This is a genomic window from Amycolatopsis sp. NPDC003865 (assembly GCF_053605345.1).
This window is the reverse complement of sequence record NZ_JBSGJA010000002.1, coordinates 561617-672434: the sequence shown is the minus strand read 5'-3', so window position 1 is coordinate 672434 and position 110818 is coordinate 561617. Positions and strand designations below refer to the sequence as shown.

The 110818-nt window shown below is 71.1% G+C and carries 115 protein-coding genes and 2 pseudogenes (2 of these 117 cut by a window edge); 59 read left to right on the top strand and 58 right to left on the bottom strand.

The window, feature by feature from the left end:
* A protein-coding gene (locus tag ACWEVP_RS08175) for a Gfo/Idh/MocA family protein (RefSeq protein ID WP_452061884.1) crosses the window boundary here: on the bottom strand, window positions 1–16 show its 5' portion. Its footprint begins 947 nt before the window's first position; 16 of the gene's 963 nt are visible here — the first part of the coding sequence; the start codon lies at window positions 14–16; its stop codon lies beyond the left edge, outside the window.
* Window positions 17–105: 89 nt separating this feature from the next.
* Between ACWEVP_RS08175 and ACWEVP_RS08170 the strand changes: the two genes are divergently transcribed.
* The 15 genes from ACWEVP_RS08170 (at window position 106) to ACWEVP_RS08100 (ending at window position 16544) form a co-directional block, all read left to right on the top strand.
* On the top strand, window positions 106–486 hold the full coding sequence (locus ACWEVP_RS08170; protein WP_452061883.1) for a hypothetical protein: 381 nt from the start codon (window positions 106–108) through the stop codon (window positions 484–486).
* A gap of 37 nt (window positions 487–523) precedes the next feature.
* Entirely contained in the window at window positions 524–1663 is a 1140-nt protein-coding gene (dusB, locus tag ACWEVP_RS08165; protein ID WP_452061882.1) for a tRNA dihydrouridine synthase DusB, read from the top strand.
* A gap of 83 nt (window positions 1664–1746) precedes the next feature.
* On the top strand, window positions 1747–2385 hold the full coding sequence (locus ACWEVP_RS08160) for a VC0807 family protein (RefSeq protein WP_452061881.1): 639 nt from the start codon (window positions 1747–1749) through the stop codon (window positions 2383–2385).
* Window positions 2386–2418: 33 nt separating this feature from the next.
* Entirely contained in the window at window positions 2419–3111 is a 693-nt protein-coding gene (locus ACWEVP_RS08155) for a GntR family transcriptional regulator (RefSeq protein ID WP_452061880.1), read from the top strand.
* A complete protein-coding gene (locus ACWEVP_RS08150; protein ID WP_452061879.1) occupies window positions 3108–4103 on the top strand; it encodes an ADP-ribosylglycohydrolase family protein in 996 nt (331 codons plus the stop codon). Before ACWEVP_RS08155 ends, ACWEVP_RS08150 begins: the two co-directional genes overlap by 4 nt.
* Complete coding sequence (locus ACWEVP_RS08145) at window positions 4100–4975, top strand: PfkB family carbohydrate kinase (protein ID WP_452061878.1); 876 nt, start codon at window positions 4100–4102, stop codon at window positions 4973–4975. The genes ACWEVP_RS08150 and ACWEVP_RS08145 overlap by 4 nt, the downstream gene beginning before the upstream one ends.
* Window positions 4972–6411 carry a purine-cytosine permease family protein gene (locus ACWEVP_RS08140; protein ID WP_452061877.1) on the top strand — a complete coding sequence of 480 codons (1440 nt, stop codon included), beginning with the start codon at window positions 4972–4974 and terminating at the stop codon, window positions 6409–6411. The genes ACWEVP_RS08145 and ACWEVP_RS08140 overlap by 4 nt, the downstream gene beginning before the upstream one ends.
* A complete protein-coding gene (locus tag ACWEVP_RS08135; protein WP_452061876.1) occupies window positions 6408–6935 on the top strand; it encodes a cysteine hydrolase family protein in 528 nt (175 codons plus the stop codon). Before ACWEVP_RS08140 ends, ACWEVP_RS08135 begins: the two co-directional genes overlap by 4 nt.
* Before the next feature lie 10 nt (window positions 6936–6945).
* Window positions 6946–10086, top strand: a complete 3141-nt coding sequence (locus ACWEVP_RS08130) for an NACHT domain-containing protein (protein ID WP_452061875.1) — start codon at window positions 6946–6948, stop codon at window positions 10084–10086.
* A gap of 37 nt (window positions 10087–10123) precedes the next feature.
* Window positions 10124–10957: an alpha/beta fold hydrolase gene (locus ACWEVP_RS08125; RefSeq protein WP_452061874.1), complete on the top strand. Its 834-nt coding sequence runs from the start codon at window positions 10124–10126 to the stop codon at window positions 10955–10957.
* A gap of 86 nt (window positions 10958–11043) precedes the next feature.
* The gene (gene idi / locus ACWEVP_RS08120; RefSeq protein WP_452061873.1) at window positions 11044–11607 is read left to right on the top strand and encodes an isopentenyl-diphosphate Delta-isomerase; all 564 of its coding nucleotides are present in this window, start codon (window positions 11044–11046) and stop codon (window positions 11605–11607) included.
* A gap of 109 nt (window positions 11608–11716) precedes the next feature.
* Window positions 11717–12394, top strand: a complete 678-nt coding sequence (locus ACWEVP_RS08115) for a GGDEF domain-containing protein (protein WP_452061872.1) — start codon at window positions 11717–11719, stop codon at window positions 12392–12394.
* A gap of 1316 nt (window positions 12395–13710) precedes the next feature.
* A complete protein-coding gene (locus ACWEVP_RS08110) occupies window positions 13711–15114 on the top strand; it encodes an LCP family protein (RefSeq protein WP_452061871.1) in 1404 nt (467 codons plus the stop codon).
* Between the two features lie 83 nt (window positions 15115–15197).
* Entirely contained in the window at window positions 15198–15863 is a 666-nt protein-coding gene (gene phoU / locus ACWEVP_RS08105; RefSeq protein ID WP_364447655.1) for a phosphate signaling complex protein PhoU, read from the top strand.
* Between the two features lie 117 nt (window positions 15864–15980).
* Complete coding sequence (locus ACWEVP_RS08100; protein WP_452061870.1) at window positions 15981–16544, top strand: dihydrofolate reductase family protein; 564 nt, start codon at window positions 15981–15983, stop codon at window positions 16542–16544.
* A gap of 79 nt (window positions 16545–16623) precedes the next feature.
* On the opposite strand, the gene pstB is transcribed toward ACWEVP_RS08100, so the two are convergent.
* From pstB to ACWEVP_RS08070, 6 genes are all read right to left on the bottom strand, one after another.
* On the bottom strand, window positions 16624–17400 hold the full coding sequence (pstB, locus tag ACWEVP_RS08095) for a phosphate ABC transporter ATP-binding protein PstB (protein WP_086862623.1): 777 nt from the start codon (window positions 17398–17400) through the stop codon (window positions 16624–16626).
* Window positions 17401–17410: 10 nt separating this feature from the next.
* Window positions 17411–18328, bottom strand: a complete 918-nt coding sequence (pstA, locus tag ACWEVP_RS08090) for a phosphate ABC transporter permease PstA (RefSeq protein WP_452061869.1) — start codon at window positions 18326–18328, stop codon at window positions 17411–17413.
* A 2-nt stretch (window positions 18329–18330) separates the two neighbouring features.
* Window positions 18331–19251, bottom strand: a complete 921-nt coding sequence (gene pstC / locus ACWEVP_RS08085; RefSeq protein ID WP_452061962.1) for a phosphate ABC transporter permease subunit PstC — start codon at window positions 19249–19251, stop codon at window positions 18331–18333.
* A gap of 198 nt (window positions 19252–19449) precedes the next feature.
* Complete coding sequence (gene pstS / locus ACWEVP_RS08080) at window positions 19450–20580, bottom strand: phosphate ABC transporter substrate-binding protein PstS (RefSeq protein WP_452061868.1); 1131 nt, start codon at window positions 20578–20580, stop codon at window positions 19450–19452.
* Between the two features lie 225 nt (window positions 20581–20805).
* Window positions 20806–21711, bottom strand: coding sequence for a mycothiol synthase (gene mshD / locus ACWEVP_RS08075; protein WP_452061867.1), 906 nt, complete (start codon window positions 21709–21711; stop codon window positions 20806–20808).
* Between the two features lie 67 nt (window positions 21712–21778).
* Window positions 21779–22525 (bottom strand): winged helix-turn-helix transcriptional regulator, encoded by a 747-nt coding sequence (locus ACWEVP_RS08070; protein WP_452061866.1) that lies wholly within the window; start codon window positions 22523–22525, stop codon window positions 21779–21781.
* A gap of 155 nt (window positions 22526–22680) precedes the next feature.
* Between ACWEVP_RS08070 and ACWEVP_RS08065 the strand changes: the two genes are divergently transcribed.
* The 5 genes from ACWEVP_RS08065 (at window position 22681) to ACWEVP_RS08045 (ending at window position 25890) form a co-directional block, all read left to right on the top strand.
* Window positions 22681–23577 (top strand): LmeA family phospholipid-binding protein, encoded by an 897-nt coding sequence (locus ACWEVP_RS08065; RefSeq protein WP_452061865.1) that lies wholly within the window; start codon window positions 22681–22683, stop codon window positions 23575–23577.
* A 10-nt stretch (window positions 23578–23587) separates the two neighbouring features.
* On the top strand, window positions 23588–24016 hold the full coding sequence (locus ACWEVP_RS08060) for a TlpA family protein disulfide reductase (RefSeq protein ID WP_452061864.1): 429 nt from the start codon (window positions 23588–23590) through the stop codon (window positions 24014–24016).
* Between the two features lie 263 nt (window positions 24017–24279).
* The gene (locus ACWEVP_RS08055) at window positions 24280–24711 is read left to right on the top strand and encodes a DUF4395 domain-containing protein (RefSeq protein ID WP_452061863.1); all 432 of its coding nucleotides are present in this window, start codon (window positions 24280–24282) and stop codon (window positions 24709–24711) included.
* A 31-nt stretch (window positions 24712–24742) separates the two neighbouring features.
* On the top strand, window positions 24743–25579 hold the full coding sequence (locus ACWEVP_RS08050; RefSeq protein ID WP_452061862.1) for a sulfurtransferase: 837 nt from the start codon (window positions 24743–24745) through the stop codon (window positions 25577–25579).
* Complete coding sequence (locus ACWEVP_RS08045; protein ID WP_452061861.1) at window positions 25579–25890, top strand: DUF1416 domain-containing protein; 312 nt, start codon at window positions 25579–25581, stop codon at window positions 25888–25890. Before ACWEVP_RS08050 ends, ACWEVP_RS08045 begins: the two co-directional genes overlap by 1 nt.
* A gap of 6 nt (window positions 25891–25896) precedes the next feature.
* Here ACWEVP_RS08045 and ACWEVP_RS08040 read toward each other — a convergent pair whose 3' ends face one another.
* Complete coding sequence (locus ACWEVP_RS08040) at window positions 25897–26325, bottom strand: MerR family transcriptional regulator (RefSeq protein ID WP_452061860.1); 429 nt, start codon at window positions 26323–26325, stop codon at window positions 25897–25899.
* Window positions 26326–26370: 45 nt separating this feature from the next.
* On the opposite strand from ACWEVP_RS08040, the gene ACWEVP_RS08035 reads away from it, so the two are divergent.
* The 5 genes from ACWEVP_RS08035 to ACWEVP_RS08015 all read left to right on the top strand — a co-directional run bounded on the left by ACWEVP_RS08035 (window position 26371) and on the right by ACWEVP_RS08015 (window position 30431).
* Window positions 26371–27738 carry a DHA2 family efflux MFS transporter permease subunit gene (locus ACWEVP_RS08035; protein ID WP_452061859.1) on the top strand — a complete coding sequence of 456 codons (1368 nt, stop codon included), beginning with the start codon at window positions 26371–26373 and terminating at the stop codon, window positions 27736–27738.
* Between the two features lie 112 nt (window positions 27739–27850).
* Window positions 27851–28465 carry an FABP family protein gene (locus ACWEVP_RS08030; protein ID WP_436384355.1) on the top strand — a complete coding sequence of 205 codons (615 nt, stop codon included), beginning with the start codon at window positions 27851–27853 and terminating at the stop codon, window positions 28463–28465.
* 4 nt (window positions 28466–28469) lie between these two features.
* Window positions 28470–29066, top strand: coding sequence for a 5-oxoprolinase subunit B family protein (locus ACWEVP_RS08025; protein ID WP_452061858.1), 597 nt, complete (start codon window positions 28470–28472; stop codon window positions 29064–29066).
* Entirely contained in the window at window positions 29063–29908 is an 846-nt protein-coding gene (locus tag ACWEVP_RS08020) for a 5-oxoprolinase subunit C family protein (protein ID WP_452061857.1), read from the top strand. The genes ACWEVP_RS08025 and ACWEVP_RS08020 overlap by 4 nt, the downstream gene beginning before the upstream one ends.
* Window positions 29909–30005: 97 nt before the next feature.
* On the top strand, window positions 30006–30431 hold the full coding sequence (locus ACWEVP_RS08015; protein ID WP_452061856.1) for a hypothetical protein: 426 nt from the start codon (window positions 30006–30008) through the stop codon (window positions 30429–30431).
* Here ACWEVP_RS08015 and ACWEVP_RS08010 read toward each other — a convergent pair.
* A complete protein-coding gene (locus ACWEVP_RS08010; protein WP_452061855.1) occupies window positions 30410–31258 on the bottom strand; it encodes an aminodeoxychorismate lyase in 849 nt (282 codons plus the stop codon). The genes ACWEVP_RS08015 and ACWEVP_RS08010 overlap by 22 nt on opposite strands.
* A 31-nt stretch (window positions 31259–31289) precedes the next feature.
* Here ACWEVP_RS08010 and ygfZ point away from each other — a divergent pair, with 31 nt between their 5' ends.
* From ygfZ to ACWEVP_RS07995, 3 genes are read left to right on the top strand one after another with little or no spacing between them, the layout of a single operon-like run.
* Window positions 31290–32420 (top strand): CAF17-like 4Fe-4S cluster assembly/insertion protein YgfZ, encoded by a 1131-nt coding sequence (ygfZ, locus tag ACWEVP_RS08005; protein WP_452061854.1) that lies wholly within the window; start codon window positions 31290–31292, stop codon window positions 32418–32420.
* Window positions 32421–32469: 49 nt separating this feature from the next.
* Window positions 32470–33033 (top strand): RsiG family protein, encoded by a 564-nt coding sequence (locus ACWEVP_RS08000; RefSeq protein WP_364447699.1) that lies wholly within the window; start codon window positions 32470–32472, stop codon window positions 33031–33033.
* Complete coding sequence (locus ACWEVP_RS07995; protein ID WP_452061853.1) at window positions 33030–33962, top strand: asparaginase; 933 nt, start codon at window positions 33030–33032, stop codon at window positions 33960–33962. The genes ACWEVP_RS08000 and ACWEVP_RS07995 overlap by 4 nt, the downstream gene beginning before the upstream one ends.
* Window positions 33963–34003: 41 nt before the next feature.
* Here the strand turns inward: ACWEVP_RS07995 and ACWEVP_RS07990 are convergent, their stop codons facing one another.
* A complete protein-coding gene (locus tag ACWEVP_RS07990) occupies window positions 34004–34900 on the bottom strand; it encodes a hypothetical protein (RefSeq protein ID WP_452061852.1) in 897 nt (298 codons plus the stop codon).
* A 207-nt stretch (window positions 34901–35107) separates the two neighbouring features.
* Here ACWEVP_RS07990 and ACWEVP_RS07985 point away from each other — a divergent pair, with 207 nt between their 5' ends.
* From ACWEVP_RS07985 to ACWEVP_RS07975, 3 genes are all read left to right on the top strand, one after another.
* Window positions 35108–35299, top strand: coding sequence for a DUF3073 domain-containing protein (locus ACWEVP_RS07985; protein WP_452061851.1), 192 nt, complete (start codon window positions 35108–35110; stop codon window positions 35297–35299).
* Between the two features lie 106 nt (window positions 35300–35405).
* The gene (locus tag ACWEVP_RS07980; protein ID WP_452061850.1) at window positions 35406–36260 is read left to right on the top strand and encodes a 3-hydroxybutyryl-CoA dehydrogenase; all 855 of its coding nucleotides are present in this window, start codon (window positions 35406–35408) and stop codon (window positions 36258–36260) included.
* Between the two features lie 146 nt (window positions 36261–36406).
* Window positions 36407–37438 carry a hypothetical protein gene (locus ACWEVP_RS07975; RefSeq protein ID WP_452061849.1) on the top strand — a complete coding sequence of 344 codons (1032 nt, stop codon included), beginning with the start codon at window positions 36407–36409 and terminating at the stop codon, window positions 37436–37438.
* On the opposite strand, the gene ACWEVP_RS07970 is transcribed toward ACWEVP_RS07975, so the two are convergent.
* The gene (locus ACWEVP_RS07970; RefSeq protein WP_452061848.1) at window positions 37397–37969 is read right to left on the bottom strand and encodes a hypothetical protein; all 573 of its coding nucleotides are present in this window, start codon (window positions 37967–37969) and stop codon (window positions 37397–37399) included. The two genes, ACWEVP_RS07975 and ACWEVP_RS07970, sit on opposite strands and share 42 nt — an antisense overlap.
* Window positions 37970–38060: 91 nt before the next feature.
* Here ACWEVP_RS07970 and ACWEVP_RS07965 point away from each other — a divergent pair, with 91 nt between their 5' ends.
* On the top strand, window positions 38061–38420 hold the full coding sequence (locus ACWEVP_RS07965) for a helix-turn-helix transcriptional regulator (protein ID WP_452061847.1): 360 nt from the start codon (window positions 38061–38063) through the stop codon (window positions 38418–38420).
* Here ACWEVP_RS07965 and ACWEVP_RS07960 read toward each other — a convergent pair.
* The 4 genes from ACWEVP_RS07960 to ACWEVP_RS07945 form a co-directional block, all read right to left on the bottom strand.
* A complete protein-coding gene (locus ACWEVP_RS07960; protein WP_452061846.1) occupies window positions 38404–39246 on the bottom strand; it encodes an ECF transporter S component in 843 nt (280 codons plus the stop codon). The genes ACWEVP_RS07965 and ACWEVP_RS07960 overlap by 17 nt on opposite strands.
* 120 nt (window positions 39247–39366) lie before the next feature.
* Window positions 39367–40977, bottom strand: a complete 1611-nt coding sequence (locus tag ACWEVP_RS07955; protein ID WP_452061845.1) for an ABC transporter ATP-binding protein — start codon at window positions 40975–40977, stop codon at window positions 39367–39369.
* Window positions 40974–42035 carry a CbiQ family ECF transporter T component gene (locus tag ACWEVP_RS07950; protein ID WP_452061844.1) on the bottom strand — a complete coding sequence of 354 codons (1062 nt, stop codon included), beginning with the start codon at window positions 42033–42035 and terminating at the stop codon, window positions 40974–40976. The genes ACWEVP_RS07955 and ACWEVP_RS07950 overlap by 4 nt, the downstream gene beginning before the upstream one ends.
* On the bottom strand, window positions 42025–42654 hold the full coding sequence (locus ACWEVP_RS07945; protein ID WP_452061843.1) for a hypothetical protein: 630 nt from the start codon (window positions 42652–42654) through the stop codon (window positions 42025–42027). Before ACWEVP_RS07945 ends, ACWEVP_RS07950 begins: the two co-directional genes overlap by 11 nt.
* Before the next feature lie 66 nt (window positions 42655–42720).
* Here ACWEVP_RS07945 and ACWEVP_RS07940 point away from each other — a divergent pair, with 66 nt between their 5' ends.
* The 3 genes from ACWEVP_RS07940 (at window position 42721) to ACWEVP_RS07930 (ending at window position 45445) form a co-directional block, all read left to right on the top strand.
* Window positions 42721–43626, top strand: a complete 906-nt coding sequence (locus tag ACWEVP_RS07940; RefSeq protein ID WP_452061842.1) for a Gfo/Idh/MocA family protein — start codon at window positions 42721–42723, stop codon at window positions 43624–43626.
* Between the two features lie 239 nt (window positions 43627–43865).
* On the top strand, window positions 43866–44516 hold the full coding sequence (locus tag ACWEVP_RS07935; RefSeq protein ID WP_452061841.1) for a VanZ family protein: 651 nt from the start codon (window positions 43866–43868) through the stop codon (window positions 44514–44516).
* Window positions 44517–44692: 176 nt separating this feature from the next.
* The gene (locus tag ACWEVP_RS07930) at window positions 44693–45445 is read left to right on the top strand and encodes a GNAT family N-acetyltransferase (protein WP_452061840.1); all 753 of its coding nucleotides are present in this window, start codon (window positions 44693–44695) and stop codon (window positions 45443–45445) included.
* On the opposite strand, the gene arfB is transcribed toward ACWEVP_RS07930, so the two are convergent.
* From arfB to ACWEVP_RS07900, 6 genes are all read right to left on the bottom strand, one after another.
* Window positions 45442–45873, bottom strand: coding sequence for an alternative ribosome rescue aminoacyl-tRNA hydrolase ArfB (gene arfB / locus ACWEVP_RS07925; protein ID WP_452061839.1), 432 nt, complete (start codon window positions 45871–45873; stop codon window positions 45442–45444). The genes ACWEVP_RS07930 and arfB overlap by 4 nt on opposite strands.
* 3 nt (window positions 45874–45876) lie before the next feature.
* Window positions 45877–46947: a phosphoribosylformylglycinamidine cyclo-ligase gene (gene purM, locus ACWEVP_RS07920; RefSeq protein WP_452061838.1), complete on the bottom strand. Its 1071-nt coding sequence runs from the start codon at window positions 46945–46947 to the stop codon at window positions 45877–45879.
* Between the two features lie 28 nt (window positions 46948–46975).
* Window positions 46976–48502 carry an amidophosphoribosyltransferase gene (purF, locus tag ACWEVP_RS07915; protein WP_452061837.1) on the bottom strand — a complete coding sequence of 509 codons (1527 nt, stop codon included), beginning with the start codon at window positions 48500–48502 and terminating at the stop codon, window positions 46976–46978.
* 117 nt (window positions 48503–48619) lie between these two features.
* Complete coding sequence (locus ACWEVP_RS07910) at window positions 48620–48925, bottom strand: hypothetical protein (RefSeq protein ID WP_452061836.1); 306 nt, start codon at window positions 48923–48925, stop codon at window positions 48620–48622.
* Entirely contained in the window at window positions 48912–49151 is a 240-nt protein-coding gene (locus ACWEVP_RS07905; RefSeq protein ID WP_072475608.1) for a DUF397 domain-containing protein, read from the bottom strand. The genes ACWEVP_RS07910 and ACWEVP_RS07905 overlap by 14 nt, the downstream gene beginning before the upstream one ends.
* A gap of 268 nt (window positions 49152–49419) precedes the next feature.
* Window positions 49420–50298 carry a helix-turn-helix domain-containing protein gene (locus ACWEVP_RS07900; RefSeq protein WP_452061835.1) on the bottom strand — a complete coding sequence of 293 codons (879 nt, stop codon included), beginning with the start codon at window positions 50296–50298 and terminating at the stop codon, window positions 49420–49422.
* Between the two features lie 164 nt (window positions 50299–50462).
* On the opposite strand from ACWEVP_RS07900, the gene ACWEVP_RS07895 reads away from it, so the two are divergent.
* Window positions 50463–51293, top strand: coding sequence for an SAM-dependent methyltransferase (locus ACWEVP_RS07895; RefSeq protein ID WP_452061834.1), 831 nt, complete (start codon window positions 50463–50465; stop codon window positions 51291–51293).
* Between the two features lie 12 nt (window positions 51294–51305).
* Here the strand turns inward: ACWEVP_RS07895 and ACWEVP_RS07890 are convergent, their stop codons facing one another.
* Window positions 51306–51686 carry a sterol carrier family protein gene (locus ACWEVP_RS07890; RefSeq protein WP_364447750.1) on the bottom strand — a complete coding sequence of 127 codons (381 nt, stop codon included), beginning with the start codon at window positions 51684–51686 and terminating at the stop codon, window positions 51306–51308.
* A gap of 60 nt (window positions 51687–51746) precedes the next feature.
* Here ACWEVP_RS07890 and ACWEVP_RS07885 point away from each other — a divergent pair, with 60 nt between their 5' ends.
* From ACWEVP_RS07885 to ACWEVP_RS07865, 5 genes are all read left to right on the top strand, one after another.
* The gene (locus ACWEVP_RS07885) at window positions 51747–52445 is read left to right on the top strand and encodes a type VII secretion system-associated protein (protein ID WP_452061833.1); all 699 of its coding nucleotides are present in this window, start codon (window positions 51747–51749) and stop codon (window positions 52443–52445) included.
* A gap of 99 nt (window positions 52446–52544) precedes the next feature.
* Window positions 52545–53342, top strand: coding sequence for a lysozyme (locus tag ACWEVP_RS07880; RefSeq protein ID WP_452061832.1), 798 nt, complete (start codon window positions 52545–52547; stop codon window positions 53340–53342).
* A gap of 191 nt (window positions 53343–53533) precedes the next feature.
* On the top strand, window positions 53534–54403 hold the full coding sequence (locus ACWEVP_RS07875) for a lysozyme (protein WP_452061831.1): 870 nt from the start codon (window positions 53534–53536) through the stop codon (window positions 54401–54403).
* 176 nt (window positions 54404–54579) lie between these two features.
* A complete protein-coding gene (locus tag ACWEVP_RS07870; protein WP_452061830.1) occupies window positions 54580–55506 on the top strand; it encodes a hypothetical protein in 927 nt (308 codons plus the stop codon).
* 4 nt (window positions 55507–55510) lie between these two features.
* Window positions 55511–56569: a pentapeptide repeat-containing protein gene (locus ACWEVP_RS07865; RefSeq protein ID WP_452061829.1), complete on the top strand. Its 1059-nt coding sequence runs from the start codon at window positions 55511–55513 to the stop codon at window positions 56567–56569.
* A 71-nt stretch (window positions 56570–56640) separates the two neighbouring features.
* Here ACWEVP_RS07865 and purL read toward each other — a convergent pair whose 3' ends face one another.
* Complete coding sequence (purL, locus tag ACWEVP_RS07860; protein ID WP_452061828.1) at window positions 56641–58947, bottom strand: phosphoribosylformylglycinamidine synthase subunit PurL; 2307 nt, start codon at window positions 58945–58947, stop codon at window positions 56641–56643.
* 95 nt (window positions 58948–59042) lie between these two features.
* On the opposite strand from purL, the gene ACWEVP_RS07855 reads away from it, so the two are divergent.
* The 3 genes from ACWEVP_RS07855 (at window position 59043) to ACWEVP_RS07845 (ending at window position 62905) form a co-directional block, all read left to right on the top strand.
* Complete coding sequence (locus ACWEVP_RS07855) at window positions 59043–60677, top strand: ABC transporter ATP-binding protein (RefSeq protein ID WP_452061827.1); 1635 nt, start codon at window positions 59043–59045, stop codon at window positions 60675–60677.
* The gene (locus tag ACWEVP_RS07850; protein ID WP_452061826.1) at window positions 60674–62419 is read left to right on the top strand and encodes an ABC transporter ATP-binding protein; all 1746 of its coding nucleotides are present in this window, start codon (window positions 60674–60676) and stop codon (window positions 62417–62419) included. Before ACWEVP_RS07855 ends, ACWEVP_RS07850 begins: the two co-directional genes overlap by 4 nt.
* Window positions 62420–62491: 72 nt before the next feature.
* Window positions 62492–62905: a pyridoxamine 5'-phosphate oxidase gene (locus tag ACWEVP_RS07845; RefSeq protein WP_452061825.1), complete on the top strand. Its 414-nt coding sequence runs from the start codon at window positions 62492–62494 to the stop codon at window positions 62903–62905.
* A 101-nt stretch (window positions 62906–63006) separates the two neighbouring features.
* Here the strand turns inward: ACWEVP_RS07845 and purQ are convergent, their stop codons facing one another.
* Window positions 63007–63684: a phosphoribosylformylglycinamidine synthase subunit PurQ gene (gene purQ, locus ACWEVP_RS07840; protein WP_452061824.1), complete on the bottom strand. Its 678-nt coding sequence runs from the start codon at window positions 63682–63684 to the stop codon at window positions 63007–63009.
* Complete coding sequence (gene purS, locus ACWEVP_RS07835) at window positions 63681–63920, bottom strand: phosphoribosylformylglycinamidine synthase subunit PurS (RefSeq protein WP_086675945.1); 240 nt, start codon at window positions 63918–63920, stop codon at window positions 63681–63683. Before purS ends, purQ begins: the two co-directional genes overlap by 4 nt.
* Window positions 63921–64092: 172 nt before the next feature.
* Between purS and ACWEVP_RS07830 the strand changes: the two genes are divergently transcribed.
* A complete protein-coding gene (locus tag ACWEVP_RS07830) occupies window positions 64093–65667 on the top strand; it encodes a GMC family oxidoreductase (RefSeq protein ID WP_452061823.1) in 1575 nt (524 codons plus the stop codon).
* 80 nt (window positions 65668–65747) lie between these two features.
* Here ACWEVP_RS07830 and ACWEVP_RS07825 read toward each other — a convergent pair whose 3' ends face one another.
* Both ACWEVP_RS07825 and ACWEVP_RS07820 read right to left on the bottom strand, forming a co-directional pair.
* Window positions 65748–67244, bottom strand: coding sequence for an aldehyde dehydrogenase family protein (locus tag ACWEVP_RS07825; RefSeq protein ID WP_452061822.1), 1497 nt, complete (start codon window positions 67242–67244; stop codon window positions 65748–65750).
* A gap of 34 nt (window positions 67245–67278) precedes the next feature.
* Window positions 67279–68418, bottom strand: coding sequence for an MFS transporter (locus ACWEVP_RS07820; protein WP_452061821.1), 1140 nt, complete (start codon window positions 68416–68418; stop codon window positions 67279–67281).
* Between the two features lie 61 nt (window positions 68419–68479).
* Between ACWEVP_RS07820 and ACWEVP_RS07815 the strand changes: the two genes are divergently transcribed.
* Genes ACWEVP_RS07815 through ACWEVP_RS07805 form a run of 3 tightly spaced genes read left to right on the top strand, consistent with a single transcriptional unit; the run spans window position 68480 to window position 70854 of the window.
* Window positions 68480–69412: a DUF5937 family protein gene (locus ACWEVP_RS07815; protein WP_452061820.1), complete on the top strand. Its 933-nt coding sequence runs from the start codon at window positions 68480–68482 to the stop codon at window positions 69410–69412.
* Window positions 69413–69414: 2 nt separating this feature from the next.
* Complete coding sequence (locus tag ACWEVP_RS07810; protein WP_452061819.1) at window positions 69415–70185, top strand: tyrosine-protein phosphatase; 771 nt, start codon at window positions 69415–69417, stop codon at window positions 70183–70185.
* A 33-nt stretch (window positions 70186–70218) separates the two neighbouring features.
* Window positions 70219–70854: an MBL fold metallo-hydrolase gene (locus ACWEVP_RS07805; protein ID WP_452061818.1), complete on the top strand. Its 636-nt coding sequence runs from the start codon at window positions 70219–70221 to the stop codon at window positions 70852–70854.
* Here ACWEVP_RS07805 and ACWEVP_RS07800 read toward each other — a convergent pair.
* From ACWEVP_RS07800 to ACWEVP_RS07790, 3 genes are all read right to left on the bottom strand, one after another.
* Entirely contained in the window at window positions 70851–71534 is a 684-nt protein-coding gene (locus ACWEVP_RS07800; protein WP_452061961.1) for a DUF2334 domain-containing protein, read from the bottom strand. The genes ACWEVP_RS07805 and ACWEVP_RS07800 overlap by 4 nt on opposite strands.
* 86 nt (window positions 71535–71620) lie before the next feature.
* Window positions 71621–72085, bottom strand: a complete 465-nt coding sequence (locus ACWEVP_RS07795; protein ID WP_452061817.1) for an NADPH-dependent FMN reductase — start codon at window positions 72083–72085, stop codon at window positions 71621–71623.
* Entirely contained in the window at window positions 72006–73010 is a 1005-nt protein-coding gene (locus ACWEVP_RS07790; protein WP_452061816.1) for a phosphoribosylaminoimidazolesuccinocarboxamide synthase, read from the bottom strand. The genes ACWEVP_RS07795 and ACWEVP_RS07790 overlap by 80 nt, the downstream gene beginning before the upstream one ends.
* A 47-nt stretch (window positions 73011–73057) precedes the next feature.
* On the opposite strand from ACWEVP_RS07790, the gene ACWEVP_RS07785 reads away from it, so the two are divergent.
* Complete coding sequence (locus ACWEVP_RS07785) at window positions 73058–73864, top strand: SAM hydrolase/SAM-dependent halogenase family protein (RefSeq protein ID WP_452061960.1); 807 nt, start codon at window positions 73058–73060, stop codon at window positions 73862–73864.
* On the opposite strand, the gene ACWEVP_RS07780 is transcribed toward ACWEVP_RS07785, so the two are convergent.
* From ACWEVP_RS07780 to ACWEVP_RS07725, 12 genes are all read right to left on the bottom strand, one after another.
* Window positions 73747–74628 carry an MOSC domain-containing protein gene (locus tag ACWEVP_RS07780; protein WP_452061815.1) on the bottom strand — a complete coding sequence of 294 codons (882 nt, stop codon included), beginning with the start codon at window positions 74626–74628 and terminating at the stop codon, window positions 73747–73749. The two genes, ACWEVP_RS07785 and ACWEVP_RS07780, sit on opposite strands and share 118 nt — an antisense overlap.
* Window positions 74629–74671: 43 nt before the next feature.
* Window positions 74672–75412, bottom strand: a complete 741-nt coding sequence (locus ACWEVP_RS07775) for an amino acid ABC transporter ATP-binding protein (protein ID WP_452061814.1) — start codon at window positions 75410–75412, stop codon at window positions 74672–74674.
* Window positions 75409–76161, bottom strand: a complete 753-nt coding sequence (locus ACWEVP_RS07770) for an amino acid ABC transporter permease (RefSeq protein ID WP_452061813.1) — start codon at window positions 76159–76161, stop codon at window positions 75409–75411. The genes ACWEVP_RS07775 and ACWEVP_RS07770 overlap by 4 nt, the downstream gene beginning before the upstream one ends.
* Entirely contained in the window at window positions 76162–76923 is a 762-nt protein-coding gene (locus ACWEVP_RS07765; protein ID WP_452061812.1) for an ABC transporter substrate-binding protein, read from the bottom strand.
* Window positions 76920–77696, bottom strand: coding sequence for a transporter substrate-binding domain-containing protein (locus tag ACWEVP_RS07760; RefSeq protein WP_452061811.1), 777 nt, complete (start codon window positions 77694–77696; stop codon window positions 76920–76922). Before ACWEVP_RS07760 ends, ACWEVP_RS07765 begins: the two co-directional genes overlap by 4 nt.
* 1 nt (window position 77697) lies before the next feature.
* On the bottom strand, window positions 77698–78513 hold the full coding sequence (locus ACWEVP_RS07755) for a substrate-binding periplasmic protein (protein ID WP_452061810.1): 816 nt from the start codon (window positions 78511–78513) through the stop codon (window positions 77698–77700).
* Window positions 78514–78633: 120 nt separating this feature from the next.
* Window positions 78634–80061: an adenylosuccinate lyase gene (gene purB / locus ACWEVP_RS07750; protein ID WP_452061809.1), complete on the bottom strand. Its 1428-nt coding sequence runs from the start codon at window positions 80059–80061 to the stop codon at window positions 78634–78636.
* 22 nt (window positions 80062–80083) lie between these two features.
* Window positions 80084–81394 carry an N-acetylmuramoyl-L-alanine amidase gene (locus tag ACWEVP_RS07745; RefSeq protein WP_452061808.1) on the bottom strand — a complete coding sequence of 437 codons (1311 nt, stop codon included), beginning with the start codon at window positions 81392–81394 and terminating at the stop codon, window positions 80084–80086.
* On the bottom strand, window positions 81391–82263 hold the full coding sequence (locus ACWEVP_RS07740) for a DUF4380 domain-containing protein (protein ID WP_452061807.1): 873 nt from the start codon (window positions 82261–82263) through the stop codon (window positions 81391–81393). Before ACWEVP_RS07740 ends, ACWEVP_RS07745 begins: the two co-directional genes overlap by 4 nt.
* Entirely contained in the window at window positions 82257–83402 is a 1146-nt protein-coding gene (dgoD, locus tag ACWEVP_RS07735) for a galactonate dehydratase (protein ID WP_452061806.1), read from the bottom strand. Before dgoD ends, ACWEVP_RS07740 begins: the two co-directional genes overlap by 7 nt.
* Window positions 83403–83415: 13 nt before the next feature.
* A complete protein-coding gene (locus ACWEVP_RS07730; protein ID WP_452061805.1) occupies window positions 83416–84099 on the bottom strand; it encodes an SDR family NAD(P)-dependent oxidoreductase in 684 nt (227 codons plus the stop codon).
* Between the two features lie 14 nt (window positions 84100–84113).
* Window positions 84114–86210, bottom strand: a complete 2097-nt coding sequence (locus ACWEVP_RS07725) for a hypothetical protein (protein WP_452061804.1) — start codon at window positions 86208–86210, stop codon at window positions 84114–84116.
* Window positions 86211–86259: 49 nt separating this feature from the next.
* On the opposite strand from ACWEVP_RS07725, the gene ACWEVP_RS07720 reads away from it, so the two are divergent.
* Genes ACWEVP_RS07720 through ACWEVP_RS07710 form a run of 3 tightly spaced genes read left to right on the top strand, consistent with a single transcriptional unit; the run spans window position 86260 to window position 89088 of the window.
* Complete coding sequence (locus ACWEVP_RS07720; RefSeq protein ID WP_452061803.1) at window positions 86260–86877, top strand: bifunctional 4-hydroxy-2-oxoglutarate aldolase/2-dehydro-3-deoxy-phosphogluconate aldolase; 618 nt, start codon at window positions 86260–86262, stop codon at window positions 86875–86877.
* Window positions 86870–87868 (top strand): lactonase family protein, encoded by a 999-nt coding sequence (locus tag ACWEVP_RS07715; protein ID WP_452061802.1) that lies wholly within the window; start codon window positions 86870–86872, stop codon window positions 87866–87868. The genes ACWEVP_RS07720 and ACWEVP_RS07715 overlap by 8 nt, the downstream gene beginning before the upstream one ends.
* A 23-nt stretch (window positions 87869–87891) precedes the next feature.
* Window positions 87892–89088: a glycosyltransferase gene (locus tag ACWEVP_RS07710; RefSeq protein WP_452061801.1), complete on the top strand. Its 1197-nt coding sequence runs from the start codon at window positions 87892–87894 to the stop codon at window positions 89086–89088.
* Here ACWEVP_RS07710 and ACWEVP_RS07705 read toward each other — a convergent pair.
* From ACWEVP_RS07705 to ACWEVP_RS07690, 4 genes are read right to left on the bottom strand one after another with little or no spacing between them, the layout of a single operon-like run.
* Entirely contained in the window at window positions 89071–91065 is a 1995-nt protein-coding gene (locus tag ACWEVP_RS07705) for an alpha-galactosidase (protein ID WP_452061800.1), read from the bottom strand. The genes ACWEVP_RS07710 and ACWEVP_RS07705 overlap by 18 nt on opposite strands.
* Window positions 91066–91079: 14 nt before the next feature.
* Window positions 91080–91898 carry a carbohydrate ABC transporter permease gene (locus tag ACWEVP_RS07700; protein WP_452061799.1) on the bottom strand — a complete coding sequence of 273 codons (819 nt, stop codon included), beginning with the start codon at window positions 91896–91898 and terminating at the stop codon, window positions 91080–91082.
* Window positions 91895–92815 (bottom strand): carbohydrate ABC transporter permease, encoded by a 921-nt coding sequence (locus ACWEVP_RS07695; protein WP_452061798.1) that lies wholly within the window; start codon window positions 92813–92815, stop codon window positions 91895–91897. Before ACWEVP_RS07695 ends, ACWEVP_RS07700 begins: the two co-directional genes overlap by 4 nt.
* Before the next feature lies 1 nt (window position 92816).
* Window positions 92817–94115, bottom strand: coding sequence for an ABC transporter substrate-binding protein (locus ACWEVP_RS07690; RefSeq protein ID WP_452061797.1), 1299 nt, complete (start codon window positions 94113–94115; stop codon window positions 92817–92819).
* Window positions 94116–94273: 158 nt separating this feature from the next.
* Here ACWEVP_RS07690 and ACWEVP_RS07685 point away from each other — a divergent pair, with 158 nt between their 5' ends.
* Genes ACWEVP_RS07685 through ACWEVP_RS07675 form a run of 3 tightly spaced genes read left to right on the top strand, consistent with a single transcriptional unit; the run spans window position 94274 to window position 96418 of the window.
* Entirely contained in the window at window positions 94274–94984 is a 711-nt protein-coding gene (locus ACWEVP_RS07685; protein WP_452061796.1) for a FadR/GntR family transcriptional regulator, read from the top strand.
* 58 nt (window positions 94985–95042) lie between these two features.
* Window positions 95043–95810 (top strand): inositol monophosphatase family protein, encoded by a 768-nt coding sequence (locus ACWEVP_RS07680; protein ID WP_452061795.1) that lies wholly within the window; start codon window positions 95043–95045, stop codon window positions 95808–95810.
* Window positions 95807–96418: an NAD(P)-dependent oxidoreductase gene (locus ACWEVP_RS07675; RefSeq protein ID WP_452061794.1), complete on the top strand. Its 612-nt coding sequence runs from the start codon at window positions 95807–95809 to the stop codon at window positions 96416–96418. The genes ACWEVP_RS07680 and ACWEVP_RS07675 overlap by 4 nt, the downstream gene beginning before the upstream one ends.
* A gap of 21 nt (window positions 96419–96439) precedes the next feature.
* On the opposite strand, the gene ACWEVP_RS07670 is transcribed toward ACWEVP_RS07675, so the two are convergent.
* From ACWEVP_RS07670 to ACWEVP_RS07655, 4 genes are read right to left on the bottom strand one after another with little or no spacing between them, the layout of a single operon-like run.
* A complete protein-coding gene (locus ACWEVP_RS07670; protein ID WP_452061793.1) occupies window positions 96440–97321 on the bottom strand; it encodes a LysR family transcriptional regulator in 882 nt (293 codons plus the stop codon).
* Window positions 97322–97339: 18 nt separating this feature from the next.
* A complete protein-coding gene (locus ACWEVP_RS07665) occupies window positions 97340–97936 on the bottom strand; it encodes a TetR/AcrR family transcriptional regulator (protein ID WP_452061792.1) in 597 nt (198 codons plus the stop codon).
* A 34-nt stretch (window positions 97937–97970) separates the two neighbouring features.
* Window positions 97971–98687 carry a hypothetical protein gene (locus tag ACWEVP_RS07660; RefSeq protein ID WP_452061791.1) on the bottom strand — a complete coding sequence of 239 codons (717 nt, stop codon included), beginning with the start codon at window positions 98685–98687 and terminating at the stop codon, window positions 97971–97973.
* Window positions 98680–99189 (bottom strand): SigE family RNA polymerase sigma factor, encoded by a 510-nt coding sequence (locus ACWEVP_RS07655; protein WP_452061790.1) that lies wholly within the window; start codon window positions 99187–99189, stop codon window positions 98680–98682. Before ACWEVP_RS07655 ends, ACWEVP_RS07660 begins: the two co-directional genes overlap by 8 nt.
* A 135-nt stretch (window positions 99190–99324) precedes the next feature.
* Here ACWEVP_RS07655 and ACWEVP_RS07650 point away from each other — a divergent pair, with 135 nt between their 5' ends.
* From ACWEVP_RS07650 to ACWEVP_RS07640, 3 genes are all read left to right on the top strand, one after another.
* Entirely contained in the window at window positions 99325–100347 is a 1023-nt protein-coding gene (locus ACWEVP_RS07650; protein ID WP_452061789.1) for a threonine aldolase family protein, read from the top strand.
* Between the two features lie 17 nt (window positions 100348–100364).
* A complete protein-coding gene (locus ACWEVP_RS07645; protein ID WP_452061959.1) occupies window positions 100365–100943 on the top strand; it encodes an HAD family hydrolase in 579 nt (192 codons plus the stop codon).
* Window positions 100944–101029: 86 nt separating this feature from the next.
* On the top strand, window positions 101030–101842 hold the full coding sequence (locus tag ACWEVP_RS07640) for an SAM-dependent methyltransferase (RefSeq protein ID WP_452061788.1): 813 nt from the start codon (window positions 101030–101032) through the stop codon (window positions 101840–101842).
* Between the two features lie 3 nt (window positions 101843–101845).
* Here ACWEVP_RS07640 and ACWEVP_RS07635 read toward each other — a convergent pair whose 3' ends face one another.
* From ACWEVP_RS07635 to ACWEVP_RS07615, 5 genes and pseudogenes are all read right to left on the bottom strand, one after another.
* Window positions 101846–102037, bottom strand: coding sequence for a hypothetical protein (locus ACWEVP_RS07635; RefSeq protein ID WP_410563305.1), 192 nt, complete (start codon window positions 102035–102037; stop codon window positions 101846–101848).
* 101 nt (window positions 102038–102138) lie between these two features.
* Window positions 102139–103311 (bottom strand): pyridoxal phosphate-dependent aminotransferase, encoded by a 1173-nt coding sequence (locus ACWEVP_RS07630; RefSeq protein ID WP_452061787.1) that lies wholly within the window; start codon window positions 103309–103311, stop codon window positions 102139–102141.
* A gap of 9 nt (window positions 103312–103320) precedes the next feature.
* Window positions 103321–103536 (bottom strand): annotated as a pseudogene (locus ACWEVP_RS07625) (transglycosylase SLT domain-containing protein); the annotation flags it as partial.
* A 1719-nt stretch (window positions 103537–105255) separates the two neighbouring features.
* A pseudogene (locus ACWEVP_RS07620) lies at window positions 105256–105555 on the bottom strand (WXG100 family type VII secretion target); the annotation flags it as partial.
* Between the two features lie 46 nt (window positions 105556–105601).
* Window positions 105602–105919: a hypothetical protein gene (locus tag ACWEVP_RS07615; RefSeq protein WP_452061786.1), complete on the bottom strand. Its 318-nt coding sequence runs from the start codon at window positions 105917–105919 to the stop codon at window positions 105602–105604.
* A 178-nt stretch (window positions 105920–106097) separates the two neighbouring features.
* On the opposite strand from ACWEVP_RS07615, the gene ACWEVP_RS07610 reads away from it, so the two are divergent.
* Window positions 106098–107999, top strand: a complete 1902-nt coding sequence (locus ACWEVP_RS07610; protein ID WP_452061785.1) for a serine/threonine-protein kinase — start codon at window positions 106098–106100, stop codon at window positions 107997–107999.
* A 1-nt stretch (window position 108000) separates the two neighbouring features.
* Here the strand turns inward: ACWEVP_RS07610 and ACWEVP_RS07605 are convergent, their stop codons facing one another.
* The 3 genes in view from ACWEVP_RS07605 to ACWEVP_RS07595 are tightly spaced (at most 9 nt apart) and all read right to left on the bottom strand, a layout consistent with a single transcriptional unit that may run on beyond the window.
* Window positions 108001–108759, bottom strand: coding sequence for an ESX secretion-associated protein EspG (locus ACWEVP_RS07605; RefSeq protein WP_452061784.1), 759 nt, complete (start codon window positions 108757–108759; stop codon window positions 108001–108003).
* Window positions 108760–108761: 2 nt separating this feature from the next.
* Window positions 108762–110333: a hypothetical protein gene (locus ACWEVP_RS07600; RefSeq protein WP_452061783.1), complete on the bottom strand. Its 1572-nt coding sequence runs from the start codon at window positions 110331–110333 to the stop codon at window positions 108762–108764.
* 9 nt (window positions 110334–110342) lie between these two features.
* On the bottom strand, window positions 110343–110818 hold the 3' portion of the coding sequence (locus ACWEVP_RS07595) for a DUF3558 domain-containing protein (protein WP_452061958.1). 91 nt of this gene lie beyond the right edge of the window; the window shows 476 of its 567 coding nt (coding positions 92–567); the start codon falls outside the window, past its right edge — the gene reads right to left on this strand; its stop codon occupies window positions 110343–110345.

The window sequence follows — 110818 nt, the reverse complement described above, 5'->3', positions numbered from 1 at the left end:
GGGGCTTGTCGGTCATGCCGGAACCCTATGTCGGCAAAAGCACCGTGGGTGCCCGCCGCGCGGTCGGGCACGGTGGAAGGTTCCCGAGTCGAGCGGAGGGTCGCCGTGCCCCGTCGCCGCGTGCCGGATCGCGCCACCCCCGTCGGGGCCGGCCGGATCTTCCTGCCGGTGATGCTGGTCGTCTTCGGCCTGGGCACGCTGGTGCTCCTGATCGCCGGGATCAGGGTGCTGGCGAACGACCCCGACCCCTCGCCGTGGCTGGTCCTGTCGGCGTTCGCGGCGGCGATCCAGCTGGTCGCGGTGCTGGCGCTGGGCTTCAAGCGGCGCTGGGGCGCGAAGGTGCTGGCGGGGGCGTTCGTGGCGAGCGTGCTGATGGACTTCGCGTCGGTGAGCGGGCTGACCACGGGCGCGGTCCTGATCAAGATCATCGTGGCCGGCGTCCTGGCCACGGCGGTCCTGGTCCGCTGGGACGACCTCGTCGCTTGACCGCCCCTGGTCGACGTGATCGACACCACAAGCGACAATGGAGGACGTGACCGCCACCCTGAGCAAGCCCGCCCTGAAGATCGGCCCCTACCAGGTCGATCCGCCAGTCGTGCTCGCTCCGATGGCCGGCATCACCAACGTCGCCTTCCGGCAGCTGTGCCAGGAGTACGGCGCCGGCATCTACGTGTGCGAAATGATCACCGCCCGCGCCGTCGTCGAACGGCACCCCGGCACCATGCACATGATGACCTTCGGGGCCGACGAAAAGCCCCGGTCCATGCAGCTCTACGGCGTCGACCCGAAGACCATGGCCGAAGCCGTCCGGATCATCGTCGGCGAAGGCCTCGCCGACCACGTCGACTCCAACTTCGGCTGCCCGGTCGCGAAGGTGACGCGCAAGGGCGGCGGGGCGGCGCTGCCGTTCAAGCGGAAGCTGTTCGAAGCGATCGTGCGGGAGTCCGTTCGCGCGGCCGGCGACGTCCCGTTCACGGTGAAGTTCCGCATCGGCATCGACGACGACCACCGCACCTTCCTCGACGCCGGCCGCATCGCCGAAGCCGAGGGCGCCGCCGCCGTCAGCCTCCACGCCCGCACCGCCGCGCAGCGCTACTCCGGCCAGGCCGACTGGACGAAGATCGCGGAGCTGAAGGAAGCCGTCACGAGCATCCCGGTGCTGGGCAACGGCGACATCTTCTCGGCGGACGACGCCCTGCGCATGGTGGCGGAGACGGGCTGCGACGGCGTCGTCGTCGGCCGCGGCTGCCTCGGCCGGCCGTGGCTGTTCGGCGAGCTGGAAGCGGCCTTCGCCGGCCGCCCGCTGCCGACCCCGCCGAACCTCGGCGAGGTCGCGAAGGTGCTGCGCCGCCACACGGAACTGCTGGTCGAGCACGACGGCCACGACAAGGCCATGCGCGACATCCGCAAGCACATGGCGTGGTACCTGATGGGCTTCCCGGTCGGCTCCGAACTCCGCCGCGGCTTCGCGATGGTGTCGAGCATGGACCAGCTGGACGACCTGATCGCCCAGCTCGACCACGACGCGCCTTTCCCGGAGGCGGCCACGGGTCCGCGCGGACGTCAGGGATCGCCGGGCAAGGTGACGCTGCCGCACGGCTGGCTCGACGACCCGGACGACGACTGCGTCCCCGAGGCGGAAGACATGCACTCCGGCGGCTGACGCCCGAACCCCTGACATCTGTCAGGGCCAAGTCGTGGCGGACGGCATCCTTGCGCAAACCCCCGCCGCGACAAGCTTTTCCCATGACGAACAACGGATCCCCGCTCAAGTCCCTCGCGATCGACATCGCCGTCCCGATCGGTGTCTACTACGGGCTCCACGCGCTCGGCGTCAGCGTCTTCCTGAGCCTCGCCCTCAGCGGCGTCGTCCCCCTCGCGCGGACGCTCCAGCAGTTCGCCAAGAACCGCACCCTCAACGGCCTCGCGCTGGTCGTCCTGGTCACGAACGTCGTCGGCATGCTGCTGACCTTCGTCTCCGGTGACGCCCGGATGATGATCGCCAAGGATTCGCTCGGCAGCGGCATCACCGGGCTCGTCATCCTCGCCTCCGCGTTCACCGCGGCGCCGATCATGACCAAGACGATCCAGCCGTTCATCACCCGCGGCAAGGCCGAAAACGAAGCCGCTTGGGAACGCCTCGCCGGCACCCCGCGGTTCGAAAAGATCATGCGCCGCACCAGCGTCATCTGGGGCATCGGTTTCGTGGTCGAGTCGGCCGCTCGCATCGTCGGGGCCTTCACGCTGCCCATCGAAACCATGGTCTGGCTCAGCACCGTCATCTTCGTGGGCGCCTTCGCGGTGATCATGGTCGTCGGCGGGAAGACGGCCGAGCGGGCGGGCAAGATGGTCGAAGCCGAAACCAGGCAGCTCGTCGCCGCTTGACCTGCGACAACGCTCGGGTGTACAGGTGTGTACATGTACAGCAAGCGGCAGCAGCTCGTCGGTGACCTCTCCGACCTGATCCGCTCGGGCCGCCTCGCCCACGGCGAACGCCTCCCCGGCGAGCACCAGCTCGCCCTGCAGTACCAGGTCAGCCGCGGCACCGTCCGCAGCGCCCTCTCCGAGCTCCAGCAGCTCGAACTGATCTCCACCCAGGCCGGCGTCGGCTCGTTCGTCACCTTCGACGGCGTCCAGCTCGACCAGCGGATCGGCTGGGCCCGCGCCCTCGCCGACGCCGGCGCGCCCGTCACCACCGAGCTCCTCGGCATCGAGGCCGTCGAAGACCAGGCCCTCGAAGAGGAGTTCGGCGAGACGGCCTACGTCGCGGTCCGGCGGCTGCGGCGGGAACACGACCGGGGCGTCTCGCTCGAAACCGCCACCGTCCCCGCCGCCGGCCTGCTCGCCGACCTCCCCGAGACCGGCCTCCGCGACGGCTCCCTCACCAAGACCCTCGAAGCCGCCGGGCGGATCTCCGTCGGCGGCGACCAGTGGATCAGCACCGAACGCCTCGACGCCCGCGCCGCCGAACTGCTGGGCCGCGGCATCGGCGAGCTCTTCCTCCGCGCCGAGCGCACCTCGGTCGACGCCGAAGGCCGGCTCGTCGAACGCGTCGTCAGCCTGCTGGACCCCGACCGGTTCCAGTTCCACCTCACCTTCGGACACCGGTGAGCGCGCGGGACCGGGCGCTCGGCGCGTTCACCGGCCTCGCCGTCGGCGACGCGCTCGGCATGCCGACGCAGTCCATGTCCCGCGCCGCGATCGCCGCCGCCTACGGGCCGGTCACCGGCCTGCTGACCGCCGTCGCCGAGCAGCCGGTCGCGCCGTCGATGCCCGCCGGCTCGGTCACCGACGACACCGAACAGGCCGTCCTGCTGGCGCGCCTGCTCATCGACGGCCGCGGCACCGTCGAGCCGCACGTCTTCGCCGACGCCCTGCTCATCTGGGAAGCGGACATGGTCCGCCGCGGCTCCGCGGACCTGCTCGGCCCGTCGACGAAACGCGCGCTTTCCCGGCTCCAGAACGGCGTTCCGGCCGACGAAGCCGGCCGCACCGGCACGACCAACGGCGCCGCCATGCGCGTCACGCCGGTCGGCATCGCCACGCCGTCCGAGGACCTGCACCGGCTGGTCGACGCCGTCGTCGCGACCGCGCGCGTCACGCACAACACCAGCCTCGGTATCGCGGCCGCCGCCGCGGTCGCGGCCGCCGTGTCCGCCGGGATCGACGGCGCGAGCCTGCCCGAAGCGCTCGACGCCGGCGAGCGCGCGGCCGTGGTCGGCGGCGAACGCGGCCACTGGGCGCCCGGCGGGGAGATCGCCGCCCGGATCCACTGGGCGCGCGGCTGGGTGCGGGGCATGGCGCCGGACGCCGTCGCCGACGCGGTCGCCCGGGTCATCGGCACGTCCGTCGCGTCGCAGGAATCCGTCGTGGCCGCCTTCGCGCTGGCCGAGGCCATGGGCGACGACCCGCCGGCGGCGTTGCGGCTGGCCGCCGGGCTCGGCGGCGACACCGACACGGTCGCCGCGATCTGCGGGGCGATGCTCGGCGCCGCGCACGGCGTGGGCGTCTTCCGGCCCGACGTCGTCGAGACGGTCCTGGCCGTCAACCGCCTCGAATTCGGCCCGCTGGTCGACGAGCTGCTCAAGCTGCGCCGCCGATGACCGGGCGGCTGGTGCACACCGGGCAGGTCGTCCTCGACCTCGTCATGGTGGTGCCGGCCCTGCCGCCGCCGGGTGGCGATGTCATGGCGTCGTCGACGAACCTGGTGCCGGGCGGCGGTTTCAACGTCATGGCCGCGGCCGCGCGTTCGGGAGCGCGCGTGCTCTACGCGGGCAGCCACGGCACCGGCGCGTTCGGCGATCTCGTACGGGCCGCGCTGGCGAACGAAGGCGTCGAACTGGCCCACGAACCGACGCCGGAGCTGGACACCGGCGTCGTCGTCGCGCTCGTCGAAGCGACCGGCGAGCGCACCTTCGCGACCGGCACCGGCGCCGAGGGGCGGCTGACGTCCGGCGCGCTCGCCAACGTCCTCCCAACGAGTGAAGACGTCGTGTACGTGTCCGGCTACAGTTGGTTGCATAGGAGCAATCGCAGGGCTCTCGCCGAGTGGCTTCCCCACACGTCCGGCTCGAGGACCCTTTTCGATCCCGGCCCGTTGGCCGGTGACCTCACCCCCGGAGACCTTCACGACTTACTGTCCTTTGTAGACATATTGAGCTGCAACGCGCGCGAAGCCGACATACTCGGCGAGCTGCCGGAGGTGGCCATCGTCCGCGACGGCGCGAAGGGCTGTCGCGTCCACGACCACGGGCGCGTCACCGACGTGCCGGGCTTCCCGGTCGACGCCGTGGACACCAACGGCGCCGGCGACACGCACTGCGGCGTACTGGCCGCGGAGCTGCTGCGCGGCAGTACCCTCCTCGACGCCGCCGTGCGCGCCAACGCGGCAGCAGCGCTTTCGGTGACCCGCCGCGGCCCGGCGACGGCACCGCGCCGGGCTGAGATCGACGAGCTGGTGGAGGCCATGACATGAGCGGTACCGAAACCCGCGGCCTGAAGGTGGAGACCAACGGCCTCGACGTGATCGACGACGCCGAGCGCCGCGGCCGGCCGCGCCAGCTGTTCTGGCCGTGGTTCGGGGCGAACGTGTCGGTGCTGGGGCTGAGCTACGGCTCGTTCACGCTCGGCTTCGGCATCTCGTTCTGGCAGGCGCTGGTCGCCGGCGTCGTCGGCATCCTGTTCTCGTTCCTGCTGTGCGGGTTCATCGCGATCGCCGGCAAGCGCGGCTCGGCGCCGACGATGCTGCTCTCGCGCGCGGCGTTCGGCGTCCGCGGCAACCGGCTGCCGTCGGCGATCTCGTGGCTGCTCACGGTCGGCTGGGAAACCGTGCTCACGGCGTTGGCGACGCTGGCGACGTCGACGGTCTTCGAGCGCCTCGGCTGGGGCGGCGGGACCGCGACGAAGGTGATCGCGCTGGTCGTGGTCGCCGCGCTGACGGTCGCCGCCGGCGTGCTCGGCTTCGACGCGATCATGAAGCTGCAGACGTGGATCACCTGGATCACCGGCGTGCTCACGGTGGTCTACGTGGTGCTCGTGGCCGGTGACGTGCACTGGGGCGCGGTGAGCGCGCTGCCGTCCGGCTCGGCGCAGCAGTGGGTCGGCGCGCTGGTGTTCCTGATGACCGGCTTCGGCCTCGGCTGGGTCAACGCGGCCGCGGACTACTCGCGCTACCTGCCGCGGTCGTCGTCGGGCCGGGGCGTGGTCGGCTGGACGGCGTTCGGCGCGTCGGTGGCGCCGCTGGTGCTGCTGGTGTTCGGGCTGCTGCTGGCCGGCTCGTCGCCGGACCTGAGCAAGGCCATCGCGGCCGACCCGATCGGCGCGCTGACGACGTTGCTGCCGCTGTGGTTCCTGGTGCCGTTCGCGATCGTCGCGGTGCTCGGCCTGGTCGGCGGCGCGGTGCTGGACATCTATTCGTCGGGTCTGGCGCTGCTCTCGGCGGGGTTGCGCGTGCCGCGCCCGGTGGCGGCGTTCGTCGACGGCGTGCTCATGGTGGCGGGCACGATCTACATCGTCTTCTTCGGCGGCGAGTTCCTCGGCCAGTTCCAGGGTTTCCTGGTGACGCTGGGCGTCCCGGTCGCGGCGTGGTGCGGCGTGATGCTCGCGGACGTCCTGCTGCGCCGGCGCGACTACGCCGAGGGCGACCTGTTCGACCCGGCCGGCCGCTACGGCGACGTCCGCCTCGGGCCGATCGCGCTGGTAGTGGTGGCGACGGCGCTCGGCTGGGGCCTGGTGACGAACACCTCGGCGGGCTGGCTGCAGTGGCAGGGCTACCTCCTGGAACCGTTCGGCCTCGGCGGCCGCGACGGCTCGTGGGCGTACGCGAACCTCGGCGTACTGCTGGCACTGGCGCTCGGTTTCGTGGTGACGTTGTCGACGCGGCAACGCATCCGTGCGCAGGAGGCGGCGTGAGATCGGTACTGGCGGTCATCGACCTGCAGAACGTCTTCGCGACCCCGGCGAGCGAATGGTTCACCCCGCGCTTCGCCGAGATACTCCCGCGGATCCACAGCCTGGTCACGGCCTTCGGCAACGACGTCGTGTTCACGAGGTTCATCGCGCCGGCGCGCCCGGAGGGGGCGTGGAAGCAGTACTACGAGCAGTGGCCGTTCGCGCTGCGCCCGCCCGACGACCCGCTGTACCAAGTGATCCCGGAGTTCCAGCCACAGTCCACAGTGGACGCGACGACGTTCGGCAAGTGGACGGCCCGCATGGCCACCCGGGTGGGCGGCGCGCGGCTGGTACTGGCGGGGGTCTCGACCGACTGCTGCGTGCTGTCGACAGCACTGGCGGCGGCGGACGCGGGAGTGTCGGTAACCGTGGTCGCGGACGCGTGCGCGGGCGTGGACGACGAGAGTCACACGAAAGCCCTCGACATCATGCGGCTGTACGGCCCGTTGGTGAAGGTGGCCACCACGGAGGAGGTGCTGGGCTAACCTTGGCTCGGTGAGCCTCGAAGCCTCGGCGATCGCGTTGACGACAGCGGTGGTGAAGGCCGCGGCGAAGATCTGGCTGGGCGACCGCCCGATCGCCGCCGACACCTCCGCCAAGGTGTTCGAACTGGTGGAGAAGCAGCTCACCGGCCTGAACGACCGCCGCAAGCTCCGGCTGCTGTTCACGAACCTGGAGTCCCGCGTCGCCGACCGGCTCCTGCCGTTCCTCGACGTGGAGTTCCGCGCGTTGCCGGAGAACGAGCGGGCCGCAGCGGTGGACGCGGCACACGAGACGTTCGAACGCGCCGCGTTGACCGACGACGACCTGTTCGCCACCGACCTCGACGCGGCCTACCTGTACCGCTACCTGCTTCGCACGGTCCCCGGCGTCACCGCCCTCCTTTCGGCCGACACGACCGAGCTGTACCAACGGGTCTTGAGGGAATGCTGCGCCTACCTGGTGCAGGTGACGAGCACCCTGCCCCGGTTCCAGCCGGGCGCACTGGTCGAAGTGCTCCGCCGGGAGACCGAGATCCTGGAAGCCGTCCGCAACGTCCTGGCGGCGTTGCCGGAACGTCGCCACCCGGACGACTTCGCGGCGGACTTCCGCCGCCAGGTGGTGACGGCCCTGGACCGCATGGCCCTCTTCGGCGCGGGCCTGACCGACGCGACCCGGCTGTACCCGCTGTCGGTGGCCTACCTGAGCCTGAGCGTCGCCTCGGACGACGATGTCGCGGCGGGCGACCGGATCGAGCACGTCCTGCCGCGGACTTCGAGAATCCTGCTGCGCGGCGAGGCGGGTTCCGGCAAGACGACGCTGCTGCAGTGGCTGGCCGTCCAGTGCGCGAGCCGGCAGCTGGAGAGCGTCGACGGCTGGGCGGGCCTCGAACCGTTCCTGGTGCGGCTGCGCCGGTTCAGCCGGTCGCCGCTGCCGTCCCCGGAGCACTTCCTCGACGAGGTCGGCAGGCACATCGCCGACGAGATGCCGGCCGGCTGGGTGCAGCGACGCCTGCGGGGCGGCCGCGCCGTGCTGCTGGTCGACGGCCTCGACGAGGTCCCGGACGACCGCCGCCGCGAAGTGCGCGACTGGCTTCGCGAGCTGATCGGCGCGTTCCCCCGCGCCCGGTTCGTCGTCACCACCCGCCCGGCCGCGGTGGCCGCCGGCTGGCTGCGCGGCGAGGGATTCACCGAGGTCCGGCTCCAGCCGATGACACCCCGCGACGTCCGGACGTTCGTCAAGCGCTGGCACCAGGCGTTGCCGGCGCCGGAACACCGCGGTGCCGCCCTGATCGCGGCGATCGGCACCCGGAGCGCGTTGCGGCGGCTGGCCGAGAATCCCCTGATGTGCGCGCTGCTCTGCGCGCTCCACCACGAAGGCAACGGGCGGTTGCCGGACAGCCGCATGGAGCTGTACGAAATCGCGTTGCGGATGCTGCTCGACAGCCGGGACACCGAGCGCCGGATCGAACCGGTGGTCCGGCTTTCCCTCACCGAGAAACTGGTTCTACTCCGGAACCTGGCGTACTGGCTGGTCCGCAACGGCCACACGGACGTCCCGGCAGCCGACGCCGAAGCCCGCATCGCGGCGAAACTGCGCTCGATGGGCCAGATCGACGTGACACCACGGACGGTGTTCCGTCACCTGCTGGACCGCGGCGGCGTACTGCGCGAACCCGTCCCGGGCCGCATCGACTTCGTGCACCGGACGTTCCAGGAGTACCTCGCCGCCCAGGCGGCGGTCGAAGAAGACGACATCGGGATCTTGACGGCGAACGCGCACCTCGACGAGTGGCGCGAAGTGGTGGTCTTGGCGGCGGGTCACGCCTATCCCGCGCAGCGCGAGCGCCTGCTGGACGGGATCCTCCAGTGGGACGCCGACGAGCAGGAGCGGCTGAAGCTCGACCTGGTGGCGCTGGCGTGCCTGGAGACATCACCGGTGTTGAGCGAGCGGCTGCGGAACGAGATCGAGGACCGCGCCAGCACCCTGATTCCGCCGAAGAGCAACGAGGAAGCCTACGCGCTGGTACCGCTGGGCGAGTTCGTCCTGGACCTGCTGGCCGATGCCGACCCGGCACCCGGCACGGCAGGAGCGACCATCCGGGCTGCCGCGATGATCGGCGGCCCGGCCGCTCTCGACCTGCTGGCTCGTTACCGCAGCTGTGCCGAGATCGCTGTCGTCGTCGAGCTGATCGCGGTGTGGGATCTGTTCGACCCGATCGAGTACGCGAATCGCGTACTCGCCGACTCTCCGCTGGCCCACGGCGCCGCGGTGGTGAACAACCCGGCTCTGGTGCCCGCCCTCAGGTACCTGCGTCACCTGACCTGGCTGCGCTGCCGGTTCGAAGACGGGTACGGCCGGCTCGACTTCGTCCACGACCTGCCTCAGCTGAGGCGGCTCGACATCTCGGATTCCGCCGGGTACGACCTGCCGTCCTTGGCCGGTACCGGACTCACCCGGCTCGCGTTGACCGGCCCACCACGGCAGGAGTCGGTCGACCTCGCCCCACTCGCCGAGGTGCCTGGCCTGACCTCGATCGAAGCCCACGTCGCCACCCACGGCTGGGCGGCGCTGGCCGAGCTGCCCCACCTGCGACAACTCCAGCTGAGCTGGATCCACGACCCCGTCGAGCTGGCCGATCTCGTTGCCCTGACGGGCCTTCGAGCGCTGTCGTTGAGCCACGCCTTCCGGTTCACCGACTTGGGGCCGCTCGCGTTCCTCACCGAACCGGTCTCCCTGAGCTTCCTGGACTGCAAAGCGCTCGAAGACCTCTCGCTCCTCAACGACTGGGCGGGCAGCTTGCGAACCCTGCACCTCATCGACTGCCCGCCCGCGGATCCGGCACCGATCGCCGAGCTGACCGAGCTTCGGCTGCTCGACCTGACCGCCACCGACCTGCCGGACCTGGCGCTGCTGTCCGGACTCCGGCAGCTGAAGAACTTGCGGTTGCGGAACCTGCGCGGCATGCCCGACCTGTCGCCGCTCGCCGATCTCGACCGGCTCGGAGAACTGACCGTGACGGGAATGGGCCGGCTCGACCTGCGGCCGCTCGCCGGGCGGCCGCAGCTGAGCATCCGGATCAGCGACTTGGTCGAGCCGGTCGGAGCGGAGTTGCTCGGCCCGGAGAGCACCGTCGTGACCATCCAGGACCACTGACACCGGACGTTCGACCGGGCGAAGTAGATTCGCCATCGTGATCGACCACATCAGCATCCCCACCGAGGCCGGCTCCTTCGACGCCATCGCGGCCGGCCCCGAAGACGGCCGGCCCGTGTTGCTGCTGCACGGCTTCCCCGAGGCCGCTGTCGAGTGGGAGCACCAGGTTGCCACCCTCGGGGTGCTCGGCTACCGGGCCGTCGCGCCCGATCAGCGTGGCTACTCGCCCGATGTGCGCCCCGAACCGGCTGCCGACTACTCGATCGACCACCTCGTCGGTGACGTCGTCACCATCACCGAACAGCTCGGCTGGAAGCAGTTCGACCTCGTCGGGCACGACTGGGGCGGCGCCGTCGCCTGGTGGACCGCCGACGCGCACCCCGAGCGGCTGCGCAGCCTCACCGTCGTCTCCACGCCGCATCCCGCCGCGCTCGCCGCGGCCATGAAGACCGACGAGGACCAGCACCTGCGGACGCGGTACATGACCGAGTGGCGCCAGACCCGCGTCACCGAGCGGCGGATGCTCGAGAACGACGGCCGCGCGCTGCGGGACATGTTCGAGCGGCGGCTGCCGCCGTCGAAGGTCGACGAGTACGTGCAGCGGCTGTCCGAACCGGGCGCGCTCACCGCGGCCCTCAACTGGTACCGCGCCGGGCGCCCCGGCGGGAAGATCGGCAAGATCTCCGTGCCGACGCTCTACATCTGGAGCACCGAGGACGTCTCGTTCGGCTCGACCGCCGCGCTCGACACCGCGAACTGGGTCACCGGGCCCTACCGGTTCGAAATGCTCGAAGACGTCACGCACTGGGCGCCGGAAGAGGCACCCGAAGCCGTCACGACGCTGATCGTCGAGCACCTCGACGCGCGGTAACCGTCCGTCACCCGGCCGGGCGGACCGCCGGTAACCCACCCGCATCGCGGTACGGGAGCCGCTCGCCCGTCGTGTTCACTGGGGTCGTGGACATCGCGACCGAACCCGAGACCGAGCAGGTCGTCTTCGTCACCGAAGACGGCGTGCCCACCGGCGAAACCGGCCCGAAGCTGGCCAGCCACCACGAGCACACCCGGTTGCACCTGGCCTTCTCCTGCTACGTCCTGCGACGCGCGGACAACGCCCTGCTGATCACCCAGCGCGCGCTGCACAAGAAGGTCTGGCCAGGGGTCTGGACCAACAGCGTCTGCGGCCACCCGGCGCCCGGCGAGCCGCTCGAGGACGCCGTCCGCCGGCGCGCGGACTACGAGCTCGGCCTGCCGTCGCTGGCCGAGCTGCACTGCGTGCTGCCGAAGTACCGGTACCGGACGCCGCCGTTCCAGGGCATCGTCGAGAACGAGTTCTGCCCGGTCTTCGCCGCCTGGGCCGATGCCGAGCCCGAGCCGAACCCGGCCGAGGTCGGCGAGTGGCGCTGGGTTCCGTGGGGCGGTTACCAAGAGCTACTGAACGACGAAACGGCTAATGTGAGTTACTGGGCCAAGGACCAGTTCGCCCAGCTCAAGGGGATCGAGCCGTTCTCCGGACTCTGACCGACCGACTCCGGAGCGTCACCGCCGTGCTCCCGTTTGAGCGAAATTCACCTTCGTCCTCAAGCGCAGCCTCCGCTACGACGACAACCAATGCGTGGTGGAGGTGGGCATGGTCGCCGGGGACGAAGCCGTGCTGCGCCGAAGCCCGGAGGCGCCGGACCTGCTCCGCCTGCACGAAGCCGTCGCGACGCTCTTCGCCACCCAGGGCGACTGGCGGCGCGCCTACCAGCACTTGCGCTCCGCGCTGGACATCGCCCGCGACGGCAGCCTGCGTGACGCGCTGACGTCGAGCTACAACCGCCGCTACCTCGACGAGCGGTTGGCCGGATCGTTCGCCGGTCGGCGGCCCGGTCCGCTCGGCATCGCGCTCGTCGATCTCGACCGGTTCAAGCGCGTGAACGACACGTACGGTCACCTCGTCGGCGACCGCGTCCTCCGCCGGGTGGCCGCCCTGCTCCAGGAGGAGCTGCCACCGGACGGCTTCTGCGCCCGCTACGGCGGTGAGGAGTTCGTGCTGTGGCTGCCCGGGGTCGACGCCGGGCACGCGGTCCGGATCGTCGACGCCGCCCGCGTGCGCGTCGCCCGTCATCCCTGGTCGGAACTGCAGCCGGGACTGCGCGTGACCATCAGCGCCGGCCTGGCCCACGAGGGGCCGGGCACGCCGGCCCAGCCCGAGCACCAGCTGCGCAGTGCCGATGACCTGCTATACGCCGCGAAACGGGCCGGACGGAACAAAGTCGCGTATCAGGACGCGCAAAGCACGCGGTTAATAACCCACTCTGAGTAACGTAAACGGCTCATTACCCCGGAAAGCTGCGGGCAACGGTCACCCGTTTGTCGACGGCCAGCGGCCGTTCGTCGACTCAAGGTGAAGAAAATTCCGGGAGGGTGTCGTCACGAACGGGGGGTATCCGTACGATAACGAAAACCTCCGGGGGAACGATCACCTCTCGCGGGGGAAGACGGCCAAGTCACGACCCCGCCTTCGATCGCGCGAAAGGAGACCGAGTGCCGGACGAGCACGACAGCCCGGGAACCGGTCGCCGTTCGGACGGTCCCGCGCGGCCCCGCACCGGCAGACGCCGGTCGATGGAGGACCAGGGCGGGATCAGCGTCTCGGACGTCGTAGCCAAGTCCACCGGCGTCCGCCCGCTCCCGGCGCGCGACGACCGTCCCGAGCAGCCGGGACGCCGTGCCCGCGCCGCCGAGCCGCCCGCCGCGTCGCACTCGCGGCCGTCGGATCCCGGCGAGGACCCAGTACCCACGGACGCCACTCGTCAACCACGCCCCCCGCGGCCGCGCCAGCCCCACCGCACCACGGCGGCGGCGCCGGCACCGGAGGCCCCGCTCCAGCGCAGGCCCCCGGCGGCCAACCCCCAGCAGACGGCGGCGGCACCCCAGCCCCCGCGCCGGCCGAGGCGGCAGGCACCGGAGGACGAGGGAGCGGCACCGCAGCGCCCGGCCGGCCCCACTCGCCGCACCGCCGAGGGACGCCCGGCCCCGGAGGGCCCCGCGGAAGCCGCCGCACCGCGCGCAGCCGGCCCCACCCGCCGCGCCACGGAGGGCTCTCCCGATGCAGCCGCACCGCGCCCGGCCAGCCCCACCCGCCGCACCGCCGAGGGGCGCCCCGGTCCGGAAAGCTCGCCCGGTCGACGTGCCGCCGGCGAAGCCCGCCCAGGCCCCGACGGCTCCGCGGAAGCCGCACCGCGTGCGGCGGGCTCAGCTCGACGCGCCGCTGAAAGCGCTCCCGACCCAGCCGCACCGCGCCCGGCCAAGCCCGCGCGCCGTGCCGGAGCGCCCGAAGGACCCGCCGCACGGCGCGGCTTGCCCGAGGGCTCGCCGGCCGAAGGGGCCGCGCCGCAGCGGCCGGCTCGCCGTCCCGCGCCCGATGGTCCGGCGCCGCGGCGAACCGGGACTCCTGAACGTCCCGCCGCTCCCGAGGGCGCTGCGCCCCGGCGTCCCGACAGCCCGGCCCCGCGCCGAGCCGTGGCCTCGCCGGAAGCCGCCGTTGATGCGCCTACCCAAAAGCGGCCTCCCGTTGCCGAGCCTCCCAAGCGGCGGCCGGGTGCGGTGCCGGCTCGGGCCGAGCTCGATCCGCTCACCATGACCGACGAGATGGAAGCCATCGACGAGGCCACCCAGTACCGCCGCAAGATCGACCACACCCTCGCCCGGTTCTCCGCCGCCCACGACGAGATGGAAGCCGAGGAAGCCAAGCGCCGCGAACGCCGTGAGCGCCTCTCGCCCGCTTCGCTCATCGAGAGCACGCGTACCGCTCTTCAGCGCGTCGTCACGCCCACGCCGTCAGCTCAGGAAGCCGCGGAAGCCGAAGAAGCAGCCGCGCAGACCCGGCTGCAGGAGAAGAAGGCGCGGAAGGTCGAGCGGTCGGCCCGGTTCGGCCGGATCGCCGCCGCCGTCGTCGCCGGGCTCGTCTTCCTCGGGGTCGGCGGTGCCTGGGGCGCGCAGACCTACTTCGACGCCAAGTTCACGCAGGTCTCCGCGCTCGACGAGGACTCGTCCGACATCCAGGACGCCGACGCGCAGGCCAACGACGAGAACTTCCTCATGGTCGGCTCCGACACCCGTGACGGCGCGTCCGCCGAGGAAGGCGTCGGCACCGCCGACAGCACCCCGGGCGCCCGGAGCGACACGGTGATGGTCGCACACATCCCGGCCGACCGGAAACGGGTCGTCGTCACGTCGTTCCCGCGTGACCTCGAGATCGACCGGCCCGAGTGCCAGCGCTGGGACCCCGCGCAGAGCAAGAACACCGACGAGAAGGTCCCCGGCCAGAAGATCGCGAAGCTCAACACCGCGTACGCCGTCGGCGGCCCCTCGTGCGTCACGAAGGTGATCCAGCAGATCACCGGGCTGCGCATCAACCACTTCGTCGGCATCGACTTCAACGGCTTCAAGGAGATGGTCGACGCGGTGCACGGCGTCACCGTCCACAACGAGATCCCGATCGACGACACCGTCCTCGGCAAGGTGCTGCTGGAGACCGGCGACGTCACGATCTCCGGCGACCAGGCGCTGAACTTCGTCCGCGCCCGGCACGTCAAAGGCGACCCGACGTCCGACTACGGCCGCATCAAGCGGCAGCAGGAGTTCATCGGCGCGCTGCTCAGGAAGGTCATGTCCTCGGACGTCGTGCTCGACCCCGGCAAGCTGAGCGACTTCATCACGGCGTTCGCGAAGGCCACCTTCGGCGACAACCTCGGCGTCAAGCAGATGATGACGCTGGCGCAGTCGATGAAGGGCCTCGACTCCTCGAAGATCACGTTCCTGACCGTCCCGACGGTCGGCATCGCCAACAGCCGGGGCAACGAGGTCCTCGTCCGCAGCAAGACGAAGGCGCTCTTCGACGCCCTGCGCAACAACACCCCGCTGCCGGACCCGAACGCGCCGGTCCCGAACAGCGAACAGCCCCCGCCGACGAGCTCTTCGAAGTCGAAGACCAGCACGTCCAAGACGACGACGAGCAAGAAGAGCAGCAGCACGGGCTGATCCGCGAGGATCGTTAGACCGGGTTCACGTGCGGTTCACCCGGCGATGCGGTGTTTGGTCACGGTTGGCCGTAGGGTTGGGCCATGCGTGAGGCTTACCATGTCGAACTCGAACAGCTCGCCGACCACCTGGCCGCGATGTCGGTCCAGGTCGCCGACGCCATGGAGCGCGCCACGCGGGCACTGCTGGAGGTCGACCTCAGTCTCGCCGAACAGGTGATCAGCGACGACGCGAAGGTCGACGACGCCCGCGCCCAGTGCGAGGAGCAGGCGTACGCCCTGCTGGCCCTGCAGGCGCCCGTGGCGACCGATCTGCGCACGGTGCTGGCGGCGATCCACGCCGCCGAAAGCCTGGAGCGGATGGGCGACCTGGCGCTGCACGTGGCGAAGGCCGCGCGGCGCCGCCACCCCGAGCCGGTGCTGCCCGAGGCGGTGCGGCCGTACTTCGCCGAGATGGGCGAGGTCGCGGTCAAGCTGGCCCGGCAGACCGAGCAGGTCATCAAGTCCAAGGACGTCGAAGCGGCGAAGACGCTCGAGTCCGACGACGACCAGGTGGACGACATCCACCGCCACCTGTTCACGGTGATCATGGACCGCGAGTGGCCGCACGGCGTGGCCGCGGCGGTCGACGTGACGCTGCTGGGCCGCTTTTACGAGCGCTACGCCGACCACGCGGTGTCGGTCGCGAAGCGGATGATCTTCGTGGTGACCGGCAAGATGCCGGGCTACGGCTCCGACGACGACATCTGAGCACCCCCGTCGAGAAGGCCCCTGACGCAGGTCAGGGGCCTTTTTCGTGGGGACCGATGAGTTTCGCGGCCCGCGTGTCTCTCAACCGGTGACAGCACACCCACGAAGGAGCCGGACATGCGCAAGGTCATCGCCTACGTCAACCTCACCCTCGACGGCCACCTGGCCGGCCCGGCGGGCGAGCTGGACTGGATGCTCCCCGACCCGAAGCTGAACATCGCCCTGTCGGACGAGCTGCGGGGGCGCGTCGACACGATCCTGACGGGCCGGAACTTCCACCACGGGATCGAGCAGAACTTCCGCGCCCAGGCGGCGGACCCGGCGAGCCCGGCCGAGCTGGCCGACTTCGCGACGTGGATGATCTCGACGCCGCAGGTGGTCTTCTCGCGGTCGCTGGCCGAAGTGGCGGCTCCGCACACCCTCGCCGGCGAAGACCTCGCCGGGGAGGTCGCGAAGCTGAAGACGTTGCCCGGCAGGGACATGGTGCTTTTCGGCGGGGTGTCGATCGTGCAGCAGTTCGTGCGCGAAGGCCTCGTGGACGAATACTGGATCAAGCTCTACCCGACGGCGATCGGTTCCGGGCAGCCGATGGTCACCGAACGGCGCCGGGAATTGCGGCTGACGGAAAGCAAAGCGTGGGAATCGGGAATCCTGACGCTGCGGTACACCCCGAATCGGTGATCCACAAAGGACAAAAGAAAAGGCCTTTCTCGCCGACCCCGAGCACCGGCGAGAAAGGCCTTGTCCCCCAACGACGAACTCAGCCGAAGCGGCCGGAGATGTAGTCCTCCGTGGCCTTTTCGTCCGGGTTGGAGAAGATCTTCTCCGTGTCGTTGAGCTCCACCAGCCGGCCCGGCTGCCCCACGCCGGCCAGGTTGAAGAACGCCGTCTGGTCGGAAACCCGGGCCGCCTGCTGCATGTTGTGCGTCACGATGACGATCGTGTAGTCCTTCTTCAGCTCGCCGATCAGGTCCTCGATCGCGAGCGTCGAAATCGGGTCCAGCGCCGAGCACGGCTCGTCCATCAGCAGGACGTCCGGCTGGACCGCGATCGCCCGCGCGATGCACAGACGCTGCTGCTGACCACCCGACAGGCCGCCACCCGGCTTGTTGAGCCGGTCCTTGACCTCGTTCCACAGGTTCGCGCCGCGCAGGGCCCGCTCGGCGATGTCGTCGAGGGTCTTCTTACCCTTGGTGCCACCCAGCTTCAGGCCCGCGACGACGTTGTCCTTGATGGACATCGTCGGGAACGGGTTGGGGCGCTGGAACACCATGCCGATCGTGCGGCGCACCTGCACCGGGTCGACCGCCGACGCGTAGATGTCCTCGCCGTCGAGGAGCACCTGGCCGTCCACGCGGGCGCCTGGGATGACCTCGTGCATCCGGTTCAGCGTCCGCAGCACCGTCGACTTGCCGCAGCCCGACGGGCCGATGAACGCGGTGACGTTGCGCGGCGGCACCGAGAGGGTGACGCCGTCCACGGCGTGGAACTTGCCGTAGTAGATGTCCACGTCCTTGACGTCGATTCGCTTGGCCATGACTTACAGCTCACTTCTTCTTCGGGGCGACAAGGCGCGCGAACACGGTGGCGAGGAGGTTGATGACGGCGATGATGAGCACCAGGGTCAGCGCCGCGCCCCAGATCCGGTCGAAGCCGACCGAGCCCGGGTCCATCGGGTTGCTGACGCGCTCGTTGTTCATCAGCAGCGGCAGGGCCGCCTGCTCGCCGTGGAAGATGTCCCAGTTCGTGTAGGCCGAGTAGCCGACCAGGACCAGCAGCGGCGCCGTTTCGCCCATCACGCGGGCCAGCGCCATCATCACGCCGCCGACGATGCCGGACAGCGCCGTCGGCAGCACGATCTTCATGATCGTCTTCCACTTCGGCACGCCCAGCGCGTACGACGCCTCGCGCAGGTCGTCCGGGACGATCCGCAGCATCTCCTCCGACGACCGGACGACGACCGGGATCATCAGCAGCACCAGGGCCAGCGACACGGCGAAACCGCTGCGCGGCAGGCCGAGCGTGGTGATCCACAGCGCGTAGATGAACAGCGCCGCCACGATCGACGGGACGCCGGAGAGGATGTCGACCATGAACGTGGTCGCCTTGGCGAGCTTGCCGCCCCGGCCGTACTCGACCAGGTAGATCGCGACCAGCATGCCGATCGGCACCGCGATGATCGCGCACACCAGGCCCTGCAGCAGGGTGCCGATGATGGCGTGCAGCACGCCGCCGCCGACCTCGTCCGACAGCACGGAACCGAAGTCTTCGGACCACCAGTTGCTGTAGGGGATGCGCTTGATGCCGTACGCGATCACCGTGTACAGCACCCAGACCAGCGGGACGACGGCGATCAGGAACGACAGCCAGACCAGCGTGGTCGCCAGCCCGTTCTTGACCTTGCGCCCCAGGCTGACCTGCTGGAACGCCGGGGTCGTGGCGGGAGCTTCGAGCGTGGTGGACATGCTCAGTCCCCCTTCTTGCCGATGATGGACCGCGCGAAGAAGTTCACGACGAAGGTGAGCACGAACAGCACCAGGCCGGCCGCGATGTACGCGCCGGCCGAGACCTCGTTGTTGAACTCGCTGTAGTTCGCGGCGATCTTCGAGGCGAAGGTGGCGCCGCCGTCGAAGAGGCTCCAGTCGAAGTTCTTGCCCTGCGGGATCAGCAGGATGACGGCCAGCGCGATCGTCTCGCCCAGCGCGCGGCCGAGGCCGAGCATGGACGCGCCGACGTAGCCGGCCTTGCCGAACGGCAGCACCGTGGTCCGGATGACTTCCCAGCGCGTCGCGCCGAGCGCCAGCGCGCCCTCGATGTGCGGCGTCGGCGTCCGCTCGAACACCTCGCGCGAGAGCGAGGTGATGATCGGCAGGATCATCACGGCCAGCACGATGCCGGCGGTGAAGATCGTGCCGCGCACGCTGGGCGCGACGTTGCCGGGCGCGAGGATCGGGAACCACGAGAACGTGTCGTTGACCCACTGCGAGAACGGCTCGATCGCCGGGGCGAACACGAGGATGCCCCAGAGGCCGAAGATGATCGACGGCACCGCGGCGAGCAGGTCGATGATGTACGCGAAGGGCCGGGCCAGCCGCGGCGGCGCGTACTGCGTGAGGAACAACGCGATGCCCAGCGAGATCGGCATCGCGATGACCAGCGCCACGACCGACGTCGCGACCGTCACCTCGAGCAGGTCGAGGATGCCGAACGCCATGTTCGCCGGGTCGCTGGTCGACCAGCCGTGGTTGGTCAGGAAGTTGACCTTGTCGGCTTTCAGCGCCGGGATCGCCTGGATCAGCAGGAAGAGCCCGATCAGGCCGATCAGGGCGACGACGAAGATCCCGGCCCCGGTGGTCAGGTTCTGGAAGATGCGGTCACCGGGCCGCACCTTCTTCGCTTTCTCGCTCGCGGGCGGCTGCGGCGCCGCCGGGGAGCCTGGTTGCTCCGAAATCGGGACCTCCGGGGGCGTCGTGGCGGACGACGAACGCCCACCGGGGTCGCCGGTGGGCGTTCGCGTCGAGGATGACTCGCTCATCAGCTACTTCTGACCAGCCTCTATCACTCGGATGTCAGTCGCAATGCCGGTTCAGGAGATCGCCTTGACGGCGGCCAGGACCTTGGTCTGCAGCGACTGCGGGATCGGCACGTAGCCCTTGGCGGACAGCGGCTGCTGACCGTCGGTGGCGGCCACCGTCAGGAACGCCTTGACGGCCTTCGCGACGTTCGGGTCCGCGTACTTCGAGCAGACGATCTCGTAGGTCGTCAGCAGCAGCGGGTAGGCACCCGGGGTGTTGCTGGCGTAGATGCCGTTGAGGTCGAGCGCGAGGTCGTTCGAGCCGTCCTTGAGGAACTTCGCCGCGTCGAGGGACTTCGCCACGTTCGCCGCGTTGAGCTCGACGCCGCCGGAGCCGCTGTCGATGAGGGCCGGGGTCAGGCCGTCCTTGGCGAACGCGCCCTCGACGTAGGTGATGCCGCCGTCGGAGGCCTTCACCGCGGTCGCGACGCCGTTGGAGCCCTGCGCACCGTTGCCGACGCCACCGTTGAACTTCTTGCCGGCACCCTTGGTCCAGTCGGCCTTCGCGGCCGCGCCCAGGTACTTCTGGAAGTTGTCGGTGGTGCCCGACTCGTCGGCGCGGGAGACCACCTGGATGGCCTTGTCCGGCAGGTTCAGGCTCTCGTTGCCCTTGACGGCCTTGATGGCCGCGTCGTTCCACTTGGTGATGGCGCCGCTGAAGATCTTGGCGGTCACCGACGGGGTCAGCGTCAGCTTGTCCACCCCGGACAGCTTGTAGGCGACCGCGATCGGGCCGACGACCAGCGGGATGTTCCAGGCGTCGCTGGCGCAGCGCTTCTTGGCCGCCTCGGCGTCGGCGTCCTTGATCGGCGAGTCCGAGCCGCCGAAGTCGATCTGGTTGGCGTTGAACTGCTTGACGCCCGCGCCCGAGCCGCTCGGGTTGTAGTTGACCTGCTGGCCGGAGCACTTCTTGCCGTACTGCTGCGTGAAGATGTCGATGGCGTTCTTCTGGGCCGACGAACCTTCCGCGGAGAGCGGGCTCTTGCCACCGCACTCCACGTCGGCGGTGCCGGTCGCAGCGGGCGCCGAAGCCGAGTTCGAGCTGCTGCTGTTGGTCGCCGCGGGGTCGGAACCACAGGCGGCGAGCACGAGGGCGGCGCTCGCGACGATGCCCACCGCGCTCAGGGGCCGCATGATCTTCACTGCTGTTTCCTCCATCAGGAGCTTGACCGGGTCGCCGCGGCGTGGTGCCGCAACGGATCCGGACATTAGGCAGCCCTGGTGGACGGTCGGTCCTCATCAAATGAACGTGAAGTGAACAAGGCGCCCGATGTGAGGAGTGCTACTAGCCTGAAAGGGCGCCGTGTCCTGGCCGTGACCTGCGTGTATGCCCTCAGTGACGAGCCGCTCGCGCCGCGTCGACCGTGGTCACCGACCGTACTGGACGTCGGTTTCGTGACGGGCGAACCCGAGCTTGGTGTAGACCGCGAGCGCCGGGGCGTTGTCGCCCTCGACGTACAGGATGATCTGCCCCAGTCCCCGGCTCGCGAGGTACCGCAGGCCGGCCAGCGTCAGCGCCCGCCCGAGCCCGCCGCCCTGCGCCGAAGGGTCGACGCCGACGACGTAGACCTCGCCGACGCGCTCACCGCCGAACCGGCCCGGGGTGGGCTCGTGGACCTTCGTCCAGTGGAAGCCGATGACCTGGCCCTGTTCCTCGGCCAGGAAGAACCCGTCGGCGTCGAACCACGGCCGCGCCTCGTCGGCGCGGACGTCGTCGGCGGTCAGCGCGCCCTGCTCGGGGTGCCAGTCGAAGGCCCGCGCGTTGACCCGGACGACGGCATCCTCGTCCTGCCCCGGCACGAACGTGCGCAGGGAGACGCCGTCGCGCAGCCGGGGCTCCGGCCAGTCCGCGCCCTGGACGTCGGTGTGCAGGATCAGCAGCTCGCGCTTGCGCTCGAAGCCGGCCTTCAGCGCCAGCTTCCGCGCCGCCGGGTGGTCGCCGTGCGCCCAGATGCGGAACCCGACGGCGGCGCGCTCGTCGACCGCGTGCAGGAGCTTCGCGCCGTAGCCGCGGTCGCGGTGGGCGGGGTGGACGAACAGCTCGGCGACCTGGTGCCCGAACGAGTCGCCGGTGGTGTCGAGGTGGGCGTAGCCGACGACCTCGCCCTCGACGCAGGCGACGAGGTGCTCGCCACCGTCGAACTCACCCGGCAGCGCGCCCTCGGGTTCGACCTCCGGCCGCCCGTCGGCGTCGCGGACGGCCAGCAGCAGCCTCCGGACGTCCTCGAGCTGCTTGTCGTCCAGTTCCTGGCGCCACTCGCCGTCTCCGCTCACCCTGCGACCGTACCCGTGGGCGAGGCAACGCGAAGGCTGTCAGCGCGTCCTGGTGAACGTGACGGCGTCAGTGCGCGAGTTCGGGGGTCTCCGCCGGCGCTTCGGCCGGGGCCGCCGCCTGGCGGGGAACGCCGCCCTTGGCGGGCCGCTCGAACTTGTAGCCGACGTTGCGCACGGTGCCGATCATCTGCTCGTGCTCCGGGCCGAGCTTGGCGCGCAGCCGCCGGACGTGCACGTCGACCGTGCGGGTGCCGCCGAAGAAGTCGTAGCCCCAGACCTCCTGCAGCAGCTGGGCGCGGGTGAAGACCCGGCCGGCGTGCTGGGCGAGGTACTTGAGCAGCTCGAACTCCTTGTAGGTCAGTTCGAGGGTGCGCTTGCGCAGGCGGGCGGTGTAGGTCGCCTCGTCGATGACCAGCTCGCCGACGCGCAGCTCGGCGTCGACCTGCTGGGAACCGCCGTCGCGGGTCGTCACCAGCCGCAGCCGGGCGTCGACCTCGGCCGGGCCCGCGGTCGGCAGGAGGATGTCGTCGGTGCGCCACTCGGCGCTCACGGCGACCAGCCCGCCCTCGCCGACGACGGCGATGATCGGGGTCGCGGCCTCGTCCTCGCCGGTGCCCTTGAGCAGCCGGCACAGGCTCTTCGCCGAGGCCAGGTCGCTGCGGGCGTCCAGCAGGATCACGTCGCGGTGGCCCGCGTCGAGCAGGGCCGTCACTTCGGGAGCGCGGACGCGTACGGTGTGCGGCAGCAGGTCCAGCGCGGGGAGCACCGAGGTGGCATCGGCTTCCGCAGTCAGTACCAGAAGGTCCAGGCTCATCAGCCGCACCGCCTTCACAAATCGTCGCCTCAGAGGTGGCGTTCGCCGGTGCTAAGTGAGAATAGCGGCTCAACGGCCGGGCACCTAACCCTTGCTGGATCGATCACACCTGGAGCAACTCCCGGGTGTCCCCGACGAACAGGAGTACGGACGCGATGGTGAGCAGGCCCGTGACCCGGGACGACCGACCCGCACCGAGGCCGGACGCGCGGCGCCGCGGGCGCCGGGCCCGACGCTGGGTGATCGCGCTCGTCGTCCTGGTCCTGCTGCTGGTCGGCGCGGATTTCGGGGCGGCGGCGTACGCCGAGCACATGATTTCGCAGAAGGCGCGCACGCAGCTGCAGCTGACCGACGACCCGTCGGTGACGATCCACGGCTTCCCGTTCCTCACGCAGGCCCTCGGCGGTGACTACAGTCACATCAGCGTGTCCGCCGCCGGCGTGCCGGTCGCCGACAAGCTCCAGGACGTCGCGGTCAACGCCGAGCTCGAGGACGTCACCGCGCCGCTGTCGGACCTCACGAACGGCAACACCAAGGCGATCACGATCGGCAAGCTGACCGGCTCGGTCACCATCAAGGCCGCCGACCTCGCCCGCCTGTCGCCGCTGGACAAGATCAAGGACCTGCGGATCGAGCCGTCGACCACCCAGTACGTCCAGAACGGCGACAGCGGGCAGAGCGAGCCGACGCCGACCACGACGACCACCGAGGGCCAGGCCGACCAGGACGAGTCGAGCACGGGTGTCCGCATTTCGGGACACCTTCCGTTCGCGGGCAAGGATCTGGAAATCTTCTGTTTCGCGATGATCGAAGCCGACGCGAAGGGCGGGACGATCGACTTCGTCCCCAAGCGGCTGCAGTTCGGGAACGACCAGGAGACGACGGTCGTCCCGCAGGCGGTGCAGAACGCGCTGCTGCCGAACTTCCGGGCGTCGATCAGCACGAAGGACCTGCCGCTGTCGGTCACCCCGACCGGTGTGCGGGTGCAGAGCGGATCGGTGACGATCAAGGGTGAAGCGACGAACGTGTCCTTCGCGGACCTGAGCAAGTAAGGAGCCGCCGGTGACGGGGCTGTGGGTGCTCGTGGCGACGCTGGTGGCCGCCGCGGCCGTCGGCGTGCTGCTCCGGGCGCGCAACGGCCGGGTCCGGGACGCCAAGCCCGCCGCCCGTGAGCTGCCCGGCCCCGTCACCGCCGTGCTCGACCCGGCGTCCGCCGTGACGCTGGTCCAGATCTCCACCACCTTCTGCGCGCCGTGCCGGCACGCGAAGGCCGTGCTCGGCCCGCTGGCCGAGCGCACCGACGGCCTGCACCACGTCGAGCTCGACGTCACGAACTCCCCGGAGGTCGCGCAGTCGCTGTCCGTGCTGCGGACGCCGACCACGATCGCGCTGACCCCGGACGGCCGGGAGCTGCTGCGCGTCGGCGGCGTCCCCAAGGGCCCGGAACTGCTGGACGCGCTGCGGCCGCATCTCACGACCCGGACGCTCTGACCAGGGGCCGTCCCGACTCTTGGGAATCGTCCCAAGGTATGAACGTGGTTCCCACCCTGAGAGAGCTCTGGGTACCCTCGCACCCGTGACCGGGCTGACCACCTTCTTGACGCAGCGACGCGCAGTCGACCTCTGCCGCGTCCGCAGCAGCCTGTGTCGCCCTTCCTCCGACCGGCGCTGAAGCACGTCCGGTCCGCACCAGCCCTGATGCCGCTGACGCGTGCCGTTCGCACGCACCCCGCTTTGCCCCAGCTGGAGGAACCATGTCCGCCGGACCGGCCGTCGACCCGCGTGGTCCGCGGTTCGCCGCCATCCTGACCACGATCGTGCTCGCGGTCGTCCTGGTCACCCAGTGGTGGCCGCTGCTGGCGATCCAGACCGTCGTGTTCGCCATCGGCGCCTTCGTCGGGCTCAAGCCGGCGCCCTACTCGATCGTGTACCGCACGCTCGTCGCCCCGCGCCTCGGCCCGACCGACGAGCGTGAGGACGCGGCGCCGCTGCGGTTCGCCCAGGCCGTCGGGTTCGTGTTCGCCCTGGCCGGCACGATCGGGTTCGCGCTCGACATCGCCCCGCTCGGCATCGTCGCGACGGCGTTCGCGCTGTTCGCGGCCTTCCTCAACGCGGCCTTCGACTTCTGCCTCGGCTGCGAAATGTTCTTGCTCATCAAACGCTTCACCCCCGCCCGCGCGTCCTAGAAGTCCGACCCAGAAAGAGAGTTCTGTTCCCATGAGCCGTGAAGACGTCCTGGTCACCACCCAGTGGGCCGAGGAGAACCTGGACACCCCCGGCGTCGTGTTCGCCGAGGTCGACGAGGACACCACCGCCTACGACGCCGGCCACATCCGGGGCGCGGTGAAGTTCGACTGGCGCAACGACCTGCAGGACGGGGTGCGCCGCGACTTCGTCTCCAAGGAGGGCTTCGAGAAGCTCCTCTCGGAGAAGGGGATTTCGAACGACGACCTCGTCATCCTTTACGGCGGCAACAACAACTGGTTCGCCGCGTACGCGTACTGGTACTTCAAGCTGTACGGCCACGACAAGGTCAAGCTGCTCGACGGCGGCCGCAAGAAGTGGGAGCTCGACGGCCGCGAGCTGAACTCCGACGACGTCAAGCGCGACACCACCGACTACAAGGCGCAGGACCAGGACCTCTCGCTGCGCGCCTTCCGCGACGAGGTCGTCCAGTCGATCGGGTCGAAGAACTTCGTCGACGTGCGCTCGCCCGACGAGTTCTCCGGCAAGCTGCTCGCCCCGGCGCACCTGCCGCAGGAGCAGTCCCAGGTTCCGGGTCACATCCCCGGCGCGCTGAACGTGCCGTGGGCGAAGGTCGCCAACGAGGACGGCACCTTCAAGACCGAGGAAGAGATCAAGGAGCTGTACAAGGACGAGGGCATCGACGAGGGCAAGGGCACCATCGCCTACTGCCGCATCGGTGAGCGCTCCTCCATCGCCTGGTTCGCGCTGCACGAGCTGCTGGGCTACGAGGACGTCAAGAACTACGACGGTTCGTGGACGGAATACGGCTCGCTGGTCGGCGTGCCGGTCGAGTTGGGAGCCAAGTGATGGCGGTAGACGACAGCTGCGGCGCACCGGTCCAGGAGGCCACGCCGGCGGACTTCGACACCCGGGGCCAGGTCGTCCTGGCCGGCAAGGTGACGGGCGCGAACGGGCCGGTCGGCGGCGCGTTCGTCCGGTTGCTGGACGGCGGCGGCGACTTCACGGGCGAGGTGGTCTCCTCGGCCGAGGGCGACTTCCGCTTCTACGCGGCGCCGGGCGACTGGACGGTCCGCGCCCTGCACCGCACGGGCAACGGCGAGGCTTCGGTCACCGCCGAGGGCCCTGGCCTGCACCAGCTGGCGATCTCGGTCGCCTGAGTTTCCTCACCCACGAAGGCCTTCCTGCTCCGGCGGGGAGGCCTTCGCGGCGTTCAGGACGCGCTCGGTGTGGTCACGCAGCGAGGGGCACGTCTCGATCGGGTGATCGCGCGGGCAGCGCAGGAAGTGGCTGAGGAACGTCTCCGCGATCGCGAGCTTCCGCCGCTGCTCGGCCAGCTCCGCGATCCGGTCGCGGACCGCCGCGCGCCAGTCGCCGTGGTCGGGGCCGCGCAGCACCAGGGCGATCTCGTCGAGGCTGAGCAGGCCCGTGTCCTGCAGCATCTTCACCGCCGCGAGGCGGTGCAGCTCGTCGGGCCCGTAGTACCGCTTGCCGCCTTTGCGCGCGGCCGGCGTCACCAGGCCGCGCTCGTCCCAGTAGCGCAGCGCCGACACCGCCACGCCCACGGCGGCGGCCGCTTCTCCGATGGACAACACCCCAGGAGTTGACCTCAAGCCGGGTTGAGGTCGCAAGCTGATCAGGTGATCCTGACTGCTCCCGTGCCCCGCGTCGGCCTGCTCGCCGCCGTCTTCCTGGGCAGCTTCATGGCGTTGCTCGACGTCAGCGTCGTGAGCGTGGCCCTGCCGACCATCCAGCGCGACCTGGGCGCCGGCTTCAGCGGCCTCCAGTGGGTCATCGACGGCTACGCGGTCGCGCTGTCCGCGGTGATCCTTTCGGGTGGGACACTCGGTGACCGCTACGGCCGCAGGCGCAGTTACCTCACGGGCATCGCCGTCTTCACGCTCGCTTCCCTGGCCTGCGCGCTGGCGCCGACGCTCGGGTGGCTGGTCGCCGCCCGCGTCGTGCAGGGTTTCGCGGCGTCGGCGGTCATCCCCGGGTCCATCGCCCTGCTCGCGCACGAGTTCCCCGAGCCGCGCGAGCGGGCGAAGATGATGGGCCTGTGGGGCACGGTCGCGGGCACCGCGCTCGTACTCGGGCCCCTGGCGGGCGGCCCGCTCACCGACGCCTTCGGCTGGCCGACGATCTTCCTGGTCAACCTGCCGATCGGCGCCGTGGTGCTGCTGGCCGGGCACCGCGTCGGCGAGTCCCGCGATCCGGAGCACGGCGCGCTCGACCTCCCCGGCCAGGTCCTCGGCGCGCTGTGGATCGGCACGCTGACGTTCGCGGTGATCGAGGCGGGCCGGACCGGACCGGCCCCGCTCACGCTGGCCGTCGGCGCGTTCGGGCTCGCCGCGCTGGCCGCGTTCGTCGTCGTCGAGCTGCGGGCGGCGCACCCGATGCTGCCGATCCGGCTCTTCGGCCGCCCCCGGTTCGCCGCGGCCATCACCGGCTCGGCGGGGCTCGGGTTCGCCGCCTACCCGGCGGTCTTCCTGATCGGCCTCTACCTGCAGCAGGCGCGCGGGGCAAGCGCCACCGAGGCGGGCGTCCAGATGCTCCCGTACGTGCTGGTCAACGTCGTCGCGGCGTTCTCCGCCGGCCGGCTCTCGGCCCGGTTCGGCGCGGAGCGCGTGCTGCCGGTCGGCTACCTCACGGCCGCGTTGGGCGCGTTCGCGTTCCTGGCGCTCGACGGCTCGACGCCGTACTGGCTGGTCGCCGTGGCGTTCGCGCTCGCCGGCGCCGGGGTCGGGCTGTCGGTGACGCCGACGAACATCGTCGGGCTCGCCGGGCTGCCGGGCAACCGCAGCGGCATCGCCTCGGCCACGGTGAACGCGGCCCGCCAGACCGGCACCACCCTCGGCGTGGCCGCGCTCGGCGCCCTCATCGCGCGGGGGACGACGTTCACCGGCGGCCTGCACCTGGCCATGGCCGTCGCCGGTCTCGTGCTGCTCGCGGTGACCGTGCTCACCGCGGCGACCCTGCGCCGGGCCCCGCGGCGGGCCGCGGACTAAGCTGCCAGCCGTGGAAGCCTTGTTTACGACCCTCCTGGTGCTGGCGGGCGTCGCGATCACCTGGTTCGCCGTCTACGTCGTCTACCGGCTGTACGCGGACCAGCGCTGACCCATGACCGCCAGCGGCGACGAAGCCATCGCGGCAGCGGAGAAGCGCGCCGAAAGCACGCGTGCGCGCAACCTCCCGCTGTGGGACGACCTGCCCATCCCGAACGACACCGCGAACCTGCGTGAGGGCCCGAACCTCAACGACGCCTGTCTCGCGCTGCTGCCGCTCGTCGGCGTCTGGCGCGGGGAGGGCGAGGTCGACTACCCGACCATCGACGGCCCCCGCAAGTTCGCGCAGCAGCTGACGATCTCCCACGACGGCCGCCCCTTCCTGATCCACGAGGCCCGTTCGTGGCTGCTGGACGACGACGGCAACGTCATCCGTCCGGCCGCCCGCGAGTCCGGGTTCTGGCGGCCGCAGGAGGACGACACCATCGAGCTGCTGCTCACCCACAACACCGGCATCGTCGAGCTGTACTACGGCAAGCCGCGCAACCAGACGTCCTGGGAGCTGGGCACCGACGCGGTGATCCGCACGGCCACGGCCAAGGACGTCACCGCGGCCCAGCGGCTGTACGGCCTGATCGAAGGCTCCCTCGGCTACGTCGAGGAACGCGCGATGGTGGGCCAGGAGATGCAGCCGCACTCCTCGGCCCTGCTGCGCCGCGTCGTCGGCTGACGCCGTGCGCTGGCGGCCGTGTGGCGCGGACGCCGCCCTGCTGGACTGCGACTCCCTCGAGCAGATGCGGGCGGCGCACGCGACCGTCCTCGCCGCCCGCCCCGCCGGAGTCGCCGAGCTCGTGCCCGGCGCCCGGAGCCTGCTCGTCGTCGGCGGGGTCGCCGCCGTGAAAGCCCTGCTCGACGACGCCGACCTGACGCACCCGCCCACCGGCGAACCGCGTGAGGTGACCCTCGACATCCGCTACGACGGCGAAGACCTTTCCCTGGTCGCTTCGGACGCCGGGATCTCCGCGGACGCCGTCGTCGAGCTGCACACCGGAGCCGTCTACACCGTCGCGTTCACCGGCTTCGCGCCCGGCTTCGGCTACCTGACCGGGCTTCCACCGCAGCTGCGGCAGCCGCGTTTGGAGTCGCCGCGCACCCGTGTCCCGGCCGGGTCGGTGGGTCTGGCGGGTGAGTTCACCGGTGTCTACCCGCGCGAGTCGCCGGGTGGCTGGCGGCTGCTCGGGCACACGTCGGCCACGCTGTTCGACCCGCGCGCCGACCCGCCGGCGCTGTTCGCGCCGGGTGACCGCGTCCGCTTCCGGAGCGTCCGGTGAGGTCTCTCGAAGTGCTCGACCCCGGACGGTACGCGCTGGTCGAGGACCTGGGCCGGCCCGGCTACGCGCACCTCGGGGTCGCGCCGTCCGGCGCGCTGGACACGGCGTCGCTGCGGCTGGCGAACCGGCTGGCCGGCAACCCGCCGGCGGCCGCGGGCATCGAAGCGCTGCTCGGCGGCGTCGAGGTGCGGCTCACGGCGTCGGCGACAGTCGCGGTGACCGGCCCGGCGGTCGACGTCCGGGTCGACGGCCGCCCCTACGGCTCCCACGTGCCGGTGCCCGTGCGCGCCGGCCAGACGCTGACCGTCGGCACGCCGCCGACCGGTCTGCGCTGCTACCTGGCGGTGTCCGGCGGGATCGCCGTCGAGGAGGTGCTGGGCAGCCGGTCCCGTGACGTGCTGTCCGGCATCGGCCCGGAACCGCTGAAGCGCGGCGACGTGCTCCCGCTCGGCGAGCCCGGGATCCCGGCGGGCGCGGACGTCGTGGTCCCGGCGACGGCGCCGGCCGAGCTGGTGGTGCCGGTGACGCTCGGCCCGCGCGACGACTGGCTCGCCGACCCGGCCCGCGGCCTCTCGGCGTGGTGGACCGTCACGGCGGAGTCCAACCGCGTCGGCCTGCGCCTCGACGGGACGCCGTTGCGCCGCGCGATCGAGGGCGAACTGCCCAGCGAAGGCGTCGTCACGGGCGCGGTCCAGGTGCCGCCGAGCGGGCTGCCGGTGGTCTTCCTCGCCGACCACCCGACGACCGGCGGCTATCCCGTCGCGGCCGTCGTGCGGCCCGCCGCGCTGAGCGCGCTCGCCCAGGCCCGGCCGGGCACCCGGGTGCGGTTCCGGGTGTCTTGAAGTCCGGTACCGCTACGCGAGTGAGACCGGGATCACCCCGTGCACCCTTCCGCGTGAGTGCTGGAACCATGTCGCGCCGTCACCCGTCCTGATAGGCGTGGAACAGGTGACGATCAGCGGTGGCACGGGTTTCCTCGACGTGAACACGCGGACGCGGGCGGAGCTGCCCCAGTCGCTGCGGATCGCGCTGGCCACCGGTCAGCTGCGCCGCCCGCTCGCCACCACGCTCGGCCCGGTCCTCGACCTGCTCGTCGACGGCGACTACCGCGTGAGCGGCCCCGAACGGCTGCCCGAAGATCAGCTGCTCACCCCGACCGACGCCTGGCCGCCGTCCGACGAGGCCCGCGTCGGCTACTACCGGACCGCGATCCGCACCGGCCACCGCCCGGTCGCGGTCGTGCTCGCCGACGGCGACCGCGAGCTGATCATCGACGGCCACCACAAGATCGCCGCCTACCGCGCCGAAGAGGTCGCCCCCGCCGTCGTCCGGATCCGGCTCGGTCAGGCGTACTCGGCCTCGTAGGCCGCCACGAGCTCGGCGTAGACCGCCGACGAGTCCGGCAGCCGTTCGCCGTCGAGGGTGTGCACGCGGGTCAGCTTGCGCACGCTGGAGGCCATGAAGACGCCGTCGCCCTCGACGAGGTCGCGCACGGTCAGCGGCTCCACCTTGATCGCCCAGCCCGCCTTCTCCGCGCCGCGGAACAGCGCGGCCTGGGTCGTGCCCGGCAGGATGCCGATGCTCGACGGCGGTGTGTAGAGCGTCCGCCCCTTGGCGAGCACCACGGTCGAGGTCGGGCCTTCGAAGATCGAACCGTCGGCGGCGGTGAAAATCACATCGTCGGCACCGCGGCGGCCCGCCTCGCGCACGGCCGCCATGTTCATCGCGTAAGACAACGGCTTCGCGCCGAGCAGGAGCCAGGGCGCGCGCTCGGCGAGGTCCGGCGGGAAGCCGCGTTCGAGGGTGATCGCGGCGACACCTTCTTCGCGCGCCTTCAAGATCGACGCCGGGACCTCGGACCCCAGGGCGAACCCGGTCGGGACGGCGGCCGGGTCGCCGTCGGAACCCCTGGTGTACACCAGTTTCAGCGTCATTTCGCGGCCACCGGACCACCGCTCGAGCACCTGCGCGACGACGCGTTCCCACGCGGCGAGGTCGGGCTCGGGCAGGTCGAGCATCGCCGCCGAACGGGCCAGCCGCTCGAGGTGCGGACGCAGTTCACGGGGCTTGCCGTCGACCACCAGGATCGTCTCGAAGACACCGTCGCCGCGCAGCAGGCCGAGGTCGTCGACCTTGATCTGGGCGGCTTCGGGGTCGGCCGGGGTTCCGTCGAGGAGGACGAGCACGCGCATGGGCACACGGTACTCACCTAGGCTTGGGGGTATGCCGTACCGCTCGCCGCTGCTGGACGTGCCCGGATCGATCCCCGCCCCTGACGACCACCCCGAAGCCGGCGTCCCCTGGCACTGGGGAGACCCCTTCGCGGAGCAGCGCACGGCCTCGCGCAGCGCGGTCGTGATCGACCGGTCGCACCGCGAGTTCCTCGCGGTCAGCGGCGAAGAGCGGTTGTCCTGGCTGCACCTGGTGATCTCGCAGCACGTGACCGAACTCGCCGAAGGCTCCGGCACCGAGGCGCTGGTGCTGGACAGCCAGGGCCGCGTCGAAACGCACATGGTGGTCGCCCACCTCGACGGCACCGTCCACCTCGACACCGACCCCGGCACGAGCGTCACCAGCGCGCTGCCCAAGGGCGGCCCGCAGACGCTGCGCGAGTACCTCGAGGCGATGAAGTTCTGGTCCAAGGTGGACATCCGCGACGCGACCGGCGAACTCGCGCTGCTCACCGTGCTCGGCCCCGACGCCGAGCGCGTGCTGAGCGCGGTCGGCGCCGAGATCGGCCCGGAGCCGTACGCGGTCGCGGCGCTTCCGGGTGGCGGGTTCGCGCGGCGGATGCCGTGGCCCGGCCGGTGGAGCGTCGACCTGGCGGTGCCGCGCGGCTCGCTCGTCGAGTGGTGGCAGCGGCTCACCGACGCGGGCGCCCGCGCGGCCGGCAGCTGGGTGTTCGACGCCCTGCGCGTCGAGTCGCTGCGGCCGCGGCTGGGTGTGGACACCGACGAGCGCACGATTCCGCACGAGGTGGGCTGGGTCGGCTCGGCCGCGCACGTCGCGAAGGGCTGCTACCGCGGTCAGGAGACGGTGTCGAAGGTCCACAACGTGGGACGCCCGCCGCGCAACCTCCTCCTGCTGCACCTCGACGGCTCGCCCGAGGTCACGCCGGAGACCGGCGACCCGGTGCTGCTCGACGGCCGGACCGTCGGCCGGATCGGCACGGTGATCCAGCACCACGAGCTCGGGCCGATCGCGTTGGCGCTGGTCAAGCGGTCTACCCCGGTAGGCGCCGAGCTGCTGACCGGCTCGGAGGACAACCTCGTCCAGGCCGCGATCGACCCCGATTCCGTCCCGTCGGAGCAGCCGGCGCCCGGCCGTGCGGCGGCGGCGCAACTCCGTGGCTGAACGAAAGCCCCTGACAGCGAGATCACGCTCAACCGGGATAAACTGCGCTGTGATCGAAGTGCGGCCCGGCGGCAGGCGGCGGATCGACCGCGTGCTCGGCCCGGGATACCTCAGCGGCCTGGGTGAACTGCCGCTGAAGGTGCTGCGCGAGCGGCGCGACGAAGCCGCGCAGGAAGAGACGGACCTGTCCTACCTGCGCCGTCTACTCCACGCGCGGATCGACATCGTGCGCGCCGAGCAGGCCCGCCGCAGCTCCGGCGGCGAGTCGAGCATCGTCGACCAGCTGGCCACGATCCTCGCCGACAACGCGCTGGGCCCGGCCGCGGGCTCCGGCCGCCACCAGCAGCTGGAGCCGTCGCGCGCCGGCGAGCACCGGCGGCACGCCGAAGCCCTGATCGGCGACACCGACCTGACCGACGTCGAGTCACTGACGGACGAGAAGCTCGCCTCCGCTTTGGACACCTACGCCAGTGAAGAGCTGTCGGTTTCGTCCTTCCGGCGCGAGGTCCAGGGCGTGATGGACGCGCTCAACGCGGAGATCGCGAAGCGCTACCAGCAGGGTTCGGCCACTGTGGACGAGCTGCTGGAGAGCGAAGGCGGGCACGGCGAGTGACGAACCCCGTCCTCGCGGAAGTCGTCCGGTCCGGGTTCGTGGAAAGCGTTCACCGCGGCGCGCTCGTGATCACCGGCCCCGACGGCGAAGCCCGCGTGGCCCTCGGTGACGTGACTTCGCCGGTCTACCCGCGCTCGTCGAACAAGCCGTTGCAGGCCGCCGGCATGCTGCGTTCCGGATTGGACTTCACCGGCGAAGAGCTGGCGCTGGCCTGCGCCTCCCACTCCGGCGAGCCGGGGCACGTCAAGCGGGTCCTCGAGCTGCTCGGCGCGGCCGGGCTGCGCGAAGACGACCTCGCGTGCCCGCCCGACTTCCCGCTGCACGTCCCGAGCATGCGCGACGCCGCCGAGCCGCGGCGCGTGATGATGAACTGCTCGGGCAAGCACACGGCGATGCTCACGACCTGCGTCCGCGCCGGCTGGCCGACGTCCGGGTACGAGTCCCCGGACCACCCGCTGCAGCAGGCGCTCGCGGCCACGGTGGCGGAGCTGACGGGCGAGCCGATCGCCCACACGGGTGTCGACGGCTGCGGAGCGCCGCTCTTCGCGTTCTCCCTCACGGGGCTGGCCCGCGCGTTCGGCCGGGTGGCGTCCGCTCCCACGGGTCCGCTGTCCCAGGTCGCTTCGGCCATGCGTGCGCACCCGTGGCTGGTGGCCGGGACGGGTCGCGAGGACACCGAGCTGATGTCCGCCGTGGACGGTCTGGTGGCCAAGGGCGGCGCGGAGGGCGTCCACGCGTTCGCCCTCCCGGACGGGTTCGCGGTGGCGATGAAGATCGACGACGGCAACAAGCGGGCGTGCGCGCCCCTGGCGGTCGAGGCGCTGCGGTACCTGGGTGTGGACGTCTCGGGGCTCGAGGAGCTGGCCCGCGGCTCGGTGCTCGGCGGCGGGCAGCCGGTCGGCGAGGTGCGGGTGCCCGAACTGCGCTGAGCAGCCCCCGTTTTCCACGCTACCGGCAGGGGCCGACAGTTCTAGTTGGAGCGTTCCTTGGCCGCCAGGTCGCCCCAGAACTCGCGCAGGTCGGAGAACAGCTCGGCCAGCTCCTCGACGTTGCCCGAGCGCAGCGCGTCCAGGATGTCGTGGACCTCGTCGGCGGTGTTGTCGGACTCCAGGACCGGGTCGGCGAACAGCTGCACCAGCCCGCCGTAGTCGAGCTCGACCACCGAGTCCGCGTGGAAGTTGTCCAGCCACCGCCGCGTCTCGAACAGCACGCGCCCGGGTCCGGAGTCCCCGAAGGTCTGCTCCAGCAGCTCGCCCGCCTCGCGCGCCCGGTGCTGGGCGTCGGCGAGGGTGGTCCGCCAGGACAGTTCGCGCTTCGGGTCGTCGCGGCCGCTGCCGAGCACCAGGCGGCGCTCGTCCGGGTCGACCAGCACGAACCACGGCAGCGGCACGGTCCACGTCGTCGAGAGCGTGTGCGCCGCCGACGTGCTCAGGTCCGCCATCGCCGACTTCGTCCGCGCGCGGATCGTTTCCTGGGTGAAGCCACCTTCGTCGAGGACGACGTTCTTCAGCGCCGGGTGCGCGTCCCCGAGGAACGTCACCAGCGCGGCGGCCGAGCGCGCCCGCAGCTCCAGCGGGCAGACGAACGGCCCCTGCCCGGCCCGGCCCTCCGGCACGTCCTCGGGCGCGAGCACCAGGACGTCGGTCAGCAGGCTCGGTGCGGGCCGTCCGTCGGCGAGTTCCGCGGGCAGCAGCCGCCGCGGCGCGGCGACCTGTGACTTGAGCCACATGGCTTGCTCGCGCGCTCCCGCGTCCGTCCGGCGCAGCTTGGCCGCGGCGACGGCCGCACGCAGCCGTTCGTCCGGCGGCTCGCCCAGGGCGAGCAGGGGTTCGTACACCCGCAAGTAGGCCGCGAAGGGACGGAGCACGAGTAGATCGTGGCACGCCTACCAGCGCCGATCGCCACCGACCGGCCGGTAACCGGTGTCCGGCGGACACTGTCACCACCGGCACACCGTGCCACGTCGCATCCAACCCCCCGGACACGGTACGGTGTGAGCAGGAAAGAATTGTCGAGACGATGCGGGGCCGCCGATTCCCCCGGCCGCCCCGCCCCTGTGCGAGGGGGTCGAGCCATGGGGCGCGGCCGGGCTAAGGCCAAGCAGACGAAGGTGGCGCGCGAGCTCAAGTACAGCTCGCACGAGACCGACTTCGATGCTTTGCAGCGCGAGCTGTCGAGTAACTCCTCGGAGAATCATCACCACGAGGAGTCCGACAGCCAGTATCAAGACCCGTACGACGACGGGTACGACGAGTACCGTCGTTGAGCACGCGTAACCGCGCGAGGGCGTAGCCGGGACACATCCGGCGACCGCCCTCGCGCGCTGCGTGCTGCCCAAGAACGGGTCTGCGAAGCGATGAAGGAGTGAGCCGGTGGTAAGTCGGGTTGGAGTCGTCGGGGCGGGCCTCATGGGGTCCGGCATCGCCGAGGTGCACGCCCGGTCCGGGTTGGACGTCGTGGTCACCGAGGTGAACCAGCCGGCGCTCGACGCGGGCAAGGCCCGCATCGAGAAGTCGCTGCAGCGCGGCGTCAAGAACGGCAAGCTCTCCCCGGAAGACGCCGACGCGGCACTGGGCAGGCTCCGCTTCACGACCGACATCGCCGAGTTCGCCGACCGCGAACTGGTCATCGAGGCGATCCTCGAGCAGGAGCAGGCGAAGGTCGACGTCTTCCGCCAGCTCGACAAGATCGTCGAGGCCGACGACGCGCTGTTCGCGTCCAACACGTCCTCGATCCCGATCATGAAGCTCGGCATGGCGACAAGCCGGCCGCAGCAGGTGGTCGGCATCCACTTCTTCAACCCGGTGCCGGTGCTGCCGCTGGTGGAGCTGGTCCCCTCGCTGCTGACGAGCGAGGAGACGGCCCGCCGCGCGGAGGACCACGCGACGACGGCGCTGGGCAAGACGGTCATCCGCTCCCAGGACCGCGCCGGGTTCATCGTGAACTCGCTGCTGGTGCCGTACCTGCTCTCGGCGATCCGCATGATCGAGTCGGGCTTCGCGTCGGCGGAGGACATCGACCGCGGCATGGAGCTCGGCACGGCGCACCCGATGGGCCCGCTGCGGCTGTCGGACCTGATCGGCCTGGACACGATCAAGGCCATCGCGGACTCGATGTACGCGGAGTTCAAGGAGCCGCTGTACTCGTCGCCGCCGCTGCTGCTGCGCATGGTGGACGCGGGCCTGCTGGGCAAGAAGACCGGCCGGGGCTTCTACTCCTACAGCTGACTCTGGTCGAAGCTGACGGGCGCCTCGAAGGCGGCCCGTTCCCGACCCCAAAGCGTCAAGTCGACATTTCTCGGCGTGTCGGCCTTGGTCCCGCCTGCCAGTCACCTACCGTTGTATCGGGTTGACTGGCGGTCAGGGAGGGTCCGATGGTGGCAGCACGGACGAAGACGCTTGGTCCGGGCATTCTGGTGGATGTCCTGCTTGCGCAGGTACAAGCGTCGGAGGCCTACCAGCTCGCCCCCTTGGCCGAGGTGCCTGGAAGCGGTCTGGTCGTGACCGGCGATCGCGACGCGCGGACGATTGTGCACCACTTGTGCCACACCGGGTTCAAGCAGCAGATTTTGCCGGACCGCCAACGCTACAAGGGCAAGAACAGGCTTAGTGCGGCCCACCCCTTCGACCCGGACTGGATCGCCTGGCAACGCCGGCTCGGCTTGCCGATCATCCTCCCGGACGCCGGTTACGTCGCGCCCGGAGACCTTCAAGGCCTCAAATCCGTCCTGCAGCGGTCATCGATGATTCCCGGGGCCGTGGCGCTCTTGGCGCTCGCCAACTGGTGGCTGTATGACGAGGGCCTGAAGCTGCTGCTGGCGGCACTCGACGAGACACCGATGCCGATCGCGATCGTCATCGAGCACAGAAGCGATCCTCTCGGCGTACGACGCGTTTTGGACGGTTTGCTCACCGTGATCCGTACCGGGCTCCAGGTGATCCCGATGCGCTGCGACCTCAGTGCACTCGGCCTGCTCGCCCACGGAGCGCTCGCGGCCGCGTTCGGCAGTGTCTCCGCGCTGAGGCACCTCTACCCCCAAATCAGCAGCGGTGGCCGGGGTGGAGGCCCCAGGCGCGAATCGGCCCTCTGGCCAGCCGGGCTGGCATTCCACAACGTTGACTTGCTTCACGACGCCGTCGCCGCAAGCCCGAGCAGCTCAAGGTGGAAGTGTGGCTGCACCATCTGCCGCGGTGCACGACTAGACCGCCTCGCCGCGACCAGTTGCTTCGAAGTGCGTCAACACAATCTCGCCTCAGCGATCGATTTGAGGAATCAGCTGGTCGCTTTACCATCCCGCCCCAGCCGGACAAGTGCATGGGCAGCGTGGTGCCGGGAAGCCGAACTGGCTCACACAGCAGCGAGTTCACTCACCCTGCCGCCGGCCCTGAGGCACTGGCAGCGCTGACGACCGCCGTTGGAGGGCAGCGAACACCACTTCGTCCAGCAAACGGTGGAACAGGCCGCGGCAAGAGCCGGGGGTAGCACCACGTTCCCCGGCCACCCTGACTTCCAGCTGTTCACCGGCGGCCAGCAGCCACACGCCTTGGAAGTTCGCCTCGACCAAGGCCTGATTGGAGATGCGTTCCGGGGGAACGATCGCGACCCTGGTCGCGTATGAAGCCCAACGCGATGCCCGCTTGACCGTGCGCACCGGGTCTCGGCCGGTAACTACGACTGCGTCGATCGCCACGGGGCGAGGCCACGCAGCCGCGTCCGGACCCTCCGTCGCCAGCTCCAACGCGACGACGTCAGTGAGAGGTTGCCGTGCTGGCTCACCACCAGCTGACGGCTCGCCCCTTGCGATCACCGTAACGGCCTGCGAACGGAAACGGACGGTCAGGACTTCGCCGGTTGAACCAAGAAGCGTGGGCAACTCGTCCAGCCCAGAACGAGCCAGCTCATCGCCGACCGCGAGTTCGCTCTTGTGTGCACCCATGACCACTTGATTATGCCCAGTGCACTGGGCATCGTTGGGTAGGCACGCGGGATTCCACGACTTGTCTCGAACGGCGTCATTGCGAGGTTTGATGTCTGGTCAAGGCCCACAACGCCCCGGGCGCCGAGCGGTGCTGAGGTCCGTACCCGCAGCGACCGGTGATGCCAAGTCAACTGTGCATGTCGGACACCATCTCAGACAGCTTCGAGAGCGGCGCGGGCTGACTCAAGAGCGCGCGGCAGTGAGCGCGAGTATCACGCGCAATACCCTGGCGAGCCTGGAGAAAGCCCGATTCCCGAATCCCAAGCTGAGCACGCTGATCTTGCTCATGCAGTGCTACGAGCTACGCTCCCTCGACGAGCTGCTCGGGCCGATGCCCGCCGCGCGGGTCGCCCACGCCTGGGAGGAATCCGGCGAGTTGACGAGCAGGCAACTCAAGACATCCGGCTAGCTCCACCTGCGGACGTGAAGTGCACAGGCGCCTCAAAGGCGGCCGTCCTGGCGGCGCGCCGGAGCACCGCCAGGACGGCCGGCCCGAGCAGCACGATCGCGACCGCGTTCGTGATCGCGCGGCCGGTGTCCCAGCCGAGCGTCGAGGTGAGGATCGTGAACGCCGCGAACCGGCGCAGGTTGTCCGGCAGCGGCGCGCCGGGCACGAACGCGAGCTGGGTGCTGGTGCCGGCGAGGAACGGCCACGACCACAGGCTCATCAGCAGCCCGAAGAAGTAGGCCGCGAAAACGCCGTACACGACGAGCATGGCGACCTCGGCCTTCCCGCGCGGTTTCCGCGGCAGCAGCCCGGCCCCGAGCCCGATGAGCGACGACGCGAGCATCTGGAACGGCAGCCACGGCCCGACACCGGCGGTGAGCAACGCGCTCGTGAACAGCGACGTCGAGCCCAGCACGAACCCGAAGCCGGGCCCGAACACGCGCCCGGCGAGGACGAGCAGGAAGAAGACCAGCTCGATCCCGCCGGTGCCGGCACCGAGTGGACGTAGGCCGGCGTTCACGGCCGAAAGCACGCCGAGCAGGGCGAGGGCCTTGGCGTCGATGCCACCGCGGGAAAGTTCGGCGAGGACGACCAGGATCAGCACCGGCAGGGTCGCCATGAAGACGAACGGCGCATCGGCGGTGTGCGCGGCCGCGGTCGGCGCCGGGTGGGCGAAGAGCGGCCAGCAGAACATGGCCAGCCCGAGGACGGTCGCGATGGTGAGGACCAGCGCCGGTTGGAGGGTGACGCGGACCGCGCGGTCCGGCGGGCCGAGAAAGTCAGTCATGGCCGGGCCTCCGAAGACGCGCACCCGAGCAGGACGCCACCCACCGGGCCGGCGCTGGCCCCCGCCTGCCCCCGCCCCGCCCCACCCGCCCCTCCGCCTCCGCCTCCGCCTCCGCCGTCCTCATGCCAGCGCCTCGGCTACCTCGTCCACCGTCAGCCACCGCTCGGGCGCCAGGATCTTCGCCACCTGCGGTGCGAACGCCGGTGACGCGACGATGACCTCCTTCGTCGGGCCGTCCGCCACCACCTCGCCCTCGGCCATGACCACCACGCGGCTCGCCACCGTGGCCACGAACTCGACGTCGTGGGTGGCCAGCACTACCGCGTGGCCCTGCGAGGCCAGCTCTCGCAGGGTCGCCGCGAAGCGCCGTTTCGCGTGGTAGTCGAGGCCGCGCGTCGGCTCGTCCAAGAGCACGACCGGCGGGGCCGCCGCCAGCTGGACCGCCAGCACCAGTGCCAGTCGCTGCCCTTCGGACAGGTCGCCGGGGTGCGCTTCACCGGCGATCCCGGGGGCGAGCCGGTCCAGCAGGGCCCTGGCCGTGCCCGCCGGCACCTCGGACTCCGTGTCGGCCTGTGCGCACTCGGCGTCGACCGAATCGAGGTACAGCAGGTCGGCCGGGGTCTGCGGGACCAGCCCCACGCACTGACGGGCCGCTCGTGGCTTGAGCGATGCCGGGTCTGCTCCGCCGACGTCGACCTTCCCCGCCGACCTCGGCCCGCTGCCCTGCACCGCCCAGAGAAGCGACGACTTGCCGGAGCCGTTGCGTCCCATCAGCGCGACTACTTCCCCCTGCCCGACGCGCAGGTCCACCCCACGCACCGCGAGGACATCCCCGTATCGGACCACCACCTCTCTCACGTCCAGTGCCGAACCGGTCACCGAGAGGGTACGACCCACCACCGACAATTTCGGAGAACGCCGCTCCAGCCGCGACCGCAACGGCCCCGCGACCCGCCGCGCGTCCCGGACCGACAACGGCAGCGGTGACCAGCCCGCGAGCCGCCCCAGCTCGGCGATCGGCGGGGCGATCGACGACGTCGCCAGGATCTCGGCGGGCGGGCCCGACCGCACCGAACCGTCACCCGGCAGGTACAGCAAGCGGTCCGCGTACTGGGCCACCCGCTCCATCCGGTGCTCCGCGACGACCACCGTGGTCCCGAGGTCGTGCACCAGCCGCGTGATCGCCGCCAGCACGTCCTCGGCCGCCGTCGGGTCGAGCGCCGACGTCGGCTCGTCGAGCACCACGACCGACGGGTGCGCCGTCAGCACCGAGCCGATCGCGACGCGCTGCTGCTGCCCGCCCGACAACGTCCGAAGTGGACGGTTGCGCAGCTCCGCGATCCCCAGCAGGTCGAGGGTTTCCTCCACGCGCTTGCGCATGACGTCCGGCGCCACCGCCAGCTGCTCCATCGCGTACGCCAGTTCCTCCTCGACGGTGTCGGTGACGAACCCGGCGAGCGGGTCCTGTCCGACCACCCCGACGACCGAAGCCAGCTCACGCGGCGGATGGGCAGCGGTGTCCAGCCCGCCGACCAGCACGCGACCGGCCAAGGTGCCGCCCGTGAAGTGCGGGACGAGCCCGTTGACCGCGCCGAGGAACGTCGACTTGCCGGCCCCGGTCGGCCCCGCGACCAGGCACAGCTCACCCTCTTCGACCCGCAAGGACACGTCCGAGAGCACCGGACGGGCAGCGTCCGGGTAGGTCACCGTGACCCGCGAGAACTCGATCACCGGACCACCGCCGGCGGAGGCGGCGCCACGAACGCGGGCAGCACCGCGACGAGCAGGGAAACCACGTGCACCAGGGAAACCTCCGGCCACCGCAACGGGCTCAACGACGGGTACAGGTTCGCCGGATCGACCCGGGCGGAAACGAACAGCAGCGCGCACGACCCGACCCCGGCCAGCGCGACCGCCGTCTCGGGCCACCGCCACGGATCGGGCCGGTACGCCGTCCGCCGGACGCGCCGCCCGCCGGCGACGAACCCGACGACCGCCACCGCCAGGCCCGCGGCCAGCAGCGGCACCCCGGGCCACGACGACGTCCCGTCGAGCACGCCGTAGACGCCGACGCACACGCCCACCAGCCCGAGCAGGACACAAAAAGCGATCAGCACCCGCACGCCCGGGCTCAAGTACGCCCGGCGCCCGTAGCCCCGGGAGTCCATCGCGGCCGCCAGCCGCAGCGCCCGGTCCATCGCGTCCTCCAGCACCGGCACCACGATGCCCTTGACCGCCCGCAGCCCGCGAGTCCGGCCCGCCCGCAGCCGCCGCGCCCGCCGCACGCGCTGGACGCTCTCGACGAGCTGCGGCGCGACCGTCAGGGCCACCGTGACCGCCGTGCCCACCTCGTACAGCGCCCCGGGAACGGCCTTGAGCAGGCGTTTCGGGTTGGCCAGGGCGTTCGCCGCGCCGACGCAGACGACCATCGTCGCCAGCCGCAGGCCGTCGTAGAAGCCGCCGAGCAACGCCTCCGCCGACGTCGGCCCCAGCAGGGACAACCCGGCCGTCAAGGAGATCCGCGGCAGCGCGAGCAGCACGTGCCCGCCGTCTTCGCCGCCGACCAGGATCCGGAACAGCAAGCGCGACGCCACGATCAGCGCGCCGACGTACGCGTAGAGCCGGAACGCCAGCGCCCAAGGCGCGTCACCGCGCCGGTTCGCGACGACGAACCCCGCGACGGCGATGATCAGGCCGAGCAGCAGCGGGTTCGTCGTCCGGCTGGCGGCGACGGCCAGCGCGAGCGCCCAGACCCACCAGGCGCCGGGGTGCAGCGCCCTACTGCGCACGCCGGCGACGGGCCACGACGATCCCGGCGCCGGCGACCACCACGATCACGACGGCCCCGATGACCAGGCCCCACGGGAACGAACTGCCCTGTTCGACGGGCGCCGGAGCGGGCGCGTCCGGCTGCCACGCCGCCGCGACGCGGGGCGGGGGCGGCTGTTCGTTCACCGACTGCGTCCGCGCGAACGACCAGCCCTCGAAGCCGTTCGGCACCGGCTTGGCCGTCTTCGCGCCCTCGGAGCTGGACTGCCAGGCCCCGCCGGCCCATGCGTGCCAGTAGCTCCAGTAAGCCGTCGCCGACGGCATCCCCGTGCACGACTCGACGTCCGGCCCCGGCAAGCCGTTGATGCGACAGGCGATGGCCAGGCCGTACTTCTGTGAACCTGCGACGTCGAACCCAGCCCCCTGCAGGGCGGCGAGGCCGGTCGCGGGCGCGCCCGGGGCGCAGCGGACCAAAGGCTGCGGGCCCAGGTCGCCGAAGTCGACGACCACCGTCACACCGCCGCCCTCGGGGCAGGACCCCGCGGTGCCCGTCGCCGAGGCGGGCGCGGCGCCCGCGAAGGAGGCGCCCAGCAGGAGGGCGCAAACGGCGGACAAGCGGGCGAAACGTGCGGCGATCATGCAAGAACCTTAACCAGCGGCGGACGCGGTTCCGGCGCGACGAGCACCACACCTAGACTGCGGGCCGTGGGACAGCTCATCGCGGACGGACAGCTGCGCGTCGGCCTGATCGGCGCCGGCCCGTGGGCGACGACGATCCACGCGCCCGGACTGGCGGATCACCCCGGCACGGCGCTGACCGCGGTCTGGGCCCGGCGGCCGGAGGCGGCGCAAGCGCTTGCGGATACGCACTGCGCGGCCACCGCCGGCAGCGTCGAGGAGCTGTTCGAGCAGGTCGACGCGGTCGCGTTCGCCGTTCCGCCGTCGGTCCAGGCCGAGCTGGGCGTGCGCGCCGCCGAAGCCGGGAAGCACCTGATCCTGGAGAAGCCGATCGCCGCCGACCTGGCCGGGGCCCAGCGGCTGGCCGACGCCGTCGCGGCCGCGGACGTCGCCGCGCTCGTCGTGCTGACCCTGCGGTACTCGGCGCAGACCCAGGACTGGCTCGCCGGCCTCGCCCAGGCGGGCGGCTGGGCGGGCGGTGGCGCGCGCTGGCTGTCCGGCGCCCTGCTCGGCGGCCAGTACGCCGCATCGGAGTGGCGCCAGGACGACGGCGGCGCGCTGTTCGACATCGGCCCGCACGCGCTCGACATGCTGGACGCGGCGCTCGGCCCGATCACCGAGGTCGTCGCCGCCCGGCGGAGCCCCGGCGACCTCTGGCACCTGATGCTCGCTCACGAAGGCGACGTGATCAGCACCGCGACGCTCTCGCTGCGGCTGCCGGTGCAGCCGACCGTCGTCGAAGTCGCCGTCTGGGGTGAGCACGGGTACCGGACGCTCGGCCGCAAACCGGGCTCGGCGCAGGAGTCCTACACCGCGCTGCTGGACGACTTCGCCGCGATGATCGCGAGCGGCACCACCACCCACCCGTGCGACGTCCGGCGCGGCCTGCACCTGCAGACCCTGCTCGAACAGGCCCGCGCGCTCGCCGAGTAGTACACAGGCCCGGCACACGGCTTTTCGTTGTGAAGTAAGGCTTCCTCACAAAGTCCCCGAATCCATCCACAGGGTTGTCCACAATCTCCACAGTGGACAGTGCGCTTCCCGACCGAACCACGGGAAGGCAAACACCGCCACCGGAAAGATCACCGAATAGTGCGGCTCGCTCGGACTGCCGAGTCGATCTTGTGGTGCGAAGGTGAAATCGAGTGGAGGGGTTCCAAGAGAGGACGCGCATGGAAGCGCTGCTTCGCGCCTTCTGGGGGATGATTCCGATTTCGGCGATCGCGCTGCCGTACGCGCTGCTGGGGTGGCCACTGCTCGCGTCGCGGCGACGACGGAGACTCCCGGCCCGCTTCGCGACCGCGACGGCCGGCGTCGACTGCGCGGCCGCACTCCTGGCCTTTCTCGTGTTTTGCCTGGTCATCATGCCCGTCGGCGGCTCGTCCGACAGCACCCTCGACCTCGTTCCCGGCTCCGACATCACCGCCGCCTTCGCCGACGACGGGTCACTCTGGCAGGTGATCGGCAACGTCCTGCTGCTGTGTCCGCTCGGCGCGTTGCTGCCGTTGCGGGTCCGCCGCCTGCGCACACTCCTGCGGGTCGCGCTGGCCGCGTTGCTCGCGTCCGTGCTGGTGGAAGGCACGCAATATCTGATCCACTGCGGTCGGGTCACCTCGGCCGACGACGTCCTGCTCAACACCGCGGGCGCGACGCTCGGCGCCGCGCTGAGCCGTCGCGGGTGGCGCGCACTGGACCCGCCGCCGCCGGTGACCGTCCCGGCGCAGCGGCGGCGGATCTGCGAGTCGCCCACGCTCAGGATGCGCGTCCCGCGTTCGGTCTGGGACAAGCGGTACGCGGCCATCGCCCACCCGGAGCGCCAGTAATCCGGTTGCGGGCCGTGCCAGGATGACCTGGAGGACTGTCCCTTTCGAGTCAAGGAATGACCGCCTATGCCTGACGCCGGTTCCGGCGTCGGCCCCCGCTAGGCCCGACGCCCAGCGATCCGCCCGCAGGCCCACAGCCGGGCCGCGGTTCCTTGACGTGCTTTCGAAAGGTTCACATGTCCGCCATTCAGGCGTATGTCCGCAAGACGGCACCACGCGGCCGGGAGACCGAGCGGGTCGGCCCCTTCCTGGCCACCTACTCGCCGGGCACCCCGCACCCGATGCTCAACTACGCGATCCCGGACGACGGCGCCAAGCCGACGCCGGCCGAGATCGCCGCGCTGACCGAGGCCTACCGGCGACGGGGCCTGCTCCCGCGGCTGGAGTACTTCACCGATGTCGCCCCCGACCTGGAGAAGCTGCTGGTCGAGGCGGGGTACGGGCTCGAACGGCGGGTCGCGCTGATGACCTGCACGCCGGCCGGGTTCGCCGACCACCCGGCGCCGAGCGGTTACGCCATCCGCGAACCGGAGTCCGGCGAGGACTACCGGCGGATGCGCTCGGCGCAGAACCGCGCCTACGGGGAACCGGCGGACGTCACCGACGAAGAAGCCGAACGGGCGAAGAAGAGCAAAGCGACGGGGGTCACCTCGACACTCGCCGAGGACCGGGCCACCGGCGAGATCGTCGGCGGTGGAGTGGCCCTTGAAATCGTCGATGGCACCACGGAGATCGCCGGCATCGGCGTGCTCGACACCCACCGCCACCGCGGGCTCGCCACCGCGCTGACGGCGTTCCTGACCAGGGACGCGTACGCGAAGGGCGCGCACACCGCGTTCCTGACCCCGGGTGATGCCGGGATCGCGCGGCTGTACGCCCGCGTCGGCTACCGGCCGGCAGGCGAGTGCGTGCACCTCTCGCTGCGTTAGTCGTCGAAGCGGCCGGAGCGGCCTCGTTTCACGTCGCTCCGGCGCTTCTTCGACGCCAGGCGGCGCTCCTTCGAGCCGCGGGACGGTTTCGTGGGGCGCCGCTTGGCGGGCGGTGGCGCCGACGCGTCGAGCAGGAGGTTCGCCAGCCGGCCGCGCGCCGCCTCGCGGTTCTGCAGCTGCGAGCGGTGTTCGCTGGCCGCGATCGTCAGGACGCCGTCGACCAGCCGGTTCTCCAACGCGGCCAGCACGCGGTCGCGCAGGTGCTCCGGGATCGACGGCGACCCGGCGACGTCGAACGACAGCTCGACGCGCGAGTCCGTCGTGTTGACGCCCTGACCACCGGGGCCGGACGACCGCGAGAAGCGTTCGGCGAGCTCGGCTTCCGGGATGACGAACCGGGAGCCGACGACGACGTCCCCGGTGGCCACGCCTCAGAACCGCGGGTGGTCGCCCGAGAGCACCGCGCGCGGGCCGTCGACGTCGCCGGCGGGCTGGACGTCGCCCAGGATCCACGCGGGCACGTGCCGCGCGGTCAGCATGGCCAGCGCCCGGTCGACGTCCTCGGCGCCGACGATCGCGACCATGCCCACGCCCATGTTGAACGTCTTCTCCAGCTCGGCCCGCTCGACCTTGCCGCGCTGGCCGATCAGGGCGAACACCGGCGCGGGGGTCCAGGTGCCGCGCTCGAGCCGGGCGACCAGGCCGCGCGGCATGACGCGGGCCAGGTTGGCCTCCAGGCCACCACCGGTGATGTGCGCGAACGTCCGGACCTCGGTCTCGGCGGCCAGGGCCAGGCAGTCCTTCGCGTAGATGCGCGTCGGCTCCAGCATCTCCTCGCCGAGGGTGCGGCCGAACTCCTCGACGTGCCCGTCGAGCGGCATCCGCGCGATGTCCAGCAGCACGTGCCGGGCCAGCGAGTAGCCGTTCGAGTGCAGTCCGGACGAGCCGAGCGCCAGCACGACGTCACCCGGGCGGACCTTCTCCGGCGAAAGCAGCTGCGACGCCTCGACCACGCCGACCCCGGTGGCCGACATGTCGTAGTCGTGCTCGCCCATCAGCCCCGGGTGCTCGGCGGTCTCGCCGCCCAGCAGCGCGCAGCCGGCCTGGACGCAGCCTTCGGCGATGCCGCCGACCAGCGCGGCGATCTTCTCCGGGTGCACCTTGCCGACGGCGATGTAGTCCTGCAGGAACAGCGGTTCGGCGCCGGTCACGACCAGGTCGTCGACCACCATGGCGACCAGGTCGATGCCGACCGTGTCGTGCTTGTCCAGCGCCTGCGCGACCGCGATCTTGGTGCCGACGCCGTCGGTCGACGACGCGAGCACCGGTTCCTTCCACTTGTCGAGCTTCAGGGAGAAGAGCCCGGCGAAGCCGCCGACGCCACCCAGGACCTCCGGGCGCGTGGCCCGCTGGGCGTGCGGCTTGAGCAGCTCGACGGCTTGGTCGCCGGCGTCGATGCTGACCCCGGCGGCGGCGTACGTGGCGCTCGTGGACTCGCTCACGGTGGACGGACTCCCTACTGGAAGGAACTCAGGGACGCCGGACGGCGTCTTCGGCACCGTACCCGGCGGGGCTGACCGGGGTCGCCGCGCCATTGACCGAGTCGAGGCTTTCGAGCAGGTGCTTCCCGATCAGCGCGTCCTCCGGGAGCGGGATCGGGTACTCGCCGGAGAAGCACGCCGTGCACAGCCGCGACTTCGGCTGTTCCGCGGCCGCGACCAGGCCGTCCAGGGAAATGTAACCCAGGGAGTCGGCTCCGATCGAGCGCCGGATGCCGTCGAGGTCGACGCCGTTCGCGACCAGCTCGGCGCGCGAGGCGAAGTCGATGCCGTAGAAGCACGGCCAGCGCACGGGCGGCGACGCGATCCGGACGTGCACCTCGAGCGCGCCGGCCTCGCGCAGCATCCGGACGAGCGCGCGCTGGGTGTTGCCGCGGACGATCGAGTCGTCCACGACGACCAGGCGCTTGCCGCGGATGACGTCCCGCAGCGGGTTCAGCTTCAGCCGGATGCCGAGCTGGCGGATGGTCTGCGACGGCTGGATGAACGTGCGCCCGACGTAGGCGTTCTTCACCAGGCCGGTGCCGTACGGGATGCCCGAACCCTGCGCGTAGCCGATCGCCGCCGGCGTGCCGGACTCCGGCACCGGCATCACGAGGTCGGCTTCGACCGGCTGCTCGGCGGCGAGCCGGCGGCCGATCTCGACGCGGGTGGCGTGCACGCCACGGCCGGCGATCGTGGTGTCGGGTCGCGCCAGGTAGACGTACTCGAAGACGCAGCCCTTGGGGTCGGGGTTCGCGAACCGCGACGAGCGCAGGCCCGCGGCGTCGATCGCGATGAGCTCGCCCGGCTCGACCTCGCGGACGAAGGACGCGCCGACGATGTCGAGGCCCGCCGTCTCGCTGGAGACGACCCAGCCGCGCTCGAGCCGGCCGAGCACCAGCGGGTGCACGCCGTGCGGGTCACGCGCCGCGTAGAGCGTGTTCTCGTCGGAGAACACCAGGCAGAAAGCGCCCTTCAGAGTGGGCAGCAGGTCCATCGCGGCGGCTTCGATGCCCTTGTCGGCGGCGTTCGCCGCGAGCAGGCCGCAGATCAGGTCGGAGTCGCTCGACGAACCGGTCAGGCCCGCGTGCGGCTTGAGGCCGGCGGCGAGGGTGCGTTCGCGCAGCTCGGCGGTGTTGACGAGGTTGCCGTTGTGCGCGAAGGAAAGGCCGCTGCCGGTCTCGGTGGTGCGGAAGATCGGCTGGGCGTTCTCCCAGATGGTCGCGCCGGTGGTCGAGTACCGGCAGTGCCCGACGGCGATGTGCCCCTGCAGCGACTGCAGGATCTGCTCGTCGAACACCTGGCTGACCAGGCCGAGGTCCTTGAAGACCACGATCTGCGAGCCGTCGGAGACCGAAATGCCGGCGGCCTCCTGGCCCCGGTGCTGCAGAGCGTAGAGGCCGTAGTAGGTCAGCTTCGCGACTTCTTCCCCGGGAGCCCAGACGCCGAAGACGCCACACTCCTCACGGGGTTCCGGTTCGGGCTGGTCGGACACGAGCTGCGGGTCGGAAACCACCGAGGAGCTCCTGGGAAGACGTGGTCAGGCCGATTTCAGTGTAGACGGTGCGGACATGAGTCAGGCCCCGCCCGACGTGGTACTGACCACTTCGGACAGGGCCTGAAGTCTTCATCCCTAGCAAGCGTCCGGCAGCTGGAGCATCTCCGTGAGCACTTGCGCGCCTTCCCCGCGGCGGCGCCACAACCAGCGCTCCGGCTCGAAGATGTTCTCCTCGGTGCCGGGCATCCGGGTCGCCTCGACGTCGTCTTCGGCGTTGAGCCGGACCACGTCCACCACGTCGTCGTGCACCCGCACGCCGACGACGGCGAGAACCTCGCCGCGCTCGTCGGCGGGGTGGACGAACTGGTAGCCGCGGGCCACCAGCTCCTGCAGACCGGTCTCGATGTCGAAGACGGGGGCGACGGCCTCAGCCGAGGACATCGTCGAACTCACCGTCCTTGGCGCCGGCCAGGAAGGCCGCCATCTCCGCGCGCGTGTAGACGAGCGCCGGGCCGGTCGGGAAGCGCGAGTTGCGCATCGCGATCTCACCGCTGGACAGCGGTGCCACCTCGACGCAGTTGCCGACGGCCCCGCTGTAGCTCGCCTTGCGCCACTCGGCACCGGACAGCCGGTCGGCCGGGATGCCGTTCTCGAATCGCTCAGCCATGGTCCCACCTCTCGATGTGGAAAAGCTTCCAGGGCGTTGCATCTGCATGTGCATTTGCCCGCGTATCGGAGGCTAGCACGTGTACGTGCAGCGGTAAATGCACGTGCAGAATTTCTTGCAAAGTTCTCGGACGGTAAAGAATCACCAGGTCACGGTTAACCTATCGGGTGATAGATAGCGCCTCGAATGGGTTAGCTGCTACCAGGGGTTACCACTCAGTGGGCACACGTCGGCGCTGCCGAGGTGGTTCACCGGCTGGGGTGACGCCCTAGATTTCCGCGCGCCGCTTGGCCAGCAGCGCGCGGCTGCGCTCCGGCGTCTCCGCGTCGACGGCCAGCATGTCGAGCGCCCGGCTGTACTTCTCGATCTCTTCGCGCTTTTCGATGTAGTGCGCGCCGGTCAGGTACTCGACGTAGGCGATGTTCGGCAGTTCCGGCTCGCCGAACCGCAGCAGCGAAAACGCGTGCTCCGCCGACAGCCCGCTTCGCGAATACGGCAGGACCTGCACCGACACGTGCGGCAGCGCGCTCATCTCCAGCAGGTACTCGATCTGCTGCTTGAGCACCTTCACCCCGCCGATCGGCCGGTGCAGCACCGACTCGTCGAGCACCATCCACACGCGGGGCGCGTCCGGCCTGCTGAACATCTTCTGGCGCCGCATTCGCAGCGCGACCAGCTGGTCGACGCGCTCGTCGGCCATCTCCGGACGGCCGTGGCTGAAGATCGCCCGCGCGTACGGCTCGATCTGGAGCAGGCCCGACACGTACAGCGGCTCCCAGATCTGGATCCGGGCGGCGGCTTCTTCGAGGCCGACGAGGTCGGTGAACCAGTTCGGCATCGTGTCGCCGAAGCGGCGCCACCAGCCGGGCTCGTTCGACTGCTTGACCATGTCGAGGAACGTCTGGCGCTCGGTCGCGTCCTCGACGCCGTACATCGTGAGCAGGTCGGTGACGTCGCGTTCCTTGAAGCCGACGCGGCCCAGCTCGAGGCGGCTGATCTTGGACTCGGACCCGCGGATGTTGTAACCGGCCTGCTGGCGGGTGATGCCGGCTTCCTCGCGGAGTCGACGGAGCTGCGAGCCCAGGATCATGCGGCGCGCCGTGGGGCCGATGTTCTGTTCACCTGCGGACGCGTTCACCGCGTTCATTCCCGGACCTTCCGCGCTCACGTCACCAGGGGGTTCTAGCCCGACTACCGAAAGTACACGTTAAGCCTTCTTGCGCAAAGGGGTGACCCGGTTTACCCCATGCGCGCGTCGTCCTACTGTACGTAGAGCACGAGACTTTCAACACACAACTTGCGAGGTTCACCATGCCGGACGCCGCGACGACCGAACGAGTGCCCGTCGGAGTCGACCCGACCAGGGCGAGCATCGCGCGCGTGTACGACGCCTTCCTGCTCGGGAAGGACAACTACGAAATCGACCGGGAGGTCCTGCACAAGGTGCAGCAGGCCGCACCGGAGGCACAGGACCTCGCGTTCGAGAACCGCGGCTTCCTCATCCGCGCGTGCCGCTTCCTCGCGAGCCAGACCGGCATCACCCAGTTCCTCGACCTCGGGTCCGGCCTGCCGACCGCGGAGAACACGCACCAGGTCGTCCAGCGGATCAACCCCGAGACCAAGGTCGTCTACGTCGACAACGACCCCGTGGTCCTCGCGCACGGCCGGGCGCTGCTGGAGGAGAACGAGCACACGCACTTCGTCGCCGAGGACATCTTCGAGCCGCAGCGGATCCTCGAGAACGAGGTCGTCCGCGAGCACATCGACTTCACCCAGCCGCTCGTGCTGCTGCAGATGGGCACGCTGCACCACTTCAAGGGCGACCCCGACCGGCCGAAGGAGATCATGAAGGAGTACGTCGACGCGCTGCCGTCCGGCTCCTTCGTCGGGCTCAGCCACTTCTTCGACCCCGAGAACGAGGACTCCGCGACCGCGCGCCGCATGGAGGACTTCTTCGTGCACAGCCCGATGGGCTCCGGCACGTTCCGGACGCAGAAGGAGATCGAGGAGCTGTTCCCCGGCCTCGAAATGGTCGATCCCGGCGTGACGCTGTGCGCCGACTGGTGGCCGGACGGCCCGCGGCTCAAGGAGCTCAACGTCGCGCAGCGGACCATCGCCGGCGGCGTCGGCCGCAAGCCGTAGGCACCTCGTCCGTCAGAGGCGGACGAGGGGGAGCCAGTGGGAAAGGTCGGCCCGGGTGCCCGAAGCGGACACCCGGCCGTCCGCCACCGCCGTGGTCCAGTCCAGCCGCCCGGTGGCCAGTTCGAGCCACGTGCGCGGATCGGTCTCGATCACGTTCGGCGGGGTGCCGCGGGTGTGCCGCGGACCCTCCACGCACTGCACCGCCGCGAACGGCGGCACGCGGACTTCGACCGTGCGGCCCGGCGCGTCGGCCGCGAGCGCGCGCAGGCTGAGCCGGACCGCCGCCGCCAGCTCCGGCCGCGCGGGGTCGGGCGCGTCGCCTTGCAGCCACGGTGAAATCGCCAGTACCGCCGCACGTAACTGTCCGGGGTCGACCGAACGCGAAGAGGCCATGGGCAAACAGTAGAGTGGCGCACCAAGACTTTCAGGCACACCCGAGAACGTGGGGATGAGATGGCGCAGCGGGACGAGGCGGATCGGATGGTTTCGCAGCAGCCCACCGGAAGCGGGCCCGATCGCCCCGGCAAGCACAGCAAGCCCAACCGCGCCGCACGCCGCGGCGGCCAGCAGGCCCGGCGCTCCGGCAAGCACGGCACGCCCGAGATCACCGCGGAGATGCGCGCGAACGCCCGCGCCAACCCCAACAGCTGGCTCTACGTCATCGACGAGGCCTTCGACCCGAACGGCCCGGTGCCGTCGTGGGCGGTCGTCGGGGCCTACCCGGTGAACGGCGCCGGCGACGTCGTCGCGGACTTCCACCCGAACGACCGCTACCGCCCCTCGCCCAGGGCGCTCGGCTTCCCGGAGCCGTCGAACGACCTCGAGCACATGCTGCAGCTCGTCCGCACCGAGCACCGGCCGCCGTCGGACCTGCCGAAGGTGGTCCTCGACGCCACGCTGTTCGTCTACGCGATGTCGCCGGTGCAGCGCACGGTGATCGGCTTCCACAACACCGACGGCCGGGTCATGGTGCCCGCCTACACCCGCAAGGCGCTGGTGCCGCGCGAGTGGCCGCACGCGCGGGCGGTGCTCGGCCGCGACATCGTCGGCCTGCTCGGCGGGCACCCCGTCGCGGTGAACCCGCACGACCTGATCACCGCGGTCGTGCCGGCCGAGCACCTGCTGAAGGCGCTCGCCGACGAAGAGCGCTGACCTGCGGTTTTAACCCCATCGAGTGACCATCCGAGTCGCCGATCCGGCGACTCGGGTGCATCGTGAGACTGGAAAAGTCTGACGAGACGGGTGGGGTGCATGAGGGTGAAACGTTCGCTGCTGCCCTTCGCCGTCGCCGTTCTGCTCGTCGCCGCGCAGGCACCGGCGAAGGCCGACGACAGCTACGAAGGCGCGGCGGACCACTTCGCCGGTTCGCAGATCGCCAAGGTCGAGGGGGTCGGCGCGGCGCCCGACGTGCTGTACGCCGGGGACGACCAGCAGCTCGGCCACGACGTCAGCGGGCACCAGGGCCCGGTCGACTGGCCCGGCGCGGCGCGGACGGGCGCGAAGTTCGTCTACGTGAAGGCGACCGAGGGCACCGGGTTCGTCAACCCGCAGTTCGCCCAGCAGTACAACGGGTCCTACGACGCCGGCCTGATCCGCGGGGCCTACCACTTCGCCCGCCCCGACGTCTCCGACGGCGCGTCGCAGGCGCGCTACTTCCTCGCCCACGGCGGCGGCTGGTCGGCCGACGGCCGGACCCTGCCGGGCGCGCTCGACGCGGAGTACAACCCGTACGGCGAAACCTGCTACGGCAAGGACGCGGCCGGGATGGTCCGCTGGATCAGCGACTTCTCCGAGACCTACCGCGCGGCCACCGGGCGCTACCCGACGATCTACACGTCGACGAGCTGGTGGAAGCGCTGCACCGCGAACAACGCCGGCTTCGGCGCCAATCCGCTGTGGATCGCGCGCTACAACACCTTCATCGGCGAGCTTCCCGCCTCCTGGAGCATCCACACGATCTGGCAGTTCGCGGACAGCGGCAGCCTGCCCGGCGACCAGAACTGGTTCAACGGCTCGGCGGAGCGGCTGCACGCCCTCGCGCTGGGCTGAACCCCGAGGTCACGAATTATAGGTGTTAACTGGTCACCGATTGACGATCATCTTCCCGGGAAAATCACCCACGCGTATACCCAATTTCACGGAACTGAGTGACAAACGCCACTTCGTCACCAACAATCGTGCACGGGCGGCTACCTGCAGTAAGCCGTCCTCAGCGAGGGTATCTGTGAAGGGATTCAACGATGTCCACTTCCCGAAGAGGGCGGCTGTTCGCTGCCCTGGTCGTCCCGGCCACGCTGCTCCTGCTCGGCAGCACGGCCCAGGCGGCGACCTTCTCCCCCGAGGCCGACCCCGTGTCCGCGATCAACGCGGACATCGCGCAGCACAACCACGAACTGGGGTCGCAGATCCGGCGCGTCGAAGGCGACTCCTCGACTCCGGACACGCAGAAGGCGGCGCAGCAGCCGCAGCCCGGACAGGCCATCCCGGGTCAGGTGCTGGCCACCGTGGCCGGCATGGACGTCGCCAGCTACCAGGGCAACGTCGACTGGGCGAACTGGTGGAACCAGGGCAAGCGGTTCGTCTGGACCAAGGCCACGGAGAGCACCAGCTACACCAACCCGTACTTCGCGCAGCAGTACAACGGCTCCTACAACCAGGGCTTCATCCGCGGCGCCTACCACTTCGCCACCCCGAACACCTCGAGCGGCGCGGCGCAGGCCCGGTACTTCGTCGCCCACGGCGGCGGCTGGTCGAAGGACGGCAAGACGCTGCCCGGGGCACTGGACATGGAGTACAACCCGTACGGCGCCACCTGCTACGGGCTGAGCAAGGCGGGGATGACGTCGTGGATCCTCGACTTCCACGACACCTACCACTCCCTGACCGGCCGCTACCCGGTGATCTACACGTCGACGAGCTGGTGGAGCAGCTGCGTGAGCGGTGACTTCTCCAGCACGGCCCCGCTGTGGGTCGCGCGGTACGCGTCGTCGGTCGGCACCCTGCCCTACAACTGGGGCTTCTACACCGTTTGGCAGTACACCTCGAGCCCGCTCGACCAGGACACCTTCAACGGTGCCTACGACCGGCTCCAGGCGCTCGCCAACGGCTGACCCGCACCCCCCGGCTCCCGGATCGTGACGAGTTCGCGTCATCACGGTCCGGGAGCCGGTTTCATGCCGTACCGTCCGAGCTTGCAGAATGCTGCTCACCACGTCCTGGGGGAACCGAACCGGCCTTGCGGACGTCGGAAGCGCACGAACACCCAGCGCCCGGAAGGCATGGAAAGATGACGTACCCGCCTCAGCCGGGCCAGCCCGGCCAGCCCGACCCGTACGGCCAGCAGCCCCAGTCCGGTGGCTTCCAGCAGCCGTACCCGCAGCAGGGTGGGTGGGACCCCAACCAGCAGCAACAGCCGTACCCAACGCAGCAGTACCCGCAGGGCTACGACCCGAGCCAGCAGCAGGGCTACCCGTCGGGCGGGTTCCCGGCGAGTCCGCAGCCGCAGTGGGGCGACCCGAACGCGCAGCAACAGCAGGGGTGGGCCGACCCGAACGCCCAGCAGCAGTCGGCGTGGGCGGACCCGAACGCGCAGCAGTACGGCCAGCAGGCCTGGGACCCGAACCAGGGCGGCCAGATGTCGGGCTGGGAGCAGTCCGGGGGCTACGGCCAGGGCTTCGGCGGCCCGCCGGCGCCGCCCAAGCAGAGCAAGACGGGGATGTGGATCGCCATCGGCGCCACCGTGGTGGTCGTGCTGGCCGTCCTGGGTGTCACCGGTTTCGTCGCGCCGGGCTTCTTCCTGTCCAAGGACGAGAACAACGTCGCGGCGCCGCCGTCGTCGAGCACGTCGGCCAAGCCGACCGCGCCGAAGTCGACCACGAAGAAGACCCCGACGTCGACGAGCAAGCCGCCGTCGTCCGGTGGTGGCGCGGACGCCAAGGTCGTGCTGCAGGGCTTCATCGACAAGCTGAACGCGGGCGACACCCCCGGTGCGCTCGCGCTGGGCTGCTCGGACTCGAAGGACCTGCTCGACTCGTGGCTCAAGACGTTCCTCAAGCCGCCGCTGCAGCTGACGCTCGGCGAGGTGCCGGACGACGAGTTCCTCGTCGAGGGCCAGGTCACCGGGACGTCCGCGGGCAAGAACGTCAAGGGCACGCTGAGCGCGACGAACTTCGACGACAAGGGTTTCTGCGTCAGCACGATGCTGGTTTCCTGACCCGGTGAAGCTGTGGCGGTCACCGCTGGCGTGGACGTTCTTCGCCTCGGTGGTGCTGTTGGCCGGGGTCGGCGGCTGGCTGCTGACCGACCCCGCGACCAGCCGCAGCGAGGCGCTGAAAACGGGCGGCCTCGCCGGCGGCGCGATCGTGGCGCTGTACGCGCTGTGGCTGAACGACCGCCGCCGCCGCGTCGAGGAACGACGCCAGGACATCGAGCGGCGCCGCCACGAGCTGGAGTCGCAGCGCGCGGAGCAGGACCGCGAGCGGGTGGCCGACGAGCGGTTCGCGAAGGCCGTCGAGCTGCTGGGCCACGACGCGGACCAGGTGCGCGTCGGGGCGCTGCACGCGTTGGCGGGGTTGGCGCGGAGCCGGCCGGAGTACACGCAGACGGTGCTGGACGTGCTGTGCTCGTACCTGCGGCGGCCGTTCGAGCGAGTCGACTCGGATCCGGACGCCGAACGCGAACTGACGGTCCGGCTCACGGCGCAGCGCCTGGTCACCGACCTGCTACCCGCGCGTGACGCCGAAGGGCCGCTGTACGACCTGGACCTGACCGGCGCGAGCCTGGAGTACTTCGACCTTTCCGGCAAGCTGGTCGGCGGCCTGCTGCTGCGTTATGCGTCGCTGCACAGCAGCACCAACTTCAGCGGCTGCCGGTTCGCGGGCCGGGTGTACCTGACCGCGGCGGGCACCGGCTCGAGCCGGCTGCTGGGGTACTTCCGCTGCCGCGGCGCGGTTTTCGAGAGCCACGCGTGGTTCAGCGGAACGAGCTTCGCCGAAGACGCCGACTTCACGGAGACGACCTTCGCGGGGAAGACGACGTTCAAGGACGCGAAGTTCTCGAAGGACGCGGTGTTCTCGGGGGTCGTCGCGTCCTGCGAGCTGGACCTGCGGCGGACCTGCTTCGAGGGGCAGACGGACCTGCGGTTCGCGGCGCTGCCCGAGGCGGTTTCGCTGTACAACACGCTGGTTCGGGCCGAGAAGAACCTCGAGCTTCCGGATGCCTGGATCTTCGAGGAACTGCGCGACGGAAACCTGCGGATCGTCGCCAAGGCGGGCTGAGCAGCCCCCGTTTTCCACGCTAGCGGAGGGCACCGACAAAAGCCGGCGCCCTCCGGTCAGCTGTCCACAGGTCAGTCGAACAGGGCCGGGAGCGTGGACTCCCACGCCGTGCGGAGCTCGTCGAGCGTGAACTCCGTGATGCCCTGCAGCTCCAGCGTTCCCGATTCCGGGTCCACCACGCCCGTCTTGCGCCACGGCAGGCCGCGTGCGGTGCACATCTCCGTGAAGCGCAGCTCTTCCGTGCGCGGGACCGCCACCAGGACGCGGCCCGCCGACTCGGAGAACAGCTGGACGAACGGTTCCTCGTCGGTGTCGAGGAACACGCGGGCGCCGCACTGTCCGATGAGGACGGTCTCGACCAGGGTCTGGATCAGGCCGCCGTCGGAAAGGTCGTGCGCGGCCGAGATCATGCCGTCGCGGGAACCCGCCACCAGGATCTCGCCCAGCAGCTTCTCGCGCGCCAGGTCGACCTTCGGCGGGACGCCGCCGAGGTGGCCGTGCAGCTCGCGGGCCCACGCCGAACCGTCCAGCTCGTCGTGCGTTTCGCCCAGCAGCAGCAGGGTTTCGCCCGCTTCCGCGCCGATGCCCGTCGGGATGCGGCGGGTCACGTCGTCGATCACGCCGAGGACGCCGATCACCGGCGTCGGCAGGATCGCCGTGTCGCCCGTCTGGTTGAAGAAGCTCACGTTGCCACCCGTCACCGGGATGCCCAGCTCGACGCAGCCGTCCGCGAGGCCGTGCACCGCCTGCTCGAACTGCCACATCACGCCCGGGTCCGTCGGCGCGCCGAAGTTCAGGCAGTCCGACACCGCCACCGGCGTCGCGCCGCCGGTCGCCACGTTGCGGTACGCCTCCGCGAGCGCCAGCTGCGCGCCGCGGTACGGGTCGAGGTAGACGAACTTGCTGTTGCAGTCCGTCGCGACCGAGACGCCGCGGCCGGTCGACTCGTCGATCCGGATCATGCCCGAGTCCGACGGCTGGGCCAGCACGGAATTGCCCCGCACGTACCGGTCGTACTGCGACGTCACCCATTCCTTCGACGCCTGGTTCGGCGAGGAGATCAACCGCAGCACGTCCGCGCGCAGTTCGTCCGGAGTGGACGGACGCGGCAGCTTCGCCGAGGTGTCGGCGATCAGCGCGTCCTGGAAGGACGGGCGCTCGATCGGCCGGTCGTACACCGGGCCCTGGTGGGCGACGGTGTGCGCCGGGACGTCGACGACGACCTCGTCGTGCCAGGTGATGACCAGGTGCTCGCCGTCGGTGACCTCGCCGATGTCGGTGGCGATGACGTCCCACTTGCGGCAGACCGCCATGAACGCCTCGACGTTCTCCGGCGAAACGACCGCGCACATGCGCTCCTGCGACTCGCTGGAGAGCACCTCGGCGGGCGTCATCCCGGTGGCGCGCAACGGAACGCGGTCGAGGTAGATGTGCATGCCGCCATCGCCGGCCGCCGCCAGCTCCGACGTCGCGCAGGACAGCCCGGCGCCGCCGAGGTCCTGGATGCCGACGACCAGCTTCTGCGCGAACAGCTCGAGGCAGCACTCGATGAGCACCTTCTCGGTGAACGGGTCGCCGACCTGGACGCTCGGGAGCTTCTTGCGGCCGGACGCCGACTCGTCACCCGAGAAGGTGTCACTCGCCAGGACGGAGACGCCGCCGATGCCGTCGAGGCCGGTGCGGGCGCCGAACAGGATGATCTTGTTGCCGGTGCCGGACGCGAACGCCAAGTGCAGGTCCTCGACGCGCATCGCGCCGACGCACAGGGCGTTGACCAGCGGGTTGCCCGAGTAGGACGGGTCGAACACCAGCTCGCCGCCGATGTTGGGCAGGCCGAGGCAGTTGCCGTAGCCGCCGACACCGGCCACGACGCCGGGCAGCACGCGCTTGGTGTCGGGGGCGTCGGCCGGGCCGAAGCGCAGCGCGTCGGAGACCGCCAGCGGCCGCGCGCCCATGGCCATGATGTCGCGGACGATGCCGCCGACGCCGGTCGCGGCGCCCTGGTACGGCTCCACATAGGACGGGTGGTTGTGGCTCTCCACCTTGAAGGTGACCGCCCAGCCTTCGCCGATGTCGACGACGCCCGCGTTCTCGCCGATGCCGGCCAGCATCTTGGCCTTCATCTCGTCGGTGGCGGTCTCCCCGAAGTACCGCAGGTGCTTCTTGGAGGACTTGTAGGAGCAGTGCTCGCTCCACATCACCGAGTACATGGCCAGCTCGGCGTCGGTGGGCCGGCGGCCGAGGATCTCCCGGATGCGGGCGTACTCGTCGTCGGCGAGGCCGAGCTCGCGATACGGCTGGGTGTGGTCCGGGGTCGCCCCGGCGCGCTCGGTGGTGTCAACGGTGCTGGTCACGGTGTCCGTGTCAGGGTTCGCCACGGCCGCCAGGATACGGGGGGCCCGGCGGCGCCCCGGACGGTGGGCCGCCGAAAATCGGTCGCCTTCCGCTGGTCGGCGGCTTACCGTCGGGAATCGTGCTTTCCGCCACATATCCCTTTCCGCCGCTGCGGCTGTCCGCGCGGCCGAGCGCGAGCCGCTTCCTGCTCGCCGTGTTCCGGGCCCGGCTCGGCACGGTGCTGGGCGCCGCCGCGCTCGGTGTCGTGTGGGCGCTGCCCGGTGCGCTGATGCCGCTGGTGATCGGCCAGGGCATCGGCGCCGTCAGCGCGCACGACGGTGCCGGCGTCTGGCGCTGGGCGCTGGCCGCCGCCCTGCTCGGCATCGTGCAGACGCTGACCGGGACCTGGCTGCACTTCCTCAACTACGGCCTGTGGCTCCACGGCGCGGGCTCGACCCAGCGGGCCGTCTCCGCGCACACCACGCGGGTCGGCGCCGGCCTGCGCGAGCAGACGACCACCGGCAACCTCGTCGCGATCAGCACGACCGACATCAACCACGTCGGCAACACCGTCGAGGTGACCGGCCGGGCGTTCGGCTCGCTGCTGGCGTTCGTCGTGGTGGCCGTGTGGCTGCTCTCGACGTCGCCGCTGCTCGGCGTGGTCGCGCTGGTCGGCGTGCCGGTCGCGGTGCTGGGCATCGGGCCGCTGCTGGCGCCGCTGCAGAAGCGCAAGGCGAAGCAGCGCGAGAAGCGCGGCGACGTCAACGCGCTCGGCGCGGACATCGTGTCCGGCCTGCGGATCCTGCGCGGCATCGGCGGCGAGCGGCGGTTCTTCGGCCGCTTCCGGGAGACGAGCCAGCGGGTCCGGCGGGCCGGCATCGAGGTCGGCAAGGCCGAGTCGTGGCTGGCCGCGGCCGAGATCGCGCTGCCCGGCCTGGTCACCGTGGTGATCACCTGGCTGGGCGCGCGGCTGGCCGTGTCCGGGGAGATCGGCGTGGGGCAGCTCGTGGCGTTCTACGGCGTTTCGACGTTCCTCATCTGGCCGGTCACCGCGGCCACCGAGGCGGTCGGCTCGATCACGTCGGGCCTGGTCGCGGCGCGGAAGGTGGTGGCGCTGCTGGCCATCCGCCCGAAGCTCGCGGACCCGGAGGACCCGGTCCGGCTGCCCGACGGGCCGCTGGAGCTCCTCGACTCCGAGTCCGGCGTGCGCGTCGCGGCCGGGCGGCTGACGGTCGTCGACTTCGGCGCCGACGGCGAAGCGGTGGCCGACCGGCTGGCCCGGTTCGCCGACCCGGCCGAAGGCGAAGAAGTGCTGGTCAACGGGGTCCGGGCGGACCACGTCGCGCTCGCGGAGCTGCGGCGGCGGGTCGTCTACGCGCACAACCAGGACATCTGGTTCTCCGGCGTCCTGCGCGAGCAGCTGGCACCGGCGCGGCCGAGCGGCGTGAGCATCACCGAAGCGCTGTACGCGGCCGACGCCGACGACATCGTCGACGCGCTGCCGAACGGCGTCGACGAGGTGATCGGCGAGCGCGGGCGCGAGGTGTCCGGCGGCCAGCGCCAGCGGCTGAACCTGGCCCGCGCGCTGGCGACCGACGCCGACGTCCTGGTGCTGGACGAGCCGACGTCGGCGGTCGACGCGCACACGGAGGCACGCATCACCGAGCGCGTCGCGGCCCTGCGCCGCGGCAAGACGACGGTGGTGTTCAGCCAGAGTCCACTGTGGACACATGTGGCCGACGAGGTTTTCACGGCGAAGGTAGTGACGGTATGAAACGGCTCCCCACGGCGTCCCGGCGGGACGTCCGGCGCTGGGCGCTGAAGACGGCGGCGATCCACAAACGCGAGTTCGGGCTGCTGCTCGGCGCGCTGTGCGTGGCGACGCTGATCGGGCTGGCCGGGCCGCAGCTGCTCGGCGCGCTGGTCGACGACGTCGCGGCCGGCACGACGACGGGCCACGTCGACGTGCTGGCGGCGGTGTTCGTCGGGATCCTGGTGCTGCAGGCGGTGGCGCGGAAGACCGCGCGGATGCGCGGCGCGGTGTTCGGCGAGCTGGTGCTGGCCGAGACCCGGGAAGAGTTCGTCGGGACGGCGCTGCAGCTGCCGCTCGGCACGGTCGAGGCGGCCGGCACCGGTGATCTGCTCAGCCGCGCCACCACCGACCTCGGCCGGATCGACCACGCGGCGCGGTTCGCGGCGCCGGAGATCCTGATCGCGGCGGTGACCGTGGTGTTCACGGTCGTCGCGATGGTGCTGACGTCGCCGCTGCTCTCGCTGGGCCTGCTGGTCGCGCTGCCGCTGCTGGTGAGCGTCAACGTCTGGTACCAGCGCCGGATCCCGTCGGTGATGCAGTGGATGCTCGACCGCTGGGCGGACCTGACGACCAGCGTCCACGAGACGGCGGAAGGCGCGCGCACGGTCGAGGCGCTGGGCCTGACCGAGCGGCGCGTCGACGCGGCGCACGACGCGCTGAACCAGAGCATCTTCGGCGAGCGGCGGATGCGGGCGCTGCAGCTGCGGTGGCTGCCGTCGCTGGAGATCAGCTACGTGCTGCCGCTGGCGGTCATGCTGCCGCTCGGGCTGCTCGCGTACACGCGCGGCTGGGCCGGGCTGGGCGAGATCACCACGATGCTGCTGTACGTCCAGGCGATGTCGTCACCGCTGAACGAGGCGCTGTTCTGGCTGGAGGACCTGCAGGTCGCGGCGGCCGCGGCGCGCCGGATCCTGGGCGTGCGCGAGGTGGCCGTCGAGCAGTCGCCGAAGGTGACGGAGGTGCCGCGCGGGCGCGACATCGACGTCCACGGCGTCCGGTTCGCCTACACGGCCGACCGCGAGGTGCTCCACGGCATCGACCTGCGGGTGCCGCGCGGCGAGCGGCTGGCGATCGTCGGCCCGTCCGGCGCGGGCAAGTCGACGCTCGGCCGGCTGCTGGCGGGCATCGCGGCGCCGTCGGCGGGGTCGGTGCGCATCGGCGGCCAGGACGTCTCGGCGCTGGCCGACGACGTCCTGCGCGGCGAGGTCCTGCTGCTGACCCAGGAGCACCACGTGTTCTCGGGGACGCTGCGGCAGAACCTGGCGCTGCCGGCGCGTCGCGCGGGCGGTGACTGGACGGACGAGGAGCTGCTTTCGGCACTGGACTCGGCAGGCGCGTCGGAGTGGGTGGCGACGCTGCCGTCCGGGCTCGACACGAAGCTGGGCTCGGGCGAGCACCCGGTGCCGGCGGCGATCGCGCAGCAGCTGGCGCTGGCCCGCGTCGTGCTGGCGGACCCGCACACGCTGGTGCTGGACGAGGCGACGTCGCTGCTGGACACGGGCTCGGCACGGGACCTGGAGAAGTCGCTGAACAGCGTGTTGTCCGGGCGCACGGTGATCGCGATCGCCCACCGCCTGCACACGGCGGCGGCCGCGGACCGGGTCGCGGTGGTGGAGGGCGGCCGGATCACGGAGCTGGGCCCGCACGAATCGCTGCTGGCGGCGGGCGGCTCGTACGCGCGTCTGGTGGCGGCGGCTTCGTAGTCCGGAATGTCCGGAGTGCTCGGCTGGTTGCTCCCCGAGTAGGTCTACTTGGGGAGTGCCATGTCGTTTGTGATGACCGCAGCGGAGCGCGAAGACTTCTTGAGCGGGGTGCACGTGGGGGTGCTGGCGGTGGAGCGCGCCGGCCGCGCCCCGCTGGCGGTCCCGGTCTGGTACGACTACTCACCCGGTGGTGAGGTCCTGATCTGGATGGAGCGCGACACGGTCAAGGACCGCGCGATCACCGCGGCCGGCCGGTTGAGCTTGGCGGTGCAGGACGAGAACCCGCCGTACAAGTACGTGACGATCGAGGGCCCGGTGGTGGCGAACGACGAGCCCCCGACGCGCGAGCAGGCGCTGCGGATCGCGGGGCGCTATTGGCCCGAGGACCAGGCGACGGCGTACGTCGACTCGGCGCTCGGGGAGCGGTCGGTGCTCGTGCGGGTTCGGCCGGAGAAGTGGCTTTCGAACGACCAGAGCAAGAGCTGACCGGGCCGGGGCTGTGGACAACTCGCGTCCACAGCCCCGGAACCGCACCGGTTCTGTCGGTGGTCGCCGGTAAAATGGTTACCGGGGGCCGAGGCCCGACCTCAGGCCTTCACGAGCGCGTCCACCGCGCTGAAGAACATGCCCAGCCCGTCGTCCGACGGCCCGGTCAGCGCGTCGATCGCGTGCTCCGGGTGCGGCATCAGCCCGACCACCCGGCCGTTCTCCGACCGGATCCCCGCGATGTCGTTGCGCGACCCGTTCGGGTTGCCGCCGACGTACCGGAACACCACGCGCCCCTCGGCCTCCAGCTCGTCCAAAGTGGACTGCTCGGCCATGTAGCACCCGTCGATGTTCTTCATCGGGATGAGGATTTCCGCGCCCGCGTCGTACCGCGTGGTCCACGCCGTGTCGGTGTTCTCCACCCGCAGCCACTGGTCGCGGCAGATGAAGTGCAGGCCCTGGTTGCGGATCATCGCGCCCGGCAGCAGGCCGGCCTCGCAGAGGATCTGGAACCCGTTGCAGATGCCGAGCACCGGCATGCCGCCGCGCGCCGCCTCGATCACCGGCGTCATCACCGGCGCGAACCGGGCGATCACGCCCGCGCGCAGGTAGTCGCCGTAGGAGAAGCCGCCCGGGACGACGACCGCGTCGACGTCGTGCAGGTTCTCGTCCGCGTGCCACAGCGGCACCGCCTCCGCGCCGGCGTACTTGACCGCGCGGGCCGCGTCGCCGTCGTCGAGGGTGCCCGGGAAGGTGATGACCCCGATGCGCGCGCTCACGCGTCCACCCGCGTGATCGTCCACTGCTCGATGACCGGGTTCGCGAGGAAGCCCTCGGCGATCTTCTCGAGCGTCGCGTCGTCGACCGTGTCGTCGACCTCGATCTCGAAGTGCTTGCCCTGGCGGATCTCCTTGATCCCGGTGAAGCCGAGACGGCCGGCGGCGCCGAGCGCGGCCTGTCCCTGCGGGTCGAGGATTTCGGGCTTCGGCATGACGTCGACGACGACTCGGGCCACGGCAGGCTGCTCCTTATTCACGCAGGTCGTGGGTACTTCGCCAGCATAGCCGCCGGGTCCCGGCGGCCCCGCGCCCAGGTGGCGAGGGCCACCGGAAAACCTAGACTGGCCGACGGCGCGCCACTGCGCCATGATGAGTCGTTGACATCGCGCCAACAGCTGTGGAGGCACCGTGGACTCCTACGACTACGTGATCGTCGGCGCCGGGAGCGCCGGGTGCGTGCTGGCGAACCGGCTCACCGAAGATCCGTCGGCCCAGGTTCTGCTGCTCGAAGCGGGCGCGGAGGACACCGCCGACGAAATCCACATCCCGGCCGCGTTCCCCGGCCTGTTCAAGACCAAGTGGGACTGGAACTACGAGACCGTCGAGCAGAAGCACACCGGCAAGTCGGCCTACTGGCCGCGCGGCAAGATGCTCGGCGGCTGCTCGTCGATCAACGCGATGATCTACATCCGCGGCAACCGCGCCGACTACGACGGCTGGCGCGATTCCCACGGTGCTGAAGGCTGGGGCTGGGACGACGTCCTCCCGTACTTCAAGCGCGCCGAGGGCAACCAGCGGCTCGACGGCCCGCTGCACGGCACCGACGGCCCGCTGCACGTCGAGGACCGCCGCTTCACCCACGAGCTGTCGACGGCGTGGGTCGACTCCGCCGTCGCGTGGGGCCTCAAGCGCACCGACGACTTCAACGGCGAGAGCCAGGAAGGCGCCGGCGTCTACCAGGTGACCTGCAAGAAGGGCCGCCGCTGGTCGACCGCCGACGCGTACCTGCGGCCCGCCTTGGAGCGGCCGAACCTCACGGTGAAGACTTCTTCGCCGGTCATGCGGGTCGTGTTCGAGGGGACGCGCGCGGTCGGCGTGTCCTATTTGGACAACGGCGTCGCGACCACCGCGCGCGCGTCGGCCGAAGTCATTCTTTCGGGTGGGGCGGTGAATTCGCCGCAGCTGCTGATGGTGAGCGGCGTCGGCCCGGCCGAGCACCTGCGCGAGCACGGCATCGACGTGGTCGCCGCGCTGCCGGGTGTCGGCGAGAACCTGCACGACCACCCGGCGTGCGGGATCATCTGGTCGACGCGCGGCACCACCGACCTCGTCGACGCGGCCACGCCGGCCGGTCTCATCCGCTACCAGCTGACGAAGCGCGGGCCGCTGGCGTCGAACATCGGCGAGGCGGGCGCGTTCTTCCCGACGGCCGACGGGCTGCCGGCGCCGGACATGCAGATCCACGTCGCGCCGACGCTGTTCTACGACAACGGCATGCGCGAGCCGACGGTCCCGGGGTTCACGTCGGCGGCGACGCTGGTCGACGTCGCGAGCCGCGGCCGGCTGCGGCTGAAGTCGGCGAACCCGTTGTGGAAGCCGGAAATCGACCCGGCGTACTACGCGGAGCCGGTGGACATGGACAAGATGATCGCCGGGCTGCGCGCGCTGATCGAAATCGGTCGCTCGGGTCCGTTGAAGCGGTTCCTCGACCAGCCGTTCCTGCCCGCGCGTCACGATCTGAGCGATTCCGAGCTGGCTGAACACATCCGGGAGAACACGCAGACGCTCTACCACCCGGTCGGGACTTGCTCGATCGGGTCGGTGGTCGATCCGCAGCTGCGGGTTCAGGGCGTCGAGGGGCTGCGGGTCGTGGACGCTTCGGTGATGCCGGTGGTGCCGCGCGGGAACACCAACGCGCCGACGATCATGGTGGCGGAGAAGGGCGCGGATTTGATCCGGGGGCGGGCCTCGGCCCCCCGGTGACCACCTTACCGGCGACCACCGACAGAACCGGTGCGGTTCCGGGGCTGTGGACGCCAGTTGTCCACAACCCCGGACCGACCTCAGCGCTTGCCGTGCAGGATCGTCACCAGCTTGGCCACCAGTGCGTCCGTTGATTCCTTGCGGCTGAACGATGTCAGCGTCAACGGCGCCGTGAACCGCTGGCGGGCGATCGCCTTCGTGCGGGCGAACTCGCGGAGCCCCTCGGGCCCGTGGATCCGGCCGAAGCCCGAATCACCCACGCCGCCGAACGGCAACGATGCGATTCCCGCGAACGACAGCGGTGCGTTGATCGCCGTCATGCCCGTGCGCAGCTTCTCCGCCAGCTCCACCCCGCGGGCCTTCGAAAACACTGTCGAACCCAAGCCGTACTTCGTGCTGTTCGCCTTCTCGACCGCTTCGTCCATCGAGGCGACCTTCGCGATCGTCACCGTCGGGCCGAACGTCTCCTCCGTGACCGCTTCCGAATCCTCCGGGACGTCGACCAGCACCGTCGGCTGCGCGTACCGGTCGCCGACCGCGTCCTCGCCACCCAGGACCGCCTTGCCGCCTCGGGCCAGTGCGTCCTGGATGTGCCTCTTGATCACGCCCAGCTGGGACGGCATCGTCACCGGGCCGTACTGGGCCGCCTCGTCCGAACCCGCCCGCACGTCCTTCGACTTCTCGACCACCTTCGCGACGAACTCGTCGTGGACCTTCTCGTGGACGTACACCCGCTCGACGCCGATGCAGGTCTGGCCCGAGTTCGAGAACGCGCCCCAGACCGTCGCGTCGGCCGCCGCGTCCAGGTCCGCGTCCGCGTCCACCAGGACCGGGTCCTTGCCGCCCGCCTCGATGACCACCGGCGTGAGCGTTTCGGCCGCCGCGGCCATGATGCGCTTGCCCGTCGCCGTCGAACCGGTGAACGCGATCTTGTCCACGCCGGCGCCGACCAGCGCCGCGCCCGTCTCGCCGAAGCCCGTGACCAGCTGCAGCACCGGCTGCTCCGGGACGATCTCGGCGAACGCGTCGACCAGCCACTTGCCGACGCCCGGCGTGTACTCGCTCGGCTTGAACACCACCGCGTTGCCCGCCGCGAGCGCGTACGCGATCGAGCCCAGCGGCGTGAACACGGGGTAGTTCCACGGGCCGATCACGCCGACCACGCCCAGCGGCTGGTACTCGACGGTCGCCGCCTGGTTCGACATCAGCAGCCCCGCGGACCGCTTCTGCTTGCCGAGGATCTTCTTCGCGTGCTTGCCCGCCCACGCGATGTGCTCGATGGCCAGGACGCTCTCGAGCTGCGCGTCCGCGATCGGCTTGCCGGTCTCGTCGCGGACCACCTGGCACAGCTGCGGCAGCCGCCGCGTCAGCACGCCCTTCCACGCGCGAAGCCGCTCGGCGCGCCCCGCGAAGCCCAGCTCTTCCCACCACTTCGCCGCGACACGCGCCCGCTCGACGGCCGCCTGGACGTCCTCGGCGGTGTGGATGGGATAGGTTCCGACCACCTCGTCGGTCGCCGGGCTGAGCGAGTCGAAGGTCTCGCCGACCGACGTCGGCTTCGGCTGGACGGCAGTCATCGGCGTCTCCCTGGAGGTCGCGGGTCAGCCCAGGTTACGACGTTACTGACATTGTGCCAATAGCTCGCACGGGCTTCGCCACCAGCATTCCACCGGCGATCGCCGCGGCAAAGACACCGAACAACGGGGTGACCCACAGCGGCAGCACGCCGACGGCCAGCGACCCCAGCCCGAAGCCGGCGGCCTGCACCGTGAACGACAGCGAGAACCCCGCCGACCTGCGGTTCTTCGGCAGCAGCCGCTGCAGGTTGACCGAGGTCGCGGCCACCAGTGGCCCCGTGCACGCGCCGATCAGGGCCACCGACCCGAGGAGCCCGGCCCAGCCGAACCCGCCCGCGAGGGTGAGCCCGCCGACGACGAACCCGGCGAGGAACAGCCTCGGGTCGCCGGTCTTCCCGCGCCACGCGTAGAGCGCGCTGCCCGCGATGCTCGCCCCGCTCAGCACGGCGATCACGACCGGCGCCACCGTCTCGGGCGCGCCGAGCCGCTGGACCAGCGGGAGCGGCGCCACCTCGATCGTCGACAGCAGCAGCCCGACGGTGCACGCGCAGCCCAGCCACGGCAGGTAGGTGACGAGCCGGGCGGGCTCGACGTCGGCTTCGGATTCCACCCGTTCGTGGACACTGACACCACGCGGAACGAGGAGGGCCGCCGCCACGCACGCGAAGGCCATCGCGGCGAGCGGGACGAACGTGCCGGCCAGGTCGAGCACCGCGACCAGCGCCGGACCGCCGATGAGCACCCCTTCGAGGAGCATCGCGTCGACGGAGATCGCGCGCGGCAGCAGCTCGTCGTCGACGGTGTCCGCGAGCAGCGTCCGGAAGCCGCCCGACAACGCGCCGCCCGCGATGCCGGGCAGCAGGACGAGCCCGGTCAGGACGGGGGCGGGAGCCTCGGCGGCCAACGCCAGCACGACGTACCCGGCGGCGGTCAGGAGCAGGAGCGCGGGCAGGCCCCGCGCCGGGCCGACGCGGTCCAGCAGCCGCCCGACCGGCACCGCGCAGACCATCTCGGCGGCGACGAAGACCGACATCAGCACGCCGCCGAGCCGGTAGGAGCCGGTCGTCGCGGTGGTCAGCAGGGTGAACGCCAGCGGCGCCATGGTGGCCGGGAGCCGGGCGAACTGGACGCCCGCGGACCAGCGCCAGTAGGCGCGATGGGTGAACAACGACATGTCCGTAGCGTTGTTCGCTGCCCGTTCGGGGCACACTGATTCGGGTGAGGGCGAATCACCGATGATCGAGCTGGTCCTGACGGCGGCCGGCGCGCGCCGCGTCCGGTTTGCGATCTCGCCGTTGGAGGAGGTGCTGGGCGCGGTCCAGACACTGCTGGGTCGCCGGCGGCACCCGGCGCACCTGCCGTGGCTGTCGGGCGTTCCCGACGTGCCCGAGCTGGCCGCGGTCCTGGGCGCGCGGCACTACATCACCGAGTTCCTCAGCCCGCCGCCCGAAGGCCCGGAGACGACCGCGCAGGCGCAGCTGCGGGCCGTGCGGGCGACCCCGCCGGCGCAGGTGGCGCTGGAGCTGAGAATGGTCGACGCGGATCTGTCGCTGCTGCCGTCGGACCCGGGGGTCGCGCGCGACCTGCTGGCCGACCAGCTCGAAACGGTGTGGAACACGCTGCTGGCGCCGGAGTGGCCGCGCCTGCGTGAGCTGCTGGCGGCCGACATCGCGCACCGGACGCGGCAGCTGGGGTCCGGCGGGATCGCGGCGATGCTGGCCGGGCTGCACCCGCGCGTGCGGCTGTCGGAGACGTCGGTCCTGGTCGACGTCCGGGCGCGCGAGCGGCTCGAGCTGGACGCCCGCGGGTTGCTGCTGATCCCGGCGGTGTTCGCGTGGCCGAACGTCGGCGTCGTGACGGTGCCGCCGTGGCAGGTTTCGCTGCTGTACCCCGCGCGCGGAGTTGCTTCGCTGTGGACGTCCCCGGCCGAGCCGCCGGAGGCGCTGGCCGAGGTGCTGGGCCGGACGCGGGCGCTGCTGCTGACGAGCCTGGACCGCCCGGCGGCGACGACGGAACTGGCCCGGCGGCACGGCCTGGCCCCGGCGACGGTTTCGGCGCACCTCACGGCGTTGCGCGGGGCGGGGTTGCTGGCGTCGGAACGGCGGGGCCACCGGGTGCTGTACCGGCGCACGGAGCTCGGCGACGCGCTGCTGACCGGCAAACTGTGAGAATGGACAGAGCCGTGACTTGGGCAGGCTTCCACAACACCAGGGACCTCGGCGGCCTGCCGACGCGGTCGGGTGGCACGACCCGCCGCGGCGTGTTCTTCAGGGCGGCGGACCTCCGGTTCGTGACCGGCGACGGCTGGGCGCGGGCGCGGGAGGCCGGCGTCCGGACCGTCATCGACCTGCGCAACCCCGACGAGATCCGGCCGACGGCGGACGCCCCGACGGCGCTGGCGGGTTCCGCGCGGTTCGCCGCCGCGACCGAACCGGCCGCACCGGCGGGCATCGACCGCGTCGAAGTCCCCCTCGACGACATCGGCGACCTCGAGTTCTGGCGGTACGTCGACGGCGAGCGGCTGAACGGCTCCCCGCTCTACTACCCGGTCTTCCTCGACCGGAAGGCCGATCGTTGCGCCGCCGTCGTCGAAGCGATCGCGCGGTCCGCGCCCGGTGGTGTCCTGTTCCACTGCGGAGCCGGGCGCGACCGGACCGGTCTGGTCGCGCTCCTGCTGCTGGCGTTGGCGGACGTCGAACCCGACGCCATCGCCGCGGACTACGAGCTGTCCGCCGAAGCCCTGAAGCCGCTGTACGCCGTGATGGGCGCCGAAGACCAGGGACCGGCCATCGCGGCGATCCTCGCGGAGCGGGGCACCACGACCGCGGCGGCCGTCCGGGCCACGCTCGACGGGTTCGACGTCGAGCGGTACCTCCTCGACGCGGGCGTCGGCGGACAGGACCTCGACAACATCCGGCGCCGGTTCGTGCACCAGGACTAGGCTGGAAACGACCCCCCGTTAAGGAGAACAACGATGCGTATCGTCCATTTCGGACACGCCTGCCTGTTGCTGGAGACCGGCTCCGAGCGGATCCTGATCGACCCCGGGGCGTTCTCCACCGGGTTCGAGGGCGAGCGGGAGCTGTCGGCCGTGCTCGTCACGCACCAGCACTTCGACCACCTCGACGTCGAACGGCTGCCGAAGGTCCTCGACGCCAACCCGGACGCCAAGCTGATCGTCGACCCGGGATCCGCGCCCGAGGTCGAAAAACTCGGCGTCCCGTTCGACGTCGCCAATGTGGGTGATGCGTTCGCCGTCGGGGACACCTCGATCAAGGCCGTCGGCGGGCAGCACGCCGTCATCCACGCCGACATCCCCGTCATCCCGAACATCGGATACGTCTTCGACGACGGCGCGTTCTTCCACCCCGGTGACTCGTTCTTCGTGCCGGAGCAGAAGATCGACGTGCTCGGCCTGCCGACCGGGGCGCCGTGGCTCAAGGCCGGCGAGGCCGTCGACTACCTGCGGGCCGTGGCGCCGCGGGTGGCCGTGCCGATCCACGAAGCCGTGCTCGCCAACCCGGCCATGCACTACGGACTCTTCGGCAACCTCGCGCCGGAAGGCACCGAGGTCAAGGTCCTCGAACGAGCCGAACCCGCGAAGTTCTAGGCGGCGACCCTGCTCAACGAACCGTAGGTCGCGCCGAACGCGCGGTTCTCGAGAGCGACATCCACCGCGTCCAGCAGCGCCTGGCGGAGGCCGGGGCGGGTCAGGTCCGCGGCATCCACCCCCAGCCGGACCAGCCCGCCCCGGCGGGCCGACCGCGCCGCCGCCAGCACCAGCGCGAAGCAGCGCACCGTCTCCGTGCGGTGCGACTGGCTCGTGAACTCGCTCACGCGCGCCCGGCGCACCTCGCCGGTCACCAGGTCGCGGACCGCGCCGAGGTCCGCGCACAGGCGGAAGCCGTGCTCGGCCAGCGCCTGCAGCGTGCCAGGGGAAGCGATCCAGCGCGGCGGCGCGAAGCCGTCGACCGACAGTCCCGCGGTGTCCAGCGCCGCCTTCGCCGCGATCAGCCGCAGGCGCGCTTCGTGCGCCGGCAGCGTCGCGAACTCCGCCTTCTTGCCCAGGTACACCGTGCGGTGCGTGGGCGTGACGGTGTGGTCGTAGCCGTGCAGCAGCACGGAATCGCCGGCGCGGGCGCGCGTGCGCACCCACTCCGTCACCGGGCCTTCGCCGGTGCGGGCCGCGTACAGCACGGACAGCGGCACCTTGCGGCGGTCGAGTTCGGCCGCGAGGTCGGCGCACCGGTGCAGCGTGCGCGGGGTGATTCCCGACAGCGAAACCAGCAAGCGAGCGTCCACGCCACCATTGGGACGCACGCGTCTGACGTCGCCGTGAACTGCGCAGAACGGGCGAGCGTCCGTTGCCGGAAGGGTCAGGCGCCGTCACGCAGGCGCGACACCGCCACCGCGATCCGGCCGCGCAGGTCGGGGTCGGCGACCTGGCCGTCGGCGACGTCCGCGCGCGAGACCGGGACCCGCGCGCACGCCTCTTCGACGATCTTCGCGCCCGCGTACGTCAGCACCTTGCGCAGCGAGTCGTGCGCGTCGCGGCCGCCTGTCGGCGCCGCCACCGACGACGCGTTGATCCACGAGACCGGCTTGCCGTAGATCTCGCCGCCGCCGACCGTCCAGTCCAGGAGGTTCTTGAACGAGCCCGGCAGGCCGCCCGCGTACTCCGGCGTGCAGATCAGGATCGCGTCCGCTTCCCCGATCGCCGCGCGCAGCTCCGCGACGGCGGGGTGCAGCGGGTCGCGGTCGTCATCGGGGTTGAAGTGCGGCAGGTCGCCGAGGCCGGTGTACGTCTTGGTCGCGGTGAGGGTCGCGGCGGTCCCCAGCACCGCCGCATTGCCCGAGCCTGCTCGCAGGCTGCCGCAGATCAGCAGGATCACGAGGCCAGTCTGCCAGCGAAAGCCCGGTGACGCGGTGGTACGCCTCGACGTACCGGTCGCGCGTGGCCGTCACCACGTCCGGGGGCAACGGCGGCAGCGCCGACACGCAGTCCCAGCCCGACGCGGGCCCGACCAGCCAGTCCCGCACGTGCTGCTTGTCGAACGACGGGCGTGAGCGGCCCGTGCGGTGGTCGTCGGCCAGCCAGTAGCGCGCCGAGTCCGGCGTCAGCAGCTCGTCGGCCAGCACGAGCTCGCCGTCACGCCGGACGCCGAACTCGAACTTGGTGTCGGCCAGCAGCAGGCCCTGCTCCTCCGCCCGCGCGGCGCCGCGGCGGTAGAGCTCGAGCGAGGCCTCCCTGACCTGCTCGGCGAGCCCGCGGCCGAGGATCGACGCGAACGTGTCGAAGTCGAGGTGCTCGTCGACCTCGCCGGGCCGCGCCTTCGTCGACGGGGTGAAGATCGGCTCCGGCAGCCGCGCGGACTCGGCGAGCCCCGGCGGCAGCGGAACCCCGCACACCGACCCGGACTTGCGGTACTCCGCGTACCCGCGGCCGGCCAGGTGCCCCCGGACGACGGCCTCCACCGGCAGCATCTTGAGCCGCTCGACCAGCAGCGCGCGGCCGCGGAAGGCCTTCGGGATCCGGCGGCCGTCGTAGGCGACCAGGTGGTTCGGGACGACGTCGGCCAGCTCGTGGAACCAGTGCACGCTCATCGCGGTGAGCACCCGGCCCTTGTCCGGGACCGGATTCGGGAACACGCGCTCGAAGGCCGAAATGCGGTCGGAGGCGACGACCAGCAGGTGGTCGTCGCCCGCGGCGTAGAGGTCGCGGACCTTGCCGGAGGCGAGCCGCTCGGGGGTGGGGAGGGGTGTCACGCGCTGAACCCTAACGGGCACCCTCCGCCACCATGGATGATGCTCACATGGCGTACGACTGGATCTCGGTGACGACCGACTACGGCCTGCGCGACGGCTTCGTGGCGGCCTGCCACGGCGTGATCGCGCGGCTCGCGCCCGCCGTGCGGGTGATCGACGTGACCCACGAGGTGCCGCCCCAGGACATCCGGCACGGCGCGATGGCGCTGGCCCAGACGGTGCCGTTCCTGCCCGAAGCGGTGCACGTCGCCGTCGTCGACCCGGGCGTCGGCACGGCCCGGCTCGGCGTGGTCGTCGTCGCCGAGGGCGGGCTGCTGGTCGGGCCGGACAACGGCCTCCTGCTGCCGGCCGCGCAAGCCCTCGGCGGGGTGCGGGAGGCCTACGAGCTGGCCGAGCCGTCGCTGCGGCTGCCGGTCACGTCGGCGACGTTCCACGGGCGGGACGTCTTCGCGCCCGCCGCCGCGCACCTCGCGCTGGGGGTCTCGCCGAGCGAGTTCGGCACCCGCGTCGACGACCTGGTCGAGCTGCCGGAGCCCTTCGTGGCGGCGTTCCCCGGGAAGCTCGTGTCGGAGGTGCTGACGGTCGACCACTTCGGCAACGTCCAGCTCGCGGCGACCCCGGCGGACCTGGAGCTGTCGGGACTGTCCGGCGCGGTGTCCGTGCACAGCGAGCGGGTCGCGGTGACCACCGAGATCGGGCGGACCTTCGCCGACGTCCCGGCCGGCGCGAGCGTGCTCTACACCGACTCGGCGGGCCGGCTCGCCGTCGCGGTCAACGGCGGTTCGGCCGCGGCGGTGCTCGGGCTCGGGCCGGCCCAGGAGTGCACGATCACCTCGTCGCCGACCGCGAGCTGACCCGGCTTCCGCACAGCCGCCTTCATCCCGAACGTCACGCCGCCATCCGCGTGGCGGCGGTAATCGGCGAGCGTGCGGATCGGCTCGGGGCCGGCTTTCCGGCCGGTCTCCTGGTCGACCATCGGGACCGTGCAGCGCACGCACTGCTTGGCGTAGGCGAACTCCGCGGTGCCGGCGGTCATCGCGCGGACGTCGTCCTCGGTGTGCGGCTCGACCCAGCCGGAGACGACCACGTTGGGCCGGAAGCGATCCATCGGCACGGGTTCGCCGCCGCGTTCGAGGATGCGGGCGTTCAAACCGTCCAAAGAGGACTTTCCGGCGACGAGCAGGGCGTGCCCGTCGGCGAAAGCGGCCGTGCCGGGGGTCTCACCGCTCGTGACGCGCTCGTGGTCCGGCGCGACGCCGATCAGCACCGAAGGCAGGCCGAGCAGGTCCGAGAACCACTCCGCGGCTTCGCCGCCCTGGTGGATGCCTTCGCCGTGCCAGGAGAACGTCGAGCCCGGGTGACGCGCGCCGTCACGCCGGATGTCGATCTCGAGGTCGTCGCGGCCGGGCGCGGACAGCGCGAGCCGGTCACCCACGACGCGCGGCCGGACCGCGGCCAGCACCGGGTAACGGCGCTGGCTGCGGAAGTCGCCATCGGGCGCGACGACCTGGAAGACGCGGTCGTGCGCCAGCCCGGCCGGGGTGACCTCGGCCACCGGCACGTCGGTGCCGGCGCAGCCCTTGACCGGGTAGTACGTCAGTCGCGCGATCCTCGCCATGCCCGCAGGCTACCCGGGCGCCGGGCGGGGAAGCCCTCGGTTTTCAGAGCACCTGTGACAGGAATCGCCGCAGGCGGGGGCTCTGCGGGTCGTCGAACACCTGCGCCGGTGGGCCCTGCTCCACGATGCGGCCCGCGTCCATGAACGCGACCTCGTCGGCCACGTTCCGGGCGAAGCCCATCTCGTGCGTGACCACGATCAGCGTCAGACCCCGGGACGCGAGCCCGGCCATCAGGTCCAGCACGCCCTTGACCAGCTCGGGGTCCAGCGCGCTGGTGGCTTCGTCGAAGAGCATCACCTCGGGGTCCATCGCCAGCGCCCGCGCGATCGCGACGCGCTGCTGCTGTCCGCCGGACAGCGCGCTCGGGCGGTACGGCGCCTTGTCCGCGAGGCCGACCTCGGCGAGCCGGGCGCGAGCGATCTCCGTCGCTTCGTCCTTGCTCAGCTTCTTCACGCTGCGCAGCGGCAGCACGATGTTGTCCAGCACGCTCCGGTGGCCGAAGAGGTTGAAGTGCTGGAACACCATGCCGACGCGCTGGCGCAGCGCGTCCGGGTCGGCCTTGATCACGGACTCGCCGTCGAGCAGCAGGTCCCCGGAATCCGGCTCCTGCAGCCGGTTCACGCACCGCAGCAGCGTCGACTTACCCGATCCGGACGGCCCGATCACGCACGTCGTCTTGCCGCGTTCGACGCGCAGGTCCACTCCGCGCAGGACTTCCAGCGTCCCGAACCGGACGTGGACGTCCCGCAGCTCCACACTGGACGAACGCACCGCCGTCGTCACGACACGACCTTTCCACTCGAGACGAGATCCGGCTCCGGTTCGGTGGCGCGCACCTTGCGGCCGGTCCGCAGCTTCTTGTCGATGTGGTTCACCAGGTGCGTCAGCGGCACGGTGATGACCAGGTAGACGAACCCGGCGGCGACCAGCGGCGAGAGGTTGCCGGTGTTGGCCGCGAGGTCCTGCCCGATGCGGAACAGCTCGCGCTGCTCGGACAGCAGGCCGAGGAAGTACACCAGGCTGGAGTCCTTGATCAGCGCGATGAACTGGTTCACCAGCGCGGGCAGCACGCGCCGGACGCCCTGCGGGATGATCACCAGCAGCATCGCCTTGCCGTAGCTCATCCCGAGCGCGCGGCTGGCTTCGAGCTGGCCGTTGTCGACGCTCTGGATGCCGGACCGGAAGATCTCGCCGATGTAGGCGGCCGCGATCAGGCTGAGCGCCAGGATGCCGAGCGGGTAGGGGTTGGTGCCGACGATGTTGCGCGCCACCGTGCCCAGGCCCTGGCCGATCACCAGGATCGTCAGGATCGCCGGCAGGCCGCGGAAAACGTCGGTGTAGACCCGGGCCGGCCAGCGCAGCCAGCGCTTGGCGGACAGGCCCATGACCGCCAGCACCATGCCGAACACGATGCCGATCAGCCCGGACGTCAGCGCCAGGACGAGCGTGTTGAGCAGGCCGGTCTTCAGCAGGTCGGGGAAGACCTGCCAGATGTACTCCCAGTTGAGGAAGGTGTCGAGGAACTGCTCCATCTACTGCCCCGGCCTGAACTCGGCGGGCACGGGCGCAGTGGGTTCGAACTTGTCGTGAACCTTCAGCCACGTCCCGTCGGCGACGACCTTCTTGATGCCGTCGTTGAGCTTGTTCGCGAGTTCGTCGTCACCCTTCTTGACGGCGAAGCCGTGCGGGATGGTCGTGACGATCGACTTGGCGACTTTCAGCCCGGCGTTGTTCTTCGCGTAGTCCTCGGCGGTGGCCTGATCGAACACGGCGCCGTCGACCGCACCGGTCTTGAGCGCGCTCAACGCGGCGGCGTCGTTGGGGAACCGGACAGCCCGCGCGGCGGGCGCGTTGGACGCCAGCCAGTTGTCCGAAACCGTGCCCTGGACGACACCGATCCGCTTGCCCGACAGGGAGTTCTCGTCGGTGATGCCGGCCGTGTCGCGCGCGGCGATGCCGAGGGCTTGGTAGTTGTAGGGCGCCGAGAAGCCGACGGTCTTCTTGCGGGCGTCGGTCTGCGCGATCGCCGAGCTGCCGATGGCGAAGGTGCCGTTGGCGACTTGGCCGAGCAGGGCGGAGAAGTCGGTCGCCACGAACTCGAGCTTCAGGCCTTCCTTCTGCGCGATGGCCTTGAGCAGCTCGTTGTCGAACCCGGTGAAGGTGCCGTTTTCCTGGTAGGCGTTGGGTTTCGAGTCACTGAGCGTGCCGACGCGCAGGGTGTCCGACCCGCTGTCGGAGGTGCCGCACGCGGTCAGCGTGAGCGCCGCGGCCAGGGCGGTGAAGATCAGCTTCACGCCCCACCCCCGGAGAATCCCGCGGGCACCGGCGCGTTCGGCAGGAACTGCTGGTGCAGCTTCAGCCACGTGCCGTCCGCGATGGCCTTCTTGAGGCCGTCGTTGATCTTCCCGAGCAGCTCGGTGTTGCCCTTCTTCACCGCGAAGCCGTGCGGCACATCGGTGACGAAGCTCTTCACGACGACGAGCTTGGCGTCCGGGTTGTCGGTGACGTTCTTCTCGGCGATGCTCTGGTCCAGGATGTACGCGTCCACGGCGCCGGTCTTCAACGCGGTCAGCGCGGCGGCGTAGTCCGGGAAGCGGACGGCCTGCGCGTCCGGGACCGTCGTACCCAGCCAGTGGTCACCGACGGTCGCCTGGATGACGGCGACCCGCTTGCCTGCCAAGCCCTTCTCGTCGGTGACCAGCGTGCCCTGCTTGGCCTGGATGCTCATCGTCTCGAAGTCGTAGGCAGCGGAGAAGTCGACGGTCTTCTTGCGCTCGTCGGTCTGCGCGATCGCCGAGCTGGCGATGTCGTACCGGCCGGACGCGACCTGCCCGAGCAGCGCGGAGAAGTCGGTCGCGGCGAACTCCAGCTTCAGGTTCTGCTTGGCCGCGATGTCCTTGAGCAGCTCGTTGTCGAAGCCGGTGTAGGTGCCGTCCTTGAGGAAGATGTTCGGCGGCGCGTCGCTCAGCGTGCCGACCCGCAGTGTCGAGGAAGCGCTGTCCGAGCCTCCACCGCACGCGGTCAGCGTCAGGGTGGCGGCCAGAACGCCGATGAGGAGCTTCTTCACCTCAGACACCCACGTTCTCGACGGGAAGTCCGGGGCCGCCCTGCCGCAGTTCCTTCGACAGCGGCGTGGTCTTGTAGAACTGCCCGTAAATCCGGGCGACCGTCCCGTCGGCGACGGCCTTCGCCAACCCGTCGTTCAGCTTGTTCAGCAGGTCCGTGTTCTTCTTGGCCACCGCGAACGCCGACGGGGTGTCCTTGTCCTCGACCGTGTAGCCCAGCTCCAGCGGCACCGCCGGGTTCTGCTCCAGGTACTTCTGTCCGATGTCCTGCGGGACGACCCAGCCGTCGAGCGTGCCGTTCTTCAGCTGCGCGAAACCCGCGTTGTAGTCCGGGAAACGCACCACCTGCGCACCGGCCGTCTTGCCCGCGAACTCGTCCTGCACCGACCCCTGGACGACGCCGAGGCGCTTGCCCGCGAACGCCGCCGGGTTCTTCAGGTTCGCCCCCTTGGCCGTCACGATCGTCGTGAAGCCGGTGTTGTAGCCGTTCGAGAACGCCACCGTCTTCTTGCGCGCCTCGGTGCTCGAGATCGTCGAACTGCCGATGTCGAACTTGCCGTTCGCCACGCCCGCCAGGAGCCCGGCGAACTCCGTGCCGACGAACTCGACCTCGAAGCCCTCACGCTTGGCGATGTCGCGCAGCAGTTCGTTGTCGTAGCCGGTGAAGCGGCCGTTCTCCAGGTAGATCGACGGCGGGGCGTCGCTCAGGGTGCCGACGCGCAGGGTGGTCGAACCACTGTCCGAGCCGCAGGCGGTCAGGGTCAGCGCCAGCGCGCCCGAGGTGACGAACGCGGCGATTTTCGACAGCGTGGATCTCATCGCTTCTTCCATGGGTGAGCGCGCGCGGGTGGCGCGCGTAGAACACGGGGTCAGCGATCGAGATTAGGGATTTCGCCCGTTCGAGTGGATTCGTTCCAATCCGTGGACGGGTGGGTCAGCTCACAGGATCGGCTGCGGCGAGTAGCCCGCCGCTTCGGGGAACCGCTCCAGCACCCGCGCCACGCGCTCGGCCACCTGCTCGACCTGACGGCCGGCCGTGCCGGTGAAGGAAATCCGGTCGGCGAGGAGTTTGTCCAGCTCACCGCGGTCGAGCGGGATGCGCTCGTCGGCCGCGAACCGGTCGAGGAGGTCGTTCTCCGCACGGCCTTCGCGCATTTCGAGCGCGACGGCGACGGCGTTCTCCTTGATGGCTTCGTGGGCCGTCTCACGTCCGACGCCGGCGCGGACCGCCGCCATGAGCACCTTCGTCGTGGTGAGGAACGGCAGGTAGCGATCCAGCTCACGCTCGATCACCGCCGGGAAGGCCCCGAATTCGGAAAGGACGGTGAGGAACGTCTCCAGCAGGCCGTCGAGCGCGAAGAACGCGTCCGGCAGCGCGACGCGGCGGACGACGGAGTCGGAGACGTCGCCCTCGTTCCACTGGTCGCCGGCGAGCTCGCCGATCATCGAGAGGTAGCCGCGCAGCACGACGGCGAGGCCGTTCACGCGCTCGCACGAGCGGGTGTTCATCTTGTGCGGCATGGCGGACGAGCCGACCTGACCGGGCTTGAAGCCCTCGGTGACCAGCTCGTGCCCGGCCATCAGCCGGATCGTCTTGGCCAGGCTGGACGGCGCCGCCGCGAGCTGGACCACGGTGGACAGCACGTCGAAGTCGAGCGAGCGCGGGTACACCTGGCCGACGCTGACGAACCGCTGCTTGAACCCGAGGTGGTCCATCACGCGCTCTTCGAGCTGGTCCAAAGTGGACTCGTCGCCGAGCAGGTCGAGCATGTCCTGCGCGGTGCCGACCGGGCCCTTGATGCCGCGCAGCGGGTAGCGCCCGATCAGGTTGTCGAGCCGCTCGAAGGCGACGAGCAGCTCGTCGGCCGCCGTGGCGAACCGCTTGCCGAGGGTGGTGGCCTGCGCGGCGACGTTGTGCGAGCGCCCGGCCATGACGGTGTCGGCGTGCTCGACCGCGAGCGCGGCCAGCTTCGCCAGCACGGCGGCGACGCGGGTGCGCATCAGCTCCAGCGAGCGCAGCAGCTGCAGCTGCTCGACGTTCTCGGTGAGGTCGCGCGAGGTCATGCCCTTGTGGATGTGCTCCTGCCCGGCGAGGTCGCTGAACTCCTCGATCCGCGCCTTGACGTCGTGCCGCGTGACGCGCTCGCGCTCCGCGATCGACTCGAGGTCAACCTGCGAAAGGACCCGCTCGTAGGCCTCGACGACGCCGTCCGGCACGTCGACGCCGAGGTCCTGCTGCGCCTTGAGGACGGCGATCCAGAGCTGCCGCTCCAGGACGACCTTCTGCTCCGGCGACCAGAGCGAGACCAGCTCCGCCGAGGCGTAGCGGGCGGCGAGCACGTTCGGAATGCGGGGCTTGTCCGTCACGCCCTCACGATACCTGCGCTGGTCAGCACGGTTGCACGTCGGCGGCCTTCACGTAGACGACCCGGTGATTGTAGGACAGCTGGAGGTACTTCGTCGCGCCGGTGACCAGCGTGTGGTTGGCCGGCACGCCCGCCGGGTCGAAGCGCGCGTAGTAGTTCTCCGCGCGGAACTCGCCGGTGACGACGTAGCTCTGGCCCGCCGGCAGCGTCCACGGGACGGCGCCGACCGTCCAGATCGGGTCGAACGGGATGTCCGCCGGGTATTCGGACTGCTCGGGGAACGCGCGCCCGTACAGCGGCACCGACGTGGCCGCGGTCACGCGCGGCGCGCGCGCCGGGACGGTCACGCTGTGCCCCGGGTTCTCGAACCACGCCTTCTGCCCGCCGTACCAGATCGCCGTCCAGTCGCCCTGCTCACCGGCGAGCACGTACGAGCGGCCGGCGACCGCTTTGTCGCTCCAGTCGTCGATCGCGGTCGTGCCCGCCGAGCCGTCCGGGTGCACGACCGGGTCGGTGATCAGCGGGGAGGCCGCGTCCGGCGCGGTGTGCAGGTAGACGAAGTTCGCGCCGTGCGCGGGCAGCGGCGTGCAGGTGCCCCCGGAGCAGGTGGTCAGCTCGGGCTGGTTCGCCGTGTAGTCCGGCTTGATCGTGACGACCGGGCTGTCCGCCGGACCCGTCGCCTTGACCGGCGCGCCGAGCAGGTCCATGTAGTGGTTCCAGTCCCAGTAGGGGCCCGGGTCCCAGTGCGCGGCGGCGAAGTTCGTCGTGCGCTCGCGGGAGATGTCCTCGTGGCCGAGGATGTGCTCGCGGTCCAGCGGGACGTGGTACTTCGCGGCCAGGTACTTCACCAGGTTCGCCGAGGCCTGGTACATCCGCTCGGTGTACCAGGTGCCGCCCTGCGCCGCGATGCCTTCGTGCTCGATGCCGATCGAGTGCTCGTTCATCGTCCAGTTGCCGGCGTGCCAGGCGACGTCCTTCGTCGGCACCATCTGCGTCACCTGGCCGTCGGACGAGCGGATCACGTAGTGCGCGCTCGACCCGCTCGACGGCTTCTGGAAGGTGGCGATGGCCTGGTCGTACGGGCTGACGCCGCTGCCGGGCAGGCTTTCGGTGTCGTGGATGACGATGTACTTGATCTGCTGGCCGTCGGCCGGCCGGTTCGCCGGGTCGTAGTTCCCGTAGTTGTTCGGGTTGCCGTGGTCGGTGCTCGCCCAGTCGTAGGCGGCGGGCACGAACCGGCAGTCGAGGTCCGCCGGGCATTCCGGCGCTTCCTGCGCGTGGGCCGTGACGGGCAGGGCAGCGGTGACGGCCAGCGCGAACACCGCGGCGGTCACGCTTCGGACGGTGAAAGGCACACGCCATCTTCCCGGATCACGGCACGGATTAACAAGCCGGTCTTTTCGCCCGGATCCAGAGTCGTCAACGGACCGAGGACCTCCAGCTCGACGATCCGCGCCGGCGGGTCCAGGTCACCGAGGGACGCCAGGGGTTCGGGAAGCGGGTGCTCCAGCCAGATCTCCAGCGGCGAGCCCTCGTCCGGGTACTCGCCGGACGGGTCGACGTCGAACGACAGCGTCAACGGGCCGTACGACACCCAGCCCGCGGTTCCCGGCACGCCGAGCTTGCCCACGACGTCCTGCGGCGGCACGACCAGCCGGTCACCGTCCACTGTGTACTCCGGGGTGCCGGTGCCCGCCACCAGCGCGACGACGTCCGGCCGCCGCAGGCCCGCCGTGACCGCGCCGCCGCCGGGCAGCTGCGTGACGTTCCAGAGGGCCCACCGGACCCGCCGGGAAGAGGTGTTTTCGGCGGTCAGCCGCAGCTCGTAGCCGTCGCCGAGGATCGTGACCGCGCGCGTGAAGCGCAGGCCGGTGCGCGGGTCCGGCGCGCTGGTCATGGTGACCGTGTCGCCGTCGACGACCGCGGCGTACGGCCCGGAGTCGAGGACCGGGTCGGGCGGGCCGGGCCACTGGCCGGGGCCGTCCCAGCCCTGCGGCGCGGGCCACGTCTTGTCGCCGCCGTAGTTGACCCAGTCGCCCATCCGCCCGGAATTCGGCCGGTACTCGCCGCGCAGGTCGTCGCCGAGCAGCTTTTCGTTGCGCCACAACAGCTCGACGCCCCGGTAGCGCACCGACAGCAGCCGCCCGCCGAGTTCCGGGACCAGGCCGAGCCGCAGGTCGCCGCGCTCGAGGCGGATCACCATTCGGCGAGCCCGCCGTCGTCGTGGCGCCAGACCGGCGAGCGCCAGCTGTGCCCGACTTCGTCGGCGCGCCGGACGGCCTCTTCGTCGACCTCGATGCCGAGGCCCGGCTTCAGCGGCCGGGCCGCGTAGCCGTCCTGGAACGCGAAGAGCGACGCGTCCACGAGGTACTGGTGCTCGCGGCCCTCGTGGTAATGCATGCCGACACTCTGTTCCTGGATCAGGAAGTTCGGCGTCGCGAACGCGACCTGCAGGGACGCGGCCAGCGAGATCGGGCCGAGCGGGCAGTGCGGGGCGAGCGACGCGCCGTACACCTCGGCCAGCGCGCCGATCCGCCGCAGCTCGGAGATGCCGCCGGCGTGCGACGGGTCCGGCTGGACGACCGCGACGCCCGCGTCGAGCACCGGCTTGAACTCCCAGCGCGAGTAGAGCCGCTCGCCGAGCGCGATCGGCACGGTCGACGCCTCGACGATCGACCGCAGCGCGTCGCCTTGGGTTTCCGGCAGGATCGGCTCCTCGACGAACATCGGCTGGACGTCTTCCAGCAGTTTCACGAGCCGCCGCGCCATCGCGGGCGAGACGCGGCCGTGGAAGTCGATCGCGAGGTCGCGGTGCGGCCCGAGTACCTCCCGCGCCTCCCACGCGCGCGCCACGGCGGCGTCGGCCTCGGCGGGCGACGCGATCGCGGTCAGCGGGCCGGCGACGTTCATCTTCACGGCCGTGAACCCGGCCTCGACCTGAGCGGACACGGCTTCGCGGATGCCGGACGGCCGGTCGCCGCCGACCCAGCTGTAGACGCGGACGCGGTCGCGGACCGGGCCGCCGAGCAGCTCGTGCACCGGCGCGTCGCGGACCTTGCCCGCGATGTCCCACAGCGCGTGGTCGTACCCGGCCAAGGCACTGGAGAGCACCGGGCCGCCGCGGTAGAAGCCGCCGCGGCGCAGCACCTGCCAGTGGTCCTCGATGCGCAGCGGGTCCTGGCCGATCAGCAGCTCGGACAGCTCGTGCACGGCCGCGCGCACGGTCTCCGCGCGGCCTTCGACCACGGGCTCGCCCCAGCCGCAGACGCCCTCGTCCGTGCTGACCTTGAGGAACAGCCAGCGCGGCGCGACCAGAAACGTTTCAACCCCGGTGATCTTCACCCGTGTCCCCCATCTACGCGGAATCCTTGGCGGCGGACCAGCCGCCGTCGACGGTCAGCTCGGCCCCGGTGACGAACGACGCCGCGTCCGAGAGCAGGAACGCGATCACGTTCGCGACCTCGGCCGGGTCGCCGAGGCGGCCGGCCGGGGTCGCCCGGGCGCTGCGCTCGCGGTCTTCCGGCGAGATGTGCGCCCAGGCTTCGGTGAGCACCGGTCCCGGCAGGACGGAGTTGACCCGCAGGGACGGTGCATATTCCACGGCCAGCTGCCGGGCCAGCGCGACCAGCGCGCCCTTGCTGGCGGCGTACGCGGGGTGGCCCGGCAGCCCGAAGTGCGCGTGCACCGACGAGACGAGCACGACGGCACCACGCCGGGCCCGCAGCGATGGCAGGCAGGCTTTGAGGGCGAGGTAGGTACCGGTCAGGTTCACGTCGAGCTGGCGCTGCCACTCGGCCCGGTCGATCTCGTGGAGCGGGCCGGTGCTGGGGACGTAGGCGTTGCTGACCAGGGCGTCGACCTCGCCGATGTCCGCCCAGGTCGCTTCGTCGGCGACGCTGCCCCGGATCGGCGTGATGCCGCCGGGGAGTTCGGCGATGTCCACGCCCAGCACGCGGTAGCCGTCGGCCAGGAGCTTGCGGGCCGTCGCCAGCCCGATCCCGGCCGCCGCTCCGGTCACCACCGCGGTGCGCGTGGACATCGCCTCTCCTCGGGTCAGAACTTCGCTACGTGAACATGGTCGTCCGGCCCGCGGGCGGCGAACCACAACGACGCGCCGTCGGACGCCGCGCCGAGGGTTCCCACGATGCTCCCGCTCGGGTACTCCGGCCGTTTGAACCAGCCCGCCCAGGAGCCGGTCCAGTCGTTGGCCCACAGCGTGTAGTCGCTCGCGGACGCGGTGAGCGCTACTTTCGCGCCGACCGCGACCAGCGTCGGGCTGCTGCTGACCGTGCCGCCGATGGACGCCCAGTCCGACCACCCGGCACCGGTCTTGGTCCGCACCCAGACGCTGTCGTCGGCGGTCCGGACGGCGACGACCGTGCCGCTGGTCGAAGTCGCCGCGCCGGGACGGCCGTAGATCGGCTTGCCGCCGGGCGCGCCGAGACCGGACCACTGACCGTCGCTGGTCCGCTGCCAGACCTGGCCGTCGCCGCCGCGGACGAAGACGGTTCCGTCTCCGGTTACGGACGGCGAGTCGGTGAGCGTGCCGCCGAGCCGCGTCCAGGCACCCCACTGGTTGGTGAAAGTGCGCTGGTAGAGGGCGTTGTCGAGGCCGCGGACGTAGACGTCGGCCCCGGTCGGCGTGGCGACGGCGGCGGGCTGGCCGAGGAACTTGCCGCCCACCTGCGGCGCGCCGCCGAGGCCGTCCTGCCGGAGGTTGCCGGCCGGGTCGCGGAAGAACGTCACCGTCTTGCCGCCGGTGCGGACCACCGCCGGGCTGGCGGACGCCGGGCCGCCGACGTCGTCGCCGGGGACGAGGTCGGTGCCGTGCAGGCGGAGGAACGCGGTGCCGTGCGCGGGCACGGTGACGGTGTACTCGCCGACGGCGCCGCCGCGGTCGGCCCGGGCCCGGAGGTCGCGAATGGACACTCGCCCGGTGAGACCGGCATCGGCGAACTTCACCGTCATCCGCGTCGGTGCCTCACCGCGGTTGAGCAGGACCACAGCCCGGTCGCCCCGCTGGGAGAGGACCTTGCTGTAGGTGTCGGTGCCGCCGGTCGTCGCGACGCGGACGCCCTGGGTGCCGAGACGGTCCTGGTTGACGCCGACGATCTCCGGGTTCTTCAACGTCTTAAGCATCGACGCGGGGAGCGTGCGCGGGTCGGAGCCGAGGATGAGCGGGGAGGCCATCTCCGCCCACATGACGAACTGGGTGGTCGACTCCTCCTCGTTCAGCTCGTAGGTGCCCTGCTCGGTCTTGCGCATCGGGATGAGGTAGTCGGGGTCGTTGTAGTGGCCCGGCCCGTTGGCCTCGGGGTGCGCGGCGTTGGCGTCCATGTTGCGCAGGACGTCTTTCCAGATGCCCTCGTACGGCGTGCCGAACGCGATGTCGGTGCTGGTGCGCCAGGAGTCGGCGACGAGCGGGCCGTAGGTGTAGGCGATGCCGGCGACCTGGTCGGGCCCGTGCGGGACGCCCCACTCGTCGGTCACCGGGTTGCAGACGTTGAGGACCATCGGGCGGCCCGCCTTGGCGAGGGCCTGGCTGAACTGCGTGAACGCTTCGGCGGGCTTGAGGTTCTGGGCGATGCCGCAGAGGAAGTCGACCTTGACGGCGTCGAACTTCCAGCTCGCGAACCGCTTGGTGTCCTGCTCGTAGTAGCCGCCGGAGCCGGCCGCGCAGTTCTTGCCGTCGGAGGCGCCGGCGTCGGTGTAGATGCCGGCCTTGAGGCCCTTGCCGTGCAGGTACGTGACCAAAGAGGACAGTCCACTCGGGAATTTCGCGGTGTCCTCGTGGAGGTTCCCCTGCGCGTCGCGCGGATCGGGCGCGGTCCAGCCGCCGTCGATCCAGACATAGCGGTAGCCTGCGTCGCGCAGGCCGCTGGAGACGAGGAAGTCCGCGACGGACTTCACCGACGTCTCGCTCGGGGCGCCGAGGCCGTAGTAGGTGTTCCAGCCCATGTAGGGGGTCTTCGCGACCCCGCTGTCGTAGTAGTCGGGAGCGCCTTGGTCCACGGCCGCCTGCGCGGGAGCCACGGAGATCGCGGCCGCCATCGCGGCGGCCACCGCCAGAGTTCTCTTGAAGAGCATGTGCCGGACGCCTTTCTCCGGTGAACTGCGAGCCGGGAGCAGCATGCCGGGACGCCTCGGCACCCGTCAAGAATAAATCCTAAATTAAGATTTCACGGGGTATGCTCGGCCGATGAGCTACCGGTGGGAGATCACAGCGAACGTCCTGCGCCAAGGGGTGATCGGCATCGTGCGCACCCGCGACGCCGAGTCGGCGGTCTCCGCCGCCCGGGCCGCGCTCGAAGCCGGGCTGCGGTCGGTCGAACTGCCGCTGACCAACCCCGGCGCGCTCGACGCCATCTCCGGCCTGGCCGCCGCCTACCCGGACGCGACGATCGGCGCCGGCACCGTCCTCGACGAGACATCCGCCGTGCTCGCCCTCCGCGCGGGCGCCCGGTTCCTCGTGTCGCCGTCGGTGGACGCCGCCGTCATCCGTACCGCTCACCGGTACGGGGCGGCCGCCCTGCCCGGGTCCGGTTCCGTCACCGAGATCGTGCGGGCGCTCGAAGAAGGAGCCGACGCCGTCAAGGTTTTCCCCGCCTCCGCGCTGACCCCGTCGTGGGTGACGGACGTGCGGGCGGCGCTCCCGCAGGCGCCGCTCGTGCCCACCGGCGGCATCGGGCCCGCCGACGTGCCAGGCTGGCTGGCAGCGGGCGCGGTGGCGTGCGGGGTCGGCTCGGCGCTGACCCGCGGCACCACCGCGGACATCTCCGCCCGGGTCGAGACGCTGTTGAGGAGCGCGCATGGCTGAGCTGGTCTTCGTCGGGTGCTACACCGGGGAAGCGGGGAACGGCACGGGGATCACGACGTTCTCCCGGTCCGCCGCGGGTTCGTTGACGGAAGTGGCCTCGCTGCCGCTGGAGTGTCCGTCGTGGCTGACCCGGCACCCGTCGCTGCCGGTGCTGTACGCCGTGAACGAGACCGCCACCGGTTCGGTGACCGCGCTCGCTTTCGACGATTCCGGCAAGCTGTCGGTCCTCGGGACGGCCCAGACGGGCGGCGCGCACCCGTGCCACCTCGCGGTGACCCCGGACGGCCGGTTCCTCCTGTGCGCCAACTACACCGGCGGCAGCCTGGCGGTGTTCGCGCTGTCGCCGTCCGGGGGCATCGAGGCCCGGACCGCGCTGGTCCAGCACGAAGGCAGCGGCCCGCGCACCGACCGCCAGGAAGCGGCGCACGTCCACATGGCCGTCCCTGGTCCCGGCATGGTGAGCGCGGTCGACCTGGGCACGGACGAGATCCGCAGCTACACGCTGGCTTCCGACGGTTCGGTCCGGCTGCTGGCGGTCTCCTCGCTGCCCGCGGGCACCGGCCCCCGTCAGCTGGTCCGGCGTGCGGGCACGGACCTCGCGTACGTCGTCGGGGAGCTGGCCGGGACCGTCGTCACGGTCCGGGAAACCGCGCCGGGCGCGTTCGACGTGGTCGCTTCCACGCCGTCGACCCTGTCTTCGGTGACGCCGAACCTGGTGGCCCACCTGGAACTGACCGGCACGCGCATGTACGTGTCCAACCGCGGCCCGGACTGCGTGACGGAGTTCGCCCTCGACGAGGCCGCCGCGGTGGCCGACCAGGCGTGCGGCGCGAACCCGCGGCACTTCGCGCTGGTGGACGGTACCTGTTACGTCGCGGCGCAGTCGGAGGACGCGATCACCGCGTTCACGCTGACGGCGTCGGGGGAAGCCGAGCTGAAGTACTACCCGACGGGGTCGCCGACCTTCGTGCTGCCAGTATCAGCGCACTGATCGATGACCTGGGGGTTTGCGCGATGCGTGTTCTGCTGTCCACCTACGGCTCCCGCGGCGACGTCGAGCCGCTGGCGGCGTTCGCGGTGCGGCTGAGGGAACTGGGCGCCGAGGTGAAGGTGTGCGCGCCGCCGGACGAGGACTTCGTGCGGCGGCTGGGCGCCGTCGGCGTGCCGCTGGTGCCGGTCGGGCCGTCGGCGCGGGAGCTGACGAAGGCCGCGCCGGCGCCGTCTTCGCTGCCCGAGCGGGCCGCGCAGCTGATCGCGGCCCAGTTCGCCGTCATGCCGGCGGCCGCCGAAGACTGTGACGTGCTGGTGGCCACCGGCATGATGCCGACCGCGGCCGGCGCGCTGTCGGTGGCCGAACTGGCCGGCATCCCGGCGCACTACGTGGCGTTCCAGAAGCTGTCGCTGCCGTCGCCGCACCACGCGCCGCTCGCCTACCCGGGCCGGCCGCACCCGCCGGGCGTCACCGGTAACCGCGCGCTCTGGGAGCTCGACCGCGAGAGCCTGAACGTGCTGTTCGGGCCGGGCCTGAACGCGAGCCGGACCGCGCACGGCCTGCCCGCCGTCGACGACGTCCGCGGGTTCGTCGTCGGCAAGCGGCCGTGGCTGGCGACCGACCGGGTGCTGGACCCGTGGATCCCGGACGAGGGTCTCGACGTGGTCCAGACCGGCGCGTGGATCGTGCCCGACGAACGGCCGCTGCCGGCCGGCCTGGAAGCGTTCCTGGCCGACGGCGAGCCGCCCGTGTACGTCGGCTTCGGGAGCATGCCGATGCACGCGGCGGCCGGCGTCGCCGACGTGGCCGTGGCGGCGGTGCGCGCGCACGGCCGTCGGCTGGTGCTCAAGCGCGGCTGGGCGGGCCTGAGCGTCGACGGCGACGACGTCTTCCTCGTCGACGAGGTCAACCACCAGGCGCTGTTCCCGCGGATGGCGGCGGTCGTGCACCACGGCGGCGCCGGGACCACGACGACGGCCGCGCGCGCCGGCGTTCCGCAGGTGGTCGTCCCGCAGGCCACCGACCAGCCGTACTGGGCGGGCCGGGTCGCGGCGCTGGGCGCCGGCGTCGCCCACGACGGTCCGGCGCCGACGGTCGATTCCCTGACGGTGGCGCTCGGGACGGCTCTGGCCGCGAAGGACCGCGCCGCCGAGGTGGCGGCGCTCGTCGGCACCGACGGCACCGCGGTGGCCGCCGGGCTGCTACTGGGATCGGCGTAGCACGACCACGTCCGCGTCATGGGTCGCGGTCCAGTCGAAGGGCAGACCCGCGTACTTCAGGTGGGCACCTGAGTACCGGGTCCCCTTTTCGTCCACATAGGACGACTCCGCGCGGACGTCGAGCCGCACCCGCGACGAGCGTCCCGGCACCAGTGGTGCGCCGGTCAGCTCGCCGGTGTTCCACGCCAGCACCACCACGGTGCCGCCGTCCTCCGAGGTGTACTGGTTGGCGCCCGCCAGGACCCGGGCCACGCCGTGGTGGACCACGTCCCGGATCGACTTGTAGACAGCCACCAGCGAAGCCGCCTCCGCGTGCTGGTCGGGCGTCCACTTCGAAAGGTCCGCGCCGATCCCGAGCACGCCGGCCATCGCCGTGACGAACCGGAACCGCAGCGACCGCGGCCGCGGGTCGAAGACGCCCGGGGAGTCCGTCACCCACGAGCTCATCAGGTGCGGCGCGTGCATCAGCAGGAACCCGTCCTGGATCGCCAGCCGGTCCAGCGGTCCCGTGTTGTCGCTCGGCCAGACGACGTCGGTGCGCGCGACCGTCGCCAGGTCCGTCCGGCCGCCGCCGCCCGCGCACGCCTCGATCGTGACGTGCGGGTGCGCGGTGCGCAGGTGGTCCAGCACCGACAGGTATCCCGCGACGTGCTCGGCGTCGAGGTCCGCGGCCGGTGAGCCCGGACGGCCGCGTTCGGTGGGCGGGCGGTTCATGTCCCACTTGAGGTAGGAGATCGGGTACGCCGTCAGCAGCGAGTCCAGAGTGGACTTGACGAAGGCGACGACCTCGGGCAGCCCCAGGTCGAGGAGGAGCTGGTTGCGGATGAGCGTCGCCGGACGGCCGTCGATCCGGTACACCCAGTCCGGGTGCTCGGCGTACAGCCGCGACTTCGGGCTGACCGCCTCCGGCTCGACCCACAGGCCGAACTCCAGGCCCAGTTCCCGCACCGAGTGGACGAAGTCGCCGAATCCCGGATCCGCCGGGGTCCAGTCGCCGAGGCCGCCGGTGTCGTCGTCGCGGCCGGTGAACCAGCCGTCGTCGACCACGAACAGCTCGACGCCGAGGTCCGCCGCCCGCTTCGCCAGTTCCAGCTGGTGCTCGCTTCGGACGTCGAACCCGGTGGCTTCCCAGGAGTTGTAGAGCACCGGGCGCGGGCGCCGCCGGCGCGCACCGGCCAGCACGCGGTCGTAGTCGTGCCACACCGGCGCCAGCCCGGCGAGTCCGTCCACACTGGACGCCAGCGCGACCGCGGGCGTCACGAGGGAAGCACCGGGTTCGAGGAGCACCGGACCCGGCGAAGGCAGCCGCCCGGCGCGGACGCGCGTCAGCCCCGAAGGTTCGACGTCGGCCTCGATGGACCACGACCCCGGCCACTCCAGGGAGACGCCGTAGGCAGGACCGCCGGCGGAGTCCTGCACCGCCAGCCACGGCACGTGCGCGTGCCCCGGAACGCCGAACCGGCTTTCCATCCGGAACCCACCCGCGGGCAGGTCCAGTGTGCGCCGCGTGAACTCCTGCGACCACTGGCCGGTCAAGTAGGTCAGCCGCGCGCCGGACACCGTCGGGACGCAGACTCCGGCCGAGCCCAGCCGGTCGAACTCCAGTGTGGACGATCCCGTGTTCTCGAACTCGACCCACCGGGTCAGGACGTCGGTCTCGGGCACCGGCCGGTAGCACAGCACCGCGCGCAGCCCGGAGACCTCGTCCACGAAGGCCACTCGCAGATCATCGTCCGAAGCAGCCGATTCGAACCGCCACCACGAACCGCCGCGCACCGAGACGTCCGCGCCGGAGAACGGGCGCAGGCCCCATGGCGCGTACTCGACCGGGGCCGCGTCGGCCTCGGTGACGAAGTGCACGGACCCCGCGTTCGTGAACACCGAGGGTCCGTCCTCGATCCCGTGCGGCCCCCACGCCACCAGCTCGAGCCAGCGCTCGGTGGGGTCCAGCGCCACGGTGTAGGAAGTGGACTTCATGGACACGGTCCACGTCACTTGATCGCCCCGATCGCCAGACCCGAAATGAAGTGCTTCTGGAACCGCAGGAACACAGCCACCGTCGGCACGGCCGCGATGACCGACCCCGCGGCGATCACGTTCCAGTTGGACACGTACTGGCCCTGCAGCCCGAGCAGCGCCGGCGTCACCGGCATCACGCTCCCGGTGCGCAGCACGGTGATCGACCACAACAGGTCGTTGAACGTCCAGGTGAACGCCAGTGCGCCGAGCGCGGCCAGCGCCGGGCGGGTCATCGGCAGGATGATCCGCCAGAAGATCTGCGCGACCCCGGCGCCGTCGATCAGCGCCGCCTGCTGGATCTCGTCCGGGATCGACCGCATGAACCCCTGCAGCACGAACGTGTAGAAGCCGAGCCCGAACCCGACCTGCACGACGATCAGCGCCGTCAGCGTGTCGTAGATGCCGAGCAGCTCGGCCAGCTTCGCCACCGGCACGAGCAGGATCTGCGGCGGCAGCAGGTTCCCGGCCAGCATCACCAGGATGATCGTGCGGCGGAACGGGATCTCGTACCGGCTCAGCGCGAACGCCGCCGCCGAGCTGAGCAGCAGCGCGAGGACCACGGTCGGGATCGTCACGAGCAGGCTGTTCAGCATCGCGTGCCCGCCACCACCCTCGCCCCAGGCCTGGCCGAAACCGTCCAGGGTGAACGACGACGGCAGTGCGCCGAGCCCGTTCGACGCGATGTCCGAAAAGGACCGGACGCTCGTGGTCAGCACCAGGAGGATCGGCAGCAGCCACAGCACCGCGAGGCCGCCGGCGAGCAGGTGGAAGCCGAAGGTCCGGATCCTCACTGGTCCTCCTCCCGGAACGCGCGCACGAGGTAGGTCACGATCACGCCGAACGCCAGCACGAAGATCACCACGGCCAGCGCGGACGCGTAGCCGAGCCGCAGCGACTGGAACGCCGTCGCGTACATGTAGGTGCTGAGCAGCTCGGACGAGTGGTACGGCCCGCCCTTCGTCATCGACCACACGACGTCGAAGGACCGCAGCGAGTCGATGATGATCACGGACAGGACGACGGAGTTGACGCTGCGCAGCTGCGGCCACGTCACGTTGCGGAACTGCTGCCACGCCGTCGCACCGTCCAGTTTGGCCGCTTCGTACAGCGCCGGGTCGATGCCCTTGAGGCCGGCCAGGTACAGCACCATCACGTACCCGAGCTGCCGCCACAGCGCCGGGACGAGCACCGCGTACAGCGCCGTCTTCGGGTCCGCGAGCCACGCGTGCTGCCAGCCCCCGAGCCCGATCGCGCCGAGCACCTTGTTGAAGACGCCGTCCGGCTGGTAGATCACCTGCCAGATCAGCGAAGTCGCGACCAGCGAGAACACCACCGGGGTGAACAGCGCGGCCCGGTAGAACCCGACGCCTTTGCGTTCACGCTGCAACAGCGTCGCCAGCGCGAGCCCGCCGACGGCCGAGAGGCCGCCGAAGAGCACGAGCCAGATCACTGTGTCGAGCGCGGCGGTCTTGAAGATGTCGTCGGAGAACATCTCGGCGAAGTTGCCCAGGCCGATGAACTCCGGCGCCGAGACGCCGTCCCAGTTCGTCAGCGCCAGGTAGAACCCCTGCAGCGCGGGCCAGAACACCCAGAACCCCTCGACGACGAGGGGGACCAGGACGAACGCCAGCAGCACCGGCGACAGCCGGCGACGGCGGTTGCGAGCCCGCGCCGCGGTCTTCGGCCGTTCCGCGGTCAGCACCGCCATGTCAGGACTGCCAGACCTTCTGCGCGGCGGTCTGCCAGTCGCTCAGGATCGAGTCGAGCTCGTTGGGCTTCTGGATGAACCGGATCAACGCGGCGTCGGCGGTCGGCTGCAGCGCGTCGGAGGAGTCGCGGTTGAAGAACTGCGTGATCTCCTTGGCGTCCGCGAGCATCTTGCGTCCCTTTTGGACCAGCGGGGTGCCGTTGTCCTTGGCCTTCGGGTTCGTGGGCAGGACCGTGCCGGAGGAGTTCTTGATGTAGAGCTCCTGCGCTTCGGCCGTCGCGACGTACTTGAACCACTCCTTGACCTCGGCGACGTGCGGGGTGCGCGCGCTGGCGAAGAAGCCGTCGGTCGGGCCCTCTTCGGCCACCGGCACGGCCGGGTCGAGGATCGGGAACTGGAAGAAGTCGAGGTCGTCCAGGGCGTCCTTCGGGGCGGCGTCGGCGAAGAAGGTGCCGGTCAGCACCATGCCGGTGCGGCCCTGCAGCAGCACGGTCGTCGCGTCCTGGAACGCGATCGCGGTGCCGTTCGGGTCGAAGTAGGGCAGGGCCTGGCGCCACGGGTCGAAGATCTTCTTGACGCGCGGGTCGTCGAAGCGCTGCTTGCCCGCGAGGAGTTCGCGGTGGAAGGGCGCGCCGTTGATCCGGATGTTCAGGTAGTCGAACCAGGCCGACGCGGTCCACGGCGTGTTGCCGCCCGCGCCGAGGCCGATCGGCGAGATTCCCTTGCCCTTCAGCGTTTCGCACAGCGCGAGGAACTCGGTCCAGTTCGTCGGCGGCTGGACACCCCACTTGGCGAAGTTGGACTTCCGGTAGAAGAAGCCCCACCAGTAGTAGGACGTCGGGACGAAGACCTGGTGGCCGGCGCCGTCGCCGGAGAGCGCGCGGAACGCGGCGCTGTAGTCGCCCATGGTCTGCCAGACGTCGCCGACGTCGAGGAGCAGGCCCTTGCGCGCGTAGCCGGACAGCAGCGAGCCGGGGTACCACGTGAAGGTGTCCGGCGGGTTGGCCGCGGTCAGGTAGCTGGGCAGCTGGGTGCGGAAGGTCTCCGACGCGACGGTGTTGACGGTCGCCGTCGCGCCGCCCTTGTCGCCGAACGCCTTGGCCAGCGCTTCGATCGCCTTCTTCGCCTCGGGCGAAGACAGGTTCGACTGGACGGTGACCGCGCCGGCGGCCTGCTTGACCGGGCCGGAGTTCGCGGAGGTGGCGCAGGCGGCGAGGAAGCTGGACGAGCCGATGGCGCCCAGCCCGGCGAGGCTCGCGTTGCGCAGGAAACGACGGCGGGACAGGCCGGCACTCGTCATGTCGTGACCCCTTTGTCTGTGGCGCCCGCACGGGCGTGACTGCTGCCAAAGAGTGCAACCGGGCGACGCCGGTGTCAAGATGTATTCATAATTTATGACGACTTCGGTCGCAGCGTAGGATGGCCCGACCACGAACCACCAGTCGAGAGGGCCCTCCATTGACCGAACACCGGCCACGCGGGCTGCACGGCCAGACCGTGGAGGCACTGGCCAGCCGGATCCTCTCCGACGAGTGGGGCGAGGGCACCGTCCTGGACCTGCCGGCGCTGCGCGAAGAGCTCGACATCAGCCTGACCGCGCTGCGCGAGGCGCTGAAGGTGCTGGCCGCGAAGGGGATGATCGACGCGCGGCAGAAGCGCGGCACGTTCGTCCAGCCGCGCGAGAAGTGGAACATGCTCGACGCCGACGTGATGCGCTGGCAGACCGCGGCCGCCGACGACCCCGGCCTGCTCGACGAGCTGACCGAGGTCCGCGCGGTCGTCGAGCCCGCCGCGGCGCGGATCGCGGCCGAACGGGCGTCAGAGGAGGACGTCGAGTCGCTGCGGGAGGCGCTGGCCGACATGGCCGCCGCGGGCGACGACGCCGAGGCGAGCGTCCAGGCCGACCTGGCCTTCCACCGGCGGCTGATGACCGCCACCCACAACAACTTCCTGATGCGGATGGAACGGGTCATCGCGATCGGGCTGGCCGAGCGCGACAAGCTCGTGCACGGCGCGTCGGCGGCGGAGGACCCGGTGCCGAGCCACCGCAAGGTGTTCGACGCGATCGTGGCCGGCGACCCGGCGGCGGCCGAGCAGGCGATGCTCGCGCTCGTCACGAAGTCCCGCGACGACCTGGCGAAGGCTCAGCGGAAGCCTGCACGAGGGTAATTCGTCGAGTAACAAAGTTGCATTTGAATCAGGCTTCGAGTCGTGCCGTAATGGGTTCATGACTGACGTTCTGAACGAGATGGTGCAAGCGGCTTCGAACGCCGCACAGGCTTTGCTGGCTTCGTTCGACCCGGCGAGCCGTCCGACGGACCGGGCGGCGATGTACGAGCTGGGCACGAAGCTCGAGGCGACCTCCACGGAGATCGTGCGGTCGGCGCTCGACGGCGTCGACGGGGTGGCGTGGTGGGACGAGGACGAGAGCGGCCGTGAGGTCCCGCCGGGCCGGTGGTGGGTGGTCGACGGCACCGAAGGAGCCGTCAACCACGTGCACGGCCTGCCGGAGTGGGCGGTGACGGTCGCGCTGGTCACCGACGGGCTGCCCGAGCTGGCGGTCGTCCGCCAGCCGATCGGCGACCTGACGTACACCGCGTCACGCGGGCAGGGCGCGTACCTCAACGGTTCCCCGTTGCGGGTGTCGGCCAAGACGGACTTGTCGGTCGCCGCGGTGACGGCGAGCCAGGCGGGGAACTCCCCGGCGGTCCACGCGCGGTTCGCGGACGCTTGGGCGGCCATGGCTTCGCGGGCGTTGCTGGTCCGCAACACGATTCCGACGACGTTCCCGTTGCTCGGCCTCGCCGCCGGCCAGTACGACGTGTTCTGGCAGTACGAACCCGACCTGCCCGGCAGCGCGGCCGGCTCGCTGCTCGCGCTCGAGGCGGGGGCGGTCGTTTCGGATCTGTCCGGAGGGGCCTGGGACGTGAACTCGCCCGACATCCTCGTGGCCGCACCGGGTCTGCACGCCGCGGCGCTGGAGGTGCTGAAGTGAGCCGGGTGGCGGTGCTCGGCGCTTCGGGCGCGGTGGGCAGCGAACTGGTGAAGCAGGCGCTCTCGCGCGGGCACGACGTCGTGGCCATCAGCCGGAACCCGGCGCCGTCGTCGACCGGCCGGCTGACCACGGTCGCGGCCGACGTCCACGACGCCGCCGGGATCGCGGACGCGTTGCGGGGCAACGAGATCGTGCTCGACGCGCTGGGACTTCGGAAGGGCGACCCACCCGGCGTGCTGACGGCGGGCGCCCGCGCGGTGGTGGCCGCGGGACCGGCGCGGGCGGTGTCGGTGGGAGCGCTCGGCACCGGACCGTCGGCCGCGGCGGCCGGCTGGCTGAGCCGGACCGTGGTGGCGCGGCTGCTGAAGGCCGAACTGCCGGACAAGGTCGGCGCGGACACGGCGATCCTCGGCATGGGCGGCACGGTGGTGCACGTGGGGCCGATGAAGAGCGGCCCGATCAGCCCGACGCGCCGCTCGCTGCGGCTCGATTCGGTGCCCCGCCGGCTGTTCCCGCCGATGATCAGCCACGCGACGGTGGCCGCGGCCATGCTCGACGCGGCCGAAGACGGTCCCCGCGGGGAAGTCCTGGTGGCCCTCCCCAAGTAGTCCCCGGTGCGAGCGCTGTTCTCAGGGGGCCAGTACGTCGGTCACCGCGGTGCGGCAGTGGGCGCGCAGCCACGCGTGGGCCGGGTCGGTGTCGTAACGGCTGTGCCAGCTCAGCACCATCGGCGCGCTGGGCGGGTCGAACGGCAGTTCCGTGGCGCTCAAGCCGATGTCGGCGCGGGCCTGGGCGGTGGACCGGTCCGCCAGCACGGCCACGACGTCGCTGTGCGCGATCGCCTGCAACGCCAGGGCCGCCGTCGGGAGCGCGGCCACCACCCGGCGGCGCAACCCCACCTCCGCCAGCACCTTGTCCACCCCGTCGCGCAGCCGGCCGCGCCGCGACACGATCACGTGCTCCGCGGCCGCGAACTCCTCGATGTCCAGCTCCCGCCCCGAGCGCGTGACCAGCACCAGCCGGTCTTCGCCGGCGATCTCGTGGCTGATCTCCGGCGACGCCGGAACGGTCGCCCCGAGCTCCAGGTCCACGTGCCCGCGCGCCAGGTCGGGGGTGTCCACCGGCGCCTCCGCCAGCAGCCGCAAGCTCATCCCGGGCGCCTCCGCCGACGCCGTGCGCAGCAACGCCGGGAAGAGCGCCGACAGCAAAGCGTCGTGGCCCTGGATGGTGAACGTGCGCCGCAGCGTGGCCGGGTCGACCGTGCGGGCCGGGGCCAGCACCCGGTTCGCGCGGGCCACCAGCGTCCGGACCTCGTCGCGCATCGCCAGCGCGCGCGGGGTCGGGGTCATCGTGCGGCCGGTGCGCACCAGGATGTCGTCGCCCGTCGTCGCGCGGATCCGGGCCAGCGTGCGGCTCATCGCGGGCGGGGTGAGGTGCAGCCGGTCGGCCGCCGCCTGCACGGAGTTCTCCTCCAGCAACGCGTCCAACGCCGTCAGCAGGTTCAGGTCCACCTGCACGACAGTAACGAATCAGGTGCCGTCGAGTGCGTTCTGGAGCATGCGTGACGCCGCCGCGCGCGGGGCCGGGTCGATCGCGATCAGCGCGTTGACGACGGCGCCGTCGACCAGGGCGATCAGCCGCTCGAGCTCGTCGGCGGAGACCGGCGTGCCCGACCGGGCGAAGATCTCCGTCAGCAGTTCGTTGAGCTGCGCCGACAGCGTCCGCATCAACGGCCGCAGGTACGGACGGCGGCCGGTCGCGACCAGCCGCTCGTACCGCAGCAGCACCGCCTCCGCGTCCGTCTCCGGGTCGTCGGTCTCCGGCCCCAGCAGCATCTCCAGCACCAGCTCGACGGTCGCCTGGACGCCACGGTTACGCGTCGCCAGCTCCTCCAGCCGGCGGCGGCCGGTCTCCAGCTCCCCGTGGCCGTGGTGCTCGACGGCCGCCGTGACCAGGTCTTCGAGCGAGTCGAAGTAGTACGTCGTCGAGGCGAGCGGCAGCCCCGCGCGCTCAGCGACCGCCCGGTGCCGGACGGCGTCGAACCCGCCCTCGACGAGCAGTTTCGCGGCGGCCTCGACGAGCGCGGCGCGCCGTCGCTCCCCCTTCGGGGTGGTCGCAGCGGTCATGACCGGTCATTCTGCCAACCGGGCGGGACCGGGCTCAGAAGCGGGCCGCGAGATCGTGCGCGAACGTCTCCACCTGCCCCGCGTAGGGCGCTGTCGCGCCCGAGGACGGCACGCTGACCAGCACCAACGCTCCACCGGACGCGGTAGTCACCTGGGCCGTGACCGTGCCGGCGGGCTGGGACTTGAAGACCACGGGGATGCCCTTCGGGTACACCGCGGCGGAGACTTCGCCACCCGGCACCGGGAACCCGGCGGAGCGGGACACCGTCGAACAGGCGCCGCCCGGCACGGCCGGGGTACCGGCGACGTGGCCGGGGAGCTCGCCAGCGAGGGCAATGGCGAGCTCCCCGTCCACCTCTTCGCACCCGGAGGCGCCTTCGGCCAGCTGGCCGGTCTTCCCGCCCTGGTCACCTCCCTGCCGAGGTGGTTCGGACGAGAAGTTCGGTGACTCCCCACCGATCTCAGGACGTACCGGGCTGTTCCCGGGTTGCCCCGAGCCCGGCGCGGATTGCGACGACAGCGCGCCGTCGCCCGCCGCCGTCATCGACTCCGGAGTACCCCCCGACAGCAGCCCGTATGCGCCGAAGCCGACGACGACCAGCGCCGCGGCGCTCACGCCGGTGGTGATCCGGTTGCGGCGCCGCACGGTCTGGCGACGGGACTCGCGGACGACGTCGTCCTGGGAAAACGTCGGTTCGGGGGCGTCCGGCGGTGCGGCGGAGAACAACGAACGCAGCTCCTGCTCATCCATTGGTCTCCACCTCCCGTTCCAGGACCTGCCTGAGGTTCGCCAGCCCGCGCGCGGTCTGGCTCTTCACGTTGCCTTCGCTGCAGCCCAGCGCCTTCGCCGCGCCGGTCACGTCGAGTCCTTCGAAGAACCGCATGACCAGCACCGCCCGCTGCTTGGGCGGCACTTCCTTCAACGCCGCGAGCAGGTCCTCCCTGGTCGCGACGAGCTCGTCGAGACCCGGCGTGTCGTCGACGGGCTCGGGCAGCGTCTCGGTCTGCCACTCACGCCGCCACGGACGCCGCGATTCGTCGATCGACGCCCGCACGAGCGTCTTGCGCACGTACGCGTCGGTCGCCGCGGGATCCCTGATCTTCTTCCACCTCCGGTGCAGCGCGACGAACGCCGTCTGCGCGAGGTCGTCCGCCCGGTGCCAGTCGCCGCAGAGCATGTACGCGGTCCGGCGCACGGCGTCCCGCCTGGCGGCGAAGTACTCCGCGAACTCCTCCTCGTCGCGCTGGTCCACGCGCAGTCGTGCTCCGCTCTGTTGTCGTTCGGCCGGTAGACGGATTCAGGGGCGTCCACGGTTGCACGGACCGAGTGGGTTCGACCACCCGAGGGCTGATTGATCCCCGTCAGGTGGGTGTGATGTGATCGCTCTGTGACCTTCACGCTGCCGCCGCTGGACTTCCGCTCCGACACCGTCACCCGTCCGGATGACACGATGCGCGCGGCGATGGCGTCCGCCGAGGTCGGGGACAACGTCCTCGAGCGCGACCCGACCGTCCAGGCGCTGGAAGAACGCGCCGCGCACGTGCTGGGCATGCCGGCCGCGCTGTGGGTGCCGAGCGGGACCATGGCGAACCTCGTCGCGCTGAGCCTCCACCTGCAGCGCGGCGACCGGTTCCTGGCCACGCGGGGCGCCCACGTGCTGTCGAACGAGCTGGGCTCGGCGGCCTGGCTGGCCGGCGGGATGCCGGACATCCTGGAGCACGACGGCGGCCCGGGCCGCCCATCGCCCGACGCCCTCGCGGCCGCGATCGGGCAACCCGGGCCGTACTTCACATTACGGACATCACTGCTCTGCCTCGAGAACACGCACAACGCGGCCGGCGGGGCGGTGACCCCGCCCGACGAGCACGCCCAGCTGCTGTCCGTCGCGAAGGAGGCCGGCCTGACCGTGCACCTCGACGGCGCCCGGCTGTGGCAGGCCGCGGTCGCGCTGGAGGTGCCGCCCGCCGCGCTGACCGTCGGCGTCGACACCGTGTCGGCCTGCTTCAGCAAGGGCCTCGGCGCGCCGGTCGGCTCGGTCGTCGCGGGCAGCGTCGCGTTCGTCGAGCGGGCGCGCCGGATGCGGCAGATGCTCGGCGGCGGCGTCCGGCAGGGCGGCGTGCTGGCCGCGGCCTGCCTGGTCGCGCTGGACCGGATCCCCGACCTGGCCGAGTCGCACGAGAACGCGCGCCGGCTCGCCGAGGGCCTGCGCGAGTACGGCTGGCCGACGAACGAGCCGGACACCAACATCGTGCTGGCCGACGTCCCCGACATCCCGACCGCGCTCGCCTGGCTCGACTCGCTCGGCATCCGGGCGGTGCCGATGGCGGGCCGGGTCCGGTTCGTCACGCACCGGGACCTGAGCGCGACCGACGTCGAAGAAGCCTTGCGCCGGATCAAGACCGGCGCGTGAACTCAACCGGGGGCACCGTGAACTGGATCGTGTTCGACTACGGCGACGTGCTGAGTAAGCCGAGCCTGGCCCGCCCGGACCTGGCCGCGCGCATGGGCGTGCCGCTGCCGGAGTTCGAGAAGGCGTACTGGGACTACCGGATCCCGTACGACGCGGGGAGCACACCGCTCGAGTACTGGCAGACGGTCGGCGCCGCGCTGGGCGTATCGGTGGACGAAGAGCTGTCGGCCGAGCTGACCCGCGTCGACGTCGAAGGCTGGGGCCACCTGGAACCGTCGTCGGAGGCGCTGCTCGAAGCGCTTTCCGAGGCGGGCGCGTCGCTGGCGCTGCTGTCCAACGCGCCGGTGGTGTTCGGCGAGTGGGTCCGCGCGCAGGAGTGGGTCCGCCACTTCCGCGTCACGCTGTTTTCGGGCGACGTCCGGTGCGTGAAGCCGGACGCGAAGATCTTCCGCTTGCTGCTCGACGAGCTGGGCGCGGAGCCGTCGGACTGCCTGTTCTTCGACGACCGTCCGTCCAATGTGGAGGGAGCGCGGGCCGTGGGGATGAAGTCCGAGGTGTGGAACGGCGCCGACGCCGCGCGCGCCTGGCTGGACTGACCCTCACCCGCACCGCACGTCCGCCTACCGGTGGTGATCGTTCGTGGCCTAAGCTGCACGGCACCCCGACCCTCCGGTAGGCCGCCATGACGAGCGAACGACCGTCGGCCCGTGTCGACTTCGACCGGCCGAGCATCGCCCGCGTCTTCGACGCCCTGATGGGCGGCACGGACAACTACGAAGCCGATCGGGCGGTACTGCGGGAGATCCTCGAAATCGCGCCGGAATCCCGGGCGATGGCGCAGGAAGTGCGGCAGTGGCTCGTGCGCGCGGTGCGGTACCTGACCGAACGGCTCGGCGTCGACCAGTTCCTCGACCTCGGCTCCGGCTTCCCGACGGTCGAAAACACCCACCAGGTGGCGCAGAAGTACAACCCGGAGGCGCACGTCGTCTACGTCGACAACGACCCGGTCGTGCAGGCGCACGGCCGGGCGGTGCTCGTCGACAACGACTTCACGCACTTTTCGGGCACCGACCTGCTGCGGCCCGGGGAAACCCTCGCGGATGCCCAGCGGTTCATCGACTTCGACCGGCCGGTCGGGCTGGTGATGTGCGCGATCGTCCACCACATCGCGGAGCTGGAGCAGGCGCGCCAGGTGGTCAAGTCCTACGTCGGCGCGATGGCGCCGGGGTCGTACCTCTTGTTGCTGCACCAGCACAACCCGGACGACGGCTCCGAAGCCGCCGAGGTCGCGGCGGAACTGCAGCAGCGGTACAACGGCACCGGGCTCGACACGCTCTACCGCACGCGGGCCGAGATCGCGTCGTTCTTCGACGGCCTCGACCTGCTCGAGCCCGGGTTGACCGCGCCGCACCTGTGGTGGCCGGACGGGCCGCGCCTGGCGCCGCTGACGCCGGTCAACTGGACGTCATTGGGCGGCGTGGCGCGGATCCCGTAAGACTCAGTAGCGGTTGATGCGGCGCGGGTCCTTGCGGCCACCGGTGACGGCCTTGTAGCCGGCCGCACCGAGGAAGGCGATGCCGCCGATGATGGCGATCCACAGGACGGCCTTGAACACGAAGCCGATCACGGCGCCCAGCACCATGAACGCCACCCAGGCGACGATCAGGCCGCCGACGATCTTCCAGAACATGGCTTCCTCCGATTGCTCCCGTGGCCCCACCGGCCCGATGCCTCCACTGTGGCACTTCGGCCGGCGAAACTCCCCTCGTCGAGCCAACGTTCAGGGATGAATCAGGGTTCCCCCTGGCCGAGCCAGGAGCCCAGCCGCCGGACGCCTTCGTCGATGTCCTCGGCGCTGCCGGCGAAGGAGAACCGGACGTACTTGCCGCCGTCGACCGGGTCGAAGTCGACGCCGGGCGTGATGGCGAGGCCCGTGTCGGCGAGCAGCCGCTGGCACCAGCTCAAGCTGTCCTCGGTGTACGCGCTGACGTCGGCGTACGCGTAGAAGGCGCCGTCGGCGGGCGCGAGCTTGTCGAGGCCGATGCCCTTGAGCCCCGCGAAGAGCCGGTCGCGGTTCGCGCGGTAGTGCTCGACGTGCGCGTCGGCCTCCGCGTACGCCTCCGGCGTGAAGGCGGCGAGCGCCGCGTACTGCGACACCGCGGGCGGGCAGATGGTGAAGTTCCCGGTCAGGACGTCTACGGCGCGGTGCAGCCGCTGCGGCACGAGCATCCAGCCGAGCCGCCAGCCGGTCATCGCGAAGTACTTCGAGAAGCTGCCGAGCACGAGCGGCTCGCGCCCGTACTGCCAGGCGCAGTCGAGCTCGGCGCCGTAGGAGATGCCGTGGTAGATCTCGTCGCTGATCAGCTGCACCCCGTGCGACGAGCACCAGCCCGTGATGGCGGCCAGTTCACCGGGCGGGAGCACGGTGCCGGTGGGGTTGCTCGGGCTGGCGACGATCAGGCCGTCGATCGGGCCGAGCTCGTCGAGCAGCGCGACGGTCGGCTGGAAGTTCGTCTCGGCGGTGGTCGCGAACTCGACGACCTCGCAGCCGAGGACCGACAGCAGGTTCCGGTAGGCGGGGTAGCCGGGCCGGGCCATGGCGACCTTGGCGCCGGGGTCGAAGGCGCTGAGGAAGGCGAGCAGGAAGCCCCCGGACGACCCGGTGGTCATGACGACGTCCTGCGCGGCGACGTCCAGCCGGTATTTCCGCTGGTAGTGCCCGGCGACGGCCGCGCGCAGCTCGGGGATGCCGAGCTGTTCGGTGTAGCCGAGGGTGCTGCTTCGGAGAGCCTTCGCGGCGGCTTCCAGCACGGGCTTCGGAGCGGGAGCGGAGGGCTGCCCGGCGGCGAGCGACACGAGATCGCCGTGACTGCGCTGCCGGGCGCCCGCCGCGGAGAGGACGTCCATGACGTGGAAGGGCGGCACACCGGCCCGCAGCGCGGGCCCCGCCTCGAGGTCGGCCATGGCGCCAGGCTAATAGCCCCGGTAGGCACCCCCGTGGGCCATCGCCTTGATGCCGGGCACGTTGTCGAGGCCGCCGTAGCGGTCGAAGGAGTACCGGACGCCGGCGATGATGTTGTCGACCGGGTTGTAGATGTTGTCGTGGCCGGGCAGCTTGTGGGCGTTGAACGTCGAGTCGATGCACTGCATGAGCCCCTTGGACGGGTGCCCCGCGGCCGCGTTCGAGTTGCCGGTCAGAAAGAGGTGATCACCTTCCTGGGCCGTCCACGTGCCCAGCTCCGTCGTCACGCACCAGACGTCGCCCCGCCCGGCGGCTTCCCTCCGCAGGAACGCCCCGGTGATGATCGGGTTGTTCAGGTGCACGGCGAACTCGGCTTGCCACGTTTCCGGCTGGTTCGCCCGCTCGACCGGGAGCACGCGCGGCCACGATCCGGACAGGTACCCGGCCAGCGTAATCGCCTCGAGAACGGCACCGGGCGCTTGGTAGACGACCACCTGGGGTTCGGAGTAGCCGGGCCGCAGGTACCGGGTTCCCTCGGCGTCGACGATCGCTTCGAGCCACGCCGCGCGCTGCCCGTCTGACATCGCCAGCACCTGCGTGACGGCGTCGGACTTGGGGTTCCCCGCCCGCGCCAGCAGGTCCTGGGCGTAGTCGTGGTCCAGCCGGAACTGGTGCCGGGGTCCACACCCACCGCGGTCGTCGACGTACACCGCGTGTGGCACGCCTTCGAGGAGCCGCCGGATCTTCGCCACCATTTCGGGCTTCGACTGCGCAATCGACATGGTCGGGCGGTGCCGCCGGGTCTCGACGTGACCGTCACCGGCGACCCACCCGAGGATCGCGGCTTCCGTCTCGCTGACGTCCAGCGTCGACTCGGTCGCGGCGGCCGCCGACAGGACGATCCGGTCGCGCGAGCGGACTTCCCCGGTGGTGACGAAGCCGGGCTCGGTCTCGTACCGGTTCTCCTGCTTCGGCGCAACAACGCCGTGCTTCCTGCGCCGATGCACCGCGACGCCGTTCTCCGGCTGGTGAGCCGCGCGCGGCTCCCAGCTGCACTCCGGGCACACGACCGGCAAGCCGGTGCGCCGGACGTGCACCCGCGGCAGGTTGAGCCAGCGGTGGTTCGGCGTCGTGGTCGCGTGCCAGCGGGAGTTGCCCAGCCGGACCAGCTCGGCGTCTTCGTGGTGGACGACCCGGGTGATCCGCGTCCACTCGCTGCACCCGGTGGCCGGGTTGAAGCCGATCGTCTCGTCGCCGACCTCGACCGCGTCGTGCTTCAGGAACCCCCGCCGGGTCAGGATCTGCGTGTCCAGTGGCACGCAGTCCCAGTTGTTGATGGCGTTGGGGTTCCCGCCCGACTCGTGCTGGATGATCGCCCAGATGTTGGGGATGTCGGCTTCGGTCACCGGCACGCCGGCGGCCTGGAGGGCCTTGATCGCCTCCTGGATCCACTGCTGCACGTTCCCCGGAGGCGGGGAGGAAGGCGGGCCGCCGCTCGGGCCGAGGCCGCCGCCGCCGCCTCCGCCACCACCGCCGCCTCCTCCGCCACCGCCGCCGCCGTGGTGGGAGGAGCCGTTGCTGTGGATGCCGCGGGTGCTCTGCGGGACTGTCCCGTCGCTGTTGGGCAACGGGACCTTCGAGTAGCCGCCCTCGATCTGGGTCTTCATCAGCGCCTGGGACTTCTTGACCAGATCGTCCGCGCTGGCGAGCAGCGGATCGATCTTCCCGAGTGCGGTGGTCGCGTCGTTCTGGTTCGCCGTGTTCGCGTTGGCGATGATTTCCTTCGACGACGGGCTCGGGGCGGGCTTGTTCTCGTCCCTGGCGTGTTCCGCCTCGGCGTTCATCGCCGCCTGGGCTTTCGGGGTTTCCGCGTTGATGCGGTTCTGGATCGCCGTCTTCGCGGTTTCGTAGGCGTCGTTGACCTTGCCCTTGATGTCACTCAGCTGCGTCGAGAGCGCGCTCAGATCGTTCCCGACGTCGGTGAGGTGGGTCTGCACCTTGTCGCCCGCGGTGGTGATCTGCTTGACGTAGCCGACGAACGCGTCCGCGGCCGGGCCCTTCCAGACACCGGCGGACAGCGAGTCCGTGGCCGACTTGAGCGCCGCGCCGTGGTCACCGGCCTGCGTGGCGGCGGTCTTGAACTGCTGGGCCGCCTTCTCGATCGACTCCGGCTTGATGCCGTCGACCTGCTTCTTCTTGGCCTCGATGTCCGGCCAGTTCGGCGGAAAGTCGATCAGCCCACCCACGTTGCCGCCCCCTTGTCATCCCGGCCCACCGGGGCCGTCCGTGCGCTCACTTGTTCCCGTGCTCGTGCAGTTTGAGGTCACTCGCCCCGACTTGGTCGGTTTCCGCGATCAGCCCGGCCGCCTTCTTCAGGATGAAGCTGGTCGCCTCCATCAGCTTCCCGGCCGCGTCGAATTCGGAGTGCACGCCCTGCTTGAAATCGCCGACCGCGCCGTGGACGTCCTGCGAGCCGCCCATCGTCCCGAACGGGCTTTCCTTCTCGTCGTCGACTCCGGTGAGGTGCTTCTTCGACTTCTCGAACTCGTCTTTGAGCTTCTCGACGTGACGGGCCGCGATGGCCATCGAGTCCGGGTCGTAGACAGGCACGGTTCGTCATCCCCTTCGGAAACTTGTCTCCGCCCGATCTGACGTCGCCATGACCAGGACGGTTCCCGCGCTTACTTTATGACTTCCCCCCGGCGGCGCGTGCGGATCTCCGCCAACTTCCACCCCAGCGGGCACCGGACCCGCTTTGTAGCATGTCCGGCGGGGAGGAAAATCGATCATGAAACCACTGAACCCGGACGAACCGCGACATGTCGGGCGCTATCGCCTGGTGGCGGCACTCGGCGAAGGCGGAATGGGCCGGGTGTTGCTCGGCGTGTCACCGGACGGCCGCCTCGTGGCGGTCAAGCAGGTGCACCCGGGCTTCGCGCACGACGACGGATTCCGGTCCCGGTTCCGCCGGGAGGTGCACACCTCGCGAATGGTCTCCGGTGCCTACACCGCGGCGGTGATGGACGCGGACCCCGACGCACCGACGCCGTGGCTGGCCTCGGTGTTCGTCGCGGGCCCGTCGCTGAAGGAGGCCGTCGAGGCGGCGGGCCCGCTGCCGCCGGCGTCCGTGCGGATCCTCGCGACCGGGCTGGCGTCGGCGCTCACCGACATCCACCGGGCCGGGCTGATCCACCGCGACCTCAAGCCGAGCAACGTCCTGCTCACCGACGACGGTGCCCGCGTGATCGACTTCGGCATCGCCCGCGCGGCCGAGGGCGACTCCGAACTGACCCACACCGGTTCGATCATCGGGTCGCCCGGCTTCATGTCCCCCGAACAGGCCGACGGGCGAGCCGTCACCCCGGCCAGCGACGTCTTTTCGCTGGGCGCGCTCCTCGTCATCGCCGCCACGGGACGGGCCCCGTTCGGTGGCGGGTCGACCCCGCAGGTGCTCTACAACGTCGTCCACGGCCGGCCGGATCTCGGCTCGCTGCCGCCGGAACTGCGTCGCCTGGTGGAGCCGTGCCTGGCGAAGGACCCGGCACATCGGCCGACGCCGGCGCGGATCCTCGACTTCCTCGGGCCGGTCCCACCGGGGGTGACGCCGTGGCCGCCGGCCGTGCACGCTCTCATCGGTGCCCAGAAGGCGCAGGTCGGCCGGGCGCTGTCGCTGCCGCCCCAGCCGTCGACCACGACGCAGTCCCCGCCCGTGCGCCGCCGGCGAACGGCCTGGATCGCCGCGGCACTCGCGTCCGTGCTCGCGGTCGTTGCGGCGACGATCGTGGTGACACGGCTCAGCGGCGGGGACAGCGGAGCCGGCGCGACGCCGGCGCCCGGTGTCAGTCACCAGCGGCCGGCCCCGTTCACCGCGGAGGACCTCCGCGAGATCGATCCCTGCAAGCTCCTCGCCCGCGACTCGCTCCCCGCCACCGGCCCGGTCAAGCCGACGGGCGGCAAACGCATCTACTTCGAGCGGTGTGACCTGGACACCGCGGGCGGTCCGGACGAGACGGCCAGCACGAACCTGCTGATCAACCTGTACGACAAGGCCTGGGCTCGGTCGGACTCCCCGATCACCATCGGCGGCCTCAGCGGGTTCAAGAAGATCGACGGCACCCAGTGCGTCGTGGCGATCGAGAGCCCCTACAGCCCGGGCTTCGCGATAACGGCCGCGTCGGGCCGGGCGACCGGGGACCCGTGCGCGACCCCCCTCGAGGCCATGGGTGTGATCATCGGCCAGATCCGGTACGGCACCGATGCGCGGTACCCACTGGTGCCTGGCTCCGCCCTGTCCCTGGATTTGTGCACGGTGACCGAATCGCCACCGGTGCCGCCCGGCGATCCGAACAAGTTCAGCTTCTCCCTCTTGGGTCTTCACCGGTGCTTGTGGTCGGGCCAGAAGGATCTCGGCGTGTATTCCGTCGACCTCCTGTCCGCGCCGAGCGAACCGGGGAAAGCCGAAGAACGCGACTTGGACGGAACGACCGTTTCCGAAGAAGTGGTCCCCGGCCAGTCCTACCCGCCATCCTGCCGGATCACCTGGACGCACCGCCGGATCGACGATTCGAACACCGAAAACGTGCAAGTCACCTACGACAACTTCGACAAGAAGCTGAGCGACGAAGAACTGTGCGCCAACGCCGAGCGGTACGCGCGGCAAGTGCTCACCAAGCTGCCGGCCGGCACCTAGCTCAGGCCTCCGCCACCAGCTCCCGGATCCGGGTCGCCAGCAGGGCGTTGTCCGCCGGGGTCACGGTCGCCCACTCGCGGCCTTCGCGGTCCGAAACCACCTGGAACAGGTACCGGCCCGCGTCCGTGTCGAAGAACGCCACCACCCGGCCCGCCCGGTGGACCACGCCGTCGCGGCCGACGCGCTCCGCGCCGAACTGGCCGCGGGCCTCCTGGCCCAGCAGCATCCCCGACAGCTCCTGGGCTCCGAACAGCTCCACACCACGGTCTTCCAGCGCCGTGACCAGCGCCTTCGCGTCGCCCTTCGCCGCCGCGTCCGCGGCCTTCAACGTCGCGTACGGGATGCTCACCGTCTGGCCGATGCCCGGCCCGAGGTCGCCCGCCACCGAAACCGCCGCCTCCGCGAGGCCGTCTTCGGTCGCGGGGATCAGCCACACCTCGCCGTGGTCCACCACCGCGAGGACCGCCTGGCCGCGGGCGCTCACCGCGCGGCCGCGGATCTCGCGCTCGGCCCACACCCAGACGTCGATGCCGTACTGCGGGCGGGCCAGCAGGTGCAGCTGGTCGGCCACCTCGCCGGTCACCCGGCGGTTGCGGGCCAGGCGCCGCTCGCTCAGCGACGCCCACGCCGCGTCCACCAGCTCCCGCCGTTCGCCGTGGGTGGTTCCCTCGCTCGGCACGTCCAGCGCGACGTGGCGGCGGGGCAGTTCGAGCGACTCCCAGAGCACGTCGAACTCGTGCGCGGACAGCACCAGCGACACGGTCAGCGCCCGTCCCCTTCGTGGTCGCCGATCACGTCGGGCGAAACCATCCGCTGGTCGGCGAACAGGTCCTGGTCGTCGACGCCGTAGCGGCGGACGTGCTCGGCGTCGTCCTCGTGCGGGGCCGCCTCGGCCAGGAACCTGGCCTCGCCGGGCTTCTGCTTGGGGCTGATCTGCTCCGACTTCCGCAGCGCGGCGGCCTCCTCCTCGGGCAGCTCGCCGACCGGCAGCGGCCGGACCGGGCCCTTCGCCGGGCCCTTCTCCCGCCGCTGGCGGTCCTTGTCGCCGCTCAGCGCGCCGCCGGCCGCGCCGGCGCCGATCGCCGCCGCGCCCGCGCCGATTTCCCCGGGGGTCGCGCCGGGCTTGACCGCGAACCCGCGTTCGGCCGTGAACTGGCCGGGCGGGAGCGGCGGCTGCGGCATCGAACCCACCGTGCGGCCCTTGGCCAGCAGCCCGTCCGGGCCGCGGCCCGCCGAGCTGTCGAGGCCGGTCGAGCCGCCGGACGCGCCCCCGCCGCCGAGCGACTTGATCGGCGCCGTCGCCGGCGACGAGCCGGGCGGCAGCGTGCCGGGCGCGCCCGGCGGGACGAACTGGTCGCCGCCGGTACCGACGGAGAGGCCGGGCGAGAAGTGGGTGGAGTCACCGGACGCCGTGCCGCGGCCCGGGGCGTTGACCCAGCCGGGCGCGGGCGTAGACGTCGGCGGCTTCACCCCCGCCGGGGTCGTCGACGACGAGGGCGTCGTGTGCTGCGCGGCGGGCGCGGTCACCGAGCCGGTCTGGCGCGGCGGCTGCGGGGCGGGCCGGGCCGGCTGCTGCGCCGCGACGCCGTAGACCGGGGTCGGCGGGTCGGCGTGCACCGTGTGCGACACCGGCTGCACCACCGGCGGGTCGACGTGTACCGAGCGGACCCGGTCCGACGCGGGTTTCACGCCGCCGTCCGGCGTCACCGCGACGGCGGCGCCCGCGACGTCCAGCACGCCCGGCGCGATCCCGGGAGCGGCCAGCTTCAGCGACTCGGGGTCGGACAGCGACTGCGTCGAAAGCAGGTTGGTGCCGCTTTCCTGCGCGTACTCGTTGAGCGCCTGCTTCGCTTGTTCCTTCGCGTTGTTCGCGGCCTCGACCTGACGAGCGTGGTCGGTCTCGAAGCCGATCAGGGACAGCAGCAGGCCGTCGGTGAGCGTGTAGCCGCCCGCGCCCTTCCGGACGGTCTCGGCGTCCGGCAGCTTGTACTTGGTGCGGTTGAAGGACTCGCCCTGCTCGAACACCATTTCGGCGGCGTGAGCGACCTTCGTCGTGGCGTCCTGGGAGAACCCGGCCTGCTCGGTGAGCACCTGGCTCGCCGCGCCGCCCGCCTGGCTCTGCCACTCGACGCCGAGCTTCAGCAGCTGCGCGCGCAGCGTCTGGTCGGTGTGGGCGAGCGCGGTCGCGACGGCCTTCAGCGCGTCGACGGCCGTGCCGATGCTGCCGGTGCCGTCGCCGTTGACCATCCGCGTGATCTGGTCGGCGATCGCGGTGTTGGTCCAGCCGTCGAAGCGGTGGTTCTGGATCCCGGCCGCGAGCTCGGAGAATTCCACGCGCCCTCCCTAGTTGCGTGCTTTCAGGGACTGCAGCGCGATGTCGGCGGCGTGCACCGACATCTCGCACAGCTGCGGCTGCGTGAGCTGGCCGCGGGTGATGGCGAAGGTCTGGACGGCCAGTGTCTGGCCGCGTGCGACGCCGACGAGCGCCTCGCAGTCGGCGGGGTCACCCGCCGCGCGGTAGTTCGTCAGCGCCGGGTAGCCGCCGATGCTCTTCGGCTCGGTCGTCATGCTGTTCTTCTTGCGGGCCCCGGTGATCCACTCTTCGAGGTCCGCCGTCACGGCCCGGACGTGGTAGGCGTGCACGGGCTCGGCGCCGTCGGCGTCGAACACGCACGTCGCCCCGTCCTCCGACGGGCCCTCGCGGGGCGTGCTGGTGATCTTCAGCGCGTCGAGCTGCACCTGCGGGAAGACGTCGCACAGGTTGACGCCCTGCAGGGGCAGGTCGGCCGGGCGCTGCGGCAGCTGGGCCGCCTTGGCGC

Excerpts from the sequence above, each read along its gene's own strand:
- ACWEVP_RS07930 (WP_452061840.1), top strand. The coding sequence starts at position 44,693 with ATGTCCGCCATTCAGGCGTATGTCCGCAAGACGGCACCACGCGGCCGG.
- ACWEVP_RS08115 (WP_452061872.1), top strand. The coding sequence starts at position 11,717 with ATGGTCGCCGGGGACGAAGCCGTGCTGCGCCGAAGCCCGGAGGCGCCG.
- ACWEVP_RS07610 (WP_452061785.1), top strand. The coding sequence starts at position 106,098 with ATGAAACCACTGAACCCGGACGAACCGCGACATGTCGGGCGCTATCGC.
- ACWEVP_RS08100 (WP_452061870.1), top strand. The coding sequence starts at position 15,981 with ATGCGCAAGGTCATCGCCTACGTCAACCTCACCCTCGACGGCCACCTG.
- ACWEVP_RS07910 (WP_452061836.1), bottom strand. The coding sequence starts at position 48,925 with ATGTCCTCGGCTGAGGCCGTCGCCCCCGTCTTCGACATCGAGACCGGT.
- ACWEVP_RS07870 (WP_452061830.1), top strand. The coding sequence starts at position 54,580 with ATGACGTACCCGCCTCAGCCGGGCCAGCCCGGCCAGCCCGACCCGTAC.
- ACWEVP_RS08155 (WP_452061880.1), top strand. The coding sequence starts at position 2,419 with ATGTACAGCAAGCGGCAGCAGCTCGTCGGTGACCTCTCCGACCTGATC.
- ACWEVP_RS08030 (WP_436384355.1), top strand. The coding sequence starts at position 27,851 with ATGACCGCCAGCGGCGACGAAGCCATCGCGGCAGCGGAGAAGCGCGCC.
- ACWEVP_RS07970 (WP_452061848.1), bottom strand. The coding sequence starts at position 37,969 with ATGGGTGCACACAAGAGCGAACTCGCGGTCGGCGATGAGCTGGCTCGT.
- ACWEVP_RS07900 (WP_452061835.1), bottom strand. The coding sequence starts at position 50,298 with ATGAACGCGGTGAACGCGTCCGCAGGTGAACAGAACATCGGCCCCACG.
- ygfZ (WP_452061854.1), top strand. The coding sequence starts at position 31,290 with ATGCCGTACCGCTCGCCGCTGCTGGACGTGCCCGGATCGATCCCCGCC.
- dusB (WP_452061882.1), top strand. The coding sequence starts at position 524 with ATGGAGGACGTGACCGCCACCCTGAGCAAGCCCGCCCTGAAGATCGGC.
- ACWEVP_RS08055 (WP_452061863.1), top strand. The coding sequence starts at position 24,280 with ATGTCCGCCGGACCGGCCGTCGACCCGCGTGGTCCGCGGTTCGCCGCC.
- ACWEVP_RS07810 (WP_452061819.1), top strand. The coding sequence starts at position 69,415 with ATGGACAGAGCCGTGACTTGGGCAGGCTTCCACAACACCAGGGACCTC.
- ACWEVP_RS07785 (WP_452061960.1), top strand. The coding sequence starts at position 73,058 with ATGGCGTACGACTGGATCTCGGTGACGACCGACTACGGCCTGCGCGAC.
- ACWEVP_RS07960 (WP_452061846.1), bottom strand. The coding sequence starts at position 39,246 with ATGACTGACTTTCTCGGCCCGCCGGACCGCGCGGTCCGCGTCACCCTC.
- ACWEVP_RS07935 (WP_452061841.1), top strand. The coding sequence starts at position 43,866 with ATGGAAGCGCTGCTTCGCGCCTTCTGGGGGATGATTCCGATTTCGGCG.
- phoU (WP_364447655.1), top strand. The coding sequence starts at position 15,198 with ATGCGTGAGGCTTACCATGTCGAACTCGAACAGCTCGCCGACCACCTG.
- ACWEVP_RS08045 (WP_452061861.1), top strand. The coding sequence starts at position 25,579 with ATGGCGGTAGACGACAGCTGCGGCGCACCGGTCCAGGAGGCCACGCCG.
- ACWEVP_RS07780 (WP_452061815.1), bottom strand. The coding sequence starts at position 74,628 with ATGGCGAGGATCGCGCGACTGACGTACTACCCGGTCAAGGGCTGCGCC.
- ACWEVP_RS07850 (WP_452061826.1), top strand. The coding sequence starts at position 60,674 with ATGAAACGGCTCCCCACGGCGTCCCGGCGGGACGTCCGGCGCTGGGCG.
- ACWEVP_RS07695 (WP_452061798.1), bottom strand. The coding sequence starts at position 92,815 with ATGGCGGTGCTGACCGCGGAACGGCCGAAGACCGCGGCGCGGGCTCGC.
- ACWEVP_RS07975 (WP_452061849.1), top strand. The coding sequence starts at position 36,407 with ATGGTGGCAGCACGGACGAAGACGCTTGGTCCGGGCATTCTGGTGGAT.
- ACWEVP_RS08010 (WP_452061855.1), bottom strand. The coding sequence starts at position 31,258 with ATGCGCGTGCTCGTCCTCCTCGACGGAACCCCGGCCGACCCCGAAGCC.
- ACWEVP_RS07820 (WP_452061821.1), bottom strand. The coding sequence starts at position 68,418 with ATGTCGTTGTTCACCCATCGCGCCTACTGGCGCTGGTCCGCGGGCGTC.
- ACWEVP_RS07965 (WP_452061847.1), top strand. The coding sequence starts at position 38,061 with ATGTCTGGTCAAGGCCCACAACGCCCCGGGCGCCGAGCGGTGCTGAGG.
- pstB (WP_086862623.1), bottom strand. The coding sequence starts at position 17,400 with ATGGCCAAGCGAATCGACGTCAAGGACGTGGACATCTACTACGGCAAG.
- ACWEVP_RS07710 (WP_452061801.1), top strand. The coding sequence starts at position 87,892 with ATGCGTGTTCTGCTGTCCACCTACGGCTCCCGCGGCGACGTCGAGCCG.
- ACWEVP_RS07885 (WP_452061833.1), top strand. The coding sequence starts at position 51,747 with ATGGCGCAGCGGGACGAGGCGGATCGGATGGTTTCGCAGCAGCCCACC.
- ACWEVP_RS07630 (WP_452061787.1), bottom strand. The coding sequence starts at position 103,311 with ATGGCCGACCTCGAGGCGGGGCCCGCGCTGCGGGCCGGTGTGCCGCCC.
- ACWEVP_RS07720 (WP_452061803.1), top strand. The coding sequence starts at position 86,260 with ATGAGCTACCGGTGGGAGATCACAGCGAACGTCCTGCGCCAAGGGGTG.
- ACWEVP_RS07825 (WP_452061822.1), bottom strand. The coding sequence starts at position 67,244 with ATGACTGCCGTCCAGCCGAAGCCGACGTCGGTCGGCGAGACCTTCGAC.
- ACWEVP_RS07845 (WP_452061825.1), top strand. The coding sequence starts at position 62,492 with ATGACCGCAGCGGAGCGCGAAGACTTCTTGAGCGGGGTGCACGTGGGG.
- ACWEVP_RS07690 (WP_452061797.1), bottom strand. The coding sequence starts at position 94,115 with ATGACGAGTGCCGGCCTGTCCCGCCGTCGTTTCCTGCGCAACGCGAGC.
- ACWEVP_RS07880 (WP_452061832.1), top strand. The coding sequence starts at position 52,545 with ATGAGGGTGAAACGTTCGCTGCTGCCCTTCGCCGTCGCCGTTCTGCTC.
- ACWEVP_RS07895 (WP_452061834.1), top strand. The coding sequence starts at position 50,463 with ATGCCGGACGCCGCGACGACCGAACGAGTGCCCGTCGGAGTCGACCCG.
- ACWEVP_RS07770 (WP_452061813.1), bottom strand. The coding sequence starts at position 76,161 with ATGGAGCAGTTCCTCGACACCTTCCTCAACTGGGAGTACATCTGGCAG.
- ACWEVP_RS08110 (WP_452061871.1), top strand. The coding sequence starts at position 13,711 with ATGACCGACGAGATGGAAGCCATCGACGAGGCCACCCAGTACCGCCGC.
- ACWEVP_RS08160 (WP_452061881.1), top strand. The coding sequence starts at position 1,747 with ATGACGAACAACGGATCCCCGCTCAAGTCCCTCGCGATCGACATCGCC.
- ACWEVP_RS07875 (WP_452061831.1), top strand. The coding sequence starts at position 53,534 with ATGTCCACTTCCCGAAGAGGGCGGCTGTTCGCTGCCCTGGTCGTCCCG.
- ACWEVP_RS08050 (WP_452061862.1), top strand. The coding sequence starts at position 24,743 with ATGAGCCGTGAAGACGTCCTGGTCACCACCCAGTGGGCCGAGGAGAAC.
- ACWEVP_RS07665 (WP_452061792.1), bottom strand. The coding sequence starts at position 97,936 with ATGACCGCTGCGACCACCCCGAAGGGGGAGCGACGGCGCGCCGCGCTC.
- ACWEVP_RS07660 (WP_452061791.1), bottom strand. The coding sequence starts at position 98,687 with ATGGATGAGCAGGAGCTGCGTTCGTTGTTCTCCGCCGCACCGCCGGAC.
- ACWEVP_RS07740 (WP_452061807.1), bottom strand. The coding sequence starts at position 82,263 with ATGGTGATCCGCCTCGAGCGCGGCGACCTGCGGCTCGGCCTGGTCCCG.
- ACWEVP_RS08140 (WP_452061877.1), top strand. The coding sequence starts at position 4,972 with ATGAGCGGTACCGAAACCCGCGGCCTGAAGGTGGAGACCAACGGCCTC.
- ACWEVP_RS07715 (WP_452061802.1), top strand. The coding sequence starts at position 86,870 with ATGGCTGAGCTGGTCTTCGTCGGGTGCTACACCGGGGAAGCGGGGAAC.
- ACWEVP_RS07680 (WP_452061795.1), top strand. The coding sequence starts at position 95,043 with ATGACTGACGTTCTGAACGAGATGGTGCAAGCGGCTTCGAACGCCGCA.
- ACWEVP_RS07985 (WP_452061851.1), top strand. The coding sequence starts at position 35,108 with ATGGGGCGCGGCCGGGCTAAGGCCAAGCAGACGAAGGTGGCGCGCGAG.
- ACWEVP_RS07890 (WP_364447750.1), bottom strand. The coding sequence starts at position 51,686 with ATGGCCTCTTCGCGTTCGGTCGACCCCGGACAGTTACGTGCGGCGGTA.
- ACWEVP_RS07635 (WP_410563305.1), bottom strand. The coding sequence starts at position 102,037 with ATGTTCTGGAAGATCGTCGGCGGCCTGATCGTCGCCTGGGTGGCGTTC.
- pstA (WP_452061869.1), bottom strand. The coding sequence starts at position 18,328 with ATGTCCACCACGCTCGAAGCTCCCGCCACGACCCCGGCGTTCCAGCAG.
- ACWEVP_RS07905 (WP_072475608.1), bottom strand. The coding sequence starts at position 49,151 with ATGGCTGAGCGATTCGAGAACGGCATCCCGGCCGACCGGCTGTCCGGT.
- ACWEVP_RS07755 (WP_452061810.1), bottom strand. The coding sequence starts at position 78,513 with ATGAGATCCACGCTGTCGAAAATCGCCGCGTTCGTCACCTCGGGCGCG.
- ACWEVP_RS08070 (WP_452061866.1), bottom strand. The coding sequence starts at position 22,525 with ATGAGCCTGGACCTTCTGGTACTGACTGCGGAAGCCGATGCCACCTCG.
- ACWEVP_RS08145 (WP_452061878.1), top strand. The coding sequence starts at position 4,100 with ATGACCGGGCGGCTGGTGCACACCGGGCAGGTCGTCCTCGACCTCGTC.
- ACWEVP_RS07805 (WP_452061818.1), top strand. The coding sequence starts at position 70,219 with ATGCGTATCGTCCATTTCGGACACGCCTGCCTGTTGCTGGAGACCGGC.
- ACWEVP_RS07945 (WP_452061843.1), bottom strand. The coding sequence starts at position 42,654 with ATGATCGCCGCACGTTTCGCCCGCTTGTCCGCCGTTTGCGCCCTCCTG.
- ACWEVP_RS07730 (WP_452061805.1), bottom strand. The coding sequence starts at position 84,099 with ATGTCCACGCGCACCGCGGTGGTGACCGGAGCGGCGGCCGGGATCGGG.
- ACWEVP_RS07705 (WP_452061800.1), bottom strand. The coding sequence starts at position 91,065 with ATGAAGTCCACTTCCTACACCGTGGCGCTGGACCCCACCGAGCGCTGG.
- ACWEVP_RS08065 (WP_452061865.1), top strand. The coding sequence starts at position 22,681 with ATGGTGAGCAGGCCCGTGACCCGGGACGACCGACCCGCACCGAGGCCG.
- ACWEVP_RS07640 (WP_452061788.1), top strand. The coding sequence starts at position 101,030 with ATGACGAGCGAACGACCGTCGGCCCGTGTCGACTTCGACCGGCCGAGC.
- ACWEVP_RS07815 (WP_452061820.1), top strand. The coding sequence starts at position 68,480 with ATGATCGAGCTGGTCCTGACGGCGGCCGGCGCGCGCCGCGTCCGGTTT.